Here is a 115,343-nt window from a genome sequence, read left to right as displayed (position 1 = left end):
GAGCTCTGTTCAGCGTTGGCGACCAGCGGGTGCTCGAACGGTGCGCCGAGGTCGCCATCGACCACATCGGACACCGCGGCGTCGAGCACGGTTTGACCATCGAGCACGATCTTGAGCCGGCCGAGTCCGCTGAGGTCGCCGTCGAAACGCGTGAACCAGATCGAGGCGATCTCGCCGGCCCCGGCGGCCTCGGCGAGCACGCAACCGTCCGCCGTGGTGCGCAGGCAGCTGTACCGGTTGTCGCCGCCGTCGCTGGTGTTGCCGCCGGACCTGTCGAAGCTGGAGAACTGGCGGGTCTCGCCGTCGGTGGGTAGGTAGGGCAGCAGGTCGAGGCGGCGGTAGGTGTCCCAGCCCACCACGCGGGTCGGTGCGGAGACAGTGGTGGCGGCGGGCGCGGCGACAATGGCCTCGGCGGGGGCGGCGGCTGGGACGAGCCCGACCGCCGCCAGGACCGCGAGGGTCAGGAGCCTAGACACAGTCGCTCCACGCGACGGTCGGGGCGATGCGGGGCGGCGGGTACATCCCGAAGGTGCTGTAGGGGAAGGTGTTGATGTGGCCGCCACCGTGGGCCCTTACCCGGTAGAAGTGCGTCGGGTCGATCGAGTGCGACGAGGCGTGCGCGCCCGAGGTGTTCGGCGTGCCCCTTTCATATGGGATCGAGTGATGCCATATCAACCTGCCGGTCGTGCAGTCCCACAGGTCGTACTTGAAGCTCGCGTCCAGCACCGCGTACCCGTTGGTGTCCCAGAAGTAGTTCAGATACACGGTGGCGCCATCGCGGCGGATGCACCCGTCCACGCCGACGTCGTACAGCTGGATCGCCTCTGGGTCGAAAATGTCGATCTTGGTTTTGATCCAGTTGCTGTATGTGCGGCCGCACGCGGTCTGGTTCGGCGGCAGTGGCCGGCCACTGACCACGTTGGACGGTGCGCCCTCACCGGCGATGTTCGTGGCCGTCACCATGAACTGGTACGTTTTGCCGATCATCAGGCCGTCGACCTTCAGTGAGGTCTGGCCGGGTACGGGGTACGTCAGCGGCCGGAACGACTCCTGCGGATTCGCGGCGTCGCGCATGTAGACCCAGTACCAGACGCCCGGCCCGGGAGCGTTCCAGGACAGCGTGACGCTGTTGGGGCCCACGGCGTCGACGCGCAGGTTCGTCGGTGCCCGCGGGATCGGCGGCAGTGGTCGTGCGCTGGCCACGTCGGAGTTCGGACCGTCGCCGGCGACGTTCGTCGCCCGCACCTTGTACTCGTAGGTGTCGCCGTTGTTGAGGAGGATGTGCGTCCACGTGGTGTTCCCGCTCAGCGTCGGCGTGGGCGTGAACTTCCCGTTCGCGGTAGCGTTGCGATGCTCGACGATGTACCAGACACCGGGCGCCAGCGCGTTCCACGACAGGGTCACCTTGCCGTCTCCGGCCTGTGCGGTCAGGCCGGTCACCTTGGGCGGCAGCGGTGGCAGCGGCCGCACCCGCACCCCGTCGGACCAGGGGCCCTCGCCGTGCGCGTTGGAGGCGGAGACCCGGTACTCGTAGGTGTCACCGTTGTTGAGCATGGTGTCCACAAGGGAGGTCTGGTCCGTTGGGTACGGGAACTTCTCCCAGTCACCGCTCGGGATCACCTTGCGGCGGTGCACGAAGTAGTACATGCCCGCGCCGAGGCTGTTCCAGGACAGGGTGGCCTTGCCGTCGCCAGGTGCTACCCGCAGACCACCGGGTGCCGGTGGTGTGCCACCTCTGGCGACCATGCTCACCGGCTCGGTGGCCGGGCCTTCGCCGCCCTGGTTGGTGGCGCTCACCTTGAACTGGTAGGTGCGGCCGTTGACGAGCGCACCGGTGAGCACGCTGAGCTTGTCGGTGGGCGATCCCCACTTCTCCCAGTCGCCGTTGGTCGTCGCGTCGCGCTGGTAGACCCAGTACCAGGGCTCGCCCGGCGACGGGTTCCAGGACAGCTGCGCGAAGCCGTCCGGCGTCGGCACCGCGCGCAGGTTGGTCGGTGCCGCGGGCCGGTCGTAGTGCGCGACGGCACTGGCCACATTTGTCGGGGCGGACTCCAGGTCGTAGTAGGTGGATACCACCTTGAACTCGTAGCGGATGCCGTGGGTCAGCCACTGCGCCGTGGCGGTGGTGCCCTTCGAGACCGGGTACGGCCACGGAACGAAGTCACGGTCGTTGGCGCCCCGCTGGTACACGGTGAACCAGCTGCCCTCGCGCGGTGAAGTCCACGACAGATCGATGGTGCCGTTTCCGCGCGGGGTGGCCGTCAGGCCACTCGGCGCCGGTGGCGTGGTCGGCTGCGGCGTCGCCGTCACCACTGTGGACGTCGGTCCCTCGCCGCCGGGGTTGGTCGCACCCACCTTGAACTCGTAGGCGTTCTTGTTGGTCAAATACTTGTAAGTGAACGTGGTCTCGCCCATCAGCGGGACCGGTAGCTTGCTGAACTCGGTCTCCCCCGCGCCGACGTCCTTGATGTACGGGAAGTACCAGACGTTCGGGCCGGGTGCGCTCCAGCTCAGCGTCACCTGAGCGTCGCCGGCGACCGCCCGGAGGTTCTTCGGCGCGCCGGGCAGGGCGGTCCACGATGCGGTCGAGGCCACATTGGAGTACGGGCCGTCGCCGCCGGAGTTGGTGGCCAGCACCCGGAACTCGTACACCCTCGAATGGGAAAGGTACTCGGCCCGAGCCTCGGTCCCGTTGACGATCGGCAGCGGCCAGCGATTGAACTTCGCGTCGTCGTCTTCCTCCGAGGCTTCGCGCTGCTCGACGAAGTAGTACACACCCTCCTCGGGCACCGGATCCCAGCGCAGCTTGATGGTGCCGTCCGGCTCGGCGTTCGCGGTGAGGTTGGTCGGCGCGTGTGTCGGCGGGCCGATCGCCGGCAACGCCGAGTCCGGCAGCGACTTCGGCCCCTCGCCCACCTCGTTGACCGCTGAGACACGGAACTCGTACGTGTGCCCGTTGGTCAGGTAGCGCAGGTCGACAGAGACGTCCCGGACCGGCAGCGGCAGCCGGGCGAACTGGGTCTGCTTCGCGGTCTCGTCCCGCTGGTACACCCAGAAATGCTCGATGTCACCCGGCGGCGGCTGCCAGCTCAGCGCGATGCCCTGGTCGCCTGGGGCCGCGGTGAGCGCCGTCGGCGCGTCGGGAACGCCGGCCGGGTCGACGGCGGCAGGCAACGTGACGCTGACGAAACGCGGCCGGTACAGCCGGACGTCGGCGAGCACGTCGGCGCTCTTGAGGCTGTTGACGTTGTAGGAGACGACGAGCTGGTTGCCGGAGGAGAACGCGGTGTGGATCCGGGCGTCGTAGACGATCGTGTCGCCGCGGCTCTCCGGCGCCTTGTAGACGTGGGTGCGCCCGGTGAACGGCCCGGTCGGCGCGCCCGCGGTGTACGCGACGATGTCCGGGTTGAACGCCAGGTTGGTGTCCTGGGTCAGCAGCACATACCGGCCGTCGTCGAGCTTCTCCAGCCCAAACCCGTCACCCACGCCACTCATGACGGGCGTGGACTTGGCCTCTTCTGTCGACCAGTCACCCGGACCGCCCGTCCAGAACTCCCATGCCGCCTCGGTCTCCAACAGTCCGTTGCGCACCCGGGCGATGTGCAGCAACTTCTGCCCGTCGCGACCCTCCACCCCGTAGATGTAGGTGTAGTCATCCTCCCGCAGCAGCGCGGCGCCCCACTTCAGCGTCTTGCCGAAGCTCAGATCCGTCGCTCCCTTATAAGACATGTCCCTTGTGGAGAAGAAGCCGATCGCCGTGCCCACCTGTGCGACGTCCAGCACGCCCGACCCGGTCTTGCGGTAGTGGGTGTAGAAGGCCGCCACTTCGTCACCCTCGACGGTCGCGTCGTTGACCCAGTAGCCGGCGTCGTTCGGGTCGTCGTCCGTCTCCGGTCTGACCAGCGACTTGGGGTCCGCGGCGTTGCCGCCGGTGACGGTGGGACCGAGGGTGTTGCCGGACTGCACCACCATGCTGTTGTGGATCATCGGAGTGTTGGGCGGCCGGCTGTGGTCGGGGTTCACCGTGCCAAGGAACGTGTCGGAGAACAGCCACGCCACCCGCCCGTCCGGCAGCGCCACCGACGTCGTCTCGTCGCCGCCGGTCCAGTTCCCGCCCTGGTCGCCGTACGCGTTCCACAGCCTGTTGAGGTCGTCGTGCGCGACCGTCTCCGCGTCGCGCGCGCCCGGCGGCGGTACGTACAACAGCCGGTTCGGCGTGCCCTCCATGCCAGCACTGCGCACCGCGTTCTTGTTGGAGTTCGCGATGAGCACCTCGGCGACCTGGGCGGAGGTGAACGTGGGATGCTCGGCGAGGATCAGCGCCGCGGCGCCGGCCACATGAGGCGCCGCGAACGAGGTGCCAGAGTTGTTGTCGACGTGGGCCGGACTCTCGATCCCGGCGGTCGTGATGTCGTAACCCGGGGCGAACAGGTCGACGCACGGCCCCGATGCCGCGTCTGAGATCCTCCTGTCGTTCTGGTCGGTCGCGCTCACCACGATCACCCCGGGCACCGTGTTCGGCTCTTGGGTGCACGCGTTGCCCTCGAAGTTTCCGGCACTGCTCACCACCGTGAGCCCACTATTCACCATGTCGTTCACAGCCCTGTGCACCAGGCCGCTGGTTGGTCCGCCAAAGCTCATGTTGACGACCGCCGGGCGTTGGGCGTTCTTCGTCACCCAGTCCACACCGTGGACGATCTCGACGACACCGGGTTCGAAGTCGCCATTGGCGTTGCACGTCCCAATCCGCACAGACACCAGGCGCACGTTCTTGGCGACCCCGTACTCCTTTCCACCGATCACGCCCGCCACGTTCGTACCGTGCCGGCCCTTCGCACCGGTGCAGTACTCGTGGTCGTCCGGGCTGTACTCGTGCCTCGCCCGGCCCTCGAACGTCTCGTGGTCCACCCGGATGCCGCTGTCGAGGACGTACGCGTGCACGGCGCTGTCCGAGTGGTAGTAACGCTGGTCGCGCTGCTGTGGGATCTGGTCGATCCGGTCCAGGCCCCAGTTCGGCGGGTCGACCTGCGTGCTGTCGAGCCTCACCACCTGGTCCGCCTCTACCACCTCGACCCGCGGATCGCCGGCGATACGACGGGCCTGTGTCGCCGTCGCCGACAGCGAGAAGCCGCCGAGCACCGCGGTGAACAGCGCCTCCACAGTGCCGCCGTACCGGCCGGTCAGGTCCCGCGCCGCCGCTGTGACGTCGACCCCGTCACGAACGTCCACAATGTAGCGACCCGGCAGAGCCGTAGCCAGATCCGCGTTGCGAACCTCCCCCATCCGCCCGCCAGCCGCGGGAACGACCATGACGCCCAGCAACAGTGCGGCCGCCACCGCGGTCGACAGTCGAGAAACCGACCGACCCATTTCTCACCCGCACCCACTCGCCGAGACAGAGCCAGATCATGGTGGCAGCGATCTCCTTTCACGAACCTTTCATGCGGCTGGCCGCGCCGGAGAAGCGCAGGTACGCCCCTGCGGCTAGGCTGCGAGGATGGCACCTGAACGCGGCGGCGTTCGGTGACTACCCGCGAAATCCACGCGACCACTGCCGACGGCACGCGGGTCGCGGCGACCGATCAGGGTGAGGGACCTACGATCCTGATCGTCCATCCAGGATCGAGCGATGCCACATCCTGGGCGGGCGTGGCGGACAAGCTGTCATACCGGTTCCGGGTCGTGCGCATCCACCGCCGGCTGTACTCTACCGGCAGTCGACCGGCGGCGGGACACACCATGGCGACCGAGGTCGACGACGTACTGGCGATCGCCGCGACCCTGGACGGGCCTCTGGTTCTGGTGGGTCACTCGTCCGGTGCGGTGGTGGCCCTCGAAGCCGCGCTGGCCGCGCCAGCGACGTTCGCTGGCCTGGTGTTGTACGAGCCACCGGTGGCGGTCGATGCTCCGCTGGGCGGGCAGGCGTTGCTGCGCGCGCGAGCCGCGCTCGAGGCGGGCAAGCCGGGCCGAGCCATGGCCATCCATCTGCGGGAGATCGTCAAGGCGCCCCGGTGGCTGGTCACGTCCGTCCGGTTGGCTCCGTCGGTGTGGCGCCGGCTGCGGGCGTTCGCACCGGCACAGATCAGCGACGACGAAGCGATCGAGGCACTCGGCGTGGGACTTGCCCGCTACGCCGCCGTAGAGGTGCCCACGTGCCTGCTCGGCGGCGACCGCAGCCCCGCCAACCTCCGCCAGCGCTGGGAGGCGCTGGCGAAGGTGCTACCCGGTGTGCGGTCGGTCGTGGTGCTTCGCCGCCATGGACACGCCGCACATCTGACCGCACCCACCGAGGTGGCATGGGCGGTCGAAGACTTCACCGACTCCGTCCTCGAACAGCCCTGACGTCGAGGTCGGTGCGCCTCTCACACAACGACCAGCTGCCCGCGGCGGCCGGCGGGGCAGACGGGCGTGTCTGGTCCTCGTCCGCCACAATGAGGGCGGCGGCTCCGCGCGAAGTCGACTTCCTCCTGGTCGAGGAATGCAGGCAGTCCCGCCGGTCTTACGGGTACTGGGAGGGAAGCCATGGGCGCGCAGAGCGAGTTCGGCGACTACCAGCTGTTCATTCCTGCCGAAGCCGCGCCCGGCCTGGCTGATGTCCTGTCCACGCTGGACCACCTTTTCCAGAATCTCGACGCCGTCGACGCGGCACCCGCATTCGCCCGCCCGGGCACGATCCCGGCCGCGCATGACCTCGTCCGACGTGATCGCCAGGTAGCCGCAGACATCGACGGCGCCCTGGACAGGCTCCGATCCGACCTGGCCGGCATCGGCTCATCGGTGCTGGGGCACCTCGACCATCTGGTCGAGGCCGACGAGGAGAACGCCCACGACATCCGTAACGCGGGTGCGCCGTAATGAGCGCCTTCGAGCCGGGCCTGCCTGACGCCCGGCAGATGATCATGGCGGACAGCCCTGCCGCAGCGCACGAGCACGCCGCTCGCTGGCAGAGCCTGGCCCGCCGATGTGACGCGATCGCGGATGACGTGGGTTCAGCCCTGGAAATCACCGAGACGCATCTGCGGCTCAAGGCCGCCGCGGTCTACGGCGATGAGCTGCGGCAGGCGCGCCACCGCGCCACCGCGATGGCGGACATCGCGCACCACAATGCCCGTGTGTGGAGCGATGTCGCCCAGATCCTGGCCGAGGCGCAGCGCAAGCTGACCCAGTTGGATCCGCTCGACGCCGCTGGCAGGAAAGCGCTGGTCGCACAGGTGCAGAACGCGTATCTGGAGAACGTCACCAGGCTGTTCTCCCCCGACCCGCTGCCCAGCCCGGACGCCGAGCCACGCCCGCGCGCGAGCAGCGCCGTCCTTCCACCGGTGGTGCCGGTGCCGGTACGGCCACGACGTGTGACCAGCGGCCGGCCGGCGGGTGAGCCCGGTGACTACCTGGTGCGCGATGCGAAGCCCGTCGATGGATTGCCGGTATTGGCGCCCATGGCCTGGTTGGCGGCGCCCAAACAGTCACCGCCGGTCAAGCCCACGCCCGCGGTGGAGGGTGACAGGACGGTGGTCGTGGAGACCACCGTCCTCGTACCCAACTGGATCACGCCGCCAGCCGCCCAGGCGTCGCCACCCATGGCTGCCGAAGCGGCGCCGGTCCACACCACGCTGGTCGACCAGGACCAGTTCGCCACGGTTCTGGCGCACGCCGCCCTTCGGCATCCCGCGGTGATCACCGTACGCGGCGATGAACTCGAGACCGACAAGGCGCTCGCCGCCGTCCGGCGGCACCTCGGGTCCACGTCCGGCGCCCAGCGTGCGGTGCCGGTGTGGCTGAACCTTTCTCATGTGGACGAGCAGGCCGACGTATGGGCGTCGATCCGCGACGGCCTCGTCGAGGCACGGCCGCGCAGACCGGCGCGGCCGTTCACGTTCGCGCGTATGCGCGGTCAGCGGGATCGGGGCGCTCGGCTCGGCGGCCGAGACGCTGTCATCGATGAGCTGACCAGGCTCGACGGGTCCGGCACGACCGTCGTGTTACTCGTTCCTGACCCGCGCTGGACCGCCCCGTACGTCGCCGACCGGATCATCGACGTGCTCCTGGAACTGCGCGAGGCCGCGCCGTCGCTAGGTGTCCTGCTCGCGCTGGACCCGCCGGTGCTCGCCAGTCATCTGGATCAGGTTGCCGGGCGACCGGCCGGCTACGGGCGCGCCCGGGTACGCCGGATCGACCGGTTCGGTGTCGACGTGCCACCACCGACGGCGGCGGATCTCGATCCGGCCCTGCGTGCGCTCAGGCAGGACGCGCGACCTGGACTGCCGGCACCGGTCTGGGCCGAGACAGTCCGGCTCGCTGACGACCCATGGGTCTTCGACCGGGCCAGGACGTTGTTGCTGGCCGATCCGCAACAGCGACGTGACAGCGACCGTGTCCTGTGGTTGTGGCGGTTCTATCTCAACGTGCTGATCACCGGACCACTGTCGACGGTCGATGCCGGCCGGCACGCCGACGTGGTGCTGACCGCGGCCCAGGTGGTCCTGCGGTGGCACGACGCACGGCTTGCCGGCACGGAGCCGAAGGCGCCGCACGAGCTTCTGCCCGCTGACCGACCCGACGTCGCCGCCGTGCTCGACCAGCTGCTTTAGGATCTGGCGGTGGTGAGGGCAGCGCCGAACTCGAGCGCGTTGCGGTAGCGCTTGGCGGGGTCTGTGGCCATCGCGGTGGCCAGCACCGCGGCCAGCGACGGCGGCACGTCCGAGCGCGGCAGCCCCGGCGCGGGCGTGCTCAGTACCCGCCGCCGAAGCTGTTCGAGGTCACCGGCGGGCTCGGACGGAGCGTGGAACGGTGGATGGCCGGCCAGCATCGTCCACAGTGTCGAGGCCAGGCCGTAGATATCCGTCGCCGGCGAAAGGCCGCCGCCGGTCAGCGCTTCGGGCGAGGCATAACTGGGCGTCATCCCGGCCGCGCCTCCCGCGTTCCCAGCCTCGCCCACGTCGAGCGCGATGCCGAAGTCGGAAAGGCGCGGCCCGTACGACGTCCGAAGGATGTTGGACGGCTTCACGTCACAGTGGATCACTCCAGCGACGTGAGCGACATGCAGGGCGTGCGCGATCCGCTCGCCGACCTCGATGACCTCCTCGACGGCCAGAGCACCGACCTGGTGGAGCAGATCCTCGTACGTGCCTTGCGGGCAGTACTGCATAGCCAGGTAAGGGTCACCGTCGCGGGTATGCCCCGTGTCGAACAGGGCCACGATGTAAGGATGACCGGCAAGGTCGATGAATGAGCGCAGCTCACGCAGGCGCGCGCTGTGGGCCGTCGTCGCGTCGCGAAACACCTTGATCGCGTCGACGCGGCCCAGACGGGTATGGGTCGCCCGGTACACCACCGAGGAACCGCCCACGCCTACGACCTGGAAGTCGTGATAGCCCGGCACCAGAGGCGCCTCCGCGGATGGCGCGTCCGATGGGGTCAAGGCCGCCGAGATCCCGAACAGACCGGGTGCCACCTCGCCGTCTTCGCTTACCTCGACTGCCGCCGGTGCCGTCAGTGTCAGGCCCAACCGCGCGGCGTGCGACTCGATCATCGCGGCCAGTTCCACGCGGAACCTGGCTTCGTGAGCCTGGCGCGCCTGATAGTCGGACGGTGAGAGGACCAGCAAGTACCGCCCAGGGACCCGGCCGCCGGCACCGTTTTGGGCGGCCGCCCCGCGAAGCGTGCGCTGGAACGCCTGCGACAGGTCAGGCATCCGGGGTCGGAGCTCGTCGTCGCTCGCCCCGCCGGTAGGGGCCTGCTCCTCTTGGGCTCCGTGCCACCGCACCGTCTCCTGCCACAGGTGATCAAAGTGCGCGCGCTGCTTCGCGTCGATCCCGGCGACCACCGTGAGCACGGCATCGCGGGTCGGTGGCCGGCTGGCACGGTCCCGCCGCTGCTGCGGAATCGGCACCCGATGCCGCAGCAGATGGTGCACGTCTTTGGCGATCCTCAGCACCGTGTTGACCACGTTGAAGCCCCGCGCGTCGCGAAAGCCAGGCACTGCGGCGGCGTCCGTAGCGATCTTGCGCGCTGACGGCTGGCCATGCCGAACGTGCAGGTCGTACAGGGCGCACCACAGCTTCTCCAACGGGTGCTCGTCGACGCCGGTCATCGTCGGTGTTACTCCCCAGAAGTGCTGTCAGCCTGCTGCTCCGACGCGTTACGCAAAGCCGGATTCTACGATGCGACCGCCATGTCTCGTGCTGTATCCCGTGGCTGTATCGCGTGCCGGCAACGCTGCCGAATGTGTCTCGCGGCCGTCTCGCCCGGCCCCTCCCACCGTGTCTCGTGGCGTCTTCCCTATATCGCCGCAGACGATCGCGTATCGACGAGTGCGGTCTTGTTTTAGCCGCTTTTGCGGATTCTGTGAATGCCGCACGCTGGGCGCACAGCGACGGCGCCTGCGCCTCAACTGCCAGGTCTCAACGCAGGCGCCGCCTCGGCCCTCACAGGAAGGACCTCATCCATCATGCCTCTGTCCCACTGGGCGGCGCTGCTATACACCGCGGCGGTCCTCACGCTCGCCGCTACGTACCTCTGGTCCAAGGACGCCGGACGCCGCAAACGAGCCATGATCCTGCTGCGGCGCCTCACCGGCCGCCGATAACGTCACACACCAGCGCCGTGCCGCACCCGCGGCACGGCGCTGCCCTTTTGGGCCGGACGCCGATGAGCGGGCGTCGACAGCGTCCGAACTGGCACCATCGGCGATACCGCCGTTTACGTCGGAGCCGTCCCCAGAGTATGGGCTCCCTGGTGATCCGCGACCTTGCCGAGCAGTACTTCACTCCGTGAGCTCAGGTGCGAAGTGATTCCCACTCCTTCTCCAGGGCGTGGTTGATCCGGTGATCGCGGGCGATGGCCTCTTTGAGCCAGGCGATGGTGGCGGGTGCCATGGCGAGAATCTGGTTGTAGTTGAGGGCGACTGGATTCACACCGAACAGCAACCCGGTCTTGAGAAGAGTGCCTGAGGCGGCGATGGCGTGTCCGAGCAGCAGCATGGAGGTGAGTTTGGCGTGCTCCACCTTCCGTTGCGCCGCAGAACCGCCGGTGGCATAGCTGTTGAGAAGCCAGTACCCGCGGATGATCGCGGTCACGACGCCAGGAGTGATGCCCATCGTGAAGAAATGGCGAAGGTCATAGCCGTTCGTGTACATGTAGCGGGCGACGTCGGTCCAGGGCACCTCGACGCCGGAGGGACCCAATGCGAACGGTGAATCGACCCGGCCGAGCTGAAGCAGGCTGAAGAACGGGGGTTGCAGTCCGGCCGGGGTGTAGACGTCGGACAGCAGATGGCGCATGTGGGTGATGAGCGAGGTGATCAGGTCGACCGGAGCGGCGTTGGCGGCGACCTGGACCAGTCGCCCTGCTTTGTCGATGTAGGTACCAGTGCCACGCATAAGATCCGCCACCCCGAAGAGGAAGCCCAACGCCGGATCGTGGCCGAGGCTCTGGAGCCGATGGGTAGCCGGCCGCATGCCGCTGACCAGGCCACCGGTTGCCTTCGTAGTAGCGGCGTCGTAGGGCACCTTGGCCAGCTTCTCGAATCCCTTGAAAAACTGGTTGTGGATAGCTCGTGCGCGGTCGCGGTCCTGGAGCCACCTGGTGAGGGGCGATCCCGTGTACTTCTTGCCGAGGAAGGTGGAATCCTGGGGGATGCGGACGAGGATGACGTCCAGGAGGGTCGCGAGGACTCCGGCGCTGACGACGACCATCCAGTCGGTCCGGTCCCAGCTGATGTCTCCATGTTCGCCGGCGTAGCCGCGCAGGCTGTCCGCTATCTGGCTGGTGGGCAGGACCTGCGGGAGAGGGTCCCGGGTCAGATCGAGCCCCAACAGGTCCAAGCGTGCTTCGGCAAGGGTGACGAGGTGGTCGAAGTCGTCCTCAGTCGGGACGGCAGGCACGGCGTAACGGAGGTGGCTCGGCGGTTCGCCGCTCACGGCGGTCACCGCGTCCGGCCAGGGTCTGTGAGCCGACAATGAGGCGCCCATCGCCCGCAGGCGGGCGCGCACCGCGTCAAACTCGGACTCGACCTCGTCCAAGGTGTCGCTGACGCGTGGTTCGCGCTCGAGGACATCCTTGAGGTCGAAGTCCACCTGGTCGAATAGCCCTCGCATTTCGGCCAGCGTGACCGTCTGGTAGGCAACGACCGCCGCGGCAGCCGAGAGCCGATCAGTGGACACGCGACGGCTCCCGGCTTTCGAAGGCCACCTGGCTGGTCTGCAAATCGGCCAAGGCCAGTTGGAAGGCGGCCATCTCAGCCCTGAGAGTGGCCAGCCGCTCCTCGTTCCTGGTGGTCTGGGTGAGGTGGGCCTGCATCCGGTGGGCGAGCCCGGCGATGTCGTCAGTGAGCTCGGCCATAGCAGATTGATGATTCTTGATGACTTGCTGAATCAGATACTCGCGTCGCTTCTGGCGTTCACGGTCGTTCGTGGCCAGCACATAACGCGCGCCCTGATGGACCGCGACGCCGAGGAGCACCACCGTGCCAATCCCGGTAACCATCGCGCTCAGGCCAAGTAGCCCGCCAAACCCCAAAGCCGCCAGACCCGAGGTGATTCCCGCCCCGCCGAGACCGGAGACGCTGCCAGCAAGACTGACCGCGGCAACTGGGGCTCCGAACGCAGCCGCCTTGGCCGCGATGTCCTTTGTGGCGGTCTCCAGCTGGCTGGTCGTGATCTTGCCGCGAGCGAAGTCCTCTTCGGTACTCACCAGCCGTTCGGTCGCCTGAACCACCGTGTCAGCCGAATCGGGGAACACCAGCCTCGCGATCAACAGGATCCGCTCACGCTCGCTGTCCGCGACATGCCTGTCAGCACGCGAGATACGCACGAGATCGCGCAGCAGCAACATGAACACCGGCTCGCGCTGACCTTCGTCGAGGATGTCGAGCAACTCGCTGGCCAGATCCACGACGGCCACCCGGAACTGCTCATCGCTCGCGGCATCGCGTTGCGCCCCCGTGATCTCACCACGCAACTGCGATCGCGCTTCGCCGTCGAGCCCGATGGTCGATGCGAACAAGTACAGATTCGCGATCTCGCGAGGATCGAGGACAGCATCGACCAGGGCCAAGCTCACCAACACCCGGCAATAGAGCAACTTCGCGTCATTGGGGAGCGCGGACAGGTTCGCGGAATCATCGCGGTTACGGGACGACCGCGCCGACAGGTTGCCTTTGACATCCGCGACCTTCGCCTTCACCTGTACGGCGGACTGCTTCGCTCTCTCCTGGGCGTCGCCAGCAGCGTCAGTGACACGCTGCCGTGCGGCGCTGGCAAGATCCTTCAGCCGGCCAAGCCCAACCTCACGAGGCTCCATCGCCATCCCTTCACCACGCGGTCGGATCCATGTTTCGCTAGGTCTCGACATCGGGTAAGGGACTGTTCGGTTGTTTGCGCGGTAGTCAAGGAGCGCTATTCAGAACGTCTGATCGTCCACTGTGGTCAGGGCCACGGGTGTCACTACAGGTGACGGCGGGCCGCCCCGGTGTAGATCACCTGGTTGTGTGGACCAAAGAGATCAACGAGGGGCAGCCGCCGCGCTGTCAGGCTATGACCGGACTACGCGGCGATCAAGTCACCGACCTCGTCAGCGGCGTGTTCGACCTGCTGGACGGGGTGTGGCAGCCAGTACGCGGACGGCGGCGGGCGCTCGGCCTGTACCGGGCGGTGGTGCTGACCCTGTTCCTGATGCGTCGTAACGAGGCGCAGGCGGTGGCCGCTGAACTGTTCGGCTGCTCCCAGTCCACAGTGTCACGCGTGGTGCGCCGGCTGCGGCCGCTGCTACGGCAGGTCACCGCGGACTTCGCCGGCCAGATACGACTCCAGGCCAAACGATCGGCGGTGCTGGTCGACGGGTTCCTGGCCCCGACCGGCAACCGCACCGGTACACCGGACCTGTTCTCCGGCAAACGCCACACCTGCGGCATGAACGTGCAAGCTGTGTCGGACCTGGCCGGTCGCCTGGTCGACACCGGCCTACCAGTACCCGGCGCCCGCCACGACAGCAAAGCCCTCACTGAGTCCGGCATCGCCGACCGCTGGGCCAACCACCTACGACCGGGCGGACCCGGCATGCTCGCCGACCTGGGCTACCTGGGCACCGCGGCGATCACCGGCACCCGCAAAACCCCGCGGCGGCGAACTCGGCCAGGTACGACGTGCCTGCAATCGAGCGATCAACAGCACCCGCGCGGCGGTCGAGCGAGCGATCGCGCACCTGGTCAACTGGAAGATCCTCGACACCGGCTGGCGCGGACGCCTCACCGACTTCCCCGAAGTCCTACGCACCGTCACCGGACTGGAGATCTACCGAACCTGGGGATAACCACGTTCTGAATAACGCCCCAGGTGAAGAAGGCCCGCATCGAGCATCTGTACGCAATCACCGACGGTGAGATCATCCCGGAGGAGGGTGAGCCGACCGTGGTGTTCAGCATGGACGAGTTCGGACCGTTGAACCTGCAACCACACCCGGGCCGGCAGCGGGCCGAGGTCGGCGGCCGGCACAAGGACCCACGCCTTGACCCGCGGCCGAGGCGGCGGGCGCCACACCCTATCGGATTCTTGCGACTAACTCGTCTGCGAATTGACCAATCGCGGCGTCAGAATCGCGGCGTAGCGCTTCGAACTTCGACCGTGATTCACCGAATATCCGGTCAACGGCAACTTCCCAGTCCACCTTTTCTTGATAGTTATCCGCATATATGCTTCCCGCGTCATCGGCCGCTCGGCGCCACGCCGTAGATGCCTGCGCTACTTGTCGGACAAGTTGAAATAGCTCAACCCTTACCGACAAAGCACGGCACGAGAGAAGTGCAATAAGGAATGGCAGCACAATTGGAGTGGCGGCACTTATCGCCATTCCCTGATGACATATCTCATTTTTTAGGTGGAACAGCGCATCGGTTGCCATCGAGCGGTCGTTGTGGCAAATTCGTTCAACTAGCCTCCCGGCGCCCGGGTAGGTCGCCCGCAAGCGGGCAAGATCCGCCTCGGTAACGCCACATTCAACCCATACAGGCTCATCTGTTGACTCGGTCATCACGCATCGAACCTCCGCTCCACATTTAATACTAAGACCCTAGGCTAGTTCTAATCCCCAGGCGTGGCAGCAATGATTCACACGCAGCAGGGCAAGGAGCTACCGGGGTCAGGTGGTAAGGCGTCCCCGGCGCGAAATGAACTGACTCAATCACCGCATTCGTCATCGGGTCACCTGCCTCAAAGGCGTCACTGATGCAACCGATTTCAGCACATCCAAGATGGTGACCTCCTGCGTTCTGAATTGCCGTATATGCATCGTAGTCCACGTCCTCGATACCACGGTTCATGTTATGTGAGAAATAACCAGTTGGGTTGTCCATCGTGGTCAGCCTCGACACGACATCGATTGTCAGCGACCTCTGATCCAGCGAATCTGCATACGCCTTAAGCTCAGGGGAGCAATTGTGGACGAGTACTGGAGTCTCGCCGACGACCACATAGTACGTGTGGACGGTCTTGACAGTCAGGTCGCGCATGGTCTGGGCGCCGCGGTAGTTGTGGACCGCGTCGACTGAGGCTTGACCGTGGGCTGTGCGTAGAACCTCATGCGGACGAAGTTCGGCGGCGTCGATCCAGGCTTGCCGGGTTTCGCTCCAGAAGGGGTGGTGCTGGGTGGTCTCGAGGGTGGTGAGTTGCCCTGTCTCGGTGCGGATGGTCAGGTCGGTGAGTTCGGTGTCTGCGTTGATGTGGAGGTCTGTGACTCGTTCGTTGGTTGTGGTTCTGGTTTCGGGGTTGTGGGCGCGGACTTTGTCGCCTTCGGCTACGTCCTTGATGGGTTTGTTGGTGCCGTCGGCCATGAGGACCGGCGTGTCTGGGTCGAAGCTGTGTTTGCAGGCTGACTTGCCAGGGTTGGGTCCTGGGCCGCCGCCGCCCTTCTTGGTGGGCGCCGGTGGTGTGGTGGGCTTTGGCGCAGTCTGTTTGGTGGTGTTGCCGGTGGCGCGTCTTTCGGCTTTTTCGCGGGCGATTTCGGCGATGTCGTCGGTTGAGGCGGCTACCGACCCGGCGTTGTCGGATTTGACGCTTTTACCGACAAGAGATTTGACCCTGCTCACGCCCGCTTCGGCAAGACCCCGACAGAAGTTTTTGAACTTGCAGGCCAGGTCGACGCCGGGGATGAAGGAGACGGCGGAGACGGCGGCGCCGGTGTAGTCCTTTTCGGAGAGGTAGTAGATGCCGTTGGCCGCGTCGCAGACGACGCCGACGACGGGGATCAGCCCGCAGTAGTCGAGTCCTTCATGGACGTTCTTGCTGTTGACTGCGGGCGCTTCCTTCGGCCGCTTTTTCTCAAGGCTGTTCTTACACCCGTAGCCCCACGCCTCATATGCGCAGGGATTCATTTCGGGGTCGTTGTATTCGGGTTGGATGAGGCCGGAGGGGTCGCTGCCGGTGGTGGGGTTGTTTCCGGCGTAGGTGTAGGGGTGGAGGTGTTGGGGGTTGCCGGGGTTGAGGATGGGGTCGACGGAGATGAACCGGCCGGTGGTGGGGTCGTATTCGCGGGCGCCGAGGTGGGTGAGGCCGGTGGGGTCTTGGTAGCCGCCGACGAAGCCGAGTTTGTTGGGCCAGGTGGTGGCGGTGCCGCGTGGTTTGCCGTAGGGGGTTTGGCGGCGCCAGGTGACGGTTTGGTTGGTGTCGGCGGTGATGGCGACCTGGTTGGTGCCTTGGTGGTCGGCGGCGAGCCAGGTGAGTGCGGTGGGGGTGCGTTGGGCGATGGTTTCGCCGTTGAAGGTGTAGTAGCGGGTGGCGGTGACCTGGCCGGCGGAGTTGGCCAGGCGTAGTTCCATGCCGGGCAGGTGGAGGGTGGCGCCGGTGGGGTCTTTGGAGATGAGCCGGTTGCCGTCGGCGTCGTAGACGTAGGCGTTGGTGCCTGCGGTGTCGTTCAGGGTGGTGAGGTGGCCTTCGGGGTCCCAGGTGAGGGTTTGCTGCCCGTTGGGTCCTGGCCGGGTCAGGGTGTTGCCGGCGGTGTCGTAGGTGTAGGTGCCGGTGGTGGTGCCGTTGTTGTCTTGGCGGCTGTAGCTGGTCAGGGTGTGGGGCTGGTTGGCGCCGTTGCCGTCGTAGGTGTATGTGGTGGTGACGTCCCCGGTTGGGGTGGCGTGTTCGGTGTAGGACAGTTGGCTGCCGATACGCCCGTCCGGGTCCGTCGCTGTGCCGAAGTCCCAGCTGTGCCAGTAGGGTGCCGGCCCGCCGAGACCTGTGGCGGTTGGTGTGGCGTTGCAGTCGGCGGTGGCCGGTGTCCATGCCTGCGTGAGGCGGCGTTGGTGGTCGTAGGTGAAGCATTGGGTTTCAGGGGTGACGGCGTTGTCATCGATCTTGGTGATGTTGCCGGCGGGGTCGTATTCGTAGCTGGCGTTGGAGACGTAGTTGTTCTTGATGATCGGGCGTCGTTTGATCCGACCGGTGCCCTCGTCGTAGTACTGGCCGGTCTGCACTGATGGGGCGCCGGTCAAGGCGGTGGCCCGTGTGGTTAGGTTCGCTTCGAACAGGTTGGTGTAGACGGCCTCGACGACGTAGTGGCTGGCGCCGGCGTAGTTGGTGGCCAGCCTCTCCGGCACGGCGTGAGCGGAGTCGTAGCCGTAGGTGAGGGTTTCGGCGCTGAGCCCACCCGCCGCGGGCAGGGTGATGGTGTTGGGTGAGCCGTCGGCGCGGTAGGTGGCGCGGAAGGTGTAGGTGCCGGCGAGATTGCCTTCGACGCCGGGGATGGTGGTGCGGGTTTGGGTGGGCCGGTATTGGGCGTCGACGGTGACGGTTTCGGTCTTGTACTCGTTACCGCTGATCCAGCGTGACGCGGATTTCAGCAGGCCCTTGGCGGGGGTGTCGTATACCCATTCGGCGCGGATCGGGCCGGTGATGGACCCTTCGCGCACGCTGGTTGGACGACCCAGACGGTCGTAGGTGTAGGCCAGGTCGACAACATTGGGTCGGGAGTCTGAGATGGTCTCCAGCTCGCCGTAGTTGTTGTAGGTCATGGTGGCGGTCCCGGCGTCCGGGTCGCTCACCACCTTCTGGCGGCCCTGGATGTCGTACTCGTAGGACCAGGTGTTGCCGGACGGGTCGATGACCGTGGCAAGCTGGCCGGCGGGGTGGTAGGTGTAGCGGGTTTCGTCGTAGCCGCCGGTGGGTGTGGGGCCGTGATGTTGCCACAGTTTGGTGGTGTTGCCGCGGGCGTCGGCCCACACGGTGGTGGCGATACCACCGGCCGGTGGGGTGATGGTGGTGTGGTCGCCGTGGTAGGTGGTTGAGGTCCGCCACTTCTCGATCTGGATGCCGGCTGGGGATGCGAGCAGGATCGAGTGGGTGGGCCTACCGGCCGCGTCGAACAGGGTGCGGCTTTGGCTGGGCATGTCGGCGTCGTAGCCGAGGTACAGGACGGTTTCGGCGGTACCGGAGTTGTAGTAGGCGGCGTTGCTCTTGTAGACCCGGCCGGCGGAGTCGTAGAACGAGTCGGTGATGATCCGACCGCCGCCGTAAGCCGGCTGCTGTGTCTGGCGGGGCCGGCCGAGGGCGTCGATGAGTTCGTAGCTGGTGTGGTAGCCACCCAGTGCGTTGAGCGTGCGGGTGGTGATGGCCCACGGTGTGGTGGTGGAACCAACCTGGACGTAGGGGGTGTAGGCGTAGCCGGTGGAGGGGTCGTTCGGGAACGTGGCCTTGGCGCGGCCGGGTAGCCAGACACCTGTGGTGCGGCCGATGGCGTCGTAGGCGATCTCGGTGACCCGCAGGTTGGGGTCGGTGGTCTTGACCGGGACGCCCCAGGCCGGGTCGAGTTCGACGGTTTGGGTCCACGCCAGCGGGTTGGTGGTGACGGCTTGGGTCACCGGCCCCCCGGTCGCGGGGGTGTAGGTGGTGGTGGTTTTCTCCCCGGCGATGTCGGTCGTCTCGGTGACGCGGCCGTATACGTCGTATTTGCTGGTGCCTACCGTCTGGTAGAGCCGGTTGCCGCCGTTCCAGTCTTTGACGGTCTGGATGGTAGTGATGCTGCCTTTGCTGGGCGTCGCCCCGTAGGCGAGGTTGTCGAGAGTGAACAGGGTGTCGCCGGTGACCTGGGCGCCCGCGGTGGGGGCGGTGTTGCAGTCGTCGGCCCAGCCATGGACGCGTTTGACGGGGGTGAGCAGCCAGTTGCTGCCGGCGGTGTTTCGGACGTACTCGGTGGCGGTGCAGCGGTCGTCGACGGCTGTAGCGTCGTCGCCGAGGTCGTCGACCTTTGTGGCCATGCCGTAGCTGTCGTACGTGGTCTTGGTCGTGGCACGCCGCCACGCCCCACCGTCCAAAGCGGTGCGGGTCTGTACGGTCTGCGTCCGGGCGTACCGGGCCTCGACAGCCGGGGTTCCGGACCGGGTAGCCGTTGGCGGGTCTGACCGCCATGGGTCGCTGACCGCAGCGGACAGCACCGAGCTGCCCAGCCAGGTGATCTGCTCGCGTGGCATGCCGGCGAAGTGTTCGTGGTCGGTGACGGCGGCGCCTTCGAGCCCTTGGACGGTGACCGTGCGGGTGCCGCCGCCGTCGAGTTTGTCGCCGTGCATGCCGCGGAAGTACAGGGTTTCGGTCTTGGTCTCCTCGGCACCCTCGCCGACCTTGGTGACGACGGACGGGTAGCCGCGCCACTGCCCCCAGCTCTTGCGATCCTCTGGGACGAGGCCGTCATCGTCGTCGTAGTGCCACAGCGGCAGGTTGCTCGGATTCTTGTACTCGTAGCGGGTCAGCAGCCTATGGGCGCCGCCGGTGTGGTCGATCTGCTGTACCTGGGTGACCACATACTTGTGGAAGTAGTCGGTCAACGGATCGGTGTAGGCCGGTGGTGTCCACCGGACCGGGAAACAGCGCATCCGGTTGTTGTCCACCGCCGCCGGCAGGTTCGACCCGGCAACGCACTCACGGCCGCTGTAGCTGACATGGATCTCACCGGCCATCTCGGTGACGATCTTGTTGACACGCCACCAGTTCATAGCGAGGGCCCAGTCCGAGCCGGCGGCATCGACTCGGTTGCTCATCTGGATTCCGCCGAATGTGACCTCCGGCAACGTGACTGTGCTGCCGTTGAGGCCGCGGTGCGTGATTCCCTCCAGCCACAGCCCCGCGCGGGTGCCGTCGCCCGGGTCCGGGAAGGAATGCCGCAGCGTCCACGAGTCGACGTTCTGATAGGAGGACGTGGCCGCTTTCCACACCTTCGTCGTCACCACGGACAGGCGGTTGGCGGACCAGAACGTCGGTGCCGCGTTCAGGCACGGGTTCGTGCTGGCCGTACACTCCTGATCCCAAGGTGTGTCCGGCCAAGTGGTCTCGTTCTTGGTCGCACAGTTGGATGTGGACAGGCATCGGTTGCCGTATGAGAATTCGACCCGGCCGGGCGTGTTCTCCACATAGGGCGACGCGGCAGCGTACTCGTTGTCGTCCCGGTTGTCGCTGCCGTAATCGATGCGGGTCAGGTGACTGCCACGGTGGTAGCCCACCGGTGTGGTGGTGTCGATGTTCAGGGCGTAGTGGTTGGTCTCCCGGGCCCACCACAGCGACATGGTGTTGCCGTGCACATCCTGGACATAGTCCAGGTTCCACCGCCTGGCCTGGTTCTTGCCGCCACAGCGGGACGCCGCGAACGTCGAAGCGTGGCACGGCTCGTTGGGGTTGTTGCCGAACACCGGAACGCTCAGCACCGAGTCGGTGGTCGGCCGACCAGCCGACCAGCCCGGCAGCCGGTGACGGCCGAACCAGTACTGGGTGCCGTCCGCGGTGGTGACCTTCCAGTACTCGCCGTCGTTGTCGCCGTTGTCGAAAGTGTGGTTCAGCCGTTCGATCTTCGACCCGTCTTCGCGGCGCGGATGCCACCGACCGCTCCCGTCCTGAAGCAACTCGATCGACGATCCACCGAGTGACAGGATTGCGTTGTCGGTCGCCCAGCACAGGTCGCCGGTCTTCGTGGTGTTGTTGGCGTTGCCGCCCATGTCCTCGGCGCACGCCTTGTAACGACGCTCGATGAACCCCGGCTCGTACGCGAAACCCTCCCCGATCTGACCCGGCTGGTTATTCGTCGCCGCATGCCGGCCATCCACACTCTGCGACGCATACGACAGCCCCACACTCGGCGCGGGACCACCCACACCCGGCGGAACACGCATCGGATACGACCACGAGAACCCACCCGTACCCCCACCATGGCCCCACGTCGAAGACGGAGCCAAACTGGACGCCGCATAATCCCCAGCTCCACCGGACGGCCCCGCCGCCAACGCCACCAAAGTGCCCGAACTCGACGCGGTCACCGGCACGGCCAGCACATCAGCGGACACCGTCGCCGACCGCGTGTCATTGCGGGAAACGAGCTCGACGGGGACGCAGCCCGGACCGCCCTTGCCTGTCAGGCCACACTCGGGCAGCCGCAAAAGCCGCAGCCGGGAAGCCCAATCAGCCCCGTACGCATACCGAAAGGAGGAGTAGTCCACCTGCACATTCAGCGGCCCGGCCGCAGCCGCCTCATCGGTACGGCCCACCCGCAGCAACAGCCCAGCGACTCCGGCGGCTCGAGCCTGTGCCTGCGACAGCACCTGCACCCGTGCCGCCTTCGGCGCAGCGCCAGCAACGCGAGCCTGGCCGGCACCCACAGCGGGGCCAACGCGAACCGGCAGCGATCCAGCCCTTACTGTGTCACTGGTTGACCCGCCGACGACAGAAGCGGGCACGGTCACATCAGCCATGCCCGGCGTCGGCCACGCCGGCGCAGGCCGCACCTTAGACGCGGCCGCTTCGGCCGGATCAGGGCCGGACCTGGTACCCGTCGCCCTCGTACCACCGACCGACTTGTACCGCTGCGACTCCAGAGCCAGCGGAGGCGCCGCTTGCGCAGTAGCGGCCACCTGCGGCACCAGCCCACCAACCAGCACGGCCACGACGACAAATGCCATCGCCCGGGAACCCCGTGCCCGAACCCTGGCCGCGACCCGCCGCCAACGCCATCCACTCACCGACCGGCCGACTACCTCACTGCGCCTACTACTGGCCACGCGTGCCTCCCTTTTCGCAGAAGGGAATGGACGGCGACCGATTCACGGCCACCGGAAAGATACAAGACGACCGTTGTCGTCTAGGCCTGTGCCACCACATTGACGATTTGCTCGGGTGTTAGCGCGCCTTGCCAGATTTGGACCCGGTCAATCGCACCGGCTACGGCATCGCCGGTGTCGGCACGGCCGATCCGCAGTGGCCCCGGCGCGGCCCACCCCGGCGGCACACCGCTCGCTGTGCCTGCGGGTTGCCCGTTGACGTAGAGGCGAAGCTGCGCCTTGTCCGCGTCGTAGACGCCTGCAAGATGTACCCAGGTATCCAACGTGGGTGTACCGGTCCACTTCACGGTGGAGTACGTCGGTGCCGGGCTGATCTGGTCCGCCGACGGCCGCACTAGTGCCCAACTCGCCGGCGCATTGTCCTGTCGCTGCAGGTAGAAGGCGCAGCGCAGGATCCCACACTGCGACAGCACGGTCGGGAAGTTGCTCAACGCTGTTGGCTTGACCCAAGCCGCCACCGTGTGCGACTGATCCGTGCGAAGCACCGAGCTGCTGGTCTGCGCCAACGCTGTTGCCCCACCATCCAAACACAACGCCTTGGTGAAGCTATAACCCTCACACCAACCAGCACCCGGCGCCGCGCTCAACGTGACCGGACGCTGATAACCCGACAGGTCGGATTCCTCACGGGGTTCCTCGTCGTCGTAGTCGTCCATCTCCCAGTGCCCTACCAGGACCGGCTCTCGCAGTGGCACCAGATCAATGTCCGGGTCAAGTACACGCTGCCACACGCGCACGTCGTCGATGTCGCCGGTGAAATGGTTCGTCTGCACGCCCTGCCAGTGCACCCGTCCTACTTGCATGACACCTGTCGACGCCCACGACGACGCCACCGTCTCGGTGTCCTGCAGCACACCGTTGACATACAGGCGGATTTGCCGAGCACCCGGGTCATACACGCCCGCGACGTGCTGCCACACCCCGGGCGGGGCCGGTGACAGCGACTGGGCGCCGACCACCGCTGGCGTACCGTCCTTGGAGAAGAGGTAGAAGAACCAGTAGCCGTTCGCGTCGCGCTGTAGCTTGAACGGCCCATTGCTCGTCGTGCCGGACTGGGACACCACCGCTCCCCAGGTGCCAGAGCTCGTCGGTCGCGCCCACGCTGACACAGAGAAACTTGTCGAGGTGTCCAGCACCGACGCCGTAGTGGCCGCGTAATCGTTGACGCCGTCGAAGCTCACCGCTCGGTCGACACCGGCGCTCTCGTGGCTGCCCAGAATCCGCCCGCCCGCCCGCGTACCCCCGCTGATCGTGGCCTCCGGCCCGCCGACCACCGCGCTGGCAAGCGTCGTACCGGACGATTCATTCATCTCCCACGCCGCGGCCGGTCCTGCTGGGTCAGCGACCAGGAAGACGTAGTCGTAAGGCGCGGACGAGTTGCCGGCCTGGTCTCGTGACCGGACCGTCAACACGTTCTCCTTCCGATGCATCGGCGTAACCCACACCGTCGCCGACCCACCCAGCGTCCCGGCCGTGACAGTCATCTCCGGCCCGTCGTTGAGCTTGTAGACGTAGTCATACACGTCAGGCTCACCGTTAGCGGCCAGTGTGAACCGCCCCGACAGCCCAACACCACCATGCTCCGGACTGTTCGGGTCGTCCGGCTGCGCCTCCGGATACAGGCCGTCCGCAGTGGAAACGCCGGGTACGGCACCCGGCGGTGTGCCATCAACGTCGAACTCGCACCACGCTGACCAATCAGAATCGCCGCCAAGGGTGTCGCTCGTACGTACCTGCCACCGCAGCCGGTCACCGCCGGACACGCCCGAGCTGATATACAGTTCCGCCTTCGACCCGTGCGGGACACCGCTGTCGGTCTTCGGCCACCCCGACATTGCCACCCACGCGGACCCGTTCCATTTCTGCAGCGCGAACGCGCCGGACAACAGGCCGCCGTTACCAGCATCCGGATCCGTCAACGTCGCCTTCAGCCACGGCTTGACAGACCGCACCAGCGGCCGCCCCGCCCCAGACACACACGCCTGCGCCGGCGCCGAATGGTCGGCGTGCGTGGTCAACTGTGCCGCCGAGGGCGTATTTGGATCCGAGTTGTACTCCACCGACAGCTTCGTCGCCCCCGCGCTGAACTTCTTCCACCACGACGTCGTCGACTCCGACGACCCGTCCGACTGCCGCGCCGACAACGCCAGCGTGTAGTTCCCCTGCCCCGCCGCCGCCTGAATGTCAGTCTTCAACGCGGCGGGCGCGAACTCCATCGGCATGTCAAGCTGCGGATCGTCATCACAGCCCTCTCCGCCAGAAGGCTTGTGCGCATGCCCTTTCCGCTCCTGCAACCACAACTGCAGGTTCGGGCCATCCCACGACTGCTTGCCCGACGACCCTAGATCCGCACTCCGCCACAGATTCACCTCCGTGGCCGCGCACGACCACGAGTGCGTCAGCGTCGTCAGGAACTTCGCCGACCGAATCGACTTACCCGCAAGACCCGACAGGTTGAACGCAAAGAACGACCGAAAGATACCGCTGCCATCGGGACTGTTGCCGACCCGAACCGCCCCGTCATCGCGGGTCGCGTTCTCCGACCCCGCGTACCCCCACCACAGCTTGTTGATCGTCGTCCAGGGATCGATGACCACCGGGTACGCCGTATCAGCCCCACGCAACAACGCGGCGTCAGGAGCGATCACCAAGTCGCTCCCCTCCACCGTGGTCGGCAACTCCGCCTTGCGCGCCATATCGGGAACCGAACGCAATACCGAATCATCGTCATCCGCCGTACCAGCGGCAGCCGACCGACCAGACGCGCCGACGGCCGGTAGCCCGGAGGAGTCCCACATCAGTGCCTCACCCGCGGACACCGCCACCGCGCCAGCACTGTCAACGACCTCGAACCCACCATCCGCACGGCCACGCACCGACACACCCGACGCCGACAGCCTGAACCGCAACGAATCCAGCGCCTGATTCTGGGCCGCTTCCCGGTTATGCACCACCAGCACCCACGACAAGCCATCGACCAACGCCCGCGCGCGAAGGTCGATACCCGGCAGCACTTGCTCATAGACCGCGGTGTCACCCTCCAACCGTGGAACCGGCAACACCTGCGGCCACGACAGCGACACTTGCCCGCCACCCACCAGCCACGTCGCGAGAGGCGCCGAGCCGCCGGCAGAGAACCGCACATCCGCCAATGTCGCGACCGGCGCCACAACACCGCCCTCGGCAGTCCGCAGCTTGGTGTCAATCTGTCGCCAGACACCGCCAACCCTGTTCGTCCAACGTGGAACCGAGTACGACTCGTGCACCAACGTTCCCTGCGGCGTCGCGATTGTCCGGGCCGCCTCGGCACGCGAACCGGCCACCTCCACAGCTCGCCCCGACGCCACCGCGGCAGCCAACGCTTCGGTCTCCGGCGTCTCCCGTACCTCAACCGGATCCGGCAGCGCATCGAAAACAGGCGCGGCGCCCGCAGGTGGAGCACCACCCAACGCCGCCATCAGCACCGCCACCACGGTCGCTCCAGCCACCTGCCGCCACATCCGCGCCACCTCGTCCCCCGCAACGATCAAGGCCGCACGGACAGTAAGGAGTCCAACACTCCTATGTCAACACTTCGACAAATTCCTACTCAGCGTTATGGATCTTATGCATCCCATCAGGGCAGCGGCCTGCAGTGGACTACAGAGAGACAGGATCCAGGCAAGGAAGTTGATCATCCATATTAGACGGTCACAATGCGGGCATAGCTACCCGACAAGGAGTTCCACCAGCGAGACGGTGCAAAGCCACTGTATTGGCCAACCGGCCGTCGAAGACGTTCCCTTGTATCAGCCGACATACAACCCACCAGCCCGTGTCTCGGACGAGCCCAGTCACAGAAGGCGGCTGGTCCATGCCTTTGCCAGCCACGGCCGAGGATGCGCCGCGACGTCCTTACGCGCGTACCCGACGGCAGACTCATGCGGCTTGTTCAACCTCGTTCCGAATGTCGACAAGCTCGGCGCTGGTGGCGGAGGTCCGATCGTAGAAGTAGACAAGACCGAGGCTGCCCGGGTGGGCCCAGCCGCAGACCACGACGGAGATGCCGTTCGACTCCGCGACGCCACACTTGGCGACCCCGCCCAGAGGGCCAGGATCAACCGGCTGGATACCGGTCACCTTGAAAGCCAACGTGAACATCTCGTCGAGTTTCACGGCCGGGGAGTCAACGGTACCGGCAGCGGCACCAACCGCGACCAGGTTCGCCTTCTCCCGGCTGCCGTAGTGGCCGCTGACGACGCCGGTAAGTTTCGGCAGACGCTGCTTCATGCCAACAATCAGCAACTCGTCGAACTGTCGATGCCCTCTATCGAAACTCTTCTCACGCCCGACGAGAGTCTGCGGCGTGACCACCCGACGCTCCGCCTGCGCGGGCGACGGCGTCGACTGCTGGCCGACGCGCTCCGAATCTTCCGGTGACGCGTACACCATCACCGACGCTATGCCGCCCGCCACCACAACGACGACCGCCGCCACGAGCAGGATCCGGCCCCACCGACGACTCCGCGACGCACGAGGCGAAGCTGACGGTTCGACTGAATCGGTCACGTTCGGCTCACTCGACGGCGACGACATCGATGCTCCAGGAAACAGTAATCGGGCATGGCTGAGGGAGACTACTGCACCGAAGCTACGCACCCGCAAACAGCGAGGCCAGCTCCCGTCGTACCTCTCACAGCATGGCCTGCGTCCCGGTGTCCCTGATGGAAAGACCACGAAATGCTCTCGTCTCCACGGCGCGCAGGCGCATCTGGCCCGGCGCTTGCCACCCACGACGAACCGCAGCCAGCCGCAAGAACTCTCAAGTCGTGATCGTGGGCTGTCCAATCCGGACAGCGCGCGGACCGCCGGCCGCCGCCATAGCCGATGACAGCACGCCCCTCCGGCAGCCGCAGGTCACTCTTCCTGGTGAGTTCCTCGGACCGCAGCCATGGGTCCGATCGCAGACGGGTACTGGCTGTATTGGTTCCCATCTCCCCCATCGAGGTGATCGACGTGCCGGTCCCCGCTACCAGCACTGCGCTCGAGCCCGACGTTGACCCGTTCGCCATGTGGCTAGCCCAGCCGCCGATCCGGTCGCGGCCACGTGGCCGGCGTCCACGACACAGTGATGTCGGCATACGCTTCGCGTTCTACGGACGGACCTCAACCGGCCGGTTCCAGGACCCGGCATCCTCGCGGCAGTGGCAGCTGGACAGCGCCACTCACTTCATCGGCGGCCACGGCCACATCAGCACCGAGTTCTTCGACATCGGCCACTCCCGCCGGATTCCCTGGCACCAACGTCCACAAGCCGCCGCACTACTTGACGCGGCCGCCCGCCCGGACCGCGACTTCGACGCGGTCGTGATCGGCGAGTTCGAACGCGCCTTCGACCGCGGCCAGGCCCGACCCACCATCGCCCTGCTACACGCCTACGGAATCACGGTGTGGATGGCCGAGTTCGACGGCCCAGTCGACCTGACCAACCCGGCACACCAGGCCCTGCTGCTACTACTCGGCCGCCAGGCCGAACGAGAGGTCCTACGCTCCCGCTGGCGCACCAGCGCGGCAATGCGCGCCCAGGCCCTCACACAGGGCCGGCACCTGGGCGGCCGCCCACCATACGGATACCGTCTGGTCGACGCCGGACCACACCCGAACGCACAACACGCCCGGGTGGGGACGACGCCTGCATCGCTTGGACCCGGACCCGACAACCGCACCCCACGTGCAATGGATCTTCGACCAACGCGTGGCCGGGGCCAGCACCGCCAGCATCGCCCGCACCCTCAACCAACGCGGCATCCCCTCCCCCGCCGCGCACGACCCCACCCGCAACCCCCACCGCCACCAACCTGTGTGGACGGTACGCACCATCGCGGCGATCCTCGCCAGCCCTCGCTACACCGGCCGGCAGGTCTGGAACCGGCAGCGCACCGACCACCACGAAACCGTGCCCGGCGACAAACGCACCAGCCTCGGCAAGACCCGCGCCTGGAACCCCAAATCTGAATGGGTCGTCTCCGCCAAGCCGGCGCACCCCGCCCTGGTGAGCGACGCCGACTTCCGCACCGCCCAACACGTCCGCGCGACCGCAGCCCCACACGACGACCAACCCCGCGTCTACGCGCTCACCGGCCTGCTGATCTGCCAAACCTGCGGACGGCGGCTGCAACCGCACTGGGTACACGGCCACCCCGGCTACAGATGCAGGCACGGCAGGACCAGCGCCCACCCGCCCAACAACCATCCCCGCTGGGTGTACTGGCCAGAACGCCGGCTCCTCACCGAGACCCTCGCCGCGCTCACCGACACCGACCCGCTCCCCGGCCTCACCGGCGTGGCCGACCTGGCCGGCTACCTGCGCGCACGGGACGCCGTCATCATCTGCGCGACCACCACCCTGACCATCGATGACCCCACCGAACCCGCATCAACGGCCATCGCAGCGCAGACGACTCCGGACACACTGCCGGCGACAGCTACGCAGCCCAGCAACACCCAGCGCGGTCCCAACCATCGACAGGAGCGTCCTTCGACGGCACAGGACGCGCCGAACGAGCGACACCGGACAGCGGTGATCGGACGGCAGAAACAGCGAACCCCACCGCCACCATCACGAAACGTGAATAGTTTTGGTGGGGTTTAACGTGTCCGAGGGGGGACTCGGCCACACACCCCAAGCACATCCGCTGGGAAACGGTGTGCATGCGTAGATGATAGCTGCCGCAGACCATCAGAGCAGCTCCCCGAAAGCGTGACGGGACATGGCTTGCACTAGGCCTCCCACGTCTGCAGCCGGACTGCTCCACAACAGCCGATGACTACGACTCTCCACTACTGAGTTCGAAGGACCCGCTACCGCCTGGTGTCTGTAGCCACTCTCGAACGAGTGATTGGCGAGGCCGAAGCCGTGACAGATCCCTATTTTCATCAGCCGTTGCGGCATCTCCTCGATGGCCACATTGGAGAGGCACATGCCGGTAATCGGCGCCGGCCAGCTTGTATGACAAAGAGCAGTGTCCTCGCGCCTCACGCACCACGCGGCACGCAGGAAAGTGGCGCTCGGACGTGCGATACATGCCCGGTGCGCACGTAGGCGCCGGCCCCGATGTGGCCTTCGGCGGACCCGGCCTAAACCGCCCGGCCGAGATTGGTCCGCCACGAGACGGGATGTCGCGTTCTGGACAATGAGGACGGATCGTGTAGCCCATGTATTGACCGCGACGCTGGTGCGCGACAATTGTCGGGCCCATGACCGCTGCGCCGCCACAGGCCCCGGATGCCCCTAGCGCTGACGCTACGGCGGACGGCACAGGGAGCTTGGGAAGGGTTGGCGACACGCGGGTGGTCGTCGCCGTAAACGATCAACCGTGGACCCTCAGGATCGACACCCTGGCAGTGTCGGTTGGTGCCGACGGCATGGGCATACTCGCGGCTGAGGTCGCGACGTGGTTGCCTCCAGCCGTCTGGGACGGAGTCGACTTCGCGAAGATCCTGCCCGATCAACCCGCATTCTTCGATGTACCGGAGGGTCACCTGCCGGCCAGCGCTCTTCGGCGGATCATTGTGGCGACGGGGCGGAATCCGGGCCAGGCGCCGGCCGCCGCCGACCGCAAACACCGACTCGACGCGATTGGACGCGCGACCTCGGCGATCGTTCGGAGCGCCGCCCGGATGGGCGGCCGCGCGCTCGGCCTGCCGCTACTCGGTACGGGTGCGATCGGCCTGTCGCCCCATGACGTGGCGGCAGTCGCTGTGCCGGCGGCGCGGGCGGCGCTGCGCAGTGTCGCGCCGCGCCTGGAGAAGTTGGCGTTTGTCTGCCGGGACGAGGCCACCAGACGGGCGATCGAGCAGGTTTGGGAGTACGAGGAACTGTTGGTCCAAGCGCGCGAGCAGGCGCTGGCGAACAAGGCCATCCTGGCCGAGGCGGACCCGGTCGGGCTCGGCGAGGACGACCTCCGGCGCGTGCTGGACGACGACGCGGTGGCGTGGCAGCCGTGCCTAGGTCAGCTGGCGGAGCTGCGCCGGATCGACGCGGAGCGGGAGGACCTGCGGGCGTACCTAGTGGCAACGCTCGACAGCGAGTACGAACTGTTGCGACATGACATAGATGCCGGCTCGGCAGAGCGATCGTCTCGTGGGCACCGCAGCCGTGAGTGGCTCAGAGATACGCAAAGCAATATCGACCGCATCCTCGCGGAAAACCGAGAGTGGCACCAACTCACCCGCCAGCGTGCAGACGCCATGAAGAACCTGCACCGCGCCCTCGTCGAGAGCATGTTTTTTCAGCTTCGGCTAGCCATCAATGAGCGGCTCCAACTGCGCGCGCTCACGCAGGACCGCCGGGCACGGTATCGGGAAACGCTGACGAAGGTGCCTACCGGTGACCTGCGCGCCGATCCCGAGATGGCGACCCTCGTATCGACCACGGCGGGGACAGAGCTAGAGGAGCTAACCGCTCTGGACCGCACGTTGCGGGTGAGCGTCGGCGTCGCCGGACCGCGCGGCTGTGGGAAGAGCACTCTGCTCAAGAGCAGAGCGCTATGGGAAAAGCCAGGCATCGCGGGCGGCGGTGTGCGCATCTTCCTGCAGGCGCCCGCGAGTTACGCGCCACGGGAGTTCCTCACCTATCTGTACAGCCTCGTATGTGAGGAGGTGCTGAAGGGCACGTCGGCCGAGTTCCGTCCCGGATCAGATCCGTCACCACCTGCCCGGTTGCGGGCTGCGAGCCTGCTCAGCCTGGTTCTGTTGCCGGCCCTGACGTTTGCTACCGGTCTCGCGATCCTGGCGTCGGTAGCCGCCCGTACCCCCATGACACCGCCGACGCTCGTCGCCTTGGGCGGCGCCGTAGTCGTCGCCGCGTCGGTAGCTCTGCTGCTCCTGGGCGTACTCAAACGTCTGTTCGCGCCGCGCAGGCCTACAGCCGGGCCGGACCATCACAAGTATCTGGTGGAGGTCGCACTGCTGGCGCTTTTTGGTCGCCTATCGGCGAGCCTGCCCGGAGCTGGACGGCTCCTGGCCGTGGCGGCCGCGTGCGGCGCCGTCGCGGTCGGGGCCGCGGACCGGATCACGCCACGCCAGATAGCAGGTGCGATCCTGCTCGCGGCGGCTGCGGGATCAGCGGTCTATTGGATCCCGCGGCGGGGCCGACGCCGGCTGCCGCCCGTCCAGGCCGGGACGAGCGAGCCCGGCGGACATGCCACGGTACTGCGCGCCGCGCGCGGCGTGTGTCTTGTCATAGCGGTGTCGGCTGCGCAGTTGGTTGCTGTGGCGGCGGGCACGGCGCTGCTGGTGGTGCCGGCCACCACGGCCAACGTGGACGTGCGGCTCGTCGTGGGTGGGATGCTCGCGGCCGGCGGCTGCGCCGCCCTGCTGGTTGGAAGCCAGTGGCACCAGCACCTGGCACAGGTAATGCAGCGTCCGGGGCCGACGGACGCCTACGTCGCCCAGGCCGTACGAGATCTCCGGCGGCTGCGCTACCAGCGATCGGTGATGTCGGGTTGGACCGGGGCGGCCAAGGTCGGCACGAACGGCTGGTTGCCCTTCGGGATGGACCTCGGCGCGAGCGGCAGCACCACCGAGGCAGACATGCCGCTCGTTGTGCCCGAGATCGTTGACGGTATCAAGAGGCTGCTCCCGGCCCGCGGTCCTGCAGTTGTCGCCATCGACGAGCTCGACAAGATCGAGTCAGTCGACAAGGCCCGGGATTTCCTCAACGAGATCAAAGGCATCTTGGAGGCGAAGGACACCCGGTTCCTGGTATCCATGTCCGAGGATGCCATCGCCAGCTTCGAACGGCGTGGCCTGCCTTTCCGCGATGTCTTCGACAGCGCCTTCGACGAGGTCGTACGCGTGCCGTACTTGAACGCGGAACAAGCGCGCACGCTCCTCAACGGGCGCATCACCGGCGTACCGGAGCCGTACCTCGCGCTCGCCTATTGCCAATCCGGCGGCCTTCCCCGTGACCTGATCCGCGCGACCGATCGCATGATCTCCCTGGCCGGGTCCGGCGAGGCCGGCTCGCCGCTGGCGGCGATCGCCCGTGACACGATCCACCGCGACCTCAACGGCAAGCGAGACGCCGTAACCGCCGCCATCAAGTCGATGCTCGTCGAGCCTGACGTGTCCGCTGTGCTGAGCTCCGTACAGAACCTTGACGTCTGCGAACCGCTCGGCCCGCGCCGCCAGCCCTGTCTGCTCGACGAGCACTGGCTCGAGCCACTCAGCCAGCTCGACCCGATCTTGCACGACGGTGCTGTACAAGACGTGCCCGAGCGCCGCGAACTGCTGCGACTCACCGTGGAATTGGTGGGCTACTTCTACTACTGCCGCACACTGCTGGAATTGTTCGATGTAGACAACGACATCACGACCGACCGCCTCATCCATGCCGTCAACGACGACAGAGGGCGAGCCCTGGATGTGCTGACGCGCGCACGGCAGACCTTCGCGGTCAACCCATTCGTCGCCTGGAACCAACTGAGCACGATGCGGACCGAGCTGGGGCTGGCGCAGTGGGAACTGCCTACCCCGCTCTGCGTCGGCGGCCACCGTCTGAACCCGCCGAGCCAAGGCCACAACTGATCCGCCGCTGGCCAGCTCAATCTGCTTCGCCTGGCTCGCCATCACTCGCCATCGCCCAGCACGCGACGCCGGAGGATCGAAGCAACACGAGACGAGGTCTGGCGAGCAGAAATACCCGAGGATGATCAGCCACCCGTGCGGGGGTGTCATTGCCGCCGGTAGGCCAGCGGCGAACACATGGAACGCGTCCAAACGATAAAACGCCGAACACGGCCGAAGCCGGCCCACGCGCACGACCGCCAGGACCGGCCATCAGCTGCATCGCTAAATCGACGGTCTTGCATGTGCTTGATCCGTTGACGTCAGCCGTGACAGCAACCGACGCGCACCGCCAGGCCCAACTTGGCACCAAGACCGCGCTCCAGGCTGGCGCGCAGGTGAACGTCGAACCTGTATAGGATACAACCATGAGCGCCGATTTCGCTAGGGTCCTTAAAGGCCTTATGCAGAACCGTCGGCTATCGGCCAGAGCCGTCAGCCGGGCTTCTGGTCGGGCCGAGTCGACTGTCAATCAACTACTTACGGGTAAGCTCCAACCAACGCACGATATCCTTCGGGACCTCGCGCCTGTACTGCAATTAGACGCAGCCGACCTATTTGTCATCGCGAACCTTTCCATAGATTCTGAAACGGCCGCGCGAGAGCCATATCATGCAACCGTAGAGATAGGCCAACTCGTTGCTACTGCCAGCTTCTTGACTCCCGCAGAGGTCAAGCTATTAGTTCAATCCGCCAGGGCTCTCAGAGGCGACAACCAAGAAGATCGCGGAGGCACCCCGTCAGGGCGTAGCAATCCGCCAGCTTAACCGAATGATACTGGCACCATAGCCTGCGGGATCACCGATGCACCAGCCTGAATGCAGTTCAGTGACCCCGCAGGCATCTAGCCAGGAATAATCACGCTAGCGACTAGTTGAATTCGAAGGGATCCCATTGTGCATTGTTAAGGTTGAATCCATTCCGACCCAAGGAATCGCGTATGACGCCTTCGGTGGACACACCTGGCCGATAGTGACCTGAGAAGTTATCGAATCGATTGATCACTCCACCCGGGCCCACGTCGAACGTACCAGCAGCCAGTACACCCTTACCCCGCGAGAGGCTTGTGTGACCAGCGCCCGGTGCGATCTCCCAGATACTTTCATGGAAAGTCCGAACTGACTTATCTGGCATGACCACAAAATGATGGGTTCCCTCCGCCAGATTCGTACCGTTCCTCGTCCATGAACTCATGGGAATCCAGTCTTGAGGGCTATCATCCGCACCATTTCGACCAGGATGCAGGAGACCGTCACCGCAGTTGTGGACGAGGACCGGGGTTTTGCCGGCGATCACATAGTAGGTGTGGATGTCACGGACTGTCAGGTTGTGTACTGTCGCAATGGCTCCGTACACCAATATATCGACCACTCGTACGCGGCTACCGTCGGGCCGGAGCAGTTCGTCGCCAGGTTGAAGGGCTGCCGCGTCTCGCCACGTTGCAGCGGTTTCTACCCAGAATGGGTGACCGTCAGTGGCGACGATCGTTTGTGCTGGTCCATTCTTAGCAGCAACAGTGACCTGCACAAGTTCCTTGGTCCCGACGCCCTCGATGGTGGCCGCGACCTTCTTTCCGTCGGTCTCACCCGTTTCAGGATCTGTTGCGAGGACCTCATCCCCGATCACCAAGGTCTCGATCGGCTTACGTGTGCCATCCGCGAGAAGGACTAGCGTACCGGGGACGAAGCTATTCTTGCGGCAGTCGATGAGATTGCGCGCACCGCCGCGTATGCCTCCTCGGAGAGCGCCCGCTGCCGTTCTGGCGGCGCCGACGCCGGCGCCGCCGGGTATGACTACGGTTGCCACGTTTCCGACTGCCATGTAGGTGTGTTCGAAAAAGCCTTCTACATCACCCTTTGCGGCGGCGTCGACGGCTGCGCCGGCTTCGTCGACCGTCTCCTCAACCAGTTTTATGGGGCTTGACACGTACGCCACATCGAGTTCGGTCTTGTAGTCGACCATCTCTTGCATGGCGTCGCCCCAGGACTTTTCGTCGTTGGCGGCGGCGGTGACGTTGTTGTAGGCAAGTTGGGCGCCGGTGACGACGACGTCGGCAACGCTGATGATGGGGTCGATGTTGAATCTGAGCCAGCCTTTGCCGAGGCCGGAGGTGATTTTGCCGAGGAGGGTCTTCTTCGGTTTCGGCGTCGGGGCAGGGGCTTGGCCGCCGGTGGGGGGTGGCACGTATTTGCCGCCCCCGCCGCCACTTTCGGCCATGAGGCCGCTGGGGTCGCTTCTGGTGATGGGGCCGTTGTTGGCGTAGGCGTAGCCGTTCCACTGCTGCGGGTCGGCCATGTCCTGGACGGGGTCGACGGAGATGAACCGGCCCGTGGCGGGGTCGTACTCGCGGGCGCCGAGGTGGGTCAGACCGGTGTCGTCCTGGTAGCCGCCGACATAGCCGAGCTTGTTGGGCCAGGCCGGCGTGGCGCCCCGGGGTGTGCCGTAGGGCGTCTGTCGGCGTCTGGTGACGGTTTGAGTGGCGTCGGCGGTGACGGCGATCTGGCTGGTTCCTTGGTGGTCGGCCGCGAGCCAGGTCAATCCGGATGGGGTGCGCTGGGCAACGAGTTCGCCGTTGAACGTGTAGTAGCGGGTGGCGCTGACGGTGTCGGTAGCGGTAGTGAGCCGTACCTCGGTGCCCGGAAGGTAGAGAGTGGCGCCGGTCGGGTCTTTGGCGATGAGTCGGTTGCCGTCAGCGTCGTAGATGTAGCTGTTGGCACCTGCCGTGTCGGTGACGGTTTCTAGGTGGCCTTCGTTGTCCCAGGTGAGGGTCTGCTGGCCGTTGGGCCCTGGCCGCGATTCGGTGTTGCCAGCAGGGTCGTATTCGTAGCCGGTGGTGATGGTGCCGTTGTTGTCGGTTCGCGCGGTGCTGGTGAGGGTGTGTGGCTGGTTCGCGCCGTTGCCGTCGTAGGTGTAGTCGGTGGTGACGTCGCCGGCCGCGGTGGCGTGCTCGACTTGGCGTACACGGTTGCCGATGCGTCCGTTCGGGTCGTCTGCGTCGCCGAAGCTCCAGCTGTTCCAGTAGGGCGCTGGTCCGCCGAGTCCGGCAGCGGTCGGTTCTGTCGCGCAGTCCGTCGAGGCTGGCGTCCAGGCGCGGGCGAGGCGGCCGAGGTGGTCGTGGGTGAAGCATTGGGTCTCGCCGGCGCTGGCGACATCGTTGATCTTGGTGATGTTGCCGACATCGTCATAGTCATAGGTGGCGTTAGAGATGTACGAGGTGCCGACCGACTTCGTCGTTGGGCGGCGTGTAACCCGACCGGTGGCCGCGTCGTAGTACTGGCCAGACTGCAGGGAGGCCGCACCGGTCATGGCTGTGGCCCGGGTGGTCAGGTTGTGCTGGTTCAGGTTGGTGTAGACGCTGTCGATGACGTAGTAGGCCGAGCCCGCATAGTTGCTCGCCAGAGTGTCGGGCAGCGCGTACGTGTTGTCGTAGCCATAGGTGAGGGTTTCCGCCGTCAGTCCTCCGACTGCGGGCAGGACGCTGGTGTTGGGAGAGCCGTCGGCGAGGTAGCTGGCCCGGAACGTGTAGGTGCCGGCGAGTTTGCCTTGGCTGGCAGGGATGATGACCCGGGTCTGGGTGGGCCGGTAGAGGACGTCGACCGTGACGGTTTCGGTCTTGTATTCGTCGGTGCCGACCCAGCGGCTGGCCGATTTGAGCAGACCCTTGGCCGGCGTGTCGTAGACCCATTCGGCGCGTTTGGTTCCAGTGATGCTGCCATCCCGGACGGTCGCCCGGCGGCCCAGCACATCGTAGGTATAGGCCAGCGTGATGCCGCGGGCATCCTCGACTGTCTCTCGCTGGTCGAAGTCGTTGTAGCCGATTTCGGTGAGCCCCTTGTCGGGGTCGTCGACGTGGGTTTGACGGCCGCGGATGTCGTAGGTGTACGACCAGGTGTTGCCGGAGGGGTCGGTCACGGACGCGAGCCGGTCGCTGTGGTCGTAGGCGTACTTCGTTTCGTCGTAGGTGCCGGCCGGCGTCGGACTGTGGTACTGCCATAGCTTGGTGGTTCTGCCGCGAGCGTCCGTCCATACCGTTGTGGAGGTGCCGCCTTCCGGCGGTGTCGTATTCGCGTGGTCTCCGTGGTAGGTCGTGGACGTGCGCCACTTCTCCACCTGGGTACTGGCCTGCGAGGTGAACAGGATTCCGTGGGTGGGGCGGCCGGCGGCGTCGAACAAAGTTTGGGTCTGGCTCGGCATGTCCGCGTCGAAGCCAAGGTAGAGGGTCGTTCCCGCCGCACCGGAGTTGAAGTAGGGGTTGTTGGCCTTCCAGTTCCGCCCGGCGGAGTCGTAGAAGGCGTCCGTGATGACGCGTCCGCCGCCGACCGCTACCTGTTGGGTCTGCCGGCTTCGCCCGAGTGCGTCGATGAGTTCGTAGCTGGTGCGGTAGGTGCCGCGTGCGTTGATCGTCCGCGTGGTGATGCTGGATGGAACGTTGACGGTGGTCGACAGGTGATATGTGTAGCCGGTCGACGGGTCGTTGGGGAACGTCGTCCGGGCACGGCTGGGTAGCCAGACGCTTGTGGTCCGGCCGAGGGCGTCATAGGCAATCTCGGTGACGCGCAGGTTGGCGTCGGTTGACTTGACCGTGCTGCCCCAGGCTGGGTCGATTTCGACTTTGTCGGCCCACAGCAGCGGGTTGGTGGTCACGGTCTGGGTCAGTGGACCGCCGGTCGTAGGCGTGTAGTCGGTTTTGGTCATCTGGCCCGTGACATCGGTCGACTCGGTGACCCGTCCGTGGACGTCGTACTTCTTTGTGCCGACGGTCTTGTACGCGCGGTTTCCGCCGTTCCAATCCTTGATCTCTTCGGCGGTAGTGACGGCACCCTTCGTAGGCGCGGTGCCGTAGGCCAGATTGTCATAACTGTGCCGGGTGTCGCTGATCACCTGGGTGCCGGATGTGGCTGCGGTGTTGCAGTCGTCGGCCCAGCTGTGGATCCGTTTCACCGGAGTGAGGAGCCAGTTGGTGCCAACTGTGTTACGCACATACTCGGTGACGGCGCATCGGTCGTCTGCCGTCGTGGCGTCGTCGCCCAGGTCGTCGACCGCGGTAGGCATGCCGTAGGCGTCATACGTCGTGGTGGTCGTTGTGCGACGCCAGGCACCGCCGTCCAACGCTGTACGGGTGCGCACTGTCCGGTTACCCACGTACCGGGCCTCGGTAGGCGGCGTGCCAGCTCGGGTAGCGGTCGGTGGATCGGATCGCCACGGATCCGTCACGGTCGCGGATAACACAGTGGAGCCCAGCCAGGTAATCTGCTCGCGCGCCATCCCGGCGAAGTGGTCGTAGTCTGTGGTGGCGCCGCCTTCGAGCCCTTGGACGGTGGCGTTTCGGGTGCCGCCGGCGGCCAGCTTGTCGCCATGCATGCCACGGAAGTACAGCGTTTCCGTCTTGGTTTGGTCGGCGCCTTCACCGACCTTGGTGACCACAGTCGGATAGCCGCGCCATTGGCCCCAGCTCTTTCGGCTGGCCGCGACGAGGCCGTCATCGTCGTCGTAGCGCCAGAGGGGCAGGTTGTTCGGGTTCTTGTACTCGTACCGGGTCACGACGGTCTCAGCGCCGCCGGTGTGGTCGATCTGTTGGACCTCGGTCACCACATATTTGTGGAAGTAGTCGGTTACCAGGCTGGTGTAGGCGGGTGGCTCCCACCTGACGGGGAAACAGCGCTTTGCGTTGTTGTCCAGGGCTGCGGGAAGGTTCGAACCAGCGACGCACTCGGGGCCGCTGTAGGTAACGTAGATCTGGCCCCCGGTCTCGGTACGGACCGAGTTGAGGCGCCACCAGTTCATGGCCAACGCCCAGTCTGAACCGCTGGCATCGACCCGGTTGCTCATCTGGATGCGGCCGAAGGTGACCTCGGGCAGCGTGATGGTGGTGCCGTTGAGCCCGCGTTGGGTAATGCCCTCCAGCCATAGGCCGGCGCGTGTGCCGTCGCCCGGGTCGGGAAACGAGTGGCGCAGCGTCCACGAGTCCACCGGCTGGTAGGAGGAGGTGGTCGCCTTCCACACCTTCGTGGTCACGACGGATAGCCGCTTGGCTGACCAGAACGTGGGCGACCCGTTCAGACATTCGGTACTGGTGGCGGTGCACTCCTGATCCCATGGCGTGTCGGGCCAGGTGGTTGCGTTCTTGGTGCCGCAGTTGGACGACAGACACCGATCGGCCGGCGTGAAGTCCACCCGGCCGGGGGTGTTCTCGATATATGGTGAGGCGGCTGCGTATTCGTTGTTGTCGCGGTTGTCGCTGCCGTAGTCGATCCGGGTCAGGTAGCCACCGCGGTGGTAGCCGATTGGGCTGTCGGTGTCCATGTTGGCCGCGTAGTAGTTGGTCTCGCGTGTCCACCACAGCGACATGGTGTTGCCGTGCACGTCTTGGATGTAGTCCAGGTTCCACCGCCACGCCTGACTGCAGCGGGACGCGGTGAAGGTGGAGGCGCGGCACGGCTCGTCCAGGTTGTTGCCGTAGACCGGCACAGCCAACACCGAGTCGGTGGTTGGCCGGCCGGCAGACCAGCCCGGTAGCCGGTGGCGGCCAAACCAGTACTGAGTGCCGTCCGCGGTGGTGACCTTCCAGTACTCGCCGTTGTTGTCGCCGTTGTCGACGCTGCTGGCGATCTGCTCGATCTTGGAGCCGTCTTCGTCACGGGCGTGCCACTGCCCGTCGCTGCCTTTCAACAGTTCGGTGGAGGAGCCGCCGAGCGACAGCACCGCATTGTCGGTACCCCAACACAGGTCACCGGTCTCGGTGGTGTTGTTGGCGTTACCGCCGGTGTCATCGGAGCAGTTCTTGTACCGCCGCTCGATGAATCCTGGCTCCAGGTCGAAACCTTCACCGATCGGGCCCGGCTGGTTGTTCGTGGCCGCGTGCCGGCCATCCACACTCTGCGACGCGTACGAGAGGCTCAGCGTCGGGGCCGGGCCACCCACCCCGGGCGGCGTACGCAACGGATACGACCAAGTGAAGCCACCGGTGTGACCGCCATGCCCCCAGGTCGACGAAGGAGCCAGGCTCGACGCGCCATAGTCGCCGGCGCCACCCGATGGCCCGGCAGCCAACGCGAGCAGCGTTCCGGAGGATGACGCGGTGGCGGGCGAGGCCGGCACGTCCGCGGACACAGTCGCCGCTCGCACATCATTACGCGAGGCCAGTGGAACCGGCTTGCACCCCGACGTGCGTGCAGCGGTCAGCGCACATTCGGGCAGGCGCACCAGACGCAGCCGAGACGACCAGTCCGCCCCATAGGCATGCCGGAACGACGAATAGTCCACCTGGACGTTGACGGCGCCCGCTTGGCTGGCCTCGTCGGTACGTCCGACCCGAAGCAGCAACCCGTTGACACCAGCCGTTCGAGCCTTTTCCTGGGACAGCATCTGCACCCGCGCGGATACCGGTACCGAACCGGCGGCACGGCTTCGCCCGGCACCGGCGACGCCGATCCGGACCGGCAGCGAACCGGCACGAACCGCCCCGCTGAGTGATCCTGCAGCACCATTTGCCTTGGAGAGAACCACGTCGACGGTCGTGGCTGGAGGCCAACTCGGCGCGGGCCAAACCTTGTCCACGGCTTCCGTGGCAGGCATGGCCTTGCCCGGTTGCGCGTCCTTGCCCTGGACGGAGCGGTGGCGTTGTGGCTCCAGTCCAGCGAATGGCGCCTCGGCCTCCGCTGGCGCTGTTACCTGGGGAGCCAACGTCACCGTCAACGTCGCCGCAGCCGCCACGGCGATCAACCGCACGCCCCGTGACCGGAACCTGGCTACGGACCGCCCGATAAGCCTGCGTCGCCAACTGCCCACGATCTGCCTCCCCTTGCAGTAGGGCCTAACACGTACGGTGTGAACAGCTGCCACGGACGACGGGCCTTGAAAAGGCTCGTTTACTACGCTTCCGACACCACTGCCGTGATCTCAGCGTCGGTTAGCGCACCCTGCCAAACTCGGACGCGGTCGATCGCACCAGCGACCGCGTTGCCGCTGTCAGCCCGACCGAGGCGGAGCGGCCCACCGGCCGCCCAGGACGGTGGCGCAGTGGCATCGGCGACGAACTGGCCGTTGACGTACAGCCGGATTTTCGCCTTGTCCGCGTCATACACACCGGTCAGGTGAACCCAGGTGTCCAGAGTCGGCGTTCCGGACCACTTCGCGGTCGAATACGTCGGCGCCGGGTTGAGCTGATCCGCTGACGCCGTGACCAGCGCCCAACTAGCCGGCGCGTTGTCCTGTCGTTGCAGATAGAACGCGCATCGTTGGCCGCCGCACTGCGACAGCACCGTCGGGAACGTGCTCAACGCAGTCGGCTTGACCCAAGCGGACACCGTGTATGACTGGTCGGTGCGTAGCACCGGACTACCGGTGTCCGCGAGCGCGGTCGTGCTGCCGTCCAGACAGAGGGCTTTGGAGAAGTTGATGCCTTCGCACCACTGGGCGCCGGGCGCGGCGCCAAACGTCACCGGCCGCTGGTAGCCCGACCCGTCCCCCTCCTGGCGTGGCTCCTCTTCGTCAAAGTCCTCCATATCCCACTCGCCGACCAGCACCGGCCTCAAAGGCCCATCCGTGTCCCGACGTAGGTCCCGGTCGGGCAGGATCACCCGCTGCCACACCCGCACATCGTCGATGTCGCCGGTGAAGTGATTGGTCTGCGTGCCTTGCCAATGCACACGGCCCACCTGCATCACACCTGTCGACGCCCACGACGACGTGACCGGCTTCGTGTCCTGGAGTACACCATTGACGTACAGCCGGATCTGACCTACTCCAGCGTCATAGACACCGGCCACGTGCTGCCACACACCTAACGGCGCCACAGCATCTGACTGCGCACCCACCACGACCGGCGAACCGTCCTTGGAGAACAGATAGAAGTACCAGTAGCCGTTGGCGTCGCGCTGAAGCTTGAACGGACCGTTGCTGGTCGTACCGGACTGCGACACCACCGCGCCCCACGCGCCAGTGCTCGTAGGCCGGGCCCACGCCGAAACTGAGAAACTCGTCGACGTATCCAACACCGCCGCCGCGGTGGCCACGTAGTCGTTGACACCGTCGAACCGCAAAGCACGGTTCACTCCAGTGGTCTCATGACTGCCCAGGACCCGACTGTCGACCCTGGACGCACCGTCGACCGTGGCCGACGGGCCACCATCCGCACCGGCCAACGTGTTACCTGACGGTTCGTTCATCTCCCAGGCCGCTGCGGTCCCCGACGGTGCTGCGACCACGAAGACGTACTCGTATACGTCGGAGCTGTTTCCTGCCTCATCGCGGGACTTCACGGTCAACACGTTGTCAAGGTCATGGGTCGGAGTCACCCACACCGTTACCGAGCCACCCAACGTCGGCGCAACCACCGTCATTTCAGGCCCACCGCTGACCTGATAGACGTAGTCATAGACCTCGGCTATGCCGTTCGCGCCGAACGTGAACCGGCCCGACACCCCGACCCCACCACGCGCCTGCTCGTTCGTACCCTTCGGCGGCGACTCCAGATAGAGCCCGTCAGCCGACGTCACCGACGGCATCGCCCCAGGCGGCGTACCATCGACATCGAACTCGCACCACGGCGACCAATTGTTGGAGACGCCGCCGAGCGCGTCGCTGGTGCGCACCTGCCATCGCAACCGGTCGCCTCCGACGACGCCGGACGGGACCAGGACCTCGGCCTTCGCACCATGCGCCACGCCCGAATCGGTCTTCGGCCAACCCGACATGCCAACCCAGGTAGACCCGTTCCACTTCTGCAGCGCGAACGAGCCCGACAGCGACCCGCTACCCGTGCCGTCCGGGTCCGTCAACGTCGCCTTGAGCCACGGCGTCGCTGACCGCACCAACGGACGCGCCGCACCTGTCACACACGCCTGCGCCGGAGCGGAGAAACCGGCGTGCGTCGCCAACTGCGCGGCGGTCGCCGTGTTCGGCGGCGAGTTGTACTCCACCGTCAACTTCGTCGCCGAAGGACTGAACTTCTTCCACCACCCCTCAGTGGACTCCCCCGAGCCGTCAGACTTCCGCGCCGACAGCGCCAGCGTGTAGTTTCCTTGACCCGCCGCATCCTCGATGTCGTTCTTCAACGCCTCCGCGGCGAACTCCATCGGCATATCCCGCTGCGGATCATTCGGGCACGCTCCGCCACCCGAGGGCTTGTGCGCATTGCCATATCGTTGCTCAAGCCACAGCTGAAGATTCGGCCCATCCCAGGTCTGCTTGCCAGAGGAGCCAAGGTCCGCCGTCCGGTACAGATTCACCGGCGTGGCGGCGCACGACCACGAATGCGTCAACGTGGTCAGGAACTTCGCCGAACGCACCTCCTTCCCGGCAAGACCAGCCAGATTGAACGCGAAGAACGACCGATAGTTGCCGCTGCCATCCGGGCTATTGCCGACCCGCGCCACGCCATCGTCATTGGTCGCGTTGGCCGAACTGGCATAACCCCACCACAGCTTGTTAATCGTCGTTGACGGGTCGATCACCACGGGATAGGTCGTTTCGGAGCCGCGCAGCAGATCCGCATCCGGCAAAATCACCAGATCGCTACCCTCAACCGTGGTGGAAAGCTCCGCCTTCCGGGACAAGTCAGGCGCCGACCGCAGCACGGCCTCATCGTCCTCCGTACCGGTAGCCCGAGCCGACCCGCCGGTGGCCTCGGCCGTCGCGACGCCTGAGGCGTCCCACATCAGTGCCTCACCAGCGGACACGGCCACCGTTCCAGCACCGTCCACCACCTCGAAGCCGCCCTCAGCCCGACCACGCACCGTCAAGCCAGACGCCGACAAGCCAAAGCTCAGCCGATCCAGAGCCGAGTTCTGCGCCGCCTCCCTGCTATGCACCACCAGCACCCAAGACAAGCCATCCGCCAGAGCCCGTACCCGCAAGTCGACCCCCGGCAGCACCTGGCGGTAGATCGCCGTATCCCCATCCAACTCAGGCGGCGGCAACGCCGCCGGCCATGAGAAGCTCAACTGGCCGCCGGCGATCGGCCAAGTCGCCAACGGCCCGGCACCCCCGGATGAGAACCGCACATCCGCGAGCGTCGCCACCGGAGCGACCACTCCCGTCTCGCTCAATCGCAGCCCCGTGTCGACCTGCCGCCACACACCGCCAACCCGGTTCGTCCATCGGGGAGCCGCGTAAGCCTCGTAGACCAACGTGCCATCCGGCGTCGCGAACACACGGGCGGCCTCGGACCGCGTGCCCGCAACCTCCACCGACCGCCCACTATCTTTCGCTGCCGCCAATGCCTGGCTCTCCGGCGTGTCGCGAACCTCAACAGGATCCGGAATCGCAAGCGGCACAGGCGCCGCCTGCCCCACTGCCGCAATCCCCAGTACCGCGAGTAAGACCGCCGCACCCGTCGCACCAGCCGCCTGCCGCCACATCCGCGCCCCCGCCCCGCACAATGATCAAAGCAGCACGGACAGTAAGGAACCCAGCAGCTCCCTGTCAATGTCTCAATGAATTCCTACACACCGTTACGGCCCATGGGCGCCTGGCCAGCGCAAGAGGCAAAGTGGACATTACAGAGTGGAGCCAGCGACGGATCATCCACAATAGACGACGACCATTCCGGCGAACCGCCAGACACTGTGCCCGCCACCCGAAGCCACCCAAAGAGGTGAAGCTACGCATCAGCCGCGCGCCGTCCCACCACCAAGGCCCGGCATCAGATACGTCGGGTACGGCGGGATGCTGGTTAGCCACCAATGCGCTGACGGTCTACGTCGGCGGCTAACCTCACGCCATGGATCCAGCGACAGGGGCGGTCCCCACGGGGCCACCTGACCCCATCGGCATCCGTCGTCGGGTCGCACGCGGGCGGCGTTTAGTCATATCCCTCGACGAACCCGCGGGAATGTCGGCGATCACGGCCACCGCACGGACCTTGCGGACGATGCTCCCGCCCGACATGCACGTCATCGCCTCGTCGTCGGTGGCGGGTCGAGGTCCGATCCTCACCGTGCTCCAACTCGTCACCGATTCGGAAGCTGCAACCCTGCGCCCGGCCCTTGAGCACCTCATCGCCGAGTTCCGCCAACTGGCCCGCGCGCTCGTCGATCAGCTACCGGTCGCACCCTCACCGGCGTCTGACATCGACTGGAGCTACCCGAAGACTGTCCAGCTCAACGACACGACCTGGTACACGAGCCCACATGGCGAACACTGCCGGTTCGAAGATCCCGCCAGCGGCGTGGTCGTCGAGGCGAACCTGCACGCTCCGGACACCATCGATCCGTACTTCCTGTTGGTGTACGCCGAGACTTCCGGCCGCCACAGCGCGATCCTCGATGCGTGCACAGAGGGCTTCCACGACATGTGCCGACTGCTCGACCTCGCTGGAATCATCTGACCGGCATCGCCTCGGCCCGCTCGCGACCGATCCGCACGTTGCGTGCCGCCCTTCGGTCGATCGGGAGGCCGCGAGTCCGTGCGTCCGTGACGACCCGGACAGAGCCAGCGGTCAGGTTCCGAACAACCCGAGGTCTTCGAGGCTGGTCGCGAGTGGATGCGGTTGGCCGGTGAGCGCGGCCAGGGCTGTGGCGACGGCCTGCAGGTCGGCCTTGATGTAGGTCGTGGTGGCCGGGCCGGTCTTGTCGGTGTGCCCGGCGTAGGCGCGGGCGATCCCGTAGCCGAAGTTACGCTCCACCCAGGTCAGCGTGGTGTGCTGCAGCCAGTGGGTCGAGATGCCCTGAGCAGCGACCCACGGCAGCCGATCCCCGATCCGCTTCCACAGGTGGTCGTAGCGCCGCGACGTCAACGCACGACCGTCGCGGTAGCGCAGCAACTGATCCGTGGGCACGACGGCACCGTGGTTGTCGGCATGGTCGACCAGATGGGCAGCCAGGTCGAGGCTGATCGGCTGCCACCGCAGCGTCTCGCCCTTCTCGCGCAGCCGCACGAGCCCGCGTACCGGGTCAAGATCCATCCGGCGCAACGCGAGCGCGCCCCCACGCCGACAGGCCGTCTCGATGTGCAGGCGCAACAGCAACGCATCAAGGATCGCATCGTTACCACTGGTCCGCGCCACCTCGTTGATCTCGGCCAACTCCCGCAGTGTCAACGCCCGGCGGACGCTGGGCAGCCGACGCGGCTTGCCGATCTGATGCGCCGGGCTCGCCGAAGCATCGATCAACCCATCGGCGACCGCCCGAACGAAGAACGCACGCGCGGCCGCGATCACATGCTCGCCCGCGTGCCGGCCGCCGCGACCATTGCGCCGTGCCACCGCCGTGGCCACCGCTTCGCGCTGCAGCGCCTCGATATCGGTAGCCGAGATCGCGTCCAGGCGTCGATGGCCCCACAGCGCCACCATCCGCGCCCAATAGTTGCCGTAGGTGCGCCGGGCACTGAGCCCGGCCGCGGCGATCACCCGTGGCAGATACTCCCCGACCGTAGGCATCTGCACTCCGATGCTCTCGGCGGCCCGTAGGTCGGCAACGGTCACACCCAGCTGCGCCAGCAACCTGCGGGCCTGCGCGACGCGCTCCGGATCAGCCATCGTCGTGGTGCTCCGGCCGCGGGCCGTAATACTCGGCCAGCAGGCCAGCGATCAGCGCCGGCGGGTGCACAAGCAACAGATCCCGCGTGGGCACAGCGACCAGCACCACCCGCGCCTCCAGGTCGAGACCGGCCAGCATCCGCGCCGAAATCGGCAACGTCAGTTCGCCGCGGCCGCCCACCGCCTGCCGACCCGCCGCACACGAGGCGATCACCACGACGTCCATGCCAACTCGCACATCGACGCGATGTCCCGGCGACCACGCCAACGCTGTCAGCACCGAGCGCGAGCAGAACCGACCAGAGGCATCCAGGCACACCACGTCGAGAAGCAACGGCTCAGACCGGGCGTCGGCCGGCCCGAGCCTGGGGAGCTTCGGCACCACCAGCGGAACTGCCGGCGCGGAGCGCCGCGTCAGGGGTGGAACCAACGCCCCGATCAACCGTTCGGGACGACCGGCACCCGCCTTGCCGGACGAGCCCATACCGCTCATGGTCAACCGAGCCAGGGCCCTGAACTCGGGAAACGGCAAGATCAGACGGTTCGACCGAGCGCAGCCTCAACTCGTGTCCAGCAGGAATCGGCAGCGATGTCTGATAGTCCCCGCTATGGCGGAAGTGTCCGCTTAACGCGGGATTCCACCGAAATTGGTGTCCGAGGATCGACACAAACCGATACCCAACGGAAGCTGCGCCTCGCCGGCACGCTCTCCCTAACCTAATACAGAATCTACCTGGGCAAACGCCCTCTCACCATCGCTAGCACGAGTGACAGCAAGGGCCGCCGGGCCAGATGACTCGGCGGCCCTTCCCTGTGGCAGCTCGGTGCACGACCACTCCACCGCCTACCGTCCAATCTGGACGATGAACTTGCACTCACCGCCCACGGTCCGGCAGCACAAGCAAGGTAACCGAAGCCCAAAGCCGCGCCGCCTGCATAGCCACCGACAGATAGGTGTTCGAACCTGCCCGGCCAAGCCGCGCGGATAACGGCACCACCAACAACCTCCAACGAAACCGCCGGCACAGCCACGGAGCTCAGGTGGCCAACGTCTGGCCAGCCGCCACGACGGTCCGTGCGGCAGCCAGTACGCCGACGACACAACGATCCGCTCCTCACTTTCTGTGACGAGCGGATCGGCGGCAAATGAGGATGCCAAGATCACTCGTTCAGGCGTAGTCAATACGCATCAATCGCCCCGCGCGACCAGGCGCGGAAGATGAGGGTAGCGAGAACGAACACCAAAGACTGGCAGAGCAGGACACAATCCTCGTATGAGGCGCAAACATCCGCCGCTCGGGAGTTCCCCGCCGTACTACGCACTGCAACCAAATTGGAGGTCTTCCGGGTGAACGGCCTGTATTGAATCGCCGTCCAAGTTGGCTTTGGGAACTCCTCTGGGATTAGGGCAGCCCGGCCAGCACTGCCGCGCCAACTTCAGGCGCCGTCAGGTATCGCTGTACATCGTGTGCGGCGATGCCATTGTTGATACCAACGTCGGTAACTCGGTCGCCGAAGACGTCTCGTAGTCGAGGTTGGAGGGCGACGATGTCGCCGTCGTCGGTGACGTTGACCCATCGCCGTACTGAGCCGGGCCAGAAACCTTTGAGCCCATGGTCGCGCTGAGGGGCGGGCGTAAGACGGTGCAGAATCACGTGCGGCACCCCAAGAGGCGAGCCTAACGTCACGAAATCCGTTACCGCCCAGTCTGGGTGCGCACATAGCGCCTCGTATGCCACCACGGAACCCAATGAGTGGGCCACCACCACCCGGGTGTCCGATCTTACCACAGAGGCGAATCGGCGCTGAATGGCAGCGCGGACGTCGGACTGAGTAAAGTATAAGGTTACCTGCTTGAGCCACCACACCAGCATCCGTTCAGATACATGAGCAAAGAATCGGCTGTTGGCGAGCGCTAGAAGCGCAGCCCGTGCGGTGGCGCGGGCGCTCAGCAAGCGGCCGTCGGGGGGCGGAACACCCGGATCCGACCGAGCGGCCGCCTCCCACCATGCCAGCAGTAACTGCACCTCCAAGGGATCGTCTACATCCTCTGCGGCGAGGAACGGCAAGTCATCGCCAAGGAACCGGCCAGCCGGTCGGAATAGATCGCCGTAGAACACGCATTCGATGTCGCGATTGGATAGCGTTCCGGGTAGCCCGGCGGCCAGCTCGACGCCGCCGAGCAATGCCGCCGTCCACTCGTGCGCCATTCGCGGCCGACCGCCGAAAGTGTTGTTGATGCCGTGAACCATGACAACCCGAGCCATGACCACTCAATATATATATGGACTGTCAACCCAAGGAACCGGCGCCGCTGTCAGATTTGCGACTGCTACGGCGCGAGGGGTCGTGACGCCAACGTCACCGCTGTCGTGAAGTGGCAGTCGTGGACTAGCCTCAACCTGGCCATCTATGTTGGAGATCGACAACGAGATGCAGACGAGCGAGGTCGGCGGCAGGTACTTCATCGGGCTGGCTACATCGAAGCACCCGAACCATCCCGAGTTGGATGATCGACTCGAACTGGTTGACGCCGTCCGAGATGTGCGGCGGCTGTTCACCGCGGAGCTGGGCTACCAATCGGTGCCGGGCTTCGAGCCGGATCTCAACATCGACGACGTACGCCGTCTACTCGGGGAGTTCCTGACCGACGAACGTCGGACAGAGGCAGACACCGTCGTTCTCTACTACACAGGGCACGGGTTGGTCGATGGCGACGAGTACCTGTTTCCGTTTCCCGAAACCACGCCGGACGTGTGGCGCACGGGGCTGCCCAGCGCCACCCTCGCCAGTTGGATCTTCCGTGGCACACAAGTCTGCAGGTTCCTCGTAATTCTGGATACGTGCTACGCGGGGGCGGCTGGCGCGGACCTGGCCAGAGAGTCGATCCGCCACCTGTCCCGGCTTGCTGGGCCAGGAAAGAGCCCCAGCGTGATAGTCATTGCGGCAGCCCGCGACCGCCAGTACGCAACGTCACGCGCTTTCACCGACGGCTTACTCCAGGCCATACGGCACCCGTCCGCTGGCGGCCACGAGCCCCAGTTCCTCCCAATCGACTCGATCATGAGAAAGGTCGACGAGACTACGCCCGACTGGCAGCACGTCACCGTGTTTCGCACGGGCGAGCCGGGCGGGGTTGACGAACTCCTTCCGAACCCGCGGTTCAGCCCACACGGTCGTGACCTCGATCTACGCACCCGCGACGCCCTCCAGGAGAAGCTGCGGGAGACAGAGCTGGACAGCCACGTCTGGCCGCGCGCGCAAGGCCTTGATATGCCGATGGATGATCGGTGGCTGTTCACCGGACGGGACGCGGCGATGTCGTACATATGCCGGTGGCTGGTTGAAGGAAACGGAAGCTCGCTAGTTGTTACCGGTGGTCCCGGCTCAGGCAAATCCTCCCTACTGGCTCGGCTGTTCGTGCTATCGGACCCGGTGTATCGCAAGCGTATCCCCGGGTCAGATGAGATGTCTGCCCAGGCGATCCCGCCAGATGGCAGCATTCGGCGGTTCATCCATGCTCGCAGCAAGACAGCGGAGGAGGTTCTAGCTGGTTTGGCCGAGGCGGTGCAGGCCACAGCAAACTCAATTGTCGAGCTTCTTACCATCATGAAGCGGCGCAGCGGTCCGCCTACTACGGTAATCGTAGACGCGGTGGACGAAGGAAGCGATCCGGCCACACTGGTGCACGAGATCCTCGCTCCGATTGCACGCAATGGCCCTCAATGCGGGCTGCGCCTTCTCGTCGGGACTCGCGCGCACCTCCTGCCGGAACTCATCTGCCCTTCGATCGACATCGACAGTGAAGAGTTCGCAGATCCCGCGAGCGTACGGCTGTACGCCCGACGCTGCCTGCTGGAGATCGTTCCGACCAGTCCGTACCGCCAGGCTCCTGCTACGGTTACGTCAGCGGTGGCCGAAGCCATCGGAACTGCTTCTGGCAAATCGTTCTTGGTTGCGCTGATAACTTCTCGTAGCCTCGCATTGCGGTCGTCTGTTGTTGCCGAACCCTACGACCCAAGGTGGCGCGCGGACTTGCCGAAGAAGGCGGCCGTCGCCATGGAACGCGACATCAACGAACGGCTTGGCGTCCTTGCTCAGAAAGCACGCGACTTGCTGACGCCATTGGCGTACGCTGAAGGCGCAGGCCTGCCGTGGGAGAATGTCTGGGCCCGCGTGTCGTCCATGGTCTCTGGCCGATTGTGCCGCGACAACGACATCGAATGGCTAATCCGGCACGCGGGCTACTACATCATCGAGGCACAGGAAGACCATCGCTCAAGTTACCGCCTATATCACGAGGCGCTTGCCGAATATCTGCGCGGATCTGAGGGCACCGGGGGAGAGAGGGATCATCAAGAGATCCACCGGCGGTTCCTGCACGGTCTGCGCTCCACCGTGGACGGCCAAGACTGGCGCGGCGCGCACCCCTACGTACGCCGTCATCTGGCGACCCACGCGGCAAAGGCCGGCGAGGTCGACGATTACCTTCTCAACCCGCACTATCTGCCGTGCGCGGACCGGTCCCGGTTGTTGGCGGCGGCCGCCACCGCTGCTACTGCCCCAGGTCGGCGGGCCGCCCTGGCGTTCCAGCAGGCGATGCATGCCTCAATTGATGATTTCGAAACCCGAGTGGCATATCTCGAGCAGGCCGCGTGCCAGTATGAGGCGGCGGAGCTTGCGAGGAACATAAGAGTAAGTGGCCTGCAAGCGTCCTGGCGCACCCTCCACGCCGAGTGGGCACCCTCGCCCCCACACCGTGTGCTTTGCCGACTAGGCACGGCGGTGGACACGGTGGGCGTCACTATGATGGCTGGTAAGCCTTGTGTCATAGCCGGCACGAGCACCAGCGTGCTGGCCTGGGACCTGGATTCCGAGCTGCCGCTGGGAGAAGCAACCCTTCCGAAAACGCGGGCAGGTACCGGCCGGCTCGTTCCACCGACGGCCACCGACCAGGACGGCGGGCCATTCAGCTACCAATTGGGCCGGCGTCTGTACAGTGTGGGGTTCGATTCCGGCGGGCCGTGGATACGTCAGCTTCGCTGGCCCATCCCCCTGTCCTCCAGCGCGGCGACGATATGCGCCGCCGACGGCCTGTACACAGTCTTCGTGATTGGTAAGAACCGTACGCAAGCCCGCGTCCTCAACTCCGTCGGCAGCCGTACTCGAGGTGACCTCGATCTCCGCGGCCACCCGCGACTCTGGGTTGGTTCCGCTCCCGCCATCGACCATCTGGCCGTCCTGCGGTCCAAAGGGACGGACCTGCTTGTCACCGGCGATGGCCGCGGAGGCGTAGCGGCATGGAACGTCGCGACGTCGCAGCGCTTGGCCGCGTGGAGAGGCGCGGACGGACCACTAAGCTTCGTTCTCGGCTCTGAACTGGACGGTCGCCCCGTCGTGGTCACGGTTTCCCGGATCGGCGATGGCGTCGCCGACATCGAGGAGAGCGCGGACATCGCCGCAGCTCTCCGAACGGTGTCCCAGCAGGAGGCCCAGGGGCTACAAAGCGCTGTCGCACGCCGTCAGCGAGTCACGATTTATCCAATCCTGGACGCCATACCAGAGGCAGTTGCCGAGTACGAAATCGAAGAGCCGGTCTCCGCCGTCGCTGCGGCCTGCGTTGATGGCCGCTCCTTTGTGATCACCGGCAGCACGGACGGCACATTGCGAGTTCGTGACATGGCCAGCGGTCGGCTGGAATTCGCGTCGCCGCGCGGCCATGTGGGGCCGGTTACCTCACTAGCCACATTTCACACGACGACAGCCTCCGTCATCGTAAGCGGCGGTGGGGACGGGACCGTAAGGTTATGGGACCTCGGTCACCACCTTCCATCCGACGACCTCCAGACAAACGTTCAGCGGCACTGGTCGGTTGCGCTCAGCGGCACCGACGAGCGGCAACTTGTTGTAACTGGTGCCGAGGAAGTGTCGGCTCGGTTCAGCCCCCGGCTGCCTAGCCACCTGCTGAGGATCCACGCCGCCGCGACAGGCCAGGCCCAACCAACGCTCCAGCGCCCGGGTGGGCCGGTCGCGATGATCTCGACCGTCGAACACAACGATCAGCAGTTTGCGTTGACCACCGCAGCGCAGGACTGCATGGTCTACAGCTGGGACCTCACTAGGGGACTGTTAGACCAGTGGATGGCCCACACACGGCGGATCACTGCCCTAGCTGCCACGGTGATCGACGGCGAGGTCGTCGCGATCACGGCAAGCGAGGACGGCACGGTCAAGGCATGGAATCTGGCGACCGGCCTATTGCGTCGAGTTGTATGGCGAGGTCGGCGCGACTTCCCCAACGCGGTGGCCGTGGTGCCCTTACACAGCAGATGCGCCCTACTGGTCGGCACCGCAAAGGGCAACGTCGGCCTTGTGGATATAAGCACCGGGCGGTCGCTCGGCGCCTCGATCACACTCCGTCGACGGATCGAGTCAATCGCAATCGACATGTCCAGCAACCGTGCTGTTGCGCGGGTTCACGAAGGATGCGTTGCCATCACGCTGTCGAACCGCAGCGGCCTTCGCCGATGGCTCCCGGGCAGCCCGGTCATACTTACAGCCCCGGCCGCCGCCGATCTTCCAGTGGCGGCTGTGGCGGTCTCTCCACGCGGGCTATTCGCCATCGCCTCCGGTGACCGAATCATCCTCGGCGATGGCGAAACCGGCGAGATGAGACAGATTAATGTCTGGTCGACCGTCCAGTCAGTCGCGATTAGCGACGACGGGACAGTTGCCGCTGCGGCGGCCGACGGGCTAGTTGTCCTCCGTCTGGCTGATGCGAACTGGCGGCGGGAAGCTCGCGCAGGGACGCCAGCTCGTGAGCTCGTCCAAATCCTGCGAGCCCGAGGGACACTCGCTGACCTGGCCGGCCCAGACGCCCGCGAAAACAGCGGGAACCTTCCAGCCGCCGGTTTAGAAGCGTTCTCTGAAGCCCCACCGGTTACAGATCTTGAAGCGACCGACGACTCGTGGGCGGACTTGCCATTCAACGCGGTGGGGCCCTATTCTGTAGCGACTCGAATAATCGCGGGAACGTTGTTTCTCGCCTTGGCTTGGCTCTTGGTTTTCGTGCCAGTCTTAGATAGTCGAAGCAACTCCAGAGCGCGGCCGGAATATCCGGTCGTCGATCTCGTCTTCAACCTGCGGCTGATCTGCGAACCGACCTCTCCGCTGTTCGTGCCTCGCCTGCCAGTGTGCGGCCCATATTGGACGCGGAACGACTAAGTGCTATGGACGCCAAACCCCTCGCACCTGATCGCGGATTAGCGAACCTTCTTCGAACTCAAGCACTCGGCGCCGCATGGCGCTAACCAACTTTGCGTCCGTAGATGCCACCATTAGGGTAGTGCCGGTCCGATTGATTCTGTCCATTAGACGCATCAATTCGATGGTGGTGTCTGGGTCTACGGCGGAGCTGGGCTCGTCAGCCAAGATGACGAGTGGGCGGTTCGCAAAGGAACGCGCGACGGCGACCCGCTGCTGCTCGCCAGCAGACAGTTCGTGTGGGTAGCGGTTTTCTTTCATGCCCAATCCCACTAGCTCTAGGATTTCTGGGACAACTCGACGACAGACGGCCTCCGTCTTGCCGATGACTCGAAGCGCGTGGGCGACATTCTCATACACGGTATGACGCGCAATAAGCAGCGGCCTTTGTGGAACGTAGCCAATCGAGCGACGGAAATGGGGCTCCTTCCACCTAGGAAGACTTTCAAGGTTCCGGCCGTTCACCGTTACTGTGCCCAACGTTGGACGGACTTCTTTCAGAACTAGCTTTAACAATGTCGACTTCCCCGAACCGGCTTCACCTACGACGAAGACAAACTCGCCCTTCTCGATTGTCGCGGTGACCTGATGAAGCGCAGGACGGCGTGCTCCCTGATAAACCTTCGTGACCTGCGTCAGGGTAATCACGAGGTCAATCTACCCGTCGTCCAGGTCTGTTGCCATGGAACGAACGCCGGGAGCTACCAAAGGGCGCCCAGCTGATGGGGTCGGCTACGCCCAGCTCCGCCGGGAGAGCGTCGCCGCTCATGCGCCAGAAGCCGGACTGCCAGGTTGGACGGGCGGAAGACGAAGCTCGAGATGAACGCGATTGGGATCAGGGCCGGTGGGATGAACCGCGACGCGTAGGCCGGTCGGACACACTGTTCTCGGCATGTTAGAGCGGCGTGGCCGTGTTTGCGGATGCCGACCACGCCGCGAACAAGATCATATCTTTCACAAGTCCCGACTCAACATCAGCAACGCCGCCATGAGCTCTACGGTTCGGCAACACTCGCCGTTGCTGAACTGGCCCCAAGATCAGCCGGCCGAGCAACGAATCGGCTGCAGCGTCCCACTTCCCGCTACCGGACGATCTGGCAACCGGCGGGTGTCGCTGTCGGTCTGGGTGGCGCCCGCTTGCTCGGCCGTATCGCGGCGTGCCGTGCGGTCGTTGCGAGACCGGACCGCATAACCGCGCTGACAGCACCCGGCTGGGTCGAGCGTGCCGCCGCCGGCGCCATCGATCGGCTCGGGTGCTGCTGCGGGATCCCGGGGCATCCCGGCCACTCCGGACCACACCCGCCCGAATACGCCGAGCGCGCGCAGCCAAAGCACCCCGACCCTGATGAGCGCGATCCCGAGGCCGATGAGCGATTCGCCGGCCAGCTCTTCACCGCGGCGCAGCAAGGTCACCCCGCCGCAGGTTGGCGTGGAGCACGGGGCATCGGAGTAACGGCACCGATCATTTCGCGTCCCTTGGTGGTTCTGATGCTCCCGTCGTTGATGACTGCCGCTGCTACGGCTCCTGATGATCTGTTCACGGTCTGGGTGGACGGGTCGGCGGCTGGCCGGTCGCGGGTGCGTGGCAGGCCGTCCAGCGGGGCGGTGGGTGAGGTGAGGTTCGCGTTCTACGGGCGGATTTCGACGGAGGGCTATCAGGATCCGGTGTCGTCGCGGCGGTGGCAGTTCGAGATCGCGGAGTTCCTGATCCATGGTCATGGTCGGATCGGTGTCGAGTTCTTCGACGTCGGGTACTCGCGCAGCCTGTCCTGGCATGACCGGCCTGCGGCCGCGCAGTTGCTGGCCGAGGCGCTGCGGCCGGATCGCCGCTTCGACGCGGTGGTGATCGGGGAGTACGAGCGGGCGTTCGCCGGTCGGCAAGCGTTGCAGGTCCTGCCTTACCTGCAGGCGCAGGGGTGACGGTGTGGTTGCCGGAGTTCGGTGGCCCGGTGGATCTGGACGATCCGACGCATCGGCCGTTGTTCCTGCTGTTGGGGCATCAGTCCGAGCGTGAGGTGTTGCGAGCCCGGCGGCGAACCATCCGGGCGATGCGCACTCAGGTCCGCGAGCAGGGCCGGCATCTCGGTGGCCGGCCGCCGTACGGTTATCGGCTGGTGGATGCGGGTCCGCATCCGAACCGGGTCCACGCTCGATGGGGACGCCGTCTGCACCGGTTGGATGCCGATCCGGTCACTGCGCCGTACGTGCGGTGGATCTTCGCCCGCCGGCTGTCCGGCGACGGTGTCGCGGGGATCGCCCGGGCGCTCAACGGACGGAAGGTGCCGTCGCCGTCGGCTCACGATCCCGACCGCAACCGCCACCGGGCCGGTACGCAGTGGACGTTGCGGACGGTAGCGGAGATCCTCGGCAACCCCCGGTACACAGGTGCATCGGTCTCAGACGACCGCGTTGGCGGTGCCATTTTGAAGGACCTGGTTCGCCGACTGTGCCATCCATTCGGAGTCAGAGGTCATCGCCGCGAGTAGGGCGCTACGTTCCCGTTCGCCGAGACGGCTCGCATCCCACGCCGGCATGCGTCCGGCGGCCGGCATTTCGAGAAAATCGATGACTCGGGTCGCAGCCGGGTCGTTGAGCTCGGCGATCGCGGCTTGGGCTTGTGCGGCCAACAGTGCCAGGTCTAGGCCGGCCGCGACGGCGAGAGCCCTGAGCCATTCGGTGCGTGTCGGCGCCTGGCCGGGGGCAAAGGCCGCGCGGATTCCGCCAATCGTGACCTTTGGCAAATATACAAGGCTAAACAGGCAGGCAAGTTCAGGCAGCCGCCACCGCTGTTGTGCCGAGAGCTCGACGCCGGGTTCCGCAAACTGTGCCGCAGATTCCAGCAGCGGCATCTGCCGTTCGTCCCAGGCAAGTCCGGGTAACGCGTCTGCGACCATGGCATTGATCGTCTTCCGCCACGATGGCGTCGGCACGTCGTAGCCGGCGTCCTCCAAGGCTTGTACGAGATCGGAATAGGTTTCGAAGGTGGCCAGCTCGGCGAGCTCGTGAACGCGGTTCACCATGTCACTGCCCAGAGCCTTTAGATGGGGGATCGACGCTGCCGCGACCTGGAGATGTCCTGGTAGCGAGCGCTCGAATGCATCCAGATCCAGGTGCACGTCCGTAGCCACGTCCGAGATGCGGCGGGTTGGTAGAGGGCGTTGCAACGCCGCACGGACGTTCGCCACCTGCGGCGGGCACAGGGCGGTTCCGTCGACGGCGGCGTCCGACAGAGCCACCAGCGCCGTGACGATCACCCGTTGCTGGTCATCCGTGCATAGCCTTTCAAGCGCCTGCTCGCGTGTTGTGCGCAGTGCCGTAGGCAGCGATAGCTCGGCCAAGGCCACCGTGCAACGCCAGCCGGATGCCGCGGCGTCCGGATCGAGGTGACGGTGCTGCGCCGCGGCATCGGCTAGCAGGGTCACCAGGACATGCAGCTGGTCGTTGCTGGTGTCGACGGCACGGCGCAGCACGTTTGCCGCCAGTAGAGCTCGCGTCGCGAAGCCAGGCTCGCGCTCGTCGCGCAGCAGTATGTTCAGCACCTTCGGATGTAGCTCTGCCGCAAGCGCCAAGGTGACGCCGCGGTCGAGGTCCCCGACCGCCGTGTTCACCCACTCCTGTAGCGGCGTGTCGGCGAGCCATTGCACGGCCATCGCGGCGGCAAGTTCGGCGAATACTCGGCTGCGCGGCCGCACGGTGCCGTCGCCCGCATCGACGAACACGCCCAAGTGCTGGTCCCAGAACTGCAGGATGTGCGTGGTGAGTTCGCCCGCGGGTCCCACGGCGCGGATATCCCACTGGTTGGCGAGCATGGCGGCAATAGCCTGTCGCACCTGGACCCGGCTAGCGGCTCCTGAGTCCATTAGCCGGGAACCGATGGCGGTGAATCCGTCGATAAGTTGCTGCGCGGTGGGCAGGCCGGGCCGGGTAGCGATACTTCCGCCACGGTGATGCTCCCAGTCCCGCACACTTTCTTGCACTGCCGTTTTCAGCAGCTGGGCCTGGCCGTGCGTGACCGGTATGGTTGCTGACTTCGCCACGACCAAGGTCATCATGGTGGCCAACAGTGGCACGTCGGCGATGTCGGGGTGGGCCTGCCGGGCAGCGTCGAGCCACGACCGGCGTAGCTCGACCCACCGCTCACGGTTCGTCTCATCGAGCGGGTGGGTGTCGGCGACGTGCTGCAGCAGTCGGTGCATCACCGTGCCGAGCTTGTCGGGCGTCACCAACGCCACTTGGGCCAGTCCCAACTTTCGGGCAGCCGCAAGGCCGCTGTCACGGGTGCTGAGCACGATACCGAGTCCGGCCGGTAGTTCGACCAGCATCCGCTGTAGCCCGTCGGCTATCCAGGTCCGCCGCGGTCCGCACTCGTCGAACCCGTCGAGCAGCAGCACCGCGTGACCGGTATGGCATGCACGTTCCAACGACGCCATTAAGACCTTGCGATGTTCCACCGGCGCGTATTGAGCCGCGACCTCGCACAGCAGGCCCAGCGTCACGTCGCTGGCCCGCCCACAACGGCCTGCAACGACGGGCAGGGACACCTGTACGGGCAGGGCCGCGGTGGGCGTCTTTGCCCACCGGGCGGCCAGCTGACTTAGGGCAGTACTCTTACCCATGCCGGGCAGGCCCGCGAGCAACAGCCTCGGCCAGCGCCGCGTCATCGCCAGCAATGACACTCGCTCACGGCGCCGTCCACCGCCCTCGACGGCGACCCGTAATCCGTCGGCAAGGTCGGCAACGATCAGCTCGGGCAGCTCCTCGGACAGCAACGACATGCTGACGCGGCCCTCCTCGGCGCCTAGCCAGTCCCGGTAGGCGCACAGCGCCAGGTGGCGGGCGTTCGCCGCGGCACCGGCCGCGCCTTCACCGTCGGCGAAGACCTCGATGGGAGTCTCCCGTAGAACCTTCACCCAGTCATCCAGGTTGCTGGCGAACGCAGTGCTGGCCTGAGTGTGGAAGTACTCTGCCAATGCCTTGACGGCAGCACGGCCATGACCTTTTGCGACCACCGAACCCTGTAAGAGCGCGACGCCGAGATCGAAGTCGATGTCACCGGCTTTGACGACATTGACCACGAGCACGTGCGCGGCCTCGATAATCCGCTCGCGCACCACCGGGTCGTCGGTGCACGCGTCGATCTTCCTCTCGAGCGCGGCCAGAGCCTTCTGCTCAGACCTGAGCGCAGGTGTGCCCGGGGCCTGGCGGCGCCGATCCAACGCGGTGGGCAGCTTCTTGAGGTCGCCGCGCAGTTCGGCAGTGGCCAGTACAAGCAGGTCATCAGGCGCGAGCGCGGCCGCTTGCTTCACCCATTGTTTGACTGTGGCGCCGAAATTCTGCTCGTCGTTGCCGCAGGTGTGCTTAGCGGAGATAAACATCCGGGCCCCGGCCTCGGACACACAACACAGATCGTCGGTGGCCTGTTTGGTCTCGAAGGCCAGATGCACCGGCACGAAGTTGCCGCCAAGCAGACCTTCCCCCGCGAGGCCGTACGCGGCCAAGAACACCGCAATACCGCGCCGGTGAACGCTGCCGATCTCGTTGTTGACACCACCGCGCTGCTCGGCCACCGCCGGGATACTCCCTCACCATTGCCTAGTCGGCCCTCGATTGGGCGGCGACGATACTAGCTTGTGATCGCGTGACGGCGTTGCCGTCGCGCTGATCCACAGGTCTGTAACCATGATCGCGGGCACTTACTTCGGCTACGAGAGAACGTTGAGCCGCCCGATCTCGACCGGCGCTAGCCAGGGTTCTGAATGAAGGCGAGGAACTCCCGGCCGAAGTTGGTCGTGATCGCTTGCCAGGCTCCCTGTGCGGTCATCATCCCTCCGAGGGATGCGTTGACAAGTCCTCCAGAGCCAAGCAGGCCGTAATATCTCTCCATCACCTCGCGGCCCTGCACGGCGAGGTCAGGCATGGCATGCTCGATCAGAGTCGGCCGACTCGACGACATCCCAAACTGCGGACGGGTCAGCTCCGGCCGGTCGTCGAACCAGCCGGATGGGTCGTTCAGGAGGTGCAGCATCCGAAAGTGGGTTGGCGTCAGCTGGTCGATTAGGTCGAAGTGCAGCTGCTGCCGGTCGGCGTCCGGTGCGCCTGGTGCGACGGAGTTGATGACCGCGTTCCGGAGTGCCTCGAGCTTTTCCTGGCGTGACGTCTGGTCGGCGATCCGCGTCGCTCGCATGACGGCATCGAAGAACGCGTCCTCATCCGCGAGATGGGCGAAGTCACCAAACCGCTCTTCTAATTCGGCTAGCCTGGGGACCAAGCCCGCGAACCATTTCTCACGTCGCTCGGCCAGCTTTCGCCCCGCCGCCTCCTGGAATGAGATCTGTAGTGGTCCGCCGACCACGGGGATCGCGGCGATGCCCATCTCGACAATGCGCTTTATCGCGTGGCTGCGGTCGCTATCGTTGGGCGGCTTAGGTTCCATGACGAGCAACCGTACCGTAGCGGTGCGCGTCGGTGTGCACTCGTCAGAGCGACTAATATCTACGATCCGAGGGGCAACCGGCCACCCCGCCCGGATGGGCGATCCGATGCGCGGCAGTTGCGGCTTCGCCTCACTTGTCCGGCATGATTTAGTGCGCTGTCATCGACCAATCAGTACGCCTAAGCCCGGCAGCTATATCCGGATGTCCACTCGGCTTGGCGCGCCGGCGAAATCCTCACTACCGGTCGGCCTTCCACTCCTCGGCCGTCTCGCAGGCGGCGACGAGATTGATGGCCATCTCCTCGGTCCGTCCCTCGGCCTGCCAGATTTCGAGGACCTTCTGGGTCTCGGCTTCGCTCGGGAACAGGCCGGCCTGGTAGAAGATGTTCCCGTCGCGATTCGCGAGAACGTCTTCATCGCCGGCATCGAGGCCGAGAAGCTGAAGCTCACTGCCTGCTTCGACCTCGGCCCGATGCTCGGTGCCGCAGACCCCGTCCAGGTGTTCGACCAGACGTTCGATCCGGAGACGGTGATCGTCACACCGAAGGAGATGCGGTGACCGACGAGACCGTGGCGGAGTCTGGCGACGATCGTGACGAGGGTGAGAAGGGCATCGAGCTCACTCCAGAGCAGACGGAAACCCTCCGCAGTTCCATCGCGAGCATCCAGCGGTCGCTGGCACCCCAGATCAAACTGCCGACCTTCACTCTCCCCGAATCCGCGTTCAAGAACGTCATCGCGATCTCCGGGATCGTCGAAGCCCAGCAGGCCCTGATGGCCGACGCGATCAGGCCGATCCTGGACGCGCAGGCGGCTTGGCGGAATCAGATCTCAGGCGGCATCGCAGAGTCGCTGGCGTCCGCGTCCAAGATCACCTCGATGTTGGCCGAGCAGCAGTCCGCCTGGCTCAGGAGCCTCGGGCCAACGATCGCCGCGATGCGCGCAGCCTTCTACCCGCCGAACCTCCGGGCCATCCAGGGTCTGAAGTTCGCGGAGGTGAACACGGTCGTCATGGTGGACGGCATCCCACTGTACGGCCTGCCGCGCACGGCCACGGCTGACGCGCTGATTCGGGCCGACGGGGCGAGCGAGCGCCGGCGGATCCTCGGCCGTCGGTGGAGGACCATCTCGGCCGACTGCCGCACGGTCGTCATGGGCTGCGAGTCGCAAGCCGTCGCCCCGTACGTTCCCTTCGCGGTGGCCGCTCTGGAAGCACTGGACGAGGGCCACACTGCGGCGGCGCAGGCGCTTGCCGGCTCCCTCGTCGACGCCATCCTGAACGCGTACTTCGGGAAGGACCGCTACAAGTACACGCCCGACCGGAACGGCAAGCGGACGAAGGACGCCTACGACGAGTTCAGCATCCGGCAGTTCACGGCGTTCGCTCCCATGTGGCAGGCATACCAGCAGTTCTTCGTCACGGACGGCGACAAGGTACCTACGACGTTTAGCCGCAACGCGACCGCGCACACGGTGAGCCCGCGCCAGTTCAACCGACGCAACGCGGTCCAGGGCCTCATGCTCGCCTGCAGCCTGCTGTACCGCCTTGACGAGGAGGCCGCGTCGGTCGAGGCGGATGCGTGACCACAGTAGTCCGGCCGAGGTGACACGAGTGGCCTCCCGGTCGATGTCAGCCCTTCTCGGGCCCTCGCACCCTCGTACGGCTCCCGGCGGAGGCCGATTGAGAACATCGCCGACCGGGCCGAGGGCGACGCCGCACGATTTCCGCAAGGCGAGTACGGCGACGTGTTGAAGGCCATCACCGACGTACGCCGGTTCTTCGAATCCGACTACGTGTCCACGGCGGTGAGGCCGAGGTCGTCACAGTGTCAGCCCTCCCGGACACGGTCTAAGCCCTCCGGGAAGTCGCCAATGATGTTGGGGCAGCCCTCGCTCTCCGACGGGACCGAACCGCGGCACACCTGTACGTTTTGGACCAGATGCCACGTCGGGACACCGATGTAAAAGCTGGAGTCCCACCAGTGCGACTCTTTGCCGTCGCAACAGAAGTAGTTTTCCCTAGCGAACGCACCCCACACTCTCCACTTATGCATTCCGGTACAACAGTACTTGGTGACGATCTTTCGGCAGGGGTACGGGATGCGCCATTTCGAGCACCACCCCCAGGCTCTCACCTCCCGAGCTTCCCAGGCCACGGTGAACCCCCTTCCGAGCGGTTTCTCGCTAGGACATTCAAGGTAGTCGCTGTTGGCGACTTGGTGCCAGGGTTTGGGTTGGTTTGATTCGGACGTACGTCGATCAAAAGGCTGCCACCGTCGTCGGGTTCCGCTCAGAGCGGGTCCCACCTTCAGCACCCGGGACATACTCTGAGGCGACGACCCGATGTCCGAACACGGGGCGCGGCGGCGCAATGATCTCAGGTGTGCACCGCCTTGTGGCACTGCGGCGACCGCCGACATTCTCCGCTCTTGTCCCTTGAGCAGCACCGCATCCATGCCGGTGATCAGGGTCCCGACCCCTAAGCCCACGTCGCACCGGGTTGCGGAACCAACGCTGGTCTCCAGCCGGATGCCCCAGCCCCTGGGCGGTCGGGCACTTGGGCGATGGCATATCGACCGCGCCGCACCAGCCACGTCCGCAGATACCTCAACCAGCGGACTCGCCGGATTTCACGTGAACGCGACGCGGGCTCAGAGCGGGACACTATAGTCAGTCATCAGCCGTCGGTCATAAACGTGACGGAGCGACGGATCGCTCCAAGCAGCAACAGTCCGGACCTCTAGTCATCGACCTGATTTCAGTGAGCCGGTAGCTCAGGACCAGGAACACCAGGTACGTGCAGGCGAGGACCGGCCGGCATATCCAATCTGCCACCGTTGTCTCAGGAGCGACGAGAGAAGGAGGCAAGAATGCCGGTTGCAGCAGCGTTGGGCGAGACCCTAGTCAGTCTGGACAAGCTCGACGAGATCGCGGAAGAGTCGGAGGGCGAAGTCATCGACTTCGTGACCAGGGAAGAGGTCGACGAAACCTTCTCCCTGCCAGTCGGCGACAATCTGAACCTCGGCCCGGCCGAATTCCTGCAGGCGCGAGTGGTGCACTCCCCAACCAATCCGTACGAGGGGATTGGCTTCGGCAAGCCTTTGACAATCGTGATCGAAGCGATCTACGTTGGGGACTACCCAGATGCATTGAAGTGGGTGCCCGGATTCAATGTCGGCGACGTCCTAGTCACGTCGGCGAACAAGGCCTTCCACGTCTTCGATTCCGCGCCACGTTCAGTACACCTGTTGGAGCCCCGCACAGAACGCCGCTCATTTATCAAGGCGAGAGCGAGCGACCAGGGGTCCCAGCTTGTCTATTACTCGCCGGCTGTCGATACTATGAGCATTCTTTTCAGTGTCGAACTCAGCTCCGACCGAGACTTGAACTCGACGCTGGGTGAGAGTTTCGCTAAGGCATTATCGACCGCGGGCGCGCTACCCGTGTTTGCTCCAGCAGCGCCGTACCTTGTCGCCGCGGGAGCCGTGATCCCAATTGCGATGAAGGCAGCGCAATTGCTCGCTCGGCCCCAAATGTTCTTCGCCGAAGACGTCGAGCTGAACTTCCAGCGACCGGGCGTGAAGCTCGCACAGCCGGGGGCACTCGTCCTGTATCCGCACGCTGACGAATCGCCCTTTTCTGAACGCTACAAGCTCGGTGCAGACTTCGTTCTACGGGATGTGGAGAGCGGCGAAGCGTATGACGGTCCACTGCCGTACATTGTCATCAGTTTGGACGGGACGGAGCATACCGAACTCAAGGGATGGTCGGCACAGGCGGCATCAGCGGAACTGCTCGAGCGCTTCATCCAACCGGACGAACTGATTTCCAAGACCCTCGATGTCGTAACCGAAAGCTTGGCGCTCTACAACGACATGCAGTACCGGCACAAGGCGGCCGAGGCCCTCGATGCAGCCGGTAAGGCGACGGGCGCTGAGAAGAAGGAGGAGGAGCTGGCAAAATACCAGGCGTACGTCAAGAACATCCAGAACAAGGAGATCCGGAAGACCATCGAGAAGACCGAACATGAGGCTCCCGGTACTGCCGGCCCGAAGGACGATGAGTAGCGGAAAATCGGGAAGACTCTGCGGCTGTCAGCATCCGGTCCGCATGGTGTGCTGGACGGCCCCGTCACAGTGTCTCCTTGTCCGGCTACCTGATCGAATCGACTGCGTTGTGGATTGAGTAGCGGGCTGGTGCAGCCGACCGCTGCCGCATATGACCTGTCACCGGGTTGACAGCGCCGGCGCCGCCACCCCGGCTCAGTTGGCGCGGATCTCGTCGCCGGTGGTGTGGCCGAACTCGGGCTCTCGTTGTCGGTGGCGGTCAGGCTCCACTTCCCGCCCAGCATCAGCGGCGCGCTGAACTCGCCGGACGCCGTCAGCCGTCGCTGCGGTTCGAGCGCGAGCCGCAGGTTTCCCCGCTCGTCGGGGCCAAGGTCCCGGGCCACGGTCTCCGGCTCGACCTTCGCCGTACCGGTCAGGGAGACCAGTCGAAGGCCGAGCACGCTCGCCGAGGCGGAGATGTCGGCGGAGCCGGTCATGGTCTGCGACTGGAACAGCAGCTCAGTGAGGCTCTGCTTGTTGAGCGTCACCTTGTCGCCGATGGGTATCCGGAGGTCGGCGCTGATGTTGAGCTTCGCGCTAAGCAGCCCGCCGACATTCGCCTCCAGCTCACCCTTGCCGAACATGCGGACGTAGTGCTCCTCGGGATGCCAGTCGGCCACGCCGGCCGCCTTCGCCTTCAGCGGGCCGAGCGTGTGGGGTGCCATTTGGCGGTTCCGCGGTTCTCGGGCACCGAGTAGACCTACTGCGGCGAAGTCAGCCTGGCTGGCGCCGGTCACGGTGGCAAGGACACGAGGTCTGGGACGAGCCCAGCCGCCATACTCGCAGCACTCAAGCGGCGCGACGGTATTCATGAATTAGTACTCCAACGTCACTTGGCTTTGCGTGCGGCGTGGCGTGGGTATGAGGACGGCCACCGCGTGATCATCGATGGTTTGTGAGGACAACCGAAGATCGTGCGATGGCCGTTGGCCATAGCGTAGACCCCGTCCGATGGCGGGCCGTGCTGGACACTGCGGCAGACCGGATAGCGAGCCGGTTCAGCCGGGCCGAACCACGACAGACCGCAGCCGCGTTCGTGGAAGGGCTGCTGTCCACACTGGAACGCAAGACCTGCTGGTCCCTAGCTGAGCGGGCTGGGCTGGCCGATCCACAGCCGATGCAGCGGCTGCTACGCACCGCGGTCTGGGAGGCCGACCATGTCCGCGACGACGTACGCGAGTGGCTCGTCGAACATTTAGCCCATTCAGACGGCGTGCTGGTCGTCGACGAGACCGGCTTCCTGAAGAAAGGCAACGGTTCGGTCGGGGTGCAACGCCAGTACACCGGCACCGCCGGACGCATCGAAAACAGCCAGGTCGCCGTGTTCCTAGCCTATTGCTCCCCGCGCGGGCGCGGGCTGATCGACCGCCGCATCTACCTACCAGAAGGCACCTGGTGCGCCCAGCCCACCCGGCGGACCACCGCCGGCATCCCGAAACAGATCCGATTCGCCACCAAACCAGCCCTGGCAACCCAAATGATCACCGACGCCATCCAGGCTGGTGCCCCGGCCGGCTGGGTCACCGGCGACGAGGTCTACGGCGCCGACCCCGACCTACGCGCCTGGCTGGAAAACAACCAGATCGGCTACGTACTCGCCGTCGCCTGCGACCGACGCGTGGCGGTCAACGACGGCCGCACCCTGGTCCGCGCCGACGAACTGGCCGCCCGCATCCCCCACCGCGAATGGCAGCTACACAGCTGCGGCCCCGGCGCGAAAGGACCCCGCGACTACCTGTGGGCGTGGATCACCACCGCCACCGCCCCTGGTGAGCACCGCTGGCTGCTGATCCGCCGCCACCGCACCACCGGCGAACTGGCCTTCTACCTGTGCTGGTCACCCCACCCGGTGCCGCTACACACCCTGGTCCGGGTAGCCGGCACCCGCTGGAGCATCGAAGAACTGTTCCAGACCGGCAAAGGCCAGGTCGGTCTCGACCACTACCAGGTGCGCGGCTGGACCGGCTGGCATCGCTTCATCACCCTGGCCATGCTCGCCCTCGCCGTGTTGACGATCCTGACCGCCATCAGCGTCGAGGCCGAGCCGGCCGACGCCGACCTGATCACCCTGACCGTCGCCGAAACCCGCCGCCTACTCAACATCCTGATCACCACACACACCACCGACAGCGACCACGCCCTGCGCTGGTCACTATGGCGACGCAAGAGCCAAGCCCGCGCCCGACGCTCCCACTACGCCCGAAGATCAGCCCCACTACCCAAGTGACGTTGGAGTATTAGGCCGCCGAGAACATCAACTCGTTGCACCGGCGACTCGCGGCCGCTCGGCTCGACCAAAGTCAGCCGAGGAGCCAACCGCAGCGGCCGCAGATCCAGGCTACGGTGTGGCCACACCATGTTGTAGTGCCGCAGATACTCCGTCAGCACCCGACGCAACCGGCGTTGATTCCAGACCAGCGTCCAATCTAGACACTCAGTCCGGACCGTCCGCACCCAGCGCTCCGCGTAGGCATTGGCCCGGGGCGCCCGCGGCGGAATCTTCACCACCTCAATACCCGCCGCGCCGAACACCGCATCAAACATGGCGGTGAACCTCGCGTCCCGGTCCCGAATCAGGTACCGGAAGCGGTGCCCCCGTACCTCCAGGTCCATCACCAGGTTCCGGGCCTGCTGCGCCACCCACGCCCCGGTCGGATACGCGGTGATCCCCACCAGGAACACCGCCCGCCGCTGCACCTCGACCACGAACAGCACATACAACCGCGTCAGCCCGACGGTCTCCACCGTGAAGAAGTCCGTCGGCAGCAGCCCGCTGGCCTGGGTGCGCAGGAACTGAGCCCAGGCTGGCCCGCCCCTGCGCGGGGCCGGTCCAAGGCCATCGCGGCGCAGGATCCGGCGCACCGAGGTCGCCGAGACACGCACGCCCAGGTTGCGGCACTCCCCCACGATCCGCAGATACCCCCAGCGACGATTCTCCCTCGCCAGCCGGACCACAAGCGCCACGATCCCCTCATCCAGACCGCGCCCGCCGCGCCCCGTCCATGGGTAGGCCCACCGCCGCGCGATCAACTCCCGATGCCAGCGCAGCAGCGTTGCGGACGTGACCAGGAAGACCACCCATCGCTCACGGGACAACAGCTTCGCCAGCGCGGCCAACACCATCCGATCCGCCGGTGTATACCTCGGACGCGGCACCTGACGACGCAGCACCGCCAACTGGTGGCGAAGCACCGCGATTCTCCACCGCATCCGCATCCGCATCCGCGTCCGGTGACGGACCGCACCCGAGTACCCCCAGAACCCGGCGAACGATCATCAACGCGACCGTTTGAACCACCACCACCGAGCCTGCCCGACTGCGTCTGCCCAGGCCAGCACCCTCACCCTGACGTGGCACCCCACAGGCCCGCGTCCTGCACGACCTGATCGTCGCGTTCCTCGACACGCCCGCGCTGCACCCGGCCCGGGTGTGGATGGCCGGCCTCACCGGATTTGGTCGGTCTTGTCACGAAGGTGACGGGACCGATGGCGTGCGAGGCAGCGATATGGCCATGACCCGGGACGCGTTGCCGGTACGGATGTTGAGGACGGCTATGGCGAGTTCGCCGGCCGTGGCGCGGCGGTTGACCGTCAGGCGGCGACGGGAGGGACCGGCTCGCGGGGGGTGTATCTGAGCTGGGGTAGCCGGGTGTCGGTGGCCCAGGCGTTGAAGGCTTTGAGGTAGAGGGTGACGTGTTCGCGGGTTTCCCGGCGGCGTAGCGGCTGTCCGGCTTGTTTGCGGGTGTGGTTGAACATCACCCGACGAAACATCAGCCGTGGGTCGCCTTTGGTCAGCCCGGTGCCTTCGATGATGCCGTCGAACCAGGGCGACAGGTCACGGCCGCTGGCCTGGGTGACCAGATAGCTGGCGGCTGCAGCGGCGCTTTTGATCATGCCGGTGGCGGTGGCGATCTGCTCGCCGACGGCGACGAAATCCCGCAACTTCGGATGTTGCTCCAACGTCTGCACGATCTGGTGGTTGGTCACGGCGGCATCACCACCAGACCAGCTCATCTCGGGCCGCTGCTCGTACAGCCATACGGTGCGGACCATGGCGGCCAGCATGACCGCCGACTTCTCCCCTTCGATGGCCAATGCGTCGGCGGCGTTACGGCGTTTGCCGGTGTCCAGCACATCGAACGCCCCGACCGGCACCTCGGTGAACACCGTCATCTCCACAGGGATGCCGGCCTCAATGATGGCGGCCAGCCGATGCTGGCCGTCGACCAGCGCCCCGGTGGTGTCGAACGCGATGCCCTGATGCGTGACCTGCCAATCGCCGCGGCGCATCGCCTCGGCGAAATCGCGGACCGTCCGCTTCGACAGCGGCCGGTTGGCCGTGTTGCGTTCCAGATATTCGCCGGCCTTCTTCGGCGTCACATTCTGAACCTTGCTACGCACAACAACCCTCTCACCACTGCGGCCCGCCGGTCATGACAGTTGTCCCATCATGGCAGCCATCTCCGCCTAACGCGAACGATCCAGGACGACCGCAGGCGCCGGCAGCCAGTTCATCCAGTGTGATGAGAGGGCAGCAGGCACAACCTCATCCCGTAGTCCGGTCGGCCGATTGGACCTTGTTGAACTGCGCGCCGGTTCGGACTCGACGAAGACGCTCAGGTGTCGACCGCGTACCGGGGGTGGCGCTCTGCTTCCACCCGGAAGAGGCGGGCGCGCGTCGACCGCCGGGACTCGGCTCGGGCGGCAACAGTGCCAGCTCCCGGGGAGAGCATCTGGCCGAGCGAGGTGCACGATCTGCTGAGTACCGCAGACGCCGCGACCGCGTGACGTTGCCCCGTGATGAAGACGATCAAGATCCCGGACACGACCGACGCCACGTCTTCGTCTGCCAGGCGCCCAGGTCACCGGCTGCCCCACTGTGACCACCGCCCTCCCGCCGCCGAACCCACGAGGCCAAGACCCGGGCAGCGACGAGGTTGTTCAACCGCTCGTGTGGCCACCGGTCATGCGTGCGATGGGTCGCCGGGCGCTAAACCTCGGCGGCTTGGGAAAATCGAGCGTCATAACCCACAGACGCAAGCCATGTAGATTCCTGGCTGGCTATGCAATATGGGTACTGACCTGCACTGATTCCGGAAGCGCTCGTCCGCGGCAAGCGCATCTGGACAGGGATGCTCGTTGGGGCGCTCGTCTGTTGGGCAATGCCCACGTCCATCGCACACTGAAGCGGTCCGCGTGACCGCCGACGGGGCGGGTTCCTCCAATCGGGGCGGTACGCCGAGGTCGCCGACCCCTTAAGGAGCTGCGCACCCGAGCCGACGCCGGCGACTGGGTAGCCGCGCTGACCAGTGCCGCGTCATACGCTGGGACCAGAACGCACGAGGCACCCGCCACCGACGCGGTCCTGGTGCAACTTCCCCAGCGAGGTATCACCGTGCCGGTGTCAAGACGCGAGCTGCTGGCCGCCCTCGGAATCGGTGCGCTCGGTCGCACCCTCACCACCCTGGACCACGCCGCCGCCGCGATATCCGTCGATGAGATGCTGCTCGCCGAGCTGGCCGACAGCCTGCGCGGCGTGCAGGCCGCCGCCCGCGTCCTGCCGCCTCACCAGTTGATTCAGCCTCTCACCGCCCAGGTTGGGCTCCTTGAAGTCACCCGCCGGCGTGCGCCGCACACCCTCCGCGCCGCCTTCACCCAGCTCCAGGCGCAGCACGCCGAAAGCCTGTCCTGGATGGCCGAGGAGGCCGGCGACCTGCCCAGCGCCATCTACTGGACCGACCGCGCCCAGCACTGGGCCACCCAACTCGGCTGGTCGGCCATGAACTCCTACAGCCACGTGCGTCGCTCAATGCTGGCCATCAGCTTCTCCGGCGACGGCCACGCCGCCATCGAGCAAGCCACTCAAGCCCTGCGCACCCCCGGTGCGCCGGCCCGCATCCGCGGCCTGGCCGCCAAGCAGCTCGCCTACGGCCACTCACTCGCCGGGCACGCCGACGCCAGCAAACAGGCCTTAGACCAAACCCTGGTCCTGTTCGAGGCTGCCGGCCGCGAGCAGGAGACCGGGCCGCTGGTCGGGCAGCGCAGCGTAGCCACCCCCGACCTGCTGGCCATCTACCGGGGGCACCTGCGAGGTCTACCTCGGCGGCGGCGATCAGGCGATCGCGACGCTGACGCCGCGGCTGGAGCAGATCGGCGGCGATCGCGGCGGACCCTGGGCATCACCAGCGCCAAGCTGGCCCAGGCGTACGCACACGCCGACGCACCAGACCAGGCATGCCAGCTCATTCTCGCCACGCTCGACGGAACCGCCGCAGTGGACTCCCTCAGCACCCGCAGCGAACTTCGCCGCGCCCTCCCCCTGCTGGCCCGCTGGCCCCACCGCGACGACGTCGCCGAGGTCCGCCACCGCCTCGCCGCCCTCGGCTGAACCCGGTCACCGACCAAGCAGCCGCACCGGCAACGGCGTCTCCCGCACACCATCCGCGGTCCGTTCCACCCGGTACGCGCCCGCCTTCGCCCGACCAGCCACCGCCTCGACCAAGTCGCTGCCCCGATAGACCAGGCCCGTGCCCACATCCGTGGCGTACCCCACCGCAGGCAGGCTCCCATCCGCCACGAAAGCATGGAACGACTTGCGGCGCTGCTCATAGTGCACCGCGTTGGCGTAGGGAACAAACCCCAGCCCGAGCGCCGGCGCCACCCGCGGACCGAACGAGTCTGTCGTGCCCGCCACATGCCAACACAGCGAACCCGCCGACTCCCCCGCCAGCACCACCCCGGCCTGCCAACACTCGCGCAACAACTCATCGACCCGATGCGCCCGCCACACCGCGATCAGATTGACCAAGCTGCCGCGGTCGACCCAGATCACATCCTGGCGCAGCAGGTGCTTGCGCATGTCAGCAACGGACGGCATGTCAAACAACGCCACATGCGACACCAGGGAGCCGCTAGCGCCGAACGCGCCGTAAAAGCCGGCGATCGCGGCCGGGCTGTCACCACTGGCGGTGGCGAGTAGGCACAGGCGCGGTCGCTCGGGACGCCCCGCCAGCTCGACGGCAAGATCGAAGATTGGGCCTGGTGTCCACGAGCCGCCTCCACGATGGAAGCCCATCGTGGTCGCGAGGATCGTCGGAGCCTCAGCCGGCACGTCTTGATCCTGGCAGACCAGCCGCGAACTCGGGGAGTCGGCGCGGTCAGAGGGAAGCCGTGGCCGCCGGCGGGTAGGAGGCTGGTGCGGCGAACCTAGCTCTTACAGAGCTAGGTTCGCGGGCCACCAGCACACGCTGATGCCGCCCGCATCGGCCGTGCGCGGACAGCAGTCGGCCCGTCAGGGCTGACGCCGTATCGTGCCGGCAGTGAACCACCGTACAAGGATGATGGCCAGGTCGATTGCCATCTCGGCCTGTTCAAGGGTCTCGGATTGGGTCGGGGTCTGGGAACCGTGACGCGAGGTCTGCCCTGTCCACAACCGGTCCATCATCTCGATCAGCGGCGCGATCGTGCCCGGTGTGCCGCCCGCCAGCGAGAACTTGTGCGGGGCGTTGCGCAGCTCGCCGAGCATGGTGCCCAGCGTCGCCTTGGCGTGGTTGGGCTGGATGGTGGCGTGGGCGGCGGCCTCAACGGCTTTGATCGCGTGGCTGTACGCCTGGGGCGGATCCGGACGCAGGGCGTGCACCGCGGTCCAGGCACGGTACAGGTGCTCGGCGGCGGATCCGGTGTTCGGCGCCGGTTGGGCGGTCGCCACTGCCTGGTGGAATGCCTGGGCCGTCGCGGTGTCCGCCCGTCGCACGAGGGCACGGCCGTTGTCGCTGATCCGGTACACTGACCGTGCATCGTCCAAGAGTTGCTGAAGAGAACCCCGGTAATCGGGCGTGATCATACGCAGCAGGGAGGTGTAGGACACTCCGCTACGCGTCGCGTTCGGCGTGAGTTCCGGGCGTACCGGGATCAGGTCCAGAAGCGCGTCGACGATGTCCAGCAGACGTCCAACCGGCGTCTGGTACGCAAGGTGTGAGCGTTGATGGTCGTGCCAGTACGAGGCTGGCACAGGCTCGTCCTCGGTGGCTTCCGGCTCGGGTGGTTCGACGTAGCGCAGGTGTAGGCGCACGAATACCCGGGCGACGCGGTCGGTGCTGGTGCCGGCGGCGTCGTAGATCCAGTCTCGAAGCTCGCCGTGCAGACACCTGGGCACGCCCTCGTGCAGCGCCGCGGCAGGGGCACCGCGCCGGGACAGGGTTTGCCACAGAGGTGTGCTCGTCACGCGAGCACGGTACCGCCCTTATCCGGAGCCGAACCCAGATTTCTCGCGCGACGCCCTACACAAAGGACGGTCACGCTCGCCGCCACGACCGCGACCACGACCGGACGGCCTCGCCCACCTGCCCGTTGTGCCCGCTGGGAAGCCGGTTGACCCCAGCGCATTCCGTGAGGAACCGCTACCACTGGTCGTGTTCGACGATCAGACCGCTCGCCTCGAAGATGAGTGACTGGTGCCTGCCCGTATCACCGATTAGATCCATTGGGCCAACGGCGCGCCGGATGATGCCGCCTACAGCGCCCACGCGCAGACAGCCGGGAGTCTGCCGTCAGATCGCTTGGTGGCGCCGTCACCGGGCCAGACTATGGCCGCCTTGCCGGGTGCTGCCGCGCTGGACAGCCACCGGATGACCGAGGTTAGGTGAGGAGGTCGTCGAACTCGTAGCGTTCCGCTCGCCGAGCCTCGATGTCCGCCCAATCCACGTCGCCCTGCATGGGTACTCCTCGAGATGGCTCGGGAAAACGGATCGCCGCTGAAGTAGTCGCCAATGCCAGGCGGACAACCGCTTCAACGAAGCTTCTTCGCAAATTAGGAGTAAGGCCGTCAAGGTTCGCGACGTGAATTTCTATGCTCATGAGCACTTCTGGATGCGTTCGCTCGATGAAGGCCGCCACGGTTGCAGCCGCCTCGTCAACCTGTATCCCTGCAAGGCGTAGCGCTTCGTTGAGCACCACCATAAAGTGTGATAGCGCCATCGAGTCAGGGATTCCACGCAAGGTAAGTAGACCCACGTATCGCCGTTGCTCGGATGTATCAGGCGCCCACCTCCGTTCGTGCAGTCCAATTATTAGAGCGGTGACGTGAGCGCTTAGATCCTCTAAGGGACCGTCATTTGGCTCACGAGACTGATCAACCAACATTCTTGAACGGGGGACTACGGGCTGTGGGAGTGGATCGGGCACCGGGGTGCCGGCCCCAGGTTCATCGGGCGTAGTGACGCGGATAGCACATTCCGCGGTGACGCCCCGCTCACGGAGCAGTTGCATGACGGCGTACTCGTAGAGGAGTTGTTTGCCAACCGTGTCTGGTGGCCGCCCTACGCTGTATCCGAGTCTGCTCGCTGCTTCGAGAAGCAGGGCGGGAGTAAGAGTGAGGAGGTTCGTTGATGCCGCCTTCTCTGGTTCGGCAAGCTGCCACCAAATCGCAGCATCAACCGTCCATCGCGGCTGTCCAGAATCCAGGAATAGGTACTGCAGCCGCCATCGGAACGCATCGTCGGTCACGCCAACGTAGATTTTCCAATGCCGTCGATCAGGTCCGCCGGGAAGGCTGAGGGCCACTGGATCAAGCAGTCGGCATTGCCCTAGGCTGTTGACGGCAAGAACAGTTCCATCGGGCGGCAGCGAGGGCGGGATGAACGAGCCGTCAACGTTGGGAAAGACCTTTCCGACTTTGCGCAACACCACATCTGATTCGGGAAGGGTGTCCCAGAGCCGGGCGGGTGCATCTTGACGGGCTCGATCCCGCAGGTGCATCGTGACACCGGCCGGTACCTCGTTTTGGGCTTCAAAGGCGTCGATGTCGCCGAGGGACGAACCGTCGATCAGGTCGGCGATGAGGCGCAGGTCGGGCGGCGGCGGTTCGAAGTTGTGCTCAAACATGGTCGTCTCCCGCCCCCTTGATGAGTTCGGCCGCCCGTTGTCTACCTCTTCGTAGGAGATTCTCGACTGCTTTTACAGATCGTCCCAAGACCTCGGCGATTTCGGCGTACGAGGACCCTTCTGCCTTCATCTTGAGCGCAACCCAGGTCGCTTCGTCCAGCCCTCGTTCAAGCAGATTCCTGAGCTCGACATACTCGCTCTGGTTGGGCATGACGTGCTCAGGCATGACGTCGTAGGGATCGGTCATCCATTGCCGGCGATGTTCCCGGTACCACCGTCGGTAGATCGTCGGGTAGACCTGGATACACGCGCCGACGTAATAGGTCAGTAGCGAAGCCCCGCCATCGGGCTGCCATTTGTTTTCCAGCAAGGCGACCCTGCGGAACAACACCGCGCCTTCGACGGCGGCGTCGGTGGCCAAGTCTTTGAAGACTTCGCGGTCGATTCCCTCCGGGAACTCACCCACAGGTCGGCCGGCATCCCGGCATTTTCGGTGCATCTTTCCGCTCTTCAGCCATGACAGGCAGTACCGATAGCCGGTCTTGACGAGCCGTTCGGCCACCAAGTCGTATTCCGGGCCTGCGAAGTTGTTCTTGGCCAGGTGTTCGACGAGCTGTTGGTCACCCGCCCGGAAACCGGATTCTCCCTGGCGGGGGGCCTTCGTCGCGGACGGGTGGACCGACGATGATAAACCACGGAGCCTGCCATCGCGAATTTCCTTCTCGTAGGCGAGGGTAGGGTCAAATTCGGGAAGATCGAAACCGTGTCCTGTCCCTCGCGCCTGTTGTATGTCGGACGAGGGCATCTCAGAGTTCTCATCAGGATGGACCTCAGGTATTGCCTGAGAAAGATCAGGTGGCCGGACAGCTGTGGCTCCGCTATCGGTACGCTCTGGATCCCAATGCACGTCCATTGGCGAGAGCCCCTTACGGTCTTGTGATCTACGGTCCGAGTCGTATGCCACGGCGCGGCCGTTCCCCCTCGGCGACTCCGCAAGATTTTCTTGTGGGCCTTCCCATAGATCATTAAAGGGGGAACGCCCAGTACCGCCGCATAGTACCCAAGCACAACACCACTGGGCTTCTCGACCGATCCGGAGATAAACAATGACCATCCCCACCCCCGGCAGCACCACTTCACCGTCCCAGCCGTCCAGCCCGCCGAGCGCCCCGGCCGTCCCCCGCTGGATGTGGATCGTGCTCATGCTGCTGACCGGCTGCATCACCGGTGGCGCGGCCGCACTGCTGTCACACGCCGCGGGCAACAACGTCCCTACCGCCCTGCTCACCGGCGGCGGCGCGTTCGCAGGCACAGTCCTGCTGCTGCTGGCCATCGCCCACTACATCGGCGGAAAGGAGTGACCTGGCCCTGGCCAGGTATCCAAGCTGATCAGCAGCACTCGCAAGATCCACGGTGACGGGCCTCCAAACGGGGACCCGTCACCGCGTTTGTCTACAGGCGATGCCCGCGCGTCAACCCCGCCAGGCGCACCACGTTCGGCACCGACCCTGAACCCCGTGCTCACGCCCGGCTGGAGAATCAGGCGGAGGCCACCCCGAGACGTGGCGAGGGCCTGAGCAAGCGCCCATCGATTGCCACCACAGGAGGAGCGCGATCCAAACCGGACGATCTCGGGTGCATCCGGACCTTGGCCCGCGTGCCAGGCGGACGTTACCGCCGCCGAGCGGCGTCAGCAGGGTCGTGCGAGGGTGCGAGAAGACCGGCTGCAGGGCGATGCCGCCTGCATCAGGCCAGCGCGGTGACCACCACGGCGGCCAGAATGTAGACCTCTTGCTGGGCGGCGCCGTCGAAGGTGTGCCGGATGTACCGGTCGGTGGTGCTGCCGGTGCCGTGGCCCAGGACGCGGGAGATGACCGCCCGAGGCACGCCAGCGGCCTCGGCGGCGGTGGCGAACCCGGCGCGCAACGAGTGGCCGGCGAGTTGGTCGACGACCTCGGCCGGCTGGCCGGCGGCCGCAGCGGTGGCCTTGACCGCGCGGGCGACGTGCCGGTCGGTCAGCGCGGTGCGCCGCACCTGCCCGCCGGGGGTGATGCCGGACAGCAGCGGGATTTCGCCGGTGCGGGGCGGCCGGGGCGGTGTAGGTGGTCGCGGCGGCCGGTGGCGTCCAGCCAGGCCAGGACCGCGCGGACCGGGCATAGCCAGGCCACCGGCTCCGGTGCCCAGGGCAGGTCGACGCGGCGGCCGGTGCCGGTCGGGTCGGTCTTGGAGCGCGCGACGAGCAGCCGCAGCCCTTCCGGTACGAGCTCCAGGTGGTCCGCGGGCAGCCCGGCGAGTTCCTCGCGGCGGGGCGCGGCCAGGAAGCCGACGGTGAGCAGGCACCGGTCGCGCAGCGCGGCCAGGTACGCGCGGCGGGCCGGCAGCGGCGCGGCCGGCCCGGGGTCGTCGGCGGGTGGGGTGGTGGGCAGGGTGGCGAGCATCGCGTGCAGCAGCGGCAGCCCGACGCGCCGACACCCTCGGCCGGTCGCCCGTGCACGCGGCGCACGCCGTCGCGGATGCGGCGTAGCCGGGGGTCGTCGGTGGGTGGCAGCAGCCCGGCGTCCAGGTGCCGGTCGCGGATCGCGGCGAGCCGTCCGTCCATGGTGGACACCGCGAGGCCGTCGCGGGCCATCTGCGCCAGGAACAGCGCGACCACCTCGGCGTCGGCCGGCGGCCCGGGCGCGAAGCCGAACTCGGCGCACCAGTCGGCGAACGCGGTCCAGCCGGTGTCGTACTTGCGGACCGTGCCGGCGGCCCGGGACGCCTGCGCGTAGCCGGCGACGTCGGCGGCCAGGTCCCGCAGCCGGGCCAAGGCGGCGCCGTCGCGCGGCTGGTGGCTGGCCAGCCAGCGGTCCAGGTCCAGCCGGGTCGGCCCGGCGCCGGGGGTCCGCCGGGCAATCCTGCCGGCGGGTCCGCCTCGACCAGCTCGCCGTGCAGCACCTCGTCCGCCGCCACCGCGCCGGCCGCCAGCGGCGGCGGGGTGCGGGGTGCCGGCAGCGGGCCGGCGTCCGGCACGGTGTCGGCGGCCGGGGCGTGCGGGGCGGGCCGGGTCACGCCGTGGTGCCCGCGGGCACCACGCGATGCCGCGCCGGGGCCAGGTCGCGGACGTCGAACACCGGCGCGGTCACCGCGGCGGGCAACGCGCCGACCGGCCGGCCCAGCAGCGCCGGGGCGCCCAGATAGGTGGCCAGGGCCAGGATGGACCGCTCGGCGGCGGCCAGTCCCCCGACCTGACGCAGCTCGAATTCGAGGACCCGGATCGGCGCCCAGTCGGCGCTCTGCTCGATGGTGGCGGTGCGCAGGCCGAGCGCGGCCAGCACATCCATCACCACGTCGTGGCCGGGCACGGCGCCGGCGCCGTCGGCCGGGACGGTGCCGGCGGCGCTCAGCCCGGCGGCCAGCAGCGTGGAGAGCAGGTCGTCGACGGCGGCCCAGGTGGTGACCAACCGGGGCAGCAGCGGCACCACCGCCTCGCCAGCCGGGTCGCCGTCCAACAGCGCCAGCAGCGGCGCGGTGTCGACCACGATCGGCCCGTCCGCCGGCAGCGGCGCGGGCGTGCCGGCCGGGACGGCGGGCGCCGGCCGGCCGAGCCCGTCGGTGAGGGCGGCGCCCAGCGACGCGTGCCGGCCGTGGCTTTCACGCGCCCGCGCGAGGCCCCGACGCAGCCGGGACAGGGCGGCCTGCGGCGTGGACACCAGCAGCTCCCCCGCCCGCTCGCCGCGCAGCACCACCACCGGGCCGGTGATGCCGGCGGCATCGGCCAGAGCGGTCGGCAGCGTCATCCGCCGCCGCCCATCCACTGTGGACGGGCGGGCGGCGCTGCCGCCGTGGCCCTGCATCCTCATACCGGAATCCTCCATCGGGGTTTTCCCGTCCGTCCGTGCGCGCGGCGCGATCGATGGGCGGTCCCCGGGCCGCCCGGGCGCGGGGCACGGTCGGAGCTGAGCCCACATCGGGCAATGTGAGGGCGTGCCGATATCTGACCCTCAACCTGAGGCATACCCCAGCCTTCCGACCAACCCCCACTTCTCAGACATGAACCTCACAGCAGGATGCGGGTGCGACTCGACCCGGCCCTCCACTCCGCGCTGTTGGGGGCATCACCCGATGGGACGCCCCGGCCTGCCTGCACTCCCCCGCCTCCGGTCGCTCCCCAACGCGCAGATGCCGCCCGCAGGAGGAGATCTGTGGGGCGGTGCTGGCAGCGAGGGCGGGCCGGGACTGGTGAGTTAGGTCCGGGAATGTTCCATTCCCGGACCTAACTAAGACCCCGGTTGGCGGCGCCGCCGAGCGCGCCACCGCGTCGACATATAACCGATACCCCAAGCCTTGCTTGTTATCGACTAATCCCCTACGGTCATAACAACTATCCCAAGGGCTACCAGGTATAGGGGACGGAAATGATCCACATCAAGCTCGGGCCCGCAAAGCCGGCGACGGCCGACGACCCGATGGGGCGCGACTTCTACGGCTGGAGCCCCGACCAGAGCGCCGAGCAGTTGTTCGCCCGCAACCGCGGTCGGTGGCTGTTCGGTGCCCGCGCCGGCGTCGAGCAGTACGTGGCCTTCTCCTCCACGACCACCAAGCAGGTCGTGCTCGTCGTGCGGAAGACCGGGATGGAGGCGGCCGGCGGCGGGAAATGGGCGATCCTCGGTGACATCCTCGGCCCCGGCGATCCGGTCCACGACCAGCTGATCGGCCAGCCGATCCTGGACGCGCACCGCAACCCGGTCACCTACGTCGACCACCCGGCCGAGCTCGCCCGCCGGTGCGCCTGCGGCTGCGGCGAGGAGGTCACCGGCACCCGGATGTTCCAGTCGGGCCACGACCAGCGCGCCGTTTACAAGCGAATCACCGCCCAGTGGGGCGGCGTGGCCGGCTTCCTCACCTGGTTCGACGAGACGTTCGGTTCGGTTGAGGCGACCCCGGAGAACGATCTGCATCCCGACGGCCGCCCGGTGCAGCAGGACGAGCCGTAATCCCTCAGCCGTCGTCTCCCAGCGGCCGGACCGGCTTGTAGGGCTGGCCGTCCTCCCGGTTGACCGGCCTTTGCGCCAGTGCGTTCTCGACAGCGCACAGAGCATGCAACCCACCACCCCCGGATTACCCGCCTCGGGCGACCACGCCCCACCCTTCCCGCAGCACAGGGGCACGGCGGGCGGCGAAGAGGGCGCTCATGCCCGCACCAGACGGCGGCGGTCCGACAAGCGACCTCCACGATCAGGGGAATGGCTCAGCGGGTGGGCCTCGGTGACGGTACCGCCACCCCGGGCGGCAGTCGGGTCAACGTGTCCATCCGGGTGCCGGCCAGTTGCGCGATGGCCAACCCGTTCGCGAAAGATAGGTCCGCGCCGCTCAGGTCCGCGCCGGTCAGGTCCGCGCCAGTCAGGTCCGCGCCGTTCAAGTTCGCGCGGCCCAGGTTCGCGTCGACCAGGTTCGCGTCGACCAGGTCTGCGCCGCCGAGGTTCGCGCTGTTCAAGTTCGCGCCGTTCAAGTTCGCGACGGCCAGGTCTGCGCCGCCGAGATTCGCGCTGTTCAGGTTCGCCGTGTCCAGGTTCGCGACGAACAGGTTCGCGCCGTTCAGGTTCGCGCCGGCCAGGTTCGCCGTGTCCAGGTCCGCGTTGCCCAGGTTCGCGCCGTTCAGGTCCGCGCCGGCCAGGTACGCGCCGCCCAGGTACGCGTCGTTTAGGTTCGCGCCGCTCAGGTCCGCGCCGCTCAGGTCCGCGCCGCTCAGGTCCGCGCCGGCCAGGTTCGCGAAGGACAGGTCCGCGAGGACCAGGCGGGCGCCGCCCAGATCCGCGTCTGGAAGCGAGAGCAGCGTTCCGGCCAACTCCAGACGGTCAATGCCAGCTGAGTCAGGGTCCGGGCGGCGGCCGAGGACGACGATGGCGGCCTGCACATCCGGCGACGACGGCGGTACTTCTTCTGGAATAGGGTTCGGTCGCGGTGCGTGCGTGCGGATGAACGCGCACAGCACCTCGATGACGGTCGGCTTGTCGGCGGCCGAGTCCCGCATGATGTGTTCCAGGGCGTAGATGCCGCCGAGGCGGATGGACAGCTTGTCCGGGCCTTCCTGGCCGAGCTGATCGATGGCGCGGCCGAACCGGTCGCTGATCTGGGCCCGCTCGGTGAGCCGCAGCTGGTCTCGGGTGGCGGTGGTCGCGTCGGCGGTGTAGCCCAGCGATCGGGCGGTGAACAGCACGGCCGCCACCGCCGTGAGCGCCGTAACGCCCTGGAAAACGGTGAGCACCACCTCGCGGACCGTGCCGGCCCGGCCGGCGACCGCTGGTGCAGGCGGGGCCGGATGGAGCCGCCGCCCGCGGTCGCCGCCCACGGCCCGGCCTCGGACGGCGGTCGAGGCCGCCCACGGGCTGCGCCCGGTACGCCACCCAACGCGGGCGGCGCCCAGACGATCACGAAGACGGGGCACACCCACATTGGACCAACGGCGGGCCGCCGCCGTCACAGTGCTGGCCTGTAGCCGACACCGGCGAGGTCAAGCGCGACATGACCAGCCGCCTCGCCCTCGGCGGGATTCAGCAAACGCCCGCTCCGCTACCCGCCGCCGGGGGATCGTCGTAGCAAGCCATTAACGGAAGGAAACAGGAAGTTGACGTCTCAAGCGCCATCCCAGAGGACGCTGATCCTCACGGTTCTAGTCGAGCTAACCGCCAATGACGACCCAGGCCTTGTCGCCGATGCCCTTACGCACGCAGCGATGGACGATGCCGGCGATCGCCAGATCAAGGTCGTCAGCCGTGGAACCTTCGACGCCTCGTTGACGGACACCTTCATCGAAAAGGTCCAAGACGAGCCGGACAACATAGGCTTCACCGGCGAGCCGGGAGAGCGCCTTCCCGAATAGTGCAAACTCGGAGTACATGCGCGGTCTATCGGTCGGTGCAGCAACTCGGCGGCGATGACCGAGGCCCCCACCCGGCCACCGCGAGCGGATGTGCAGGTCCGCCAGCCGCCCGGGCACGTCGAGGATCGCCGTTAGGCGGGCATCCCGGCGTAGCCGTGGGGCTGGTCGGGCTCGTTCCACAGCGTGTCCGGGAACAGCTCGGCCAGGTGCCGCTCCGGCAGGTCGACGTCGTCACGGGTAGGCCCCAGGAGTCGGCCCATGTCCTCGGCTGCCCGTCGATGCCCACGCCCAGAGGCCAGGCAGCGATGCCCGCACGGCTCGTCACTGATAAAGGTTGCGCTGTGTCGCGGCCTCTCGTCGGGATTTCCTCGCAGCTGTTTCTGCGTTTCCCCCGGGCTGTTCCGCGCCTTCCTGTGAAGCGTCGTCCACCTTACGGAGTCTTATTTTTCTCAAGCGAAGGAAGGTGGGAAGACGCAACCAGCGCTTTGGCGCTACCGCACTGGCCTTGCCCGTATTGCTGGATTCTTTTTCTTCTGTCAGGCCAGGGATTTGCGCATGGTCCATGATCGCCGAGAAGTCCGCCTTGAGGTGATCGACTGGCGTCTCCTGAGCCTTTACCGCAGTGTAGAATGATGCGATGAAGGAGAGCTGTCCCCCGATAGATTCGACGATCGCGACAAACTGCTCCCAGGGAGGAAGGGGACCCTGTCCGTTGTATGTCCGGTCCACCAGCTCCGGGTTGATGCCCTTTGGAATCGGCGGTGGAAGATCCGGGTGAGGATAGCGGACTATATGCCAACGGGACGTGAGGTAGGCGCAGATTGCCTTCTGGTTCCTGTCCGCATGGCCGAAGATATCGAGTTCGATTCCGGACATCCGCAGAATTTGCCGGTCGATTGGCCTCCCCTCCGCCTCCCCCCAGGCCACCATGCGGGCAAGCCTCTCGACCTTTGCGTTGGCGTCATGTTGGCTTTTGGCACTCACGCGCCGATACGCCTCCGCGGCCTGCGCCTGCTCGACGGCCTTGGCTTGTGCGGCCGCCGCCGCATGCCGTTCCGCGTCGCGCTCCTCGTGCGCCCGCTTGACCACTTCTTCAAGCTGGTGACGCGCTGCGCGATGCTTAGCGTTCTCCTGCATAAGGAAGTCGGATTTGAGGTCGAGCTCCCGGATCCGCTCCATGAGAACGTCTTCTCGCGCAGTCGCGGCCTGCAGAGCGGTTTCGGCGCTGACGCACCGCTCCGCGAGTGCGCGTCGCTCGTCGGTTGCCTCCTCGACAGCGGCTTCCGCCCGTCGTTGCCCTGCGACTGCAGCCATGATCAATTGCTGGGCGGTGATCTGTGTATCTTCGGATGCATTCTGCTCGCCCTCTGCAGGCAGGTCGACATCTTCACCGGTGATCCGTTTCCACAGGCAACTCACCAGCGCCCAGACTGCCTCGCGCTCGGCCGATTCTGCGCCGTGCAGAGCGACGCGAAAGATCTCGGTCGTCGCCTTGAGCTTCGGGTAGGGTCGCTCGCCGCGGCCGTTCATCTCTCCCGAGAGTTCGCCGCGCTGCTTGGCGATCTGGTCACTGGTGGGCTCAGGCTTCTTGTCGATCTTCGCCCGCCTCGCCAGGAAACCTGACCAGCTTCCGAAGCGGAAGACGAGCTGGCGAACGGCGACCAAAAGCAGTATCTGATCTTCAGATCGCCGAACTTTACCCGCAGTGAGACGCCTGTATTCATTGTCTAGCCGCAGAGCGTCGATCGCAGCCTGCAGACTTCCCTCGACACAACCGTCCTCTGCCTCGGCCTCCGCCATAACCTTCCACCTTCTGCATCTCTTCTGCGCCCGCCAACCAGGCCCGGTCCGACCTAACCGCGCAGGCCAGCATCGCCGACCCCGCCAAGCGTCGGCGACCCGACACGCAGTGCTGGACGTGCCACCTTCGACGAAGCCATTCGTCAGACAAAAGGCCGAGTTCTGCCAGTGCGGAAGCTCAGAACCTGGTCATAATCTTGCCGCCACCGATGCTTCTGCGAAAACGGAAACGTCCACCTGGTCACAAATTGGTCAACCGGCGCATTCCTCAGTAGCCAGAATATCGGCGGCAGCCTTTGAATTAAGTGTGCGTGCGCAACTGCGCGTGTCACGGACCTGAGCGGGATGCCTTTACGTCGTGGGGACGACTGCTCCCGCCCAGGCCGTGTTCGGTTCCTGAGGAGAAACCGGTACCGTCAATGATGCTCCATACGTACCTCGGGGAGAAACCCCGTACAGGCCGCTTCCCACTGTCGGGAAGTGAATAGATGCCTAGACGCCGTCACCAACGATCACGATCACGACAGGTGCCCAAGGCGATGACGGGTCAACCGGCGGCTGAACTGGCTGGATTAGCTGGCCGCGTTCACCTGACCGGTAAGCTTCGCCTCCCCGGCATGAACGGAGAGGGCAGTATCGAGACCGAGGGTGGGGACCAGACCCGGATACTGAACGCTGTCGCACTCATGATCGCATTCGGAATCGGGATGCTTCCCGCCACGCTACTTGGCGTGATCTGCTATCTATGCCCCATACCGATCTGGGTGAAGCTGGCATTGCCACTCATAATCTGGGCAATAACCACCGTCACCATGCTCATTCTGATGAGGAAGGAGTCCCACTGACATGGAGCGAAAGACTGTTTTCGCACCGGTATTCAGAGCTTAGGCAAACTTTGCCGCTCCTGTATGTCATCCACGTCATCCGCAGCGTCTGCCCGCCCCACTGGCCGCCGGGGCGGGCAGACCCCTTTGGTCCCGGACATTCCCGATCCGCAGTGGAGTCGAGTTGGCACCTTGCGGTGGACGTAGCAATCCCCACAACCCTGGCATGACCACATCGGACTGGCCCCGGCTGAGCGTCCGCCAGGGCGGGCCGGCGGTGCCAGGGCGGTGGCCTGTACCCGACACCGCCGACACCGACCGTCAGCGTGCTCGCTCACTGCGCCCCGGCCCGAATGCCCTCCCACGGCGTACTACCGCCAAATGGGCACGGGAAGTGGGTATTCCTGGACCTAACTAAGTCGGGATCTGGGCCAGGTACTCCGGAGGGGGTAGGAGCACTCCGGGCATGTCCGCCGGCAATCCCACCGGCGGCACCGACCAGTCCCGCGGCCGGGCCAGGTCCACGGTGCCGGCGGAGAATGCCGCGTTGCTGAAGTGGACCGTGCCGCCGTAGAACGCCGCGTTGCTGAAGTCGACCCTGCCGGCGGAGAACTCCGCGTTGCTGAAGTCGACCCTGCCGGCGGAGAACTCCGCGTCGCTGAAGTCGACCCTGCCGCCGTAGAACGCCGCGTCGCTGAAGTCGACCCTGCCGCCGTAGAACGCCGCGCCGCTGAAGTCGACCGCGCCGCCGGAGAACGCCACGCCGCTGAAGTCGACCATGCCGCCGGAGAACGCCACGCCGCTGAAGTCGACCCTGCCGCCGGAGAACGCCACGCCGCTGAAGTCGACCATGCCGGCGGAGAACGCCACGCCGCTGAAGTCGACCATGCCGGCGGAGAACGCCACGCGGCTGAAGTCGACCATGCCGGCGGAGAACGCCACGCGGCTGAAGTCGACCATGCCGCCGATGGTGTCCAGAGAGATCAGGAGCCGGCCCAGCAGCGGCGGGTCGGCTTCGGCCAGGGCGGGGACAATGGGCTGGTAACTGGGCATGTGACGCAACGCCTGACGTTCAGACTCCGACATCGGCGCGAGGGGAATCAGAGTGGCGTGACTTTTTAGCGCCTCGGCGACGTGGGCCGGGACCTGGATGCCGGTGACCCGCGTGGTCTCGGCGGTGGCGAAGATGCGCAGCCCAGGCGGCAAGGATCTCAGCGCGGCGGCGTCCAGCTGGCCCACCTGGGCGGGATCGAGACCGTCTAGCCACAGCAGCGCGCCATCGAGCGGCCGCACCACGGGGCTGCCCGGCGGCGTGGGCGACCAGTTGGGCGATCGTGACGTCGGGGTCGGGACGGTAGATCAGCAGCAGATGGTCGGGCAGCAGCCGGCGGGCGTGGTGGGCCAAGCTCCGGCTGGCGCCGGCCAGGCGAGCGCCGTGGACGATGACCCCCACGCTCAATGACTCCACAGCTGCGATGATCTTCGCGTCGTCGTCCCTGGGCAGGTACGGGGCAGGCCCGTCGTCGGTGTCGAAGCGATTGGGGTGCACGCCCAGCTCCGCCAGCGTCGCCTCGTGCATAAGGCGAGGCCGGCCTCGGGAGTCGGTGACCGCCAGCACCGCCCGGGACGGCACCCGCTGCCGGATGGCGTCGACCCAGACGGCCGCCGCGGCCGTTGCCAGCGCCCCGGCCAGCCACATCCACCGGAGTCTGCCGTCGGTGTAAGCCTGGTTGGCGAAGATCGCTACCGCGACCATGCCGACCGCGGCGGCGCCGCCGGTCAGCAGCGTTGTCCAGCGGAGGGCGGTCGATCGACGGCGCACCGTATCCCTCGCCCTCCTCCGTGGCTGATGGTCCCGGCGGGCGGATCTTCCTCGATCGCGTCAACAACGGGCGGAACACTGGACTATCAGCCGCCGAGTTGACTGTCCACACTCGTGTCGGAGACAAGGCAGCTACCTCGAAGAGCGAGCTGATCCGGTTCGAGACGACGCCGGCTCCGGACGCCTGCCAACAACCTGCCCGACAACACGCGCTGAAATCCCCGGGAACCACGGCCGTGCCCCGTAACCTCGGTTGGTGGCACTGCCCTGACATCTACAGATCTGCTTACCTCCAGCGACCCCGCCCGGGACCGACTCGAGGGGTCCCGTCCCGGAAGGCCCGGGACTTTGGGCTCCGCGCCGGGGGTGCGCATGTCCAAAGAGGTCACACGGCAGTACCAACCGCCCCGGACCGACCCTCTTTGCCGAGGTGTGGCGGGGTGGCGGCGCTCGTGTCGGAGTTGTCCGCGGTCTTCGCGGAACACCGCCAACACGACGCCCTCGCCGTGGCGGCGAGGGCTATCGCGCTATGTGGACTGATCATGGTCAACCTGGATTGGGCCCGGTGACGACCGCTGATCTGTCCGCTAGGTAGTGCCGCTTGGGTCGGGGGTCCGTAGGGCTCCCGACCCGCCTGTTTCCCCGGCCACGGGTTGTGCCGTACCCGGCGTACGTGTACGTACGGTACCCCTGTCATGTCAGGGGGACTTGACAGACACGCCCCACGGTGACGTGGATTTCATCACCCCCGGTGTCAGATTGCCGGTACCCGCGCCCCCTTCGGCGCGTCGCGCTGATGCTTCCGGGGCGTAGGTGTCGCCCCTGCCCACCACGGGGACGATTCAGCTGATCACACAGCCGATCGACCTCAGGTGGAGCCACATTGGACGATGGCCCGCTCACATTGGGCAGTGATGCCGGCGGCATCGACCGCACCGGCCAGGCCGCCCGCCCGGGCAGAGCACAGCACCGCCCAGCCCGCCGGGGTGGCGCCAGCATCACGCCCACTGTGGAGTGGGTGATGCCGCCGGCATCGGGCTCCGCCGTGGACGCCTTGTACGACTCGCTCGGGTCGGTGCGCCGTGCGGGCCATGCCGCATGGTCCAGGTGGGCCGACGTTGTACACATTGGAGAGTGGTGTCGCGCGGCGGCCACCTTGACTCGCCTCAGGGCTGATCAGGTAGCTCTCGGGGGCGCCACATGATGTCCATGACCGGGGAGTCCGGTGTTGGAGTCCGCTGGCCGACGAACTGGTAGCCCCAGCGCTGGTACAGGGCTCGAACCCGGGGGTGGTCGTGTTCGACCGCGAGGCAGACTCGGGTTTCTGGGCGGCTGGCCAGTAGGGCGTCGTGCACCGTTCGCGATGCGCCGGTGCCGCGCCAGGCCGGAAGGATCATGAGTTCGAACAGCACGAATGTGCGTTCTCCGTCTTCGTGGGCGAAGTCGTCGTCCGGTCGCGGGGTGAGCGTCGCCCAGTAGTCGGTGGCGGCGGGTCGGGTGGCGCCGTAGGCGTAACCGATGGGATGGGTGTCGTGGTAGCCGATCACGGCTTCCCATCGAGGGCTGGCCGCGTGCTGGTGTAGGCGTTGACGGAATCTGTCCAGGGAGAAGAACGGGTCGTCGAGTCGGGTGGCGTACACCGTTTCGTAGATGCTGACGAGCAGGTCGGTGACCTTGGTGACGTCGGTGTGCCGGACGGTGTTGATCTCTGCTGTGGTCATGCGGCGCTGAGGGAGGTGTCGTAGAAGTCGAGCCAGCGTGCGACCTCGGGCACCGGCCGCCAGGTCTCCATCCGTCCGCGCAGTTTCCGCAGTCGGGCTGCTGCCCGGCCGGCCCGCAGTGATCCGCTGAGTGAGGAGATCTCGTGCACGGCGGAGGTGGCCGCGTCGGCGGCGATCTCGGGACTGCGTGCGCCGAGATTTGCTTTGGCGAGGTGGATTAGCCCGTGGACCCGGTTGCGGTGGTAGGCGCCGGGGATGAGCCGCAGGTCGCTCTGGGCACTTTCGACGGCTTCGTTCCACTGTCCGAGGAGGCTGTGCACGAGAGTTTCCTGAGCGAACAGTTGGGCGCGGTTGACGAACCCCAGCCAGGTGGGAACGTCTTCATCGCAGGCGTTGCCGAGGACGTCATGTGCGCGTTGAAGCGAGCGCAGTGCCTGTCGCCGCTCGCCGCGCCAAGCCCTTCCGTAGGCGGCCCGGCAGTGGAACAGGGCGGCGGCCCTGGGGTGCTGGCGTGCGGCCGTGGAGCGCAGCGCGGTGCGGGAGATCTGGTGGATCTCGCCACCCTCGCCTGCCTGACGGGCTCGCATCGCCATGTAGTTCCAGACCTGCACGGTGAGCAGGTTGTCGCCGGCCAGCGCGGCGAGCTTGAGCGCTTCGGGTAGCACCTGGCCGGCGAGGGTCAGGTCGTCGGCGTCGATCGCGAACCAGCCGGCGGCCGCCTTGTACTGCCCGGCGAGGCCGTGCAGTGCGTCGCTGACGGCCACGGACATCTCGTAGCGTTTGCGGGCCTCCAGGAGCCGGTCGGCGTGCCAGACCGCTTCTTGGGCAAGAGCGACGCCGCCGGCCGCGTCGTCGGCGGTGAACAGTTGGGTCAGTGGGTCGCGCAACCGCACGAGATCTGACTGACCGATGCGTCCGCGGCGGGGCAGGCTCGGGACGATGATCGAAAACAGTGCCCCGCCGGCGATGTCGAACAGGTCACGGCGTCGCACGGATCCCTCCTGTTCGTGGAGAAATGGTCTGTCGAATGCTGACGTTACCCCGCCGGATGGAGTGCGTGATGATCCGGATCTTGGGGTAAATCCAAGATCGACGGCGGAGGTTTCGAAGAGGCTTTCCAGGGCGAGGCGGACAGGAGCATGTGGCCAGCTCGTCGCGCCGCAGAGCAGCCGGCGCACGCTGCGCTCGGTGTAGTCGAACTCTTTGCCGGTCAGGTCCTGCACCCGCTCGCTGATGGCGTCGGCGACCTCGGGAATGGTCATGCCGGCGTCGGTGATTTGAGCGGCCAGTTCTTGATTACGCTCCGGCACCTTGCCCCCATTCATGGATGCAACGCTGTGCAATTCTCCGTACCTTGCGCGGCGGCGGTTGGCAATACGGTCACCGTCAAAACGTCCGGGTGCGTGCGAGTAGAACGCTGGTTTGCGACCTGGGCAGGGCATCGATGTCTCTGGTTGGCTGAGGTAACACCGATTGGCGATGCGTAACGGATCGCTCGTTCACATGCCGGGCGGGGCTGCCAGCGCCCTGTATCGCTCGCCTGCCCGGCCCCGTGGGAGCGCCCTGTGGCCAACCGACTAAAGGAGTCAGCGGATGACTACCTCGACCGGCGCCCGGACGGACCGGCTGATCACCGCCGTGGGGGAAGGTACGGCATTCCTCGCCCAAGTCTCGAAGTTCGCCGTCGATCGGGAACAGACCGATCAGTTCGTCGACGCCGGCAGTTTCCTGCCGCCCCAGGTCGTCCGCGACATCATCGCGTGTATCGCCCCGAGCGGGCAGGTCGCTGGCTGGCCAGAGGGCACCGAGTTCCCTGTGTCGATCGACTTCGCCAGACCGGTCGTCGTCGTTTCGATCCACACTGATGTCCCATCGGGCGACCGCGCGCACCGGATCGACCGGCTGCGCGAGCGCCTGATCCCCCACAGCCTGGTGGTCCTCACCGCCCTGCCGGCTCCGGAAGACGACCCTCGCCAGCGGGCGGAGCTGTTGTCGGCGTTCGGGGGCCTGGAGTTGTTGGGCGCTGAGGACCGCACCCTCGCCGATGCGCCGATTCCGGTTCGTGACTGGCGGCGCTACCCGGTCTGCGGGCTGGTGCCCGGCTCGCCCCCGCACGCTCTGATCGGCGGGGTCGGGCACGTGGGCGGGTAGCGCCAGGCCAGCCGCCGCCCCGCGCCGTCTCCCCCCAATTTCACCGGCTTCCGGGCCGCGACACCTCGCGGCCTGGGATGGGCACGCCCACCGGTCGTGCCCGGTCATGTCCATCTGAGCAAGGAGGACGGTATGTCCAGCACGAGCACCGGGACGATGCGGTCGATCACGACCGCGGTCTCGATCAGCACCGACACCAGCCGTGCGGCGGCGCTGCGGGTCTCCCCGCAGGGCACCTGCGCCCGGGTCGGCGTGATCACCGCGACCGGCCTGGAGGCGAACGAGATCGTCACCAGCCAGATCGCCAGCCTCTGACCCGATCGGTAACGGTGCGCTGCGCTGCTGGCGGAACGCACCCTGGCAGGCACGGCTGAACCAGTACGGCCGGCGGCGGCGATCCGACTGCGCCGCCGGCCGTCCCGCCGGCCCGCTCACCCCTGATCCGCACCGTCCAGTGAAAGGGGCACGCCCCGTGGGAACACTCAAGATCCGCACCACCGCTTTCGACGCGAAGGTGGACACCCGGCCCGGCGAGCCGGTGTTGGAGGCCCTGCGCCGCAGCAACCTGCCGCTCGCCGGGTTCCTACTGTCCGATGACAGCGGCCGGTTCGTGTCGCTGGCACACGCGATCGGCGCCGACGACACGGTCACCGCCATGTCGATCCGCAACCCCGACTTCACGATTCTCAACCCGGCGGTGACGGTGCATCCCGCCGGTACGCCGGTCGCTGAGATCTTCGTCCCGGGCGCGCAGGGCCCGGAGCTGTTGCAGTTCGACCGCCAGGCCGGCATCGACTACATCTACGCCTCGTTCGCCGCCGTCCTGGACAAGTACCGGGCCGCGAACCCCGGCGAGCGGGTCGTTCAGATCGCGTTGTCCGGTGGTGGCGACGGCCGCATCGTCGGCGAGTGCGCCGGCCGGTACCAGGACGAGCACCCGGACGTGCGGTTCTTCGCGGTCATCACGGCCAACGGGTTCGAGGATGAGGGCGGGCACATCAAGGCCGCGGTCGGGATCGCCCAGCGGTTCGGGCTCACCTACGAGGTCTTCGACGAGTCGCGATCGGCGGTCGAGCTCGGCTACAAGACCGCCTTTGAGGAAGTTCTGCAGAAGTACCACGCCATGTACCCGGCGGACGAGCGGGAGGTCATCGCGACCCTGTGGGTGCAGCAGCTCAACCTGGAGATCGCGGAGAACGCCGGCCGCCGGGCCGTCATCTTCGGGTTCAACCAGGAAGATGTCATCGCGGAACGGCTCTACCAGATGCTGATCGGCAGGCCGCTGCCCGCCTATCCGATCCGCGACGCGAAGGGCTTCCACATCCTCGCACCGCTGCATCGGATCCCGAAGCAGCTCATCGACGCGTTGGACCTGGACAACTCCCGTGACAACTACGCCCGCCGGCAGCCGTCGGTGTCGGCGCGTAGGTCGCAGCTGTACTTCCTGGCGTACTTCATCATCGCGAACTTCCCCGACCTGGCCGCTGGCCTGGCCGACCCGTCGATCGTCGACCTGGGCGACGACCCGGCCCCGCAATGGCTGCTCAACCCGCGCGCCGAGCAGTGATCCCGATGGGACACCCCACCACGCAAAGCGGTCCGCTCGACCTCGATCTGATCCGGAACGCGGAACTGGCCGGGCGGCCGTGGCCGCACTGCGTCCTCACCGGTGCGATCACCGACCAGGCGACGCTGGACGAGATGGTCGCCTCGTTCCCGGACCAGGGTTTCCAGACGGTGCGGGAGCTGAATCCGGACGCCGAAGGCAAGACGTTCGAGGTTGGGGTCCGCAACGATCTGACCGGCGCCGACCTCGCCCCGGTCTGGACACCGTTCACCACCCAGCTGCGATCGGAGCATTACCGGCGGGCTGTCGGGCACCTCGGCGGCGTCACCCTCGAGGGCAGTCAGTGCGTGGTGGCGTTCTACCGGTACCCGCCGCAGACGTGGCTCGGTCCGCATCGCGACAACCGGTACAAGATCCTCACCCACGTCTTCTACTTCAACGCCGACTGGCCCGCCGGCGCCGGCGGGGATCTGCTCATCCTGGACGGCCCGGACGCCGGCAGCCTCCGGCGCCGGGTCTGCCCGAGGGCGGGGACCAGCGTCGTGATCGTCCGAGGCGACGACTCCTGGCACGCGGTGCAGAAGGTCAGCGACGAGGTCACGCGGGCGCGGCTCAGTGTCAGCGTCGTCTTCTACACCGCCGACGCGGACCTGACCAAGCACGTCAACTGACAACGAACCACACGAATGCGGCTAGACCACGCCGGGGCACCACGGGTGCCCAGCCCCGCCCGAGACTGCCTGGGGAACACCATGCCTCGCCCGCCGCTGTACCCGTTCGCCCGGCCGGCCGGCCGGGAACTGCCAACCGAGCTACAACAGCTGGCCGGGCGGGCGCCGACCCGCGTCGAACTACATGATGGAACCCTCGCGTTTCTGGTCACCAGCGACCAAGGCGCCCGGGACGTCCTTTGCAACCGGGCGTTCAGCGCGGACGCGACCCGGCCCGGGTATCCCGTCATGAGCCCCGGCCGGGCCGCGCTGACCAGCAGACCCACCTTCCTGCGGCAGGACGCCCCCGAGCACGACACCCTGCGCCGGATGGTCCTGCCCTACTTCACCGCCCGGCACATCCGCGCCCTCGAACCACGGCTCGCGGCAACCGCCAGGAAGCTCACCGACGCGATCGCTGGCGCCGGGAGCCCCGCCGATTTCGTCGCCGGGTTCGCCGTCCCGTTCCCCGGTCGCACGATCGAGACGCTGCTCGGCCTGCGCAGCGACGAGCGAATCAGGTCGTTGACCGCCGCCCTCAACACCCATGCGGTCGACGGCCCGGCGAAGGAGCAGGCCGCGACCGACCTGCTCGCCCACCTCGATGACGTCGTCACCGAGCAGAGCCACAACCCACGGCCAGGAATCATCGGTGACCTGGTCCGCAACCATCTTCTGACCGGCAAGGTCACCGCGCAGCAGATCGCCGACACGATCCGGCTGCTGCTGACCGCCGGGCAGGAAACCAGCGCCGGAATGCTCGCGCTGACGCTGCTCGACCTGGCCGAAGACCCGCGCTGGCGCGACCAACTGACCGGCCCGCAACCCGTCGCGGAGGCAGCCATCGAGGAACTGCTGCGCTGGCACTGCGTCGTGCACACCGGCATCACCCGGGTCGCCGTCGAGAACACCGCCGTGCAGGGCGTCGCCATACCGGCCGGCACCGGTGTCATCATCTCCGTCCTGGCCGCCAACCACGACCCCACCCGATACGCCAAGCCCGACCAGATGCAACCCGGGCGCGACAACGGAGCCAGCCACCTAGCATTCGGCCGAGGCATCCATCAATGCCTCGGGCAAAGCCTGGCCCGCGCGCAGCTGCGGATCGGCCTCGCGGCAGTCGCTGACCGGTTCCCCGGCCTGCACCTAATCGACAAGCCGCTGCGGTTCACACCACAGAACGGGATCTTCAGCCTCGAAACCCTCCCCCTGGCCTGGTAAGGCAGACCCCAACATGTCGATGCGGGACCTCACCGACTTCTACCAGCAGGCGATCAGGCCGCAGGTGCTGCTCGACCACGTGGCAGCGGTGGCCTTCGACCGGCTCCAAGGCAGCACCGGCCTGGCCCGCGCCGCCACCGTCGTCGAGGGTCTCGCGGCCGACGCTGGACTCGACGTCACCGTCGCCTGGCACCCGCCGGGCGCGCCGACGTCCCGCTGGTGGCAGTTCACCGCTCCCGCCGCCAACTCACCGGTCGCGGCGAGCCTGCACCTCGGCGACCACCTGATCGCGCAGTACGCCACCTGCCCGATGATCCTCGCCCGGGGCAGCGCCTCCACCCCCACCGGTGGGATGCACACGCCACTGGTCACACTCGCCGCAGACGCACCGAGCCAGGCCGACCTCACCAGAGCGTTCGTGCTGGTCCCGCCGACACCACGGTTCAAGATCCCCGCGCTGCTCGACCGCCTCACCGCAGCCGGCGCAGCCGCCGTCGGCGTCGAATCCGCGTCCCCGGACCCCGGCCGCGTCGACCGGCTCGAAATCCCCGACAGGTGCCCGCTGGTCGCGATGTCACTGTCCGGTGAGCAGGCCGCCCGCCTACGCGCGACAGGACCAGGCACCGAACTCACCGTGCACGCCGAGCATGAACCGGCCGCCGCCATGCCGGTCGTGCACGCCGTCGTACCCGGCGCCGCACCCGGCCCGGCCGCACTGCTCATCGCCCACCTGTGCCACCCCGGCCCCGGCGCGGACGACAACGCCTCCGGCGTCGCCGCCCTGCTATCCATCGGGGCAGCCGCTGCCGCCCTCCCCGCCCAGCGGCGGCCACGGCTGGAACTGCTGTGGGCGCCCGAGATGGTCGGCACCGCAGCATGGCTGCACGAACGCCTGAAATCGGCGAAGCCGCTACCGGACTTCGTGATCAGCGTGGACATGGTCGGCGCCCACCCCACCCAGACCGGCGCAGTCCTGACCATCGAACGCAGCGCCGACCACGTACCATCCCCGCTCGCCGCAGCACTCGACGCCGCCGCCGACGCGGCGGACCCACCGGTCATCTCCTACTCGACCGCGTCGACCTGCAGCCGGCATCCCCGAATGGTCGTCCCATTCGTCGGCGCAAGTGATCACCTACTGTTCAGCGACCCGAAGATCGCAATCCCAGGCGCACACCTAACATGCGGCCCCAGCAGCCTGCACCACAGCTCACGCGACACCGTCAGCACGCTGTCGGCCAAACACCTGCACCGGCACACAGCCATGGTCGCCGCCGCCACCACCGCGCTATGCACCGGTGCGGCCACCACCGACATCCTGGCCGCGATGCGCCGCCTCGACCTCACCCGGCTCGCTGAGGTAACCAACCGGGACCCCATGGACGCTCAGGCCGCTCGGGACGCCATCTCCAGCGCCTACGACACCCTCGCCCGCTGGACTCCCCCAGCGGCACCTGACATCGAACTGTCCGCAGCCGCCATTGTGGAGATCGCGGGCCGGCTCCTGGGCGCAACCATCCACACCACCCCGGCGGGCACCCCGGCCATTGAGCCGCTGTGGGACGGGCCATGGAACCTGCACAACCTACTCGCCGCCGTCGACCCCACCCGTCGGGCCGCCTTCGGTGAACTGCTCGGCGCTGGCGGCGACCGGTACGCCGCAGCCGTCGCGCTCGCCCACGCCATCGACGGGACACGCACCCCCGAGCAGCTTCGCACCGCGGCCGCAGCCGCCGCCGGCATCCCGATCAGCATTCAATTCACCGAGGTGTTCCTGTCGACGATGACCGCCGCCGGCTGGGTCCGTACCAAAGTCCTCAGCCAGCACCCCGCTATCGGGCAGGACCCTCCCGCCATGCGGTGACACCCTCCTTGGCAACACTGATCAGCAGAAAAGCGCCGTTCACCACCGCGAAGAACCCCAGAACCCACACCATCGCCGCCGGGCGGACGATCAGGACCACGGCAATCAGCGTGACCATGAAGCCGTAGTCACGGACCACCTTGATCAGCCGCACCGGCACCGACCTCGACGCGACCAGGCTCGACCCGGCGCCCTGCTTGTCCATCACCGACGTCACCATGTTCACCATCCACGTCGCGGCGAACACCGCGACCACCCAACCCGGCACCGCGGTGGACGCCTGCACGACCGCGGCGACAGCAGCGACAACACCGACCTGCACGGTGATGTCACACAACACATCAAGTCGGCCGCCGGCAGGGCTGATCACCTTAGTTCCCCGCGCGAGCTGCCCGTCGACGCAGTCGCAGATGTAGGCGATCTGCCAGCCAAGCCACGCCAGCACGCCAGCGACCACCGCCGCAGATCCGCCGCCGGAGAGCACCGGCGCCGCAGCGATCACCGCTGCGGACGTGCCCGCACCCAAAACCAGGTTCGCCAGCGTGAACGCGGTCGGCCGAATCCGGAACCTAGCAGCAACAACGCACAACCTCGACGCGACCGGATAGCTGACCAGATTCGTCACCAGCCCGGCAGGCCGGGCCAGTCGGCGGTAATCGGCCGCCGTAGGCGTGCGGATGGCTGACACAGCGTCGATCACGAATGATCCTTCCCGGGCAGACTGATGGCGTAAGGGCATGCCCACTTCGTCCCTACATGAGTAGGTGCGGCCGGGTCGGCTAATCGTACCGACACCGTACGGGCGACTCGCCCCCACGCGGCTGCCTGTCGCACGCCCGGCGATGCCCCCTTGCGCGGGTGCCGTGCGTGTCATGCCCTGGCACGCCAGGCATCCGACGCGATCGGTACGTTTGGTCAGCGCGAGGGCCGGTCGGCCATTCGGTGATCATCCGGTCACTCTGAAGGGTGAGACCGGGCCGCCCTATACAGACCCTCGGTTACGGGCCGGTAGCGTCCGGTGCATGAACGACCGGTTGCTGCTGCTCCACCTGGCGACCGGCGTCGTGGGCTTCAGCGCCACCGTGCTGATCTGGCCGATGACCCGCGGCGCGGCCGGGCACAGGTGGATGGTGTGGCCACTGCTGGTGCTCACCGCGGCCACGACGACGCTGTTGCCGCTGCTGATCTGGGCGGGTGGTTGGACCTATTCAGTGGCGGCGATCGGGTTGGTCGCGGTCGTGGCGTTGCACTGGGACAGCCACCTCGCTGCGCGACGGAGGCGGCCCGCCGAGCCTGTCACATGTCGCCCACCGGGTGCGTTTCTCTTGGAGTGACCTGCGCGACGGTGATCATGGCAGCAGGTCGGCTTCTCCGCTGGCCACAGCCGCAAGCGACGTACATGGATAGATGCCGCCCTCCCGGACGCCGCTGTCGTCGCATTACCGCTGGCCAGGGCTTTGGATGATCTCCCTCAAGAAGAAACACACCCTCGCCCACCCGGACGCGTGACGTGATCACGTGAGCGACGCCGACCCGACCCGGTTGGCCGTCGGCTCCACGACGCGGCCAGCGATCTGGCCCGTTGCCTGACGACCGATGTGCGGATCGAGCCGGTCCACGTCATCGTTCCGCTCCTGCAGACCATGGACCAGCTTGTGCAGATCGCCGGGGAACTGGGTCGCCAGGCCAGATGCCGGTCCGGCTTGGTGTGACGCCGTCCGGTGGCAGGGCCGGGCGTGAGAAGGGCTCCGCGAACACGGCGTGTCGCTCGGCAGCGAGGTGGGCCAGGAGGCGGATCGTGAGGACGTGAGCGATGCTGTGCCGCACGTCGGGCAGTTGCTGCAGGGTGATCCAGGTGCAGGTGGCTTCGGCTTCCAGGCGACTGCCGTCTCCGGTGCGTGGTCCGGGCTCGAGTCCAGTGACGTTGGCCGCGAACATCTGGTAGCGGGTGGAGGATCCTTTACTGTCCCGGCACCAGCCGAGCGTGACAAGATGGCTGGAATCCAGGTGGAAGCCGGTCTCTTCCTGAAGTTCCCGGACGGCGTCGTCGATGGGGTCGGTCTGTTCCGGGGCACCGGTGACGGCGGACAGGGTGGTCTCGGGCCAGCACGGGACGCGTTCGTCGGTGAGCAGCAGTTGCAGCCCGGTAGGGCTGTGGCGGTAGGGCAGCACGGCGATCACGGGTTGGCCGCCGTACCACTCGGCGAACACGTAGCCGCCGATGCCGGCCTCGGGCTCACGGATGGCGCGCAGCGTGACCCGGCCGTGGGTGTACAACGTCTCGACCTCTGCTGGCATTGCTCTCTCTTCCTGGCTGGGTGCGGGGCGCTGGTAGGGCTGGCGCAGTGCGCTCTGGGGACGGCCGGGCCGCCTCCCCGGCGGCCGGGCTGGCGGCCTGCTGGGTGGATGACCGGTTCGGTGCCTCTTGGTCCCGGCCCCTGATTGGTGGCCGGGACCAAGAGGTTGTCGTTCCCGGATGGTTAGCCGGCTTGCTGGTTAGCCCTTTGGTAGATGGGGTTTGGTGTGTTCGACCTGATGCTGGTCGCGTGGGCGGGCGCCGGGGGTACGACGCCGGTGCGGATGACGGTGCGGATCCAGGTGCGGTAGTAGGCGGCGTCGGTCATGACGGCGGCGCCGGTACAGGTCTGCTCGTCGACGGCGCGGGAGAAGCCGCCGAGGGCGTCCCAGCGGGTACCCCAGTGTCGGGAGCGTTGCAGGACCGGGCTGCCGGAGTCACCGAAGCAGATTCCGGTTGCCGAATCCGGGCCGATCACGCAGATCTCGCCCACGCCGATGTCGGCCGCCGCGCAGCTGCTCGGGTCGACGATGTCCATGGTGAGCTGGGACAGGTCGACCGGTGCCGGGCCGGTCCATCCTGGCCATGAGGTCAGCCCCCAGCCGATGGCCCGTACCGTGGTTCGTTTGCTTGACGGGGCTGGGGTTCGGGTGGGGATGTGGAACGGCTTGAGTCGTACCGGCTGGTCGAGTTCCAGCACGGCGATGTCGGCGTCTGCGCCGGTGCCGGCGCCCCAGTTCCACGCTGCGTGCGGCAGGATCCTCTTGATGCCGACGAGTTTGCCGCCGTCGAGGCGGTTGTTGGAGCCGAACCGCACCTGGTACAGGCTCGCGTCCCGGGGCGTCGAGGTTGGGTAGGTGGTGACGCAGTGGGCGTTGGTGATCGCGTGTCGTGGTGAGAGGTCGGATAGCCAGACCGCGCAGGAGTGCCACTGGTCGGCCTTGCGTTGCAGCGATCCCATGCCGGTGTACGTTTCGGTCGCCAGGTCACCGCCAATGATCATCGGGGTGACCGGTTCCCCGCCGGGGTCCGCACCGGCGGGAGCCGCCACGGTCACCATCGCGGCCACCAATACGGTGCCGAAAACGCCCTTGAGTGCTCGGGTTGTCGATCGGGTGGTCAACAGGTTCCTTTCGAAGGGTGGGGTCCGCGCGCCGCGGTCGCGGCGCGCGGCTCGCCGCCTCGGGCGGCAAGCCTTGGGGCAGGCGTGCTGGAAGGCGGGTAGTGCTGGGCCGGACCTTCTCGGGTGCTGGGGTCACCTGCCGGTGATTGGCTAAATCTTCTGGAGCAGGCGCCGCACGTCGGCGACCTCGGCGTCACCGACCGACTCGTAAAGGTGCTGGGCTTCGGTCAGGTAGTGCACGGCATTGCTGGACGCGCCGGCCCCAGCCGCCATCTCGCCCAGGGCGTGGAGCGCTTGCGCGCGGCCTCTGGGTGAGCGCAGCTCGGTCATCTCCCGCAAGCCGTGCTCGATTTGGGTGCAGCCGTCCTCGGGTCGCCCGTTGTCGGCCAGGGCTCGGCCGAGCTCGATCCGTGCGAGGGCGCCGTTGTAGGGGTCGATATCGGCCAGCTCGGCCAGGATGGTGTGTGCTTTGGTCAGGTGTGTGATCGCCGCTGAGCGGTGGCCGGCTAGGCGGTGGGCGCGGCCTAGCCGTATCTGGGCAAGGCCGATGCCGCGGGTGTCTTGTGCCTTGGTGCAGGTTTCGAGTTCTCGGGTGAAGTAGCGGATGGCGGTCTGCGGGTCCTGCGCGGCGAGGGCGACCAGGCCCAGGCCGGCGAAGGCCCCTGCCCGGATGTGCTGCAGCCCGTCGACCCGCGCCGCGATCAGAAGGCTGTCCTGGAACAGGCTGGCGGCGTTGTCGAGTTGACCGATGTCGTAGTGCGCCAGTCCCCACCGGCGCAGGGCGGCTGCCTCGAAGGCGGGGTTGCCGATGCGGCGGGCGCAGTCCAGGGCGACCTCGTCGACGACCATGCGGTCGGGGTGGTGGCGGCCGAAGTGGAACAGCGGCCACATTGCGTCCACGAGCGTGTAAACCAGCGCGGGGTAGGTGTCGCACATCACCCGCACGGCCGCGACCAGGGTCGGTCGTTCGCTTTCGAGCCAGTCCAGGGCCTGGTCCCGGCCGGTCATGCGCACCACCGCGTCCGGCGGCAGCGGGGACACATGGATCTTGGGGCGGCGCCGGTACGGGGTCAGGATCGTGTCGGCGGTGTGGGCGGCGGCCAGATACGACGTCAGGATCCGTTGGCGGGCCTGGTCTTTTTCCGGATCGTCGGCGACCTGCCGGCGCGCGTGCACACCCACCAGGTCGTGGTACAGGTAACGGTCCTCGGCGACCTCGCTGATCAGACTCGCCAGCACAAGCTCGTCCAGCACGGTCGAGATCCGGTGGCCGGGCAGGTCGAGCGCCGCTCCTGCGAGAGCGGTGGTGAACTCCGCCCCGGGGTGCAGCCCGACGACCAGTCGGTAGCAGCGGGCGGCGGTGTCGCTCAATGCTTTGTAGGACAGGTCGAAGGCGGCAGTCACGGAGATGTCTCCTATGGACAGGTGGTCAAGGCGGTGGCGCTGGTCGGTGAGGCTGTCTACGAGCCGGCGCACCGGCCGCCTGGGGTGGATGGCCAGCCGGGAGCCGACCACGCCCAACGCGATCGGCATGCCGCTGCACAACCGGGCCAGCGTGTGCAGGGCGTCGTGTTCGTCGATGACTCGCCGGTCCGCGACGGTCAGCTCCAGCAGCGCGACCGCGGCTGGCTCCGGCAGCGGCTGTACGGGGGTGAAGCGGGCGCCGTCGACGGCAAGGCCGTCCAGCAGGGTGCGGGCGGTCACCACGACCACGCTGTCGACGCCGGTGGGTAGCAGCGGCCGCACCTGCGCGGCGGAAGCTGCGTTGTCCAGCAGGATCAGCAGTCGCCGGTCGGCGCTGAGGGTGCGCCATAGACCAGCCAGTTCTCCCTCGTCGACCGGCACCGCTCGCGGCGGGACGCCGAGGGCGCGCAGGAAGCGGCCCAGCACCTCGCCGGAGGGCAGCGGGCCGCTGGGACTTGCCGCGCCCAGGTCGGTGTAGAGCTGCCCGTCCGGGAAGATCGGGCGGTGCCGGTGTCCCCACCGCAGCGCCAGCGCGGACTTACCGACACCGCCGAGCCCGGTCAGTACGAGCACCGGGCGGCGCTGGCCAAGGTCGCCGAGCGCGGTGTCCAGTTCGGTCAGTTCGTCCTCGCGGTCAACCCAGCGGGTCGGCTCGGCGGGAAGCTGCCGAGGCCGTGGATGATTGTTGGCCGCCGGCTCGTGGTAGTGCACGCCGCCGTGGATAGCGCCGGCCTGCACGACCGGACCGTACGTGTGGCCGTCGTGGACGTTACGAACGGGCGAAGCCGCAGAGGCGGTCTCGTCTGTCACGAGCCGGCCCCCCGCAGGTGGCCGGAATCCCCTGCCCCGAAGGCGACCCCGCCGCTGATGTCCCGGGCCTGTACCACGGGTCCGTTCACCGTTCCGCCGGCGTGGTTGACCACACCACCGTCGGTGGCCTGATTGGCCGGCTGGGCGAGCTGCCACAGTCGGGCCAGTTCACCGGCGAAGACAGGGCTGCCGGCGACCGACTTGGCCAACTGGGCACGCAGCGCGTCCACACGCGCCCGATCCGCGGGATCAGCTAGCGCCGCATCGAGCACAGCCTGCCCGGAAGGTGCAGCGTCCACCTTGCGGCGCACTAGCTGCATCAGCGAGGAAAACGCCGCCCGCCCGGCATCCGTTACTCCTTCCACTGTGCGCGAAGCGACTGCCGCAGCAATGGCGCCGAGCACCGCATCGTCCATCATGGAGCTTCGCCCCTCATCGTCGAGCGCATGGTCACCGCGGCAGATCGCGGCCTGGGTCCCTGCCATGACGCGATGGACGCTGCGGCGGCGGTGTTCCATCTCGAATCAACGGATGCCGGTACGCGACGGGGCATAGAGAACCGTTCCTCCTGTGTATGGGTGGCGGTGCGGCGTACGAGGTGTCGGCTTGCGGCGCGGCGCCTAGCGGGCGAGGGCGTGCCGCGCAGGTCCGCGGTGCGCAGCGATCGATCTGCCGTCAGGCAGTAGTTCGCCGGTGTCGTCGAAGGCAATCACGCCGTTGCACAGCAGGCTCCAACCCTGTTCGGGAAAGGACGCGACCACGCGAGCCGCTTCCCGGTCGACGGCTTCAGCAGACGGGCACGACGGTTGGTGGGTGCACATAGGACACCTCCAGTGAAGCCTTGACGAACGACAACCTTCGGACGGTCATGCACCCAGCGAGTGCAGCCTTCGCGCGTGATCGGTGCACGACGTGACGGCGGGCATGAGCGCGGGGCCGCCGCCTGCGGTGAGGCTTTAGCGGACTTCAGCTCACCATTGGGCGACGTTGATCATTACGGTCCCGGTGTCGATGACCGGCGTCAGCAACTGACGGCGATGCCGAGCTCGTCCAGGGCGACGAGCATCGTGCCGGAAACCCCGTAGACCGCTACCCTCCACGGACAGGACCAGGACCGCGTGCTCACCACGGTTGCCCACCAGCCGCCGCTCAATCAGTGTGCATGCCGAAGACCTCGTGACCGGGTCTCCCGTAGACAGCCGACGGTGACACACCAGATGGTCCGCTCCGGACGACGTAGGCCATACCATGCCAGACGGCGATTTCGGCGGCAGGCCGCCGGTGGACGCAGGAGTCGACCGCGCCTGACCGGCGTGGATCATGGCTGCCTCCCGTTTCCCTCGGCCGCACAACGGATCAACAGAACGACGCGCATGGACCCCAAGCGGCGGCAGGCCCAGCGGAGCACTGGCCCTTGCGACCGGTACCCCGCACCTCGGCATGCGACAGCGCTATTGACGTGTTTGCAAGCGCACCGACTCATTTCAGCGACCAGCTGACCGCAGACGGATGAATGTCGGCCAGCCACGTCGGCCCACGTTGACAATTCGTTGACAGACGTCGGTGTCCTCTGTGGTGTCCAAGCCTTCGGATCCGACGGTGGGTATCGGCGGCCCTCGGGGGCAGGTATGCGTATCGGTCGCAGGTGGGCGAGTCGGACTTGGCGGTTGTGCAGCCCGTTGGAAGTAGGTGTGGCCGGCGAGAAGGCCGCTGCGGCATCGGTAATCAGCCCGACCGGGTGGTTCCGGCAGGGTGCGGAATCGGTCAACGTTGGCGTGCATGCGATCTGCCGGATCCACGACCGGTAGACCTGGTCGGTTAGGTCCGTGTTGGCCGACAGCGGGGCTACCCGAGGACATCGCGGATCGTTTGAAGGGTCATAGCCGTGGCTGATGACACCGATCAGATGCCAACGGCCGTCAACGTGCTGCAGGACGGGGCCGCCGGAATCGCCGTAACAGGGCACGGCACCGTCCGGGTGTTGCACGCAAATCTCCCCGTCGGTGATCTTGATGTCGGCGCACACTTGTGGTGTTGCCGTCACCGCGTCGAACTCGTGCAGGACGTCCGTCGGCGGGGCCTTGCCATCCGGTAGCAACGCCGCGTCGCTGTCGGGTTTGGCACCCCAGCCCAGCAGTCGTGTCGGTGCTGACTCGCGGACGTGAGACGCGATCGGGAGCGGTTCGGCGTCGACCTTGGTCGCCAGGCGCAGCAGCGCCAGGTCGCCGTGGGCGCGCGGCGGGCTCAGTTCCCGGTGCCAGCGTGGATGGACGTTGATCGCCGCGACGCCGACGGTCTGCCCGCCCTTGGCCCAGGTCGCGGTCCCTGTGCGGACCCGCATGCCGGCCGGGTCAAGCACGCCTCCGGTGTCGTTCGTGACGCAATGCGCGGCCGTCACTACATACCAGCTGGTCAGCGTTGCGGCGCCGCACGCGTGTCGCCAACCTTCCGGTTTGTTCTTGGCCAGTGAGGCCATTGCTGGGTACGGCTGGCTGGCGTCGCCTGCCGCCGATCGAGGGGTCGTCGGCGGCTGGTTCGGTGCCCGTGTCGGCGTTTGGCAGGCGGCAGCGACGACCGTCACGGCGAGCGTGATGATCAGCACTGCCCGATGCCGTCGATGGCCGAAACGTTGCGTCCGCGGCGCCGCAGCGAAGTCGTTGCCGACGTTGCGCTGTTGTCCATCGCAGACGCCGTCGTCAACGTAGACGGTTACGACCGGTAGAGGGTTCATTGAGTGGTCACCTTCGCGTGCTGCGGGATCGGCTGGAGTTCGTGCGGGCCGGGGGCCCTGGCGTTGGCTTGTAGTGGTGACCCCGCAGCGGCGAGGTCCACGAAGGCGCGCTCGTGGTCCGCGACGTCATCTGGTGTGGTCAGGGCGGGATGGGCGCGCTCGGGCAGGTAGACGACGCTGTCATCGCCGCAGAGGTCCAGCAGCGTGAAGGGGCCGGCCAAGCCGCGGTGCAACCCCAGCCGCGGCGACAGCACCTGGATGGAAATGTTGGGGCGGTCGGTGAGTTCGCACAGCCGCTGGACTTGTTCGGTCATGACCGGGCATCTGGTGTTGCCGGCACGGACCGGTCGGTACAGGGCACTGTGTTCGATCACGAAGTACAGGCTGGGCGGATCGTCTCGGTCCAAGACGGCCTGCCGAGCCAGGCACGCCTCCAACCGCAGACGCATCAACCGTTGCGGCGTGTCCGGCGGCGCCAGCGCCCGGATCACCGCCCAGGCGTAGGCTTCGGTACGTAGCAACTCCGGTATTAGCAGCGGCTCGTAGTGCCGCAGCCGTGACGCCACGCCCTCCCAGTTCAGGTAGGCGCGGGTTTGCGCGGTCAGCACTTGCCGGAACGCCGACCACTGTTCGCGTCTGGATCGGGCTGCCATCTGTTCCAGCCGTTCCCGGGCCTGGCGGTCGTGCACACCGTAGATGTCCAGCAACGCGCGCAGGTCGGTCGGCGACAGACCGACCTGTCCTGTCTCGATCCGCTGCTGCTTGGCCAACGACCAACCCAGAACCTCGCACACCCGCCGTCGGGTGTAGCCGGCATCCGAGCGAGCCCGGCGAAGCTCGTGGCACAACGTTCGCCGCGCGGCTGCCGGATCAGCTGGTTCACGCCCTGGTGACCATCCGAGCCGTTGCGCCTGGTCATATGGGCTCATGAGCGCGCTGTCCTGTCGACTGGTCGCGGAATGGTTCGCTGTGATGGCTGCGCCCGAAGCGCGAGGCCCGGTTGTGTTGTTGCGATCGACGCGTTCGCAGGCGGTGAACACGGTTTCTTGCCCAGCCTTTCCACCACGATTCGGCCCACCGGTCTCGCAGGAAACGACAACCACCGCCAGTCCATAGTTGATAGGGCACGCTGGATACCTGCTTGGCGCCGCCGCCCAGTCACTGCTCCTGCTGCCTTAGTGCTTGGGCGGCGGTGAGCGGTGATCGGCTGGCATGGGATCACGCCATAGCGGCCACAGCGCCGGCCCGGAATCCGGGAGGAACAGCGGCGCCGGTTGGTGCAGTTGGTAGCCGTGTCGCATGAAGAACTCGCGGGCCGGCGAACAGACCGCGACCAGATACGTGGCGGCCCCGTCTGAGTCGGTGTCCATGCTGCGCAGGGCGTGCCGCAGCAGCGCGCTGCCCAACCCCTGCCGTTGCCGATCCGGGCGCACACCCATCCACACCAGGCCGCGATGCGGCTGGGACGGCCGATGATGGGCTAGCACCGCCTCCCGAAGACGGAACCGGTCCGCATGCCGGCCGTACGCCGCGTTCAGCAACTCATCGTCCACATTCGACTGTGCGGTCTGGGAGGGTGTGTGGTCCTGCCACACCGCGACCGCGTCAACCGGGTCAGTGACGTCAACGAACCAGCCGTCCACCCGCCCCGACAGCACTGGATCCACCAACGCTTGCCAGTACCGGCCGAACACCGCCTTGCGCTCACCCCTGTCAGGGATGAGCCAATACGCGTCCGGGGTGGCCACAGACGTTTCCACCAACACGCTTACGACCGCCTCTACGTCAGCGTGTTCAGCGGTCCGCGCCGTTACGTCGTCGTTGCGGCCCGGTACGGAACCTTTCATCGAGGGACCTCGGCGAGGCTTGCGCGGGCGATGGTGGCAGCCCGGCGTGACACACCGCGCCGGCCCTCAGCTGCCGCGGCCAGCAGCGAGGTGTAGCGGGACCATCGCCGCTTTGCTCGGGCTTCACATGGTGTGGTCATGATCATTCTCCAAAAGGGGTTTTGCATCCTTGACTGCCGGCTTGATGCGGGGCGATCCGAGTCGCTGGCGTCGAACGTCGGCGCCTGCAACGCGTCCACGTCGTTGGAGGAACTCGACCCGGGTTCCGCGTACCGCAACATCGTTTGTCGGTTGGCCGGGTGATGCCGCCGGCATCACCTCCTGGCTAGGTAGGGCGTCAGGCCGGCGCACGGATCGAGGTACGGGTCGATCTCGTCGTGTGCGGCCACGTCGGCGGCGATCGCGTGGGTGTGGCGATGCCGCGCTCGACGCGGCGGCCCGCGGCGGCCGCGCGGTCCCCTTGACTTGTCACCGTTTGGGCTCCTGGGTCGTTTGGCGGTTTGCCCATGCCAGGGTCAGGAGGGTGGCCTGTGACAGGTGGGGGCCGTTCAACGCGCGCCAGAGGCTGCCGAATCTGCGTTCGTCTGTGGGCCAGGGATACGATGGGGCAGCCCGGCGTACCCAGGTTCGGATGGCCAGATCACCAGGTGGAAAGAGCGCCCAGTCGTTGCTCCAGTCGCAGACGGCGGCCAGGGCGGTCCACTTTCCGACGCGCGGGATCTGCTGGAGCAGGTCCACCAATGTGTACGGCGGTTGTTGTTGCCATCGTGGTTCGTGGCGTAGGTAGACGGTGGCGGCGTCGCGCAGGACGCCTTGTTTGAAGGCCAGGCCGGCGGCGTGGAATTGCTCGGTGGTCAGGGCGAGGATGGCCTGCGGGGTCGGGAACTGGAGGTACCGGTCGCCGTCGGGTAGGTCGATGGGCTCGCCGTACCTCTGGCGGAAGTGCAGGTACAGGTTGTGGGTGTGCACGGCCCGCATGGCTTGCCGGATGATGGCCGAGCCGATCGCCTCCCAAAGGTTCGAGGTTCTGAACCTGGCCACGGTTCCCAGGCCGGTCAGTGCTGAGGCCAGTTCGGGCATCTGTTCCAGCGCGCCGTCCGGAAGCCGGAACGTGTCGTACACCGGTTCGGCCGCAGCCGCGGCCGAACCGAGCGCGTGCCGCGACCACGTGTTTCCGGTTGTGTGGACGAGCCATCGGGCGCCGTCGGGTACCTGGAACACGCGTAACCGTCCGCCGCCGATTGCTGGCGACCAAGCGGCGTGCTCGCTGATCACGAAGTCAATGTCATCCATGCGCGGTCTGCTCCTTGGCGCGCACGTCAACGAGGGCCGAGAACTCGGCTGGGCTCGGCACCCGAGCGTGGCTGGTTCCGGTCACGATTGCCTCCTCCATGGCGGCCGATAGCTTGTTTTGGAACGGGGTTCTGGCTCCAGCGTTGTGGTTTGCTCCGTTACCGGAGCCAGAACCCTTGCGTGCTAGAGGTTTCTGGCCTTAGCAAAGGTCGCAGCGGGCCCACTGGTACGCGGGCTGTGAGCTGCCCACGTTGGGTCGCTTGGGCTGCGGGTCACCGGTGGCCGCCGTCGCGGGAGTGGCGGTGCCGGCCAGCAGCATCGCCACCGTCACGACCGCTAGGGCGAACTGGCGGCTTCTGGTCCTCGTCGTCACATCGTTCCTTCGGTAGAGGGGTTTGCTCGTCCTTCGTCACCGGCTGCGGCAAAGGATGCTCGCCGCTATCCGGGCAGCAAATCCAAAGAGGACACCAGGGCAGGTGTCGCGGTTGAGACCGTCAGGGTGTGCGGGCCGGATTCCAATCAGTGCCCAGTAGGCGACCTGGCCGGCGATGTGCTCCGCGTACAGAGGGCAGCCAGCGACGGTGATACAGGTGACCCGGACGGTCAACGTGATGTTGGCTCGCCGGGCGGCCACTTCCACAGACATGCGGCCGGTGGTGATGACCGCGTCGTCGGTGATCCTGCCCAGTTGCAGCGGTTTGGCGCCGACAGTGGCGCGGATCGTGTGATCGTGGGCGGCGGTAGCGACAGGGCTGTGCATGCCTGCCCAGCCGTGCACGGTGACCGACAGCGTCATGTAATCCAGGGGTGTCTGCGCTGCCTGGTCGGGCAGGGTTTCCCAGGTGCAGAAGGAGCGGCTTTCGTCGACCATGCCGCTTCGAACGGTGAAATCCGCTGGCCAGAGCGCAGCCCCTGGACTCTCGGTGAGCAGGTCGCAGGCGGTGGTGTACGGCGCGACCGCCGACCACGGCCCAACCAGCCCGTGCTCCTGGACTCGCCAGGCGGCAGCCGGGATCAGCAGGACCAGCATGGCTGCGGTGACGAGCCGCGGCAGGTTGTGCCGCCGCACGGTGATCGACGGGTTCTGGACATGAGCGCAGCCCGCCAGCCGAGCAAGGTTCGCCTCAAACTGCCGGTCCGGCCAGACCGCGCCGGTGAGTATCCACAGCGGCACGGTGCGCCCGTCGCGTCGGCGAACGGTGATCCGCCGTCCGGTGGCAGGCGCCCACACCGTCTCCACTACGGACACATCTGCCCAGGGGACGATAGCCGTCCCGGTGTCGATCCCGGCGTCGGTGAGCGTGACCGGCGTGCGGGGCGTGACGAGGTAGCGCCAGGGCGGGCCGATCACGCTGATGGGCGCGGCCAGGCAGACGGCGATCAGCAGCGTCCAGGCCGTGTCCACCGGCCCCGGCCACGACAGGGTGACGACGACACCGGCCGCGCAGCAACCAAAGATCAGCACCAGCCCCGCAGCACGGTTGGCCAGCAGCAGCCACCTCGGCGCTGGCACCAGCACCTGCACCTGCGCACTGGACGGCGCGGAGGCTAGTGGGGTCTGCGGTGGGGCGGTCGGCGGTGCGGGTGGGGTAGCCATCACTCACCGACCCGCCACGCCCGGCTCCGGTACTGCGCGGCTGCGGGGCTGCCGCCGCAGGACGTGCTCTCGGAGGCTGCACGGTTCATGGAGTAGTCCTCATTACGGGTTTTGGCCTGCGGGGGTGGACTGGTGGGGGTGATGGCCGGGGCCGAAGGGCGCGGCACGGTGTTTGCAGGGATGCGACAGCGCGTTCGGAGGCGTTGAACGAGTTGTCGCTCGCGCTGCGCGCCTTCGGCCCCGGCCGGCCCGCCGGGCCGGGGGATGGGCGGCGGGCGGCCCCGGGGTGTTGGTTAGGTGAGGTTGGGCTGGCGGTTGTGGTGGAGGTAGAGCACGTAGTCCTGAACGGCGGGGAACGGTCCGCGCATGCTTCCGGGATTGCGGAGGAAGACCAGTTCGTAGGCCAACGGCCGGCCGGTGGCGGGGTCGAGGATGAGCAGGTCCCGGGTGGCGCCGTTGCTGCTGTCGACGCTGACAGCGACACCGGGCCGGCCGGCGCGGTCGACGGCGTCGCCGCGCCATCGCAGGTTGCGTTCGTAGAGGACGGCGAGGATCGCGGCTCGCTGGTCGCGGTCCGGTTCGTGCCAGCCGTAGATGTCGGCGGTGGCGCGGATGCCGGCTTGGTCTCCCATCCGCCACGGCTGGACGTCGTTGATCTGGCCGGCCAGGGCGGCGGGATCAGTGCTCAGTGGCGCGCGTATCGCGCCGGGCAGTTCACCGGTGGTGAAGTCCTCGCTGGTGATGGTCGGCTCTGGTACGGCCTGACGGTGGGTGACGACCCGGCCGGAGCGGTCGTCGGCCCGCCACCGGTAATGCTCGAACCGCATCGTCGTCGTGGTGCCGATCCCGTCGGGGCCGACAGTGGTGTCCGCTGCCCACTGCCGTAGCCGAACGAAGACATACCGGCCGCACCCGGGCCGGTCAGGTGGGCTCGCGGTGACTAGGCTGTGCAGGTTCTGTAGGTGCGGGCGGGCTGGCTCGGCGTCGTGGGGGAACTGCACGACGGTCGGTCCGATGGGCTGCTCGATCGGTGCCGGTGCGCCCGGGGTCACGTCAACCTCAGCGGTTGAACAGCCCGTCGGGTAGACGGTGGCGGCCAAGGAGGCCGCAGCGGCATCTGTGAGTGCCGCTGGGCCGCTGGTGCGGCCTACGGCTATGCCGCCGGCCACGCCGAAGACCAACGCGAGGGTCGCCGCCGCCGCTGTCGCGATCACGGCCCTCGACCGCCGGCGTGGTGGTGGTGCCTCAGGTAACAGTCGGTCGGGCGCGGCGGTCGGTTGGCTGTCCTCGTGGTCGTTGCTGGGGATCGGGGCGGTCTGGCTCATCGAGGGTCTCCTGTGGACGGTTAAGGGTCGCGGACTTGGGTGAAGTCCATGAGTGAGGGCGTGTTTGGTAGGCGGGCGTCACGTGTGGGCTGTCGTGGGGACGAGGGCCGGTCTGATCAGGTCGGCCAGCTCGCTCAGCGAGGTGATGACGCATTCGGCTGCGGCGCTCACCCGGGCGTCGTTCGCGGCCAGGAAGCCCTGGACGCCACGGCGGAGCCAGGCAGTACGCAGGCCGGCGTCTCGGGCGGGCCAGATGTCCCGGTCGGGTCGGTCGCCGACGTGCAGGACGGCCGCCCGGTCGCAGCCGCACAGGTCAACGACCCGGTCGAAGAAGCCGCGCCCTGGTTTGCGCACTCCCCATTCGGCGGAGGTAGCGACGGCGTCGGCGGGAAGGTTGAGCTGCCGTAGCAGGTCAGCGGCGACGGCGCTCTGGTTGCCGGCGACCACGATCCGCAGGCCGCGTCCCTTCAGCTCGGCCATCGCCAGGCGCGCGTCGGGGTACAGGTCGCATTCGTCGATGCGTTCGCCTGCGCCGGCGGCCTCACGCAGGCGACGCTCCCGGTCGACGTCGAAGCCTGGCCGGAAGTACGCGAAGATGTCGGCTTCGCCGAGGCCACGTGCGCGGCCCGCGCCCCACACCGTCGAGAACGTGTGTGCGGGCACGCCGAGCCAGTTCGCCCAGGCGGCGGCCTCGCGAGTGTCGTTGAGCACCGTTTCACCGATGTCGAACACGACCGCCTCGATAGTGATCACCTTTGCTCCCAACTCAGGTAGGGCTGCTGCGTACGGGCCGCGGGGGTCAGAGATCGAGCACGACGGTGACGAGCCGGTGGTCGGAGGGGTACGGCAGGCCGGGGTCGGGAATGTGTACCCGGTAGCTGCCCGGGGTGACGTGGGGCTTCATGGCGTCGTTGACCAGCAGCCAGTCGATAAGCAGCGCACCGCACGCGTCGATGCCGTCGTTGACGGTCGGCAGGATCGGCCTGCTGCGGTCGAGTTGCCAGGCCATCTCGGCAACCGCGTGTAGGCCGCAACCGTCCCGGCGCTCCTGGCGGTCCTCGGCCCAGACGCCGATGAGGTAGTCGATCGCGCGGGTGTCCGGCCCCCACCGTCCGTCCGGTCCGCAGACGCCTTTGTGGCTGCGGACGTTGTAGGGAGCGGCCATCCAGTCGCGTTGCGGCAGGTGCTTGCCGGAGGCGGTGGCGTTGAGGTCACCGCCGCCGATCACCGGCAAGCTCTGCGCTCCGGTGCGGCTTGCCCGCCGAGCCTCTTCGAGCCGAACATCGCCGGACAGCGGTTCCCAGTGGTGGACCCAGGCCAGGAATTCGGTGCGGTCGGCGGCGTTCGGTGCGCTGCCGCGCACAGCGAACCGGGCGATGTTGCGCTGGTCGTCGTAGACGCCCGGATCGTCTTCATTCCACCAGCGGCGCAGGACCAACACGTTAGGGTTGTAGAAAATGGCCGGCGGCAAGGGTCCACGCGCCATACTGCCGATCTCGACCACGTACGGGACACCGAGCTGGTCCGACAGCGCCTCAGCCGCGGCGTACTTGGCCTGTCCCGCGTGGTCTTTGTAGTTCTTCGCCTCACAGAACAAGATCAACGCTGGATGGGAGTCCACGTCGGCGAAGGCCCGTCGAAGGTTGGCGAATTCGTACACGCCGTCGACGGTCCGGCCGCCGTCCTCATAGTTGAACAACGCAACCCCGACACGGGCCACAAAAGCTCCTTCAGGTTCTGCGATTTCGTCCGGTGCGGTCATGGACTAGGGGTTGGCGGTGACCGGTTGGTTTATCTGATGCCGCCTGGTGTTGGAACAGGGGGCGCCAGCGATCCGGCCGGGCGCTGCCGGGCATCGCCTGCTATCCGCCGTAGTTCGTTCGTGGTTCCACCGAGGGTGTCCACGTGCAGCCCTTCCTCCTCGATTACCGATAGCAGCGCCATGACCGGTGCTTGGATTCGGTTGCGGCAGAAGGTGGTCTCGGTGGCTTCGAGTTGGCCATGCTCGAACCACCGTTTGGAGGCGGTGCATCCGCCGCCGCAGTAATCCCAGAACGAGCAGCGGCTTTTACAGTTGGCGAGCCCGGTGGCGAACCGGCGAACGTAGTCCACGTTTCTGACCTGCTCCATGATCTTGGGCAGCGGTGTGGTCAATACGTTTCCCACGACGAAGTTGCCGTATTCGGGTGCGGGTGCGCCAGCGAGTTCGGGTCCTGCTACAACGACGTCGCCGTTGAAGGCGATGGTGGGTATGAGATCCAGCCGCAGGGCCGGCTCCTGGTATTTGAGGAAGCGTGCGATGTCCGCGATCTCGCGGACACGCAGGCCGGGATTGGAGCGCAGGTACGCGATCACTTCCCTCCAGAACGCCACCGCCTGATCAAAGGTGACCGTTGGCCGGTCTCGGTCACAGTTCGCGTTGTCGCGCTCCTCGAAAAGGAAGCCAACCGCGGCGGCTATTTCGCCCAGGAATCCGAGCAGTTCTTGCGGACGGTCAACGGTCGCCGCGGTGACCACGGTGAGAACCGTGACTGGGATTTTGTGAGCCTTCAGCAGTGTGATGCCTCGCATCGCCCGGTCGAAGGTGTCGCGTCGCTGCCAGTCGCGGCGGGCCGAGTTCATTGCCCCCGGGCCATCGATTGAAACGCCGACCGCTATGCCATATTCGGCGAACAGGTCACACCACTGATCGTTGATCAGGGTGGCGTTCGTCTGCACGGAGTGCGTGATCACACCGGACTGGCGCAGCGCCTCGAACGGAGGCAGAAGCTGTTGAAAATAGGCGCGGCCAGTCGCCAGCGGCTCGCCGGCGTGCCACCCGACCACAACGTGCGGCGCGCCTTGCGCCGCGATCCCATGCGCGACAGCTTCAGCGACCTCGACTGGCATACGGTTGATTCGGTCTCGCCCCGGCAGGTAGCAGTACGCACAGTCGATATTGCAACGTGTGGTCGGCTGGACCAGTACGATGCCGAACCCGTCCGTTAGGGAGTCGAGAAGTTCCACCGCGCTGTCACTTATCCCAACTGACAAAAGGAGAGTCCTTGCCCCACTGCGAGAAGCTGGGTTCGCCGCCTTTTGCCCTATTGAGACCTAGCTCCAGTTGCCCTTCGAGGAGTTCCTCAACCGTCATACTGGCTTCCAGGATTCGGCTGACCACTACGGTCGTGGGGGGAGTCATTTGTTGGCATTCCTCATCTATGGCGGGTGTTCTTATACGGTGGTGGCTAGTGGGGATGGTTGGGGCTTCTGTTTGCCTGTCGTCCGGGGTCGGGGGTGGCGTCGGGCTCGGACGCCACCCCCGACAGGAGGCGGCCATCATGGGGTGGTCGGCGTCTGCCGGTACCCCTTGTTGGTTCTGGGGTGATGCCGCCGGCATCACCGGCCCGGGTTGCCGCGGTTGTCAGTGGTTCTGCGTGGGGCGCCACATGCGGTAGAGGTGGGCGACGGCGGACACCTCGATGACCGGTGGGATCATGTCGGTGTAGCCGTGCCGCCGGTACAGCTTGCGGTTCTGCTCGCTGGTGGCCTCCAGATAAGCGGGGACGCCCTCGGCATCCAGGCGGGCGTGGGTGTGATCCATGAGGGCGCTGCCCAGGCCCTGGCTCCACCGGTCGGGACGCACCGCTAGGAACAGCAGGTGCCAATGCGGGTCGGTCGGGTGGCGGGCTTCCATCTGCCGGTCGAGGTGCTGGAAATGGTCCAGGTGTTCACCGGCCAGCTCGGCCAGGCGCTTGTCGTAGTCCTCGGGTTCGCTCGGCGCGCCGGTGCGGTCGAACCAGACCGCGGCGGCAGCGCCGTCGGCGGTCATGACGACCTGGCCGGCGCCGCCGATGGCGTGTTCGACATACAGGCGGTACCAGTCCCGCGTCACCGGCCGGCGCAGGTCCGGGTCGGGCACCAGGAAGTGGATGACGTCGATGTGGTCGAACGAGTCGGCGATCAGGTCGGCGACATTGTCGATGTCGGCTTCGCCGGCGGTGCGCAGGGCCGGGACGGTGGTCATCGTGGTCCCTTTCGGTTAGAGGACGGCGGACAGGCCGGAGGCGGTCGCGCTGCGAGTGCCGCGCCCGATGCCGTCGTAGACAGCCGGATTCCTGCGTTTGAGAATCAGACCCCAGCCGGTACCGGCCGCGAAGATCACCAGGTAGGCGATAGGCACGACGCGGGCCGGGCCGGTGCCAGGCTCGACGCCGAACAGGGCAGCCAGGTTGTCCACAGCCAGGTAGGTGACACCGAGCAGGATCACGCTCGCGACAAACGGCGCGATGAGCCGCTGCCACAAGTTCTCGCCGCGCGCATCGCGGGCGAAGTAGGCGATGACGGCGATGCTGGTCAGGGTGTAGAGCAGCAGAACACCAAGACCGCCAGCCGTGGAACCCCAGTAGAACAGCTGAACCAGTGGATCCCAGCCGGCGAGCGCGTACATGGTGAGCACGACGAAGGCGAGCCCTGTTTGAGCCAGGGAGGCGTTGCGGGGCGCGCCTTTGATGGTCGTGCGGCCGAAGACTCGGAACAGGACGCCTTCACGGCCCAGGGCGAAGGCGTAGCGGGTGATGGCGTTGTGGAACGCCAGCAGGGCAGCGATCAGGCCGGTGCCAAGCAGGATCTTCCCGACAGTCACGGCGGACCGGCCGAGCACGGTGGCAGCCTCGTTGAAAAAGAGGTCGGCGCCTTCGGCGGTCGCGCGGTCGATGGGCTGCGGGCCGGCGGCGGAGATCTGGACCCAGGACGCGAGCATGTAGACCGCGCCGATCGTGCCGATGGTGACGTAGGTGGCGACCGGGATGGTCCGCCGGGGGTCTTTGGACTCCTCGATGTAGACGACCGACTGTTCGACACCGGCGAACGAGGTCGCGCCCAGGACGATGAAGACGCCGAGCATCGGCCCGGACAGGTCGCTGACGTTCATCGCGGCGGCGGAGAAGGCGAAGCCGGGGGCGAGCGCGATGACGACGCTGTAGACCACGACGAGCACGGTCTCGGCGATGACCAGGAAGACCAGGACGTAGCCGGACAGCTTGATCTCGTTCGCGCCCAGGAAAGCGACCAGCATCCAGGCGAGGAAGGCCGGGATGTACCAGGGCACGTCGAAGCCGACCCAGGAAGTGAGCAGCGGGGCGCCGATCGCAGCGCCGAACGCGCCGTAGCAGCAGAGCTGGAAGCTGCAATAGGTGGCCAGCGCGCCCCACGAGGTGCCCACACCCAATGGGCGTCCGATGCCGGCGGCGACATAGGCGTAAAACGCGCCGGCATTGGGGATGTGCCGGGCCATCGCCAGGTACCCGACCGCGTAGATCATCAAGATCCCAGCGACGGCGGCGATCGCGATGGGGAAGCCGATCAGGCCGGTCGCGGCGAGCGCCAGGGGGACGACGAGCGTGATGACGGTCAGCGGCGCCACCGATGAGGCGATGGCGGAGCCGATCGCGAACGGGCCGAGCCGGTTGCGGGCCAGCGCGTTGGACACGCTGGTCGCCTCGGCCAAGGGGATGGATGTTGCGGACACCGTGGGTTCCTCCGAAAAGGGTGACAGGGATGGGGCGGCACTAGCGCATGGCTGCCTCGCCGACGGCTGCGTCCGCGGCTTTGAGCAGTTCGCGCGACATGGGATCCAGCCCCATGCCGAGCTGCCGCGTCAGTAGAGATCGCTCCTCGGGGGCCAGCGTGGACAGTGCATAGTGGTGCAAACCCGTGACCAGGAACAGCCCCGCGAGGAGCAGTTCGGACGTGGTCAAGGCAAAGTTGCGCTGCAATGCGGCGCTGATAGCGTTGGCCGGATTTCCGGAGGCGACGGAGTCGTACGGCACGTAACGCACCTTCGTGCCACCCAGCAGCCTGCGGCGCTCATCGAGCCGGATCAGACCCGTCCGCGAAAGCCGGGCGATGACCCGATCCTCGGCGCGTTTCGCGTAGGCGAGATACGACATCCACTCGCGCAGATCGTGCCCCTGCCTGCGGTGCCGGTGCTCATCCTGCGCCTGCGGCGGCCATACCCGGCCACTCTGTGCCGCTGGCAGCCTGCCCCAGATCTCTTCGGCCGCTCCCGATGCGCGTGCTCGCCCCCGGGCCGTTGGCGGTGGCAGCGGGGGACGGCTCTGCTCCTCTGAAGCCATCTTGGTCAGCAGCGGGGCCAGCGCCGGATCGTCAGGCAGATCGGCGTTCGTGCGGAACAGTTCGCCCTGCCGCAGTTCGCAGTACCGGTACTGGCCGAGTTCGGCGAGCAGACCGGTGGCCAATCCGACCGCCAAGGGCCAGTCACCGATGTGGGGCCTGCCGTCAACGCTGTCGTGCGCCGCCAGCCACAGGTTGTCAGTGAGCCTCGTTGGCACCGCTGACGGCATGGCGGACTCCTTTCTCAGACATCGAGATACGTCCCCCGGTTGGGCTGACCACCGGGCGAGGCTCGGAAGCCCTGTGCCCTAGCTGTGCGGGCCTCTGCCCCATGCGCGGTCGTTCGGTGATGCCGCCGGC

General features: G+C 66.7%; 82 protein-coding genes and 1 pseudogene (1 of these 83 cut by a window edge). 30 read left to right on the top strand and 53 right to left on the bottom strand.

Going from position 1 to position 115,343, the window contains the following annotated elements; translation table 11 throughout:
- Window positions 1-476, bottom strand: partial view of a DUF2961 domain-containing protein gene (locus QMG73_RS26160; RefSeq protein WP_281899952.1) — the start only. It extends 2,473 nt beyond the left edge of the window; the window shows 476 of its 2,949 coding nt (coding positions 1-476); its start codon is at window positions 474-476; its stop codon lies off the left edge, out of view.
- Window positions 469-5,370 carry a fibronectin type III domain-containing protein gene (locus tag QMG73_RS26155; protein ID WP_281899950.1) on the bottom strand — a complete coding sequence of 1,634 codons (4,902 nt, stop codon included), beginning with the start codon at window positions 5,368-5,370 and terminating at the stop codon, window positions 469-471. The genes QMG73_RS26160 and QMG73_RS26155 overlap by 8 nt, the downstream gene beginning before the upstream one ends.
- 153 nt (window positions 5,371-5,523) lie before the next feature.
- Here QMG73_RS26155 and QMG73_RS26150 point away from each other — a divergent pair, with 153 nt between their 5' ends.
- The 3 genes from QMG73_RS26150 (at window position 5,524) to QMG73_RS26140 (ending at window position 8,588) form a co-directional block, all read left to right on the top strand.
- Window positions 5,524-6,342 carry an alpha/beta fold hydrolase gene (locus QMG73_RS26150; protein WP_281899949.1) on the top strand — a complete coding sequence of 273 codons (819 nt, stop codon included), beginning with the start codon at window positions 5,524-5,526 and terminating at the stop codon, window positions 6,340-6,342.
- Window positions 6,343-6,522: 180 nt separating this feature from the next.
- A complete protein-coding gene (locus tag QMG73_RS26145) occupies window positions 6,523-6,855 on the top strand; it encodes a hypothetical protein (protein ID WP_281899947.1) in 333 nt (110 codons plus the stop codon).
- Entirely contained in the window at window positions 6,855-8,588 is a 1,734-nt protein-coding gene (locus QMG73_RS26140; RefSeq protein ID WP_281899945.1) for a hypothetical protein, read from the top strand. Before QMG73_RS26145 ends, QMG73_RS26140 begins: the two co-directional genes overlap by 1 nt.
- Here QMG73_RS26140 and QMG73_RS26135 read toward each other — a convergent pair.
- On the bottom strand, window positions 8,585-10,090 hold the full coding sequence (locus QMG73_RS26135) for an FhaA domain-containing protein (RefSeq protein WP_281899943.1): 1,506 nt from the start codon (window positions 10,088-10,090) through the stop codon (window positions 8,585-8,587). The two genes, QMG73_RS26140 and QMG73_RS26135, sit on opposite strands and share 4 nt — an antisense overlap.
- 357 nt (window positions 10,091-10,447) lie before the next feature.
- Here QMG73_RS26135 and QMG73_RS26130 point away from each other — a divergent pair, with 357 nt between their 5' ends.
- Window positions 10,448-10,585, top strand: coding sequence for a hypothetical protein (locus tag QMG73_RS26130; protein WP_281899941.1), 138 nt, complete (start codon window positions 10,448-10,450; stop codon window positions 10,583-10,585).
- A 190-nt stretch (window positions 10,586-10,775) separates the two neighbouring features.
- On the opposite strand, the gene QMG73_RS26125 is transcribed toward QMG73_RS26130, so the two are convergent.
- Complete coding sequence (locus QMG73_RS26125) at window positions 10,776-12,074, bottom strand: hypothetical protein (RefSeq protein WP_281899939.1); 1,299 nt, start codon at window positions 12,072-12,074, stop codon at window positions 10,776-10,778.
- 76 nt (window positions 12,075-12,150) lie between these two features.
- The gene (locus QMG73_RS26120) at window positions 12,151-13,305 is read right to left on the bottom strand and encodes a TerB family tellurite resistance protein (protein WP_281899937.1); all 1,155 of its coding nucleotides are present in this window, start codon (window positions 13,303-13,305) and stop codon (window positions 12,151-12,153) included.
- A 227-nt stretch (window positions 13,306-13,532) separates the two neighbouring features.
- Between QMG73_RS26120 and QMG73_RS26115 the strand changes: the two genes are divergently transcribed.
- A complete protein-coding gene (locus tag QMG73_RS26115; protein ID WP_281899936.1) occupies window positions 13,533-14,318 on the top strand; it encodes a transposase in 786 nt (261 codons plus the stop codon).
- 737 nt (window positions 14,319-15,055) lie between these two features.
- Here the strand turns inward: QMG73_RS26115 and QMG73_RS26110 are convergent.
- The 3 genes from QMG73_RS26110 to QMG73_RS26100 all read right to left on the bottom strand — a co-directional run bounded on the left by QMG73_RS26110 (window position 15,056) and on the right by QMG73_RS26100 (window position 26,548).
- Complete coding sequence (locus tag QMG73_RS26110) at window positions 15,056-21,130, bottom strand: RHS repeat-associated core domain-containing protein (protein ID WP_281899934.1); 6,075 nt, start codon at window positions 21,128-21,130, stop codon at window positions 15,056-15,058.
- A gap of 962 nt (window positions 21,131-22,092) precedes the next feature.
- The gene (locus QMG73_RS26105) at window positions 22,093-25,572 is read right to left on the bottom strand and encodes a LamG domain-containing protein (RefSeq protein ID WP_281899933.1); all 3,480 of its coding nucleotides are present in this window, start codon (window positions 25,570-25,572) and stop codon (window positions 22,093-22,095) included.
- A gap of 418 nt (window positions 25,573-25,990) precedes the next feature.
- Window positions 25,991-26,548 (bottom strand): hypothetical protein, encoded by a 558-nt coding sequence (locus QMG73_RS26100; RefSeq protein WP_281899932.1) that lies wholly within the window; start codon window positions 26,546-26,548, stop codon window positions 25,991-25,993.
- Window positions 26,549-26,938: 390 nt separating this feature from the next.
- Here QMG73_RS26100 and QMG73_RS46470 point away from each other — a divergent pair.
- From QMG73_RS46470 to QMG73_RS46465, 4 genes and pseudogenes are all read left to right on the top strand, one after another.
- Window positions 26,939-27,580: pseudogene (locus QMG73_RS46470) on the top strand (hypothetical protein); the annotation flags it as partial.
- A 226-nt stretch (window positions 27,581-27,806) separates the two neighbouring features.
- Window positions 27,807-28,703: a recombinase family protein gene (locus tag QMG73_RS26095; RefSeq protein WP_407676860.1), complete on the top strand. Its 897-nt coding sequence runs from the start codon at window positions 27,807-27,809 to the stop codon at window positions 28,701-28,703.
- Window positions 28,704-29,401: 698 nt separating this feature from the next.
- Entirely contained in the window at window positions 29,402-32,641 is a 3,240-nt protein-coding gene (locus QMG73_RS26090; protein WP_281899929.1) for a hypothetical protein, read from the top strand.
- Window positions 32,642-33,048: 407 nt separating this feature from the next.
- Window positions 33,049-33,447, top strand: a complete 399-nt coding sequence (locus tag QMG73_RS46465) for a helix-turn-helix domain-containing protein (protein WP_407676859.1) — start codon at window positions 33,049-33,051, stop codon at window positions 33,445-33,447.
- A gap of 103 nt (window positions 33,448-33,550) precedes the next feature.
- Here QMG73_RS46465 and QMG73_RS26085 read toward each other — a convergent pair whose 3' ends face one another.
- Entirely contained in the window at window positions 33,551-40,408 is a 6,858-nt protein-coding gene (locus tag QMG73_RS26085) for a polymorphic toxin-type HINT domain-containing protein (protein ID WP_281899928.1), read from the bottom strand.
- A 143-nt stretch (window positions 40,409-40,551) separates the two neighbouring features.
- Window positions 40,552-44,040 (bottom strand): LamG domain-containing protein, encoded by a 3,489-nt coding sequence (locus QMG73_RS26080; RefSeq protein ID WP_281899926.1) that lies wholly within the window; start codon window positions 44,038-44,040, stop codon window positions 40,552-40,554.
- A gap of 512 nt (window positions 44,041-44,552) precedes the next feature.
- On the opposite strand from QMG73_RS26080, the gene QMG73_RS26075 reads away from it, so the two are divergent.
- A complete protein-coding gene (locus QMG73_RS26075; protein WP_281899924.1) occupies window positions 44,553-45,008 on the top strand; it encodes a DUF6896 domain-containing protein in 456 nt (151 codons plus the stop codon).
- Between the two features lie 111 nt (window positions 45,009-45,119).
- Here the strand turns inward: QMG73_RS26075 and QMG73_RS26070 are convergent, their stop codons facing one another.
- The 3 genes from QMG73_RS26070 to QMG73_RS26060 form a co-directional block, all read right to left on the bottom strand.
- A complete protein-coding gene (locus tag QMG73_RS26070) occupies window positions 45,120-46,157 on the bottom strand; it encodes a tyrosine-type recombinase/integrase (RefSeq protein WP_281899922.1) in 1,038 nt (345 codons plus the stop codon).
- A complete protein-coding gene (locus QMG73_RS26065) occupies window positions 46,150-46,689 on the bottom strand; it encodes a hypothetical protein (protein ID WP_281899921.1) in 540 nt (179 codons plus the stop codon). The genes QMG73_RS26070 and QMG73_RS26065 overlap by 8 nt, the downstream gene beginning before the upstream one ends.
- A gap of 871 nt (window positions 46,690-47,560) precedes the next feature.
- Window positions 47,561-48,424 (bottom strand): hypothetical protein, encoded by an 864-nt coding sequence (locus QMG73_RS26060; protein ID WP_281899920.1) that lies wholly within the window; start codon window positions 48,422-48,424, stop codon window positions 47,561-47,563.
- Window positions 48,425-48,569: 145 nt separating this feature from the next.
- On the opposite strand from QMG73_RS26060, the gene QMG73_RS26055 reads away from it, so the two are divergent.
- A complete protein-coding gene (locus QMG73_RS26055; RefSeq protein ID WP_281899918.1) occupies window positions 48,570-53,381 on the top strand; it encodes a caspase family protein in 4,812 nt (1,603 codons plus the stop codon).
- 3 nt (window positions 53,382-53,384) lie between these two features.
- On the opposite strand, the gene QMG73_RS26050 is transcribed toward QMG73_RS26055, so the two are convergent.
- Window positions 53,385-54,068, bottom strand: coding sequence for a cell division ATP-binding protein FtsE (locus QMG73_RS26050; RefSeq protein ID WP_281899917.1), 684 nt, complete (start codon window positions 54,066-54,068; stop codon window positions 53,385-53,387).
- Window positions 54,069-54,458: 390 nt separating this feature from the next.
- Complete coding sequence (locus tag QMG73_RS26045; RefSeq protein WP_281899915.1) at window positions 54,459-54,833, bottom strand: hypothetical protein; 375 nt, start codon at window positions 54,831-54,833, stop codon at window positions 54,459-54,461.
- A gap of 90 nt (window positions 54,834-54,923) precedes the next feature.
- On the opposite strand from QMG73_RS26045, the gene QMG73_RS26040 reads away from it, so the two are divergent.
- Together QMG73_RS26040 and QMG73_RS26035 are read left to right on the top strand one after the other, a co-directional pair.
- Complete coding sequence (locus QMG73_RS26040; protein WP_281899914.1) at window positions 54,924-55,340, top strand: hypothetical protein; 417 nt, start codon at window positions 54,924-54,926, stop codon at window positions 55,338-55,340.
- A gap of 128 nt (window positions 55,341-55,468) precedes the next feature.
- The gene (locus QMG73_RS26035; protein ID WP_281900089.1) at window positions 55,469-55,906 is read left to right on the top strand and encodes a recombinase family protein; all 438 of its coding nucleotides are present in this window, start codon (window positions 55,469-55,471) and stop codon (window positions 55,904-55,906) included.
- Here the strand turns inward: QMG73_RS26035 and QMG73_RS26030 are convergent.
- Both QMG73_RS26030 and QMG73_RS26025 read right to left on the bottom strand, forming a co-directional pair.
- Entirely contained in the window at window positions 55,817-58,987 is a 3,171-nt protein-coding gene (locus QMG73_RS26030) for an NACHT domain-containing protein (protein WP_281899913.1), read from the bottom strand. The genes QMG73_RS26035 and QMG73_RS26030 overlap by 90 nt on opposite strands.
- Window positions 58,988-59,160: 173 nt before the next feature.
- On the bottom strand, window positions 59,161-59,853 hold the full coding sequence (locus tag QMG73_RS26025; RefSeq protein WP_281899911.1) for a hypothetical protein: 693 nt from the start codon (window positions 59,851-59,853) through the stop codon (window positions 59,161-59,163).
- A 94-nt stretch (window positions 59,854-59,947) separates the two neighbouring features.
- Between QMG73_RS26025 and QMG73_RS26020 the strand changes: the two genes are divergently transcribed.
- The 4 genes from QMG73_RS26020 (at window position 59,948) to QMG73_RS26005 (ending at window position 66,186) form a co-directional block, all read left to right on the top strand.
- On the top strand, window positions 59,948-60,412 hold the full coding sequence (locus QMG73_RS26020; protein WP_281899909.1) for a hypothetical protein: 465 nt from the start codon (window positions 59,948-59,950) through the stop codon (window positions 60,410-60,412).
- Window positions 60,409-61,437 (top strand): hypothetical protein, encoded by a 1,029-nt coding sequence (locus QMG73_RS26015; protein ID WP_281899907.1) that lies wholly within the window; start codon window positions 60,409-60,411, stop codon window positions 61,435-61,437. Before QMG73_RS26020 ends, QMG73_RS26015 begins: the two co-directional genes overlap by 4 nt.
- 1,286 nt (window positions 61,438-62,723) lie before the next feature.
- A complete protein-coding gene (locus QMG73_RS26010) occupies window positions 62,724-63,920 on the top strand; it encodes a hypothetical protein (RefSeq protein ID WP_281899905.1) in 1,197 nt (398 codons plus the stop codon).
- A gap of 958 nt (window positions 63,921-64,878) precedes the next feature.
- Window positions 64,879-66,186 (top strand): IS701 family transposase, encoded by a 1,308-nt coding sequence (locus QMG73_RS26005; protein WP_281899904.1) that lies wholly within the window; start codon window positions 64,879-64,881, stop codon window positions 66,184-66,186.
- Here QMG73_RS26005 and QMG73_RS26000 read toward each other — a convergent pair.
- From QMG73_RS26000 to QMG73_RS25990, 3 genes are all read right to left on the bottom strand, one after another.
- Window positions 66,153-67,151: an integrase core domain-containing protein gene (locus QMG73_RS26000; RefSeq protein ID WP_281899903.1), complete on the bottom strand. Its 999-nt coding sequence runs from the start codon at window positions 67,149-67,151 to the stop codon at window positions 66,153-66,155. The genes QMG73_RS26005 and QMG73_RS26000 overlap by 34 nt on opposite strands.
- Before the next feature lie 149 nt (window positions 67,152-67,300).
- Complete coding sequence (locus QMG73_RS25995; protein WP_281899902.1) at window positions 67,301-67,429, bottom strand: hypothetical protein; 129 nt, start codon at window positions 67,427-67,429, stop codon at window positions 67,301-67,303.
- 121 nt (window positions 67,430-67,550) lie between these two features.
- Window positions 67,551-68,339 carry a hypothetical protein gene (locus tag QMG73_RS25990; RefSeq protein WP_281899901.1) on the bottom strand — a complete coding sequence of 263 codons (789 nt, stop codon included), beginning with the start codon at window positions 68,337-68,339 and terminating at the stop codon, window positions 67,551-67,553.
- A 1,021-nt stretch (window positions 68,340-69,360) separates the two neighbouring features.
- Between QMG73_RS25990 and QMG73_RS25985 the strand changes: the two genes are divergently transcribed.
- Entirely contained in the window at window positions 69,361-70,347 is a 987-nt protein-coding gene (locus tag QMG73_RS25985) for a hypothetical protein (protein WP_281899900.1), read from the top strand.
- A 6-nt stretch (window positions 70,348-70,353) separates the two neighbouring features.
- Here QMG73_RS25985 and QMG73_RS25980 read toward each other — a convergent pair whose 3' ends face one another.
- From QMG73_RS25980 to QMG73_RS25965, 4 genes are all read right to left on the bottom strand, one after another.
- Window positions 70,354-71,034 (bottom strand): Type 1 glutamine amidotransferase-like domain-containing protein, encoded by a 681-nt coding sequence (locus tag QMG73_RS25980; RefSeq protein WP_407676862.1) that lies wholly within the window; start codon window positions 71,032-71,034, stop codon window positions 70,354-70,356.
- 216 nt (window positions 71,035-71,250) lie between these two features.
- Window positions 71,251-72,183, bottom strand: coding sequence for a hypothetical protein (locus QMG73_RS25975; RefSeq protein WP_281899896.1), 933 nt, complete (start codon window positions 72,181-72,183; stop codon window positions 71,251-71,253).
- A 413-nt stretch (window positions 72,184-72,596) separates the two neighbouring features.
- Window positions 72,597-73,841: a hypothetical protein gene (locus QMG73_RS25970; RefSeq protein WP_281899895.1), complete on the bottom strand. Its 1,245-nt coding sequence runs from the start codon at window positions 73,839-73,841 to the stop codon at window positions 72,597-72,599.
- Complete coding sequence (locus QMG73_RS25965) at window positions 73,834-74,646, bottom strand: RNA polymerase sigma factor (protein WP_281899894.1); 813 nt, start codon at window positions 74,644-74,646, stop codon at window positions 73,834-73,836. The genes QMG73_RS25970 and QMG73_RS25965 overlap by 8 nt, the downstream gene beginning before the upstream one ends.
- Window positions 74,647-74,947: 301 nt before the next feature.
- Between QMG73_RS25965 and QMG73_RS25960 the strand changes: the two genes are divergently transcribed.
- Entirely contained in the window at window positions 74,948-75,202 is a 255-nt protein-coding gene (locus QMG73_RS25960) for a hypothetical protein (protein ID WP_281899892.1), read from the top strand.
- A gap of 385 nt (window positions 75,203-75,587) precedes the next feature.
- Here QMG73_RS25960 and QMG73_RS25955 read toward each other — a convergent pair whose 3' ends face one another.
- The 3 genes from QMG73_RS25955 to QMG73_RS25945 all read right to left on the bottom strand — a co-directional run bounded on the left by QMG73_RS25955 (window position 75,588) and on the right by QMG73_RS25945 (window position 77,683).
- Window positions 75,588-75,875, bottom strand: coding sequence for a tyrosine-type recombinase/integrase (locus QMG73_RS25955; RefSeq protein ID WP_281899875.1), 288 nt, complete (start codon window positions 75,873-75,875; stop codon window positions 75,588-75,590).
- Window positions 75,857-76,279, bottom strand: coding sequence for a site-specific integrase (locus QMG73_RS25950; RefSeq protein WP_281899874.1), 423 nt, complete (start codon window positions 76,277-76,279; stop codon window positions 75,857-75,859). Before QMG73_RS25950 ends, QMG73_RS25955 begins: the two co-directional genes overlap by 19 nt.
- Before the next feature lie 609 nt (window positions 76,280-76,888).
- Window positions 76,889-77,683 (bottom strand): hypothetical protein, encoded by a 795-nt coding sequence (locus QMG73_RS25945; RefSeq protein WP_281899873.1) that lies wholly within the window; start codon window positions 77,681-77,683, stop codon window positions 76,889-76,891.
- Window positions 77,684-78,238: 555 nt separating this feature from the next.
- Between QMG73_RS25945 and QMG73_RS25940 the strand changes: the two genes are divergently transcribed.
- Entirely contained in the window at window positions 78,239-78,817 is a 579-nt protein-coding gene (locus QMG73_RS25940) for a hypothetical protein (RefSeq protein ID WP_281899871.1), read from the top strand.
- 254 nt (window positions 78,818-79,071) lie between these two features.
- Here the strand turns inward: QMG73_RS25940 and QMG73_RS25935 are convergent, their stop codons facing one another.
- Entirely contained in the window at window positions 79,072-80,091 is a 1,020-nt protein-coding gene (locus QMG73_RS25935) for a pentapeptide repeat-containing protein (protein WP_281899869.1), read from the bottom strand.
- Between the two features lie 465 nt (window positions 80,092-80,556).
- Between QMG73_RS25935 and QMG73_RS25930 the strand changes: the two genes are divergently transcribed.
- Window positions 80,557-80,703: a hypothetical protein gene (locus tag QMG73_RS25930; RefSeq protein ID WP_281899868.1), complete on the top strand. Its 147-nt coding sequence runs from the start codon at window positions 80,557-80,559 to the stop codon at window positions 80,701-80,703.
- Window positions 80,704-80,834: 131 nt separating this feature from the next.
- Here the strand turns inward: QMG73_RS25930 and QMG73_RS25925 are convergent, their stop codons facing one another.
- The gene (locus tag QMG73_RS25925; protein ID WP_281899867.1) at window positions 80,835-80,963 is read right to left on the bottom strand and encodes a hypothetical protein; all 129 of its coding nucleotides are present in this window, start codon (window positions 80,961-80,963) and stop codon (window positions 80,835-80,837) included.
- A 61-nt stretch (window positions 80,964-81,024) separates the two neighbouring features.
- A complete protein-coding gene (locus tag QMG73_RS25920) occupies window positions 81,025-82,503 on the bottom strand; it encodes a hypothetical protein (RefSeq protein ID WP_281899865.1) in 1,479 nt (492 codons plus the stop codon).
- A 527-nt stretch (window positions 82,504-83,030) separates the two neighbouring features.
- Between QMG73_RS25920 and QMG73_RS25915 the strand changes: the two genes are divergently transcribed.
- Complete coding sequence (locus QMG73_RS25915; protein ID WP_281899864.1) at window positions 83,031-83,348, top strand: hypothetical protein; 318 nt, start codon at window positions 83,031-83,033, stop codon at window positions 83,346-83,348.
- Window positions 83,349-83,741: 393 nt separating this feature from the next.
- On the opposite strand, the gene QMG73_RS25910 is transcribed toward QMG73_RS25915, so the two are convergent.
- Together QMG73_RS25910 and QMG73_RS25905 are read right to left on the bottom strand one after the other, a co-directional pair.
- Window positions 83,742-84,413: a pentapeptide repeat-containing protein gene (locus QMG73_RS25910; protein ID WP_281899863.1), complete on the bottom strand. Its 672-nt coding sequence runs from the start codon at window positions 84,411-84,413 to the stop codon at window positions 83,742-83,744.
- Window positions 84,400-85,149, bottom strand: coding sequence for a hypothetical protein (locus QMG73_RS25905; protein ID WP_281899862.1), 750 nt, complete (start codon window positions 85,147-85,149; stop codon window positions 84,400-84,402). The genes QMG73_RS25910 and QMG73_RS25905 overlap by 14 nt, the downstream gene beginning before the upstream one ends.
- A gap of 440 nt (window positions 85,150-85,589) precedes the next feature.
- On the opposite strand from QMG73_RS25905, the gene QMG73_RS25900 reads away from it, so the two are divergent.
- Entirely contained in the window at window positions 85,590-85,718 is a 129-nt protein-coding gene (locus QMG73_RS25900; protein WP_281899861.1) for a hypothetical protein, read from the top strand.
- Window positions 85,719-86,315: 597 nt separating this feature from the next.
- On the opposite strand, the gene QMG73_RS25895 is transcribed toward QMG73_RS25900, so the two are convergent.
- Together QMG73_RS25895 and QMG73_RS25890 are read right to left on the bottom strand one after the other, a co-directional pair.
- The gene (locus QMG73_RS25895; protein WP_281899860.1) at window positions 86,316-86,870 is read right to left on the bottom strand and encodes a GNAT family N-acetyltransferase; all 555 of its coding nucleotides are present in this window, start codon (window positions 86,868-86,870) and stop codon (window positions 86,316-86,318) included.
- Window positions 86,867-88,312 (bottom strand): hypothetical protein, encoded by a 1,446-nt coding sequence (locus QMG73_RS25890; protein WP_281899858.1) that lies wholly within the window; start codon window positions 88,310-88,312, stop codon window positions 86,867-86,869. Before QMG73_RS25890 ends, QMG73_RS25895 begins: the two co-directional genes overlap by 4 nt.
- Window positions 88,313-88,463: 151 nt before the next feature.
- On the opposite strand from QMG73_RS25890, the gene QMG73_RS25885 reads away from it, so the two are divergent.
- The 6 genes from QMG73_RS25885 to QMG73_RS25860 all read left to right on the top strand — a co-directional run bounded on the left by QMG73_RS25885 (window position 88,464) and on the right by QMG73_RS25860 (window position 94,383).
- Complete coding sequence (locus tag QMG73_RS25885) at window positions 88,464-89,021, top strand: class I SAM-dependent methyltransferase (protein WP_281899855.1); 558 nt, start codon at window positions 88,464-88,466, stop codon at window positions 89,019-89,021.
- A gap of 132 nt (window positions 89,022-89,153) precedes the next feature.
- Window positions 89,154-89,336 carry a hypothetical protein gene (locus QMG73_RS25880; RefSeq protein ID WP_281899854.1) on the top strand — a complete coding sequence of 61 codons (183 nt, stop codon included), beginning with the start codon at window positions 89,154-89,156 and terminating at the stop codon, window positions 89,334-89,336.
- A 157-nt stretch (window positions 89,337-89,493) separates the two neighbouring features.
- On the top strand, window positions 89,494-90,588 hold the full coding sequence (locus QMG73_RS25875) for a hypothetical protein (RefSeq protein ID WP_281899853.1): 1,095 nt from the start codon (window positions 89,494-89,496) through the stop codon (window positions 90,586-90,588).
- Between the two features lie 5 nt (window positions 90,589-90,593).
- Entirely contained in the window at window positions 90,594-91,259 is a 666-nt protein-coding gene (locus QMG73_RS25870; protein WP_281899851.1) for a 2OG-Fe(II) oxygenase, read from the top strand.
- 81 nt (window positions 91,260-91,340) lie between these two features.
- Complete coding sequence (locus tag QMG73_RS25865; RefSeq protein ID WP_281899849.1) at window positions 91,341-92,519, top strand: cytochrome P450; 1,179 nt, start codon at window positions 91,341-91,343, stop codon at window positions 92,517-92,519.
- Window positions 92,520-92,532: 13 nt separating this feature from the next.
- Window positions 92,533-94,383, top strand: a complete 1,851-nt coding sequence (locus QMG73_RS25860; protein WP_281899847.1) for a M28 family peptidase — start codon at window positions 92,533-92,535, stop codon at window positions 94,381-94,383.
- Here QMG73_RS25860 and QMG73_RS25855 read toward each other — a convergent pair.
- Window positions 94,352-95,083: a CDP-alcohol phosphatidyltransferase family protein gene (locus tag QMG73_RS25855; protein ID WP_281899845.1), complete on the bottom strand. Its 732-nt coding sequence runs from the start codon at window positions 95,081-95,083 to the stop codon at window positions 94,352-94,354. The two genes, QMG73_RS25860 and QMG73_RS25855, sit on opposite strands and share 32 nt — an antisense overlap.
- A 322-nt stretch (window positions 95,084-95,405) precedes the next feature.
- On the opposite strand from QMG73_RS25855, the gene QMG73_RS25850 reads away from it, so the two are divergent.
- Window positions 95,406-95,717 (top strand): hypothetical protein, encoded by a 312-nt coding sequence (locus QMG73_RS25850; RefSeq protein WP_281899844.1) that lies wholly within the window; start codon window positions 95,406-95,408, stop codon window positions 95,715-95,717.
- A gap of 286 nt (window positions 95,718-96,003) precedes the next feature.
- On the opposite strand, the gene QMG73_RS25845 is transcribed toward QMG73_RS25850, so the two are convergent.
- From QMG73_RS25845 to QMG73_RS25760, 18 genes are all read right to left on the bottom strand, one after another.
- Window positions 96,004-96,681, bottom strand: a complete 678-nt coding sequence (locus tag QMG73_RS25845; RefSeq protein WP_281899843.1) for an NUDIX domain-containing protein — start codon at window positions 96,679-96,681, stop codon at window positions 96,004-96,006.
- A gap of 182 nt (window positions 96,682-96,863) precedes the next feature.
- Complete coding sequence (locus QMG73_RS25840) at window positions 96,864-97,802, bottom strand: S1 family peptidase (protein WP_281899842.1); 939 nt, start codon at window positions 97,800-97,802, stop codon at window positions 96,864-96,866.
- A gap of 150 nt (window positions 97,803-97,952) precedes the next feature.
- Window positions 97,953-100,004: a tetratricopeptide repeat protein gene (locus tag QMG73_RS25835; protein ID WP_281899841.1), complete on the bottom strand. Its 2,052-nt coding sequence runs from the start codon at window positions 100,002-100,004 to the stop codon at window positions 97,953-97,955.
- Window positions 100,005-100,072: 68 nt separating this feature from the next.
- The gene (locus tag QMG73_RS25830; protein ID WP_281899840.1) at window positions 100,073-100,561 is read right to left on the bottom strand and encodes a hypothetical protein; all 489 of its coding nucleotides are present in this window, start codon (window positions 100,559-100,561) and stop codon (window positions 100,073-100,075) included.
- 135 nt (window positions 100,562-100,696) lie between these two features.
- Window positions 100,697-100,897: a DUF5999 family protein gene (locus tag QMG73_RS25825; protein WP_281899838.1), complete on the bottom strand. Its 201-nt coding sequence runs from the start codon at window positions 100,895-100,897 to the stop codon at window positions 100,697-100,699.
- A 497-nt stretch (window positions 100,898-101,394) separates the two neighbouring features.
- On the bottom strand, window positions 101,395-102,807 hold the full coding sequence (locus tag QMG73_RS25820; RefSeq protein ID WP_281899836.1) for a S1 family peptidase: 1,413 nt from the start codon (window positions 102,805-102,807) through the stop codon (window positions 101,395-101,397).
- Entirely contained in the window at window positions 102,804-103,736 is a 933-nt protein-coding gene (locus QMG73_RS25815) for a helix-turn-helix domain-containing protein (protein ID WP_281900087.1), read from the bottom strand. Before QMG73_RS25815 ends, QMG73_RS25820 begins: the two co-directional genes overlap by 4 nt.
- A 246-nt stretch (window positions 103,737-103,982) precedes the next feature.
- Window positions 103,983-104,555, bottom strand: coding sequence for a GNAT family N-acetyltransferase (locus QMG73_RS25810; RefSeq protein WP_281899834.1), 573 nt, complete (start codon window positions 104,553-104,555; stop codon window positions 103,983-103,985).
- 567 nt (window positions 104,556-105,122) lie between these two features.
- A complete protein-coding gene (locus QMG73_RS25805) occupies window positions 105,123-105,947 on the bottom strand; it encodes a DNA glycosylase family protein (RefSeq protein ID WP_281899832.1) in 825 nt (274 codons plus the stop codon).
- A 199-nt stretch (window positions 105,948-106,146) separates the two neighbouring features.
- Complete coding sequence (locus tag QMG73_RS25800; RefSeq protein ID WP_281899830.1) at window positions 106,147-106,320, bottom strand: hypothetical protein; 174 nt, start codon at window positions 106,318-106,320, stop codon at window positions 106,147-106,149.
- A 36-nt stretch (window positions 106,321-106,356) separates the two neighbouring features.
- Window positions 106,357-107,544, bottom strand: coding sequence for a hypothetical protein (locus tag QMG73_RS25795; protein WP_281899828.1), 1,188 nt, complete (start codon window positions 107,542-107,544; stop codon window positions 106,357-106,359).
- A gap of 293 nt (window positions 107,545-107,837) precedes the next feature.
- On the bottom strand, window positions 107,838-108,869 hold the full coding sequence (locus QMG73_RS25790; protein WP_281899827.1) for a hypothetical protein: 1,032 nt from the start codon (window positions 108,867-108,869) through the stop codon (window positions 107,838-107,840).
- Window positions 108,870-108,947: 78 nt separating this feature from the next.
- On the bottom strand, window positions 108,948-109,622 hold the full coding sequence (locus QMG73_RS25785) for an HAD family hydrolase (RefSeq protein ID WP_281899825.1): 675 nt from the start codon (window positions 109,620-109,622) through the stop codon (window positions 108,948-108,950).
- Window positions 109,623-109,668: 46 nt separating this feature from the next.
- Window positions 109,669-110,631, bottom strand: coding sequence for a hypothetical protein (locus QMG73_RS25780; RefSeq protein ID WP_281899824.1), 963 nt, complete (start codon window positions 110,629-110,631; stop codon window positions 109,669-109,671).
- A 29-nt stretch (window positions 110,632-110,660) separates the two neighbouring features.
- Window positions 110,661-111,875 carry a radical SAM protein gene (locus tag QMG73_RS25775; RefSeq protein ID WP_281899823.1) on the bottom strand — a complete coding sequence of 405 codons (1,215 nt, stop codon included), beginning with the start codon at window positions 111,873-111,875 and terminating at the stop codon, window positions 110,661-110,663.
- Window positions 111,876-112,272: 397 nt separating this feature from the next.
- Window positions 112,273-112,875: a GNAT family N-acetyltransferase gene (locus QMG73_RS25770; RefSeq protein ID WP_281899821.1), complete on the bottom strand. Its 603-nt coding sequence runs from the start codon at window positions 112,873-112,875 to the stop codon at window positions 112,273-112,275.
- Between the two features lie 15 nt (window positions 112,876-112,890).
- Window positions 112,891-114,378, bottom strand: coding sequence for an APC family permease (locus tag QMG73_RS25765; protein ID WP_281899820.1), 1,488 nt, complete (start codon window positions 114,376-114,378; stop codon window positions 112,891-112,893).
- Between the two features lie 40 nt (window positions 114,379-114,418).
- Window positions 114,419-115,213 carry a GPP34 family phosphoprotein gene (locus tag QMG73_RS25760; protein WP_281899819.1) on the bottom strand — a complete coding sequence of 265 codons (795 nt, stop codon included), beginning with the start codon at window positions 115,211-115,213 and terminating at the stop codon, window positions 114,419-114,421.
- Between the last annotated feature and the right edge of the window lie 130 nt (window positions 115,214-115,343).

Source organism: Phytohabitans aurantiacus, from assembly GCF_027923225.1.
GTDB classification, from domain to species: Bacteria; Actinomycetota; Actinomycetes; order Mycobacteriales; family Micromonosporaceae; genus Phytohabitans; species Phytohabitans aurantiacus.
The sequence above is the reverse complement of the archived record's forward strand: the minus strand, read 5'-3'. Positions and strand labels throughout refer to the sequence as shown.

What these genes read in the sequence shown, in the direction of transcription:
- QMG73_RS25945 (WP_281899873.1), bottom strand. Translation starts at nt 77,683, where the DNA reads ATGAGGATGCAGGGCCACGGCGGCAGCGCCGCCCGCCCGTCCACAGTG.
- QMG73_RS25925 (WP_281899867.1), bottom strand. Translation starts at nt 80,963, where the DNA reads ATGGGCCGACTCCTGGGGCCTACCCGTGACGACGTCGACCTGCCGGAG.
- QMG73_RS25970 (WP_281899895.1), bottom strand. Translation starts at nt 73,841, where the DNA reads ATGTTTGAGCACAACTTCGAACCGCCGCCGCCCGACCTGCGCCTCATC.
- QMG73_RS25910 (WP_281899863.1), bottom strand. Translation starts at nt 84,413, where the DNA reads ATGTCGGAGTCTGAACGTCAGGCGTTGCGTCACATGCCCAGTTACCAG.
- QMG73_RS26155 (WP_281899950.1), bottom strand. Translation starts at nt 5,370, where the DNA reads ATGGGTCGGTCGGTTTCTCGACTGTCGACCGCGGTGGCGGCCGCACTG.
- QMG73_RS26075 (WP_281899924.1), top strand. Translation starts at nt 44,553, where the DNA reads ATGCTCCCGCCCGACATGCACGTCATCGCCTCGTCGTCGGTGGCGGGT.
- QMG73_RS25815 (WP_281900087.1), bottom strand. Translation starts at nt 103,736, where the DNA reads ATGAGCCCATATGACCAGGCGCAACGGCTCGGATGGTCACCAGGGCGT.
- QMG73_RS26070 (WP_281899922.1), bottom strand. Translation starts at nt 46,157, where the DNA reads ATGGCTGATCCGGAGCGCGTCGCGCAGGCCCGCAGGTTGCTGGCGCAG.
- QMG73_RS26115 (WP_281899936.1), top strand. Translation starts at nt 13,533, where the DNA reads ATGACCGGACTACGCGGCGATCAAGTCACCGACCTCGTCAGCGGCGTG.
- QMG73_RS25805 (WP_281899832.1), bottom strand. Translation starts at nt 105,947, where the DNA reads ATGGATGACATTGACTTCGTGATCAGCGAGCACGCCGCTTGGTCGCCA.
- QMG73_RS46465 (WP_407676859.1), top strand. Translation starts at nt 33,049, where the DNA reads ATGAGCGCCGATTTCGCTAGGGTCCTTAAAGGCCTTATGCAGAACCGT.
- QMG73_RS25760 (WP_281899819.1), bottom strand. Translation starts at nt 115,213, where the DNA reads ATGCCGTCAGCGGTGCCAACGAGGCTCACTGACAACCTGTGGCTGGCG.
- QMG73_RS26025 (WP_281899911.1), bottom strand. Translation starts at nt 59,853, where the DNA reads ATGGAACCTAAGCCGCCCAACGATAGCGACCGCAGCCACGCGATAAAG.
- QMG73_RS26040 (WP_281899914.1), top strand. Translation starts at nt 54,924, where the DNA reads ATGACTGCCGCTGCTACGGCTCCTGATGATCTGTTCACGGTCTGGGTG.
- QMG73_RS26020 (WP_281899909.1), top strand. Translation starts at nt 59,948, where the DNA reads ATGGGCGATCCGATGCGCGGCAGTTGCGGCTTCGCCTCACTTGTCCGG.
- QMG73_RS26060 (WP_281899920.1), bottom strand. Translation starts at nt 48,424, where the DNA reads ATGGCTCGGGTTGTCATGGTTCACGGCATCAACAACACTTTCGGCGGT.
- QMG73_RS25870 (WP_281899851.1), top strand. Translation starts at nt 90,594, where the DNA reads ATGGGACACCCCACCACGCAAAGCGGTCCGCTCGACCTCGATCTGATC.
- QMG73_RS26010 (WP_281899905.1), top strand. Translation starts at nt 62,724, where the DNA reads ATGCCGGTTGCAGCAGCGTTGGGCGAGACCCTAGTCAGTCTGGACAAG.
- QMG73_RS26005 (WP_281899904.1), top strand. Translation starts at nt 64,879, where the DNA reads ATGGCCGTTGGCCATAGCGTAGACCCCGTCCGATGGCGGGCCGTGCTG.
- QMG73_RS25795 (WP_281899828.1), bottom strand. Translation starts at nt 107,544, where the DNA reads ATGGCTACCCCACCCGCACCGCCGACCGCCCCACCGCAGACCCCACTA.
- QMG73_RS25895 (WP_281899860.1), bottom strand. Translation starts at nt 86,870, where the DNA reads ATGACCACAGCAGAGATCAACACCGTCCGGCACACCGACGTCACCAAG.
- QMG73_RS25885 (WP_281899855.1), top strand. Translation starts at nt 88,464, where the DNA reads ATGACTACCTCGACCGGCGCCCGGACGGACCGGCTGATCACCGCCGTG.
- QMG73_RS25950 (WP_281899874.1), bottom strand. Translation starts at nt 76,279, where the DNA reads ATGCTCGCCACCCTGCCCACCACCCCACCCGCCGACGACCCCGGGCCG.
- QMG73_RS25830 (WP_281899840.1), bottom strand. Translation starts at nt 100,561, where the DNA reads ATGGCAGGGACCCAGGCCGCGATCTGCCGCGGTGACCATGCGCTCGAC.
- QMG73_RS25930 (WP_281899868.1), top strand. Translation starts at nt 80,557, where the DNA reads ATGGACGATGCCGGCGATCGCCAGATCAAGGTCGTCAGCCGTGGAACC.
- QMG73_RS25780 (WP_281899824.1), bottom strand. Translation starts at nt 110,631, where the DNA reads ATGACCGCACCGGACGAAATCGCAGAACCTGAAGGAGCTTTTGTGGCC.
- QMG73_RS26035 (WP_281900089.1), top strand. Translation starts at nt 55,469, where the DNA reads ATGCGCACTCAGGTCCGCGAGCAGGGCCGGCATCTCGGTGGCCGGCCG.
- QMG73_RS25825 (WP_281899838.1), bottom strand. Translation starts at nt 100,897, where the DNA reads ATGTGCACCCACCAACCGTCGTGCCCGTCTGCTGAAGCCGTCGACCGG.
- QMG73_RS25960 (WP_281899892.1), top strand. Translation starts at nt 74,948, where the DNA reads ATGACCATCCCCACCCCCGGCAGCACCACTTCACCGTCCCAGCCGTCC.
- QMG73_RS25940 (WP_281899871.1), top strand. Translation starts at nt 78,239, where the DNA reads ATGATCCACATCAAGCTCGGGCCCGCAAAGCCGGCGACGGCCGACGAC.
- QMG73_RS25880 (WP_281899854.1), top strand. Translation starts at nt 89,154, where the DNA reads ATGTCCAGCACGAGCACCGGGACGATGCGGTCGATCACGACCGCGGTC.
- QMG73_RS25865 (WP_281899849.1), top strand. Translation starts at nt 91,341, where the DNA reads ATGCCTCGCCCGCCGCTGTACCCGTTCGCCCGGCCGGCCGGCCGGGAA.
- QMG73_RS26135 (WP_281899943.1), bottom strand. Translation starts at nt 10,090, where the DNA reads ATGACCGGCGTCGACGAGCACCCGTTGGAGAAGCTGTGGTGCGCCCTG.
- QMG73_RS26110 (WP_281899934.1), bottom strand. Translation starts at nt 21,130, where the DNA reads ATGCGTGTTCCGCCGGGTGTGGGTGGTCCCGCGCCGAGTGTGGGGCTG.
- QMG73_RS26105 (WP_281899933.1), bottom strand. Translation starts at nt 25,572, where the DNA reads ATGTGGCGGCAGGTGGCTGGAGCGACCGTGGTGGCGGTGCTGATGGCG.
- QMG73_RS25980 (WP_407676862.1), bottom strand. Translation starts at nt 71,034, where the DNA reads ATGGGCTTCCATCGTGGAGGCGGCTCGTGGACACCAGGCCCAATCTTC.
- QMG73_RS25790 (WP_281899827.1), bottom strand. Translation starts at nt 108,869, where the DNA reads ATGAGCCAGACCGCCCCGATCCCCAGCAACGACCACGAGGACAGCCAA.
- QMG73_RS25860 (WP_281899847.1), top strand. Translation starts at nt 92,533, where the DNA reads ATGTCGATGCGGGACCTCACCGACTTCTACCAGCAGGCGATCAGGCCG.
- QMG73_RS25770 (WP_281899821.1), bottom strand. Translation starts at nt 112,875, where the DNA reads ATGACCACCGTCCCGGCCCTGCGCACCGCCGGCGAAGCCGACATCGAC.
- QMG73_RS26080 (WP_281899926.1), bottom strand. Translation starts at nt 44,040, where the DNA reads ATGTGGCGGCAGGCGGCTGGTGCGACGGGTGCGGCGGTCTTACTCGCG.
- QMG73_RS25920 (WP_281899865.1), bottom strand. Translation starts at nt 82,503, where the DNA reads ATGGCGGAGGCCGAGGCAGAGGACGGTTGTGTCGAGGGAAGTCTGCAG.
- QMG73_RS25845 (WP_281899843.1), bottom strand. Translation starts at nt 96,681, where the DNA reads ATGCCAGCAGAGGTCGAGACGTTGTACACCCACGGCCGGGTCACGCTG.
- QMG73_RS25890 (WP_281899858.1), bottom strand. Translation starts at nt 88,312, where the DNA reads ATGCCCTGCCCAGGTCGCAAACCAGCGTTCTACTCGCACGCACCCGGA.
- QMG73_RS25850 (WP_281899844.1), top strand. Translation starts at nt 95,406, where the DNA reads ATGAACGACCGGTTGCTGCTGCTCCACCTGGCGACCGGCGTCGTGGGC.
- QMG73_RS26120 (WP_281899937.1), bottom strand. Translation starts at nt 13,305, where the DNA reads ATGGCGATGGAGCCTCGTGAGGTTGGGCTTGGCCGGCTGAAGGATCTT.
- QMG73_RS26140 (WP_281899945.1), top strand. Translation starts at nt 6,855, where the DNA reads ATGAGCGCCTTCGAGCCGGGCCTGCCTGACGCCCGGCAGATGATCATG.
- QMG73_RS25820 (WP_281899836.1), bottom strand. Translation starts at nt 102,807, where the DNA reads ATGAACCCTCTACCGGTCGTAACCGTCTACGTTGACGACGGCGTCTGC.
- QMG73_RS26130 (WP_281899941.1), top strand. Translation starts at nt 10,448, where the DNA reads ATGCCTCTGTCCCACTGGGCGGCGCTGCTATACACCGCGGCGGTCCTC.
- QMG73_RS26145 (WP_281899947.1), top strand. Translation starts at nt 6,523, where the DNA reads ATGGGCGCGCAGAGCGAGTTCGGCGACTACCAGCTGTTCATTCCTGCC.
- QMG73_RS25965 (WP_281899894.1), bottom strand. Translation starts at nt 74,646, where the DNA reads ATGCCCTCGTCCGACATACAACAGGCGCGAGGGACAGGACACGGTTTC.
- QMG73_RS26055 (WP_281899918.1), top strand. Translation starts at nt 48,570, where the DNA reads ATGTTGGAGATCGACAACGAGATGCAGACGAGCGAGGTCGGCGGCAGG.